The organism is Corynebacterium uberis (genome assembly GCF_020616335.1).
Classification (GTDB): Bacteria; Actinomycetota; Actinomycetes; order Mycobacteriales; family Mycobacteriaceae; genus Corynebacterium; species Corynebacterium uberis.
Window position 1 is genome coordinate 2298861 of sequence record NZ_CP085051.1, and the last position, 115343, is coordinate 2414203.

Here is a 115343-nt window from a genome sequence, read left to right on the forward strand (position 1 = left end):
TGACGGTGTCCGATTCGCGGTACCCAAACGCGTCATAGGTGTGCCGCTTGTCATACCCCTCGTGCACGCCCGGGCCCGTGACCAGCGCCGTGTTATACACCCGATTGACGCGCCGACCCTCGCGCTCCACGGTGTCGGCAGGGCGAAACATGCCCACCACCGCGACCAGGCCGGCCTCCCGCGCCGCGGCTGCCACCGCCGTGGCAAAGGGGCCATCTAGCTCCTCCGCACGCGTATCCAGCCTGCTGGTAGCAAAAGCCTGCGACATCGCCTCCGGGAAAACTACCAGGTCAGCGCCCCGTTTCCCGGCGCGCTCAATCTCACCGCACACCCGCTGGGCATTGCGGCGAGTATCGTCCGTGGACTTAACCTGTGCAACAGCAATCCGCATGCCGCCCCAGCGTATGTGGACAAACCGGCTTTTTCCACAGGCCGGGGCGCAGCGCGCGGCAGGGGCCCGGGAGCACGGGCACGCTGACGGCCATGGACATCTTGCAGCTCACCGCCACCTTCGCGCAGCGCCTCCACGCCTGCACCACCCCACCTATCACGGTCGCCCCGCCGCCATCGCCGGACAGCCTGACCAGCATTGCGCTCGCCGAGGCGGTCTCCACCTGGACGACCCAGCTGGCCAACGCCACCGCTTCTCGACGCCGCCACCTCACCGCACTCACCCACCTGTGCACCACCGCACAACTCACCGATGACGCCACCGCCCGAGCGCTGTCATGATCACCGGACTCAGCGCACACACCCTGCGCGCCACCGCCGCCACCATGCGCGCCGCGGCCGCCCAGACCAGCACCGGCCACACCCAACTGGTCGCCGAACACCGCGCGCTCAACCACGCCGGTGCCGCCGGCACGGCCGTCGAGCGCGGGCTGGCAGCCCTGGACCGCACCGCCGCGCCCTGGGACCTGACCGCCACGGAAATGCTGCGGACGGCAACCGTCCTGGAGCGCGCCGGCGACCTACGCTCCTTCCTGGAATCCTGGTACCAGCAGCACGCCACCACGCTGAAGAAGTTCAGCGATCATTCGCTGCTCTTCGGGCAACTGACCAGCCTTGCCAATTCGCTGGGGCACGTCATAGACATGCAATGCGCACTAGAAATCGCCCGCATCTGCTCCTCGCCGCCACCTGAGGACCTGGACCTGACGTGGCTGGCCGCGCAGTATCCTGACGCCACGGTGCTGCAGGCCGATGGGGGCGGGCTCATCGTTGCCTTCGGGGACGTCGATAAGGCGGAGACGGTGACCACCTTCGTCGCCGGGACTGGCTCCTCCAACCCCGCGGGCTGGCCCGAGCAGGTCGATCGCGTGGCCGCCCTGAGCACCCACACGGGAAACTCCGGCAAGGCTGCCACCGTGTTGTGGCTCGGCTACCAGGCGCCACCAACGCTGGTCGGCGCGACCGCTCACAGCCCCGCCCGCGCGGGAGGCGGTGCGCTGCGGGACTTCCAAAAGGAGCTGACCCGGCGCAATCCCACGGCGCGACGCACGGTCATCGGGTATAGCTACGGCACGGTAGTGGTGGGGCAGGCGGCGACGCAGCCCTTAGAGGCGGACAACGTCATCCTGGTGGGCAGCCCGGGGGTGCCGCAGAAACAGGCGTCGGACTTTCGGCTGCGCGATGGCGGCCGGGTCTATGCGGTGACCGCCCCGGGGGATCCCATCGACCTGGCGGCGGGTGCGCGTGAGGGGATTCATGGCCGTGACCCGACAGCTGCCAGCTTTGGCGCCGAGGTGTGGCAGGCACAACCTGGAGACCACGGCTCCTACTGGACTGATGAGTCAACCTTGGCCCATATCGCCCGCGTCGCGCGGGAGTGAGAGGTTGGTCACAGTGCTTGAAGGGGGAGGGGATAGGGTGTAGAAAGGAATCAGAACAGGGAGGCGAGGGGGGATTCTTGTGACAGCACAAACAGCTACCACAGTCACACAGGCATTCTATGCCCATTGTGACCCCACCAATCCCCTCTGCCGCTTCACGCAGGAGCGCACGGACGCGGACATCGCGTTCTACCGCCGCCTTCTTCCCGCGCTGAATGTGGACAGCTCGGAGGACTACACCTGCTGGCGCGATGAGATCGCCGCCCAATTGGGCATGGGTGCCATGGCGTTGGATACGGCCCTTTTCGCGGTGGAGATTCTCACCCATCTCCCACGCCTTGAGGCCCTCCGTTCCCGCTTGCGGCACCTGCCCCTGCGCCACCTCGCGGCCGTCTCGCGGGCCCTGGCCGGCTGTGTGGATAACCAGGCCGTCATGGAGGCCGTGGACGCCGACCTCGCGGACTACCTCACCCCCACGGTCGCCCATCAGGCTTTTCCCACGCCGCAGACGCTACGCAGGCGCATCAACCGGATCCTGGACCGCCTGGTCCCCCCGCCTGCCGAGCGCCCTGCCGAGGCCACGCCGCCCCCGGCGCCCGGCAATCCCACGATTTCTGCCGTCACGTCCGAAGACGATGTCACCTTTGTTACCGCCGCGATGACCGTGGCGGATGCCACCACCTTCATGACCTCACTTCACCGCGTGTCCCACAAGGAATCGCTAACGCTGGGCCAGGCCCTCATGGCCATCCTTCAGGGGTCCGTACAGGTTCGCGCAACGCTGAACTTCTTTGGCACCCCCGAAGAAGGTCCCCGCTACCTACTGGGCGCGGGCTACCTGCGCGCCGCCGAGGCCGCCTGGGCACGCAGCCAGATCACGGCGCATCGTGACCTTTCCGCGGCCCCCAGCTACACCAGCACAACCAAGCATGACGCGCCAACGGCCGTGGCCGCCTACGTGGGTTTCCGCGACGGTGGCTGCCGCTACCCGGGGTGCTCGTGCACCACCGATCTGCAGCTGCACCACGTCATCGGTTTTGACTACGGCGGCCCCACCACCGCATCCAACCTGGTCAGCCTGTGTGCACGGCACCACAACAAGGTCACCTTTGGCCATGTGCGCATGTTCATGACGGAATCCGGCGTGTGCAGTTGGTACTTCCGCACCGGAGACTGCCTGCGCACCCTGCCCACGGGCCCCTTGGCGGATCCGCAGCGCATCAGCTGGGCATACACGGCCCGGAAGCGCGCCGAAACGCGGGCCCGCCACAGCGGGCGAACGCCTATCGACGCCGCCGGCGCCGCACCTCCGGCGACCACATCACCACCGCAGTGGAGCGGGGAACATGGACCAACTCCCCGCGGTGGGAAGACTGCTCGCGGAGCCTCCGATTCTCCGCGCCCAGCTCCTCCACTTCCTCCTTGAGGCGGGAGTTCTCCCGACTCAGGTCGATGATCGCCTTGATGCCAGCCAAGTTGACGCCATCCTCCTGGCTGAGCTTCTGGATGCGCTGCAGCATGGCCACGTCCGCCCGCGAATAGCGGCGTCCGCCGCCCCGAGTACGGGCTGGCGTGACCAGACCTAAACGGTCATAGGTGCGCAGGGTTTGCGCATGCATGCCCGCAAGCTCGGCAGCCACGGAGATGACAAAGACTTCTTCACCATCGGATGCATGATTGGAGGGCATATCACTGTGCTCCTTCCCAACCGGCGCGCGGACGGAAGCCCGCGTCGCGTTCGGCCTGCGCATAGGTGCGCAGGGCACTGGTTGCGGCGGCGTCGAGATGCTCCGGAACCTGGACGCGAACCTCCACGAGGAGGTCACCGCCCTTGATTCCGCGCCCCTTGACGCGCAGCGTACGGCCATCGCGGGTGCCGGCGGGAACCCGCACACGCACGGGCGCGTCCAGGGTGGGCACCGTAATGGTCTCGCCCAGAGCCAGCTCGGCGAAGGAGACAGGAACCGTGACCTCCAGGTTGTCCCCGACGCGTTCGAAGACCTTGTCCGGGCGGACGTGAACCGTGACGAACAGGTCGCCCGAGGGCTTGCCGTTCGGCCCCGCCTCGCCCTGGCCCGCCAGGCGGACCTTTTGTCCATCGACCACGCCCGCTGGGATGCGGACCGTGATGGAGCGGGTGCGCTTGACGGTGCCGGTGCCGGAGCACACGACGCAGGGATCGGTGATCCGCTCGCCGGTGCCTCGGCAATCGGGGCAGGGCGAGGAGAATCCGAAGGCGCCGCGCGACTCGGAGGTAAATCCGCTGCCATTGCAGGTCGTGCACGTTTCACTGCGCCCAGATCGGGATCCGGAGCCGTGGCACGTGTTGCAGGGGGCGTCGCCGCTTAGTTGGAGCGGGAGCGTCGTCCCTTTCGCCGCCTCGCGGAACTCAAGGGTGATGTCGGTTTCGACGTCCGCGCCCCGCGCCGGCCGAGCTGACTGGCGAGCACTCCCGCCGCGATGAAAGAGGCCACCGAAGAGGTCACCAAGACCGCCGTCTGCAGAAAATCCTCCGCCTTGCTGGCCGAAGATGTCCGAGACGTTGAAGTCTTGCGTCGAGTACGTCCGCCCCGATGAGCGAAACCCGCCGGGAAACCCGGCACCTCCGAATCCGCCCTGGCGCATCATGGCGCGGAGCTGGTCGTATTCCTTGCGCTTATGTTCGTCACCGATGACGTCATATGCCTCGGCGGCCTTCTTAAAGCGCTCCTCCGCTACCTTGTCACCAGGCCGCTTGTCCGGATGGTTCTCCCGGGCAATGCGCCGGTAGGCCTTCTTAATCTCATCTTGCGATGCGGACGAGGAGACCCCCAGGTCCGCGTAATAGTTCTTATCTGCCCATTCACGTTCAGCCACTGGGCATCTCCTCCTTTCGCGTCAGCTCGCGGTGGCCTAATCCTGCTCGGATTCTTGTTCTGCTTGTGGTTCTTCTTGCTTATCGACGTCGGTGTCCTCGCTCTTGTCAGCAATGACCACCATCGCCGGGCGCACGATGCGATCCCGCACACGGAAACCCTGGCGCAGGATCGTGCCCAACACCTTGTCCTCGCCTTCGGACAGGTCCTGGACGGCCTCGTGGATCTCCGGGTCAAAAGGTTCGCCAGGTTCGCCGAAGGCCGCAACGCCCAGGGTGGACAGCGTGGCATGGAACTTATCGGCAAAGGCCTTCAACGGCCCTTCCTCAAGATCGCCGTGCTGCTTGGCCAACACCAGGTCATCGCTCATGGGCAATAGCTCCGCGATGACTCTGATGCGGGCCTCATCCACCGCTGCTTGGCGTTCGCGTTCGGTGCGGCGCCGGTAGTTGGTGTACTCGGCGCTGAGGCGCTGGAGGTCTTCCGTGAGCTCCGCAAGCTCATCTGTCTGCGGGGCCTGGTCGACCTCGGGAGCCGGCGCTTCCTCCTGTGCTACCTCAACCTCGTCGACCTCAGGGGTGTCTGGGGTTTCAGCCACTACTTGTCACCGTCCTCGTCGACGACCTCTGCGTCCACAACGTCCTCGCCCGCGGCGTTGGCGTCAGCCTGGGTGGCACCCTGGTTCGCCTGCGCCTCGTAGATGGCCTTGCCCATCTCCTGGGACTCGGTGGACAGCTTCTCCACGGCGGACTTGATTGCCTCCAGGTCATCGCCCTTGAGGGCTTCTTCCACACCCTTGGCGGCGTCCTCCACCTTGGTCTTGATGTCCTCAGAGACCTTGTCGGAGTTGTCCTCCAGGAACTTGCGGGTCTGGTAGACCATGGATTCCGCGGAGTTGCGGGTCTCCTGGGCCTCGCGGCGCTTCTTGTCCTCCTCGGCGTGGGCCTCGGCATCCTTGACCATGCGGTCAATCTCCTCCTGGGACAGGCCGGAGCCGTCCTGGATGGTGATGGTGTTTTCCTTGCCGGTGCCCTTGTCCTTGGCGGTCACGTGCACGATGCCGTTGGCGTCGATGTCAAAGGTGACCTCGATCTGCGGGATTCCGCGCGGTGCGGGAGCGATCCCACCGAGCTCGAAGGAGCCCAGCAGCTTGTTGGCGCTGGCCATCTCACGCTCGCCCTGGAAGACCTGGATCTGCACGGAGGGCTGGTTGTCCTCGGCGGTGGTGAAGGTCTCCGAACGCTTGGTGGGGATGGTGGTGTTGCGCTCGATGAGCTTGGTCATCACGCCGCCCTTGGTCTCAATGCCCAGCGACAGCGGGGTGACGTCAAGAAGCAGCACGTCCTTGACCTCGCCGCGCAGCACGCCGGCCTGCAGGGCAGCACCCACGGCCACGACCTCGTCCGGGTTGACGCCCTTGTTGGGGTCCTTGCCAGCGAGCTCCTTGACCAGTTCGGTCACGGCGGGCATACGGGTCGAACCGCCAACCAGGACCACCTGGTCGATGTCGGAGATCTTCATGTCCGCATCCGCGAGCACCTGGTTGAAGGGCTTCTTGGTGCGGTCTAGCAGATCCTGGGTGATGCGCTGGAATTCTGCGCGCGAGAGGGTTTCATCGAGGAACAGCGGGTTCTTGTCCGCGTCCACGGTGATGTACGGCAGGTTGATGGAGGCCTGCTGGGAGCTCGACAGCTCGATCTTGGCCTTCTCTGCCGCCTCACGCAGCCGCTGGAGAGCCATCTTGTCCTTGGTCAGGTCAATGCCCTGCGCGGACTTGAACTTGTCCGCCAGCCACTCAACGATGCGCTGATCCCAGTCGTCGCCGCCGAGCTGGTTGTCGCCGGCAGTGGCGCGCACCTCAACGACGCCGTCGCCGATCTCCAGCAGGGAGACGTCGAAGGTGCCGCCACCGAGGTCGAAGACCAGGATGGTCTGCTCATCGTCGTTCTTTTCCAGCCCGTAGGCCAGGGCGGCCGCGGTGGGCTCGTTGACGATGCGCAGCACGTTAAGGCCCGCAATCTGGCCGGCCTCCTTGGTGGCCTGACGCTGCGCGTCCTCGAAGTAGGCGGGCACGGTGATGACGGCATCGGTGACGTCCTCGCCGAGGTAGGACTCCGCGTCCCTCTTCAGCTTCATCAGCGTGCGCGCGGAAATCTCCTGCGGGGTGTACTTCTTGCCATCAATATCAACGTTCCAGCCCGTCTCGCCGATGTGGCGCTTGACGGAGCGGATGGTGCGATCCACGTTGGTCACGGCCTGGTTCTTGGCGGACTGGCCGACCAGAACCTCACCGTTCTTTGCAAACGCCACCACGGACGGGGTGGTGCGAGCACCCTCCGAGTTGGCGATGACGGTGGGCTCGCCACCCTCCAGCACGGCAACCACCGAGTTGGTGGTGCCCAAGTCAATTCCTACTGCGCGTCCCATGTGCACTCCTCCTAGTCAGTTGTTCGTTGTACCGGGATGAACCCTAGCAGGTCTTCTTGAGTACCCGGCACTCAACCTTACATCCTCCTCAACGCACCCACCCCCCAACTTGTTCCCACCGGACTCAACTTTCCTGCAGTACCCCCGCGGCGTCGATAAGCAACGCCGTGAGCTGGGCGGACAAAATTTTTTCCAAAAACCCCTTCCCACTGTGTCCAAAGTCATATAGGTTGCACCTGGTGGCGCACCCCGCGCCACCCGGACGAAAGGCCTTCCATGACCGAGAAAGCACAGTCCCAACGTCGGCGGTTCAACCCCGATGAGGACAAGGGGCTACAAAAAGGGCTGAGCAGACGCCAGCTGCAAATGATTGCCATGGGCTCGGCCATTGGCACCGGCCTGTTCCTGGGCACCGGCGCGCGCCTGGAAACAGCCGGCCCCTCGCTGGCGCTGCTGTACCTCGTGTGCGGCTTCATGGGATACCTCATCCTGCGCAACCTCGGCGAACTGGTGGTTTACCGCCCGTCGTCGGGGTCTTTTGTTTCCTACGCGCGCGAGTTCTACGGCGAAAAGGCCGCCTACGCCACCGGCTGGATGTACTGGTTCAACTGGGCGATGACCGCCGTGGCAGACGGCACCGCCATTGCCATCTACATCAAATGGTTCGGCCAATACAGCCAGTTCATTGCCGGGCTCCCGCAATGGTTACTGGCGCTGACGGTAGTGCTGCTGGTGCTCGCACTGAACCTGGTCTCCGTCAAGCTCTTCGGCGAGCTGGAGTTCTGGTTCTCCGCGGTCAAGATCGGCGCGCTGACGCTGTTTTTGATCATCGGCATCTTCTTTGTCATCTTTGGCAGCCCCTCGGGACAACCCGTGGGGCTGTCGCTGATTTCGGATGCCGGCGGCTGGTTCCCCAACGGGGTCCTGCCGGCCGTGATCGTCATCCAGGGCGTGGTCTTTGCCTACGCCGGCATCGAGCTGCTGGGCACCACCTCCGGCGAAGCCAAAAACGCCCGGGTGGAAATCCCCAAGGCCATCAACCTGGTGATCTTCCGCATCAGCGTCTTCTACTGCGGCTCCGTCCTGCTGCTGTGCATGCTGCTGCCCTACACCGACTACTCGGCCACAGAGTCGCCCTTTGTCACGTTCTTCGATTCCATCGGCGTGGACGCCGCCGCCCCGATCATGCAGCTCATCGTGATCACCGCGGCACTGTCCTCCCTGAACGCAGGGCTCTACTCCACCGGGCGCATCATGTACAACCTGGCCCAGGAAGGCTCCGCCCCGCAGTTCGCCGCCCGCCTGACCCGCGGCGGCGTACCCTACGGAGGCATCCTCCTGACCACCGTCGTCGCGCTCATCGGCGTGGGCCTGAACTATGTGGTTCCGGAGCAAACCTTCGAAATCGTGCTCAACCTGGCGGCCCTGGGAACCATGGCCAGCTGGGCGGCGATCACCGTGTCCCACCTGAAATTTGTCCGCCTCTCCCGCGCCGGAGAATACGAGCGCCCCGACTATCGGGACCGCTTCGCCCCCTGGACAAACTACCTGGTCATCGCCTTCCTGGCGGTGGTCATTGTCCTCATGGCGCTGGACTACCCGGTGGGCTCCTGGACCCTGATCGTCTCCCTGCTGTTCATCCCGGCGCTCATCATTGGCTGGAAGGTGAATAGGCGCCGCATCATCGCCGCGGTGGACACCCGGCAGCGGCGCCGCGCCGCCCGCGAAGCCCGCCAACACGGCGAGGCCAGCCAAGGCTCCACCGCCGCCACGGCGCTGGGCCGCGAGGAGCTGACCCGCCAACGCGAGGACAACCCCCCGGAAAGCTAATCGCCCACCACCCCCGTACCACCTCACCCCCCTCCAACATGTCAGACAAGGAGTTGAAAATGACCCAGTTCGTCGACGTCCATTCCATGGCCCAGTGGATCCAACGCGAAGGCGTAGAGCACATCATCGCCGGCATGATCGAATACCTGGAGCGCGACTATTCGCGGTGGCAGCGCTTTGACAAGATCCCGCGCGTGGCCAGCCACACCCCCCTGGGCGTCATCGAGCTTATGCCCACCTCCGATGGGGAGGAATACTCCTTCAAGTTTGTCAACGGCCACCCCTCCAACCCGGCGCGCGGCTTCCAAACCGTCACCGCCTTCGGCGTGTTGGCAGACGTGGATAACGGCTACCCCACCTTCCTGGCAGAAATGACCCTGCTCACGGCCCTGCGCACGGCGGCAACCTCGGCGATGGTGGCCAAGCACTTGGCCCGCCCGGATTCCGCAACCATGGCCATGGTTGGGGCGGGCAGCCAGTCGGAGTTCCAGGCGCTGGGTTTCAGAGCCGGCTTGGGCATTCACACCATCAGAATCTTTGACACCGATCCGGCAGCGCTGGAGAAGTTCCGCCGCAATATCGAGCCGCTGGGCTTTGACATTCACGTGGCTTCCAGCGTTGACGACGCCCTCGTGGGCGCCGACATCATCACCACCTGCACCGCGGATAAGGCGCAGAATCAAATCCTGGCGGACTCCCAGGTGGGCCCCGGCGTGCACCTCAACGCGGTGGGCGGCGACTGCCCCGGCAAGACGGAGCTGGACCCGGCGATCCTGGATCGCGCCACCGTGTTCGTGGAGTTCCCGGAGCAGACCCGCATCGAAGGGGAGATCCAGAATCGGCCGGCCGACTTCCCGGTCACGGAGTTTTGGCAAGTCATCACCGGCGAGGCTCCGGGGCGCACCAGCGCCGAGGAGATCACCGTGTTCGACTCGGTGGGCTTTGCCATCAATGACTTTTCCGCGCTGCGCTACCTGCGCGATTCCACCGCGGAGACGGACCTGCAGGCCCACCTGGATCTCGTTGCCGACCCGGACGATCCCAAGGACCTGTTTTCCCTGGTGCCCAGCTTTGACCCCGTGGTCTAGCTAGCCCCACCTACCCCCAAAAAAACGTGACGCGACAACCATAGGGCAAATGCTCTTCCGCGTCGCGGTTTCGGGCCGTATCCTCAAAGCACGTCGTGCCTGCCCGCTCCGTCCGCCACGAGCCACGTGGCCGGGCCGGAAGCTGTGGCGGGTGCGCCGCGAAGCAACACCCCACTTTCTACTTCTATTCTCACCACCCCACGAGTCGTAGCAGCAAGCCTCGCACCCGAGGCGCCTGCCGCGCAGGGTAGAAAGCTCAAGGATTCACCGCCATGTCGTCCCCCACCATTCCGGAACGCCCCGCAAATTCTTCCGACGTCGACGTCGCTGCCCCCCTCGCGCTCACCCGCGCACGCCACTGGCACGCACAGACGGAGACGGACACCGCCCGCGCGGAAGCCAAGGCCACCGAGCAGCTCGCCGAGCTGGTTCGCGATCCCGACGGCGTCCGCTTCACCATGGAGTTCGTGGACCGCGTCACCCGGCCCGAGGACAATAAAGTTGCCGCGCGCAACCTGCGCAAGATCACCGACGCCCCAGACTTTTTGGGGCCCCTGAACAAATCCATGCTGGGCCTGGGCGCCGCCCTGGGCACCAGCCTGCCCGGCGTGGTCATGCCGGCCGCCCGGCGGCGCATGCGCCAAATGGTCGGCCACCTGGTCCTCGATGCCGATGGCGCCGCCCTTAACGCCCAGCTGGATAAGGCTGCCGCGGAGGGCACCCAGCTCAACCTCAACCTGCTGGGTGAGGCCGTCCTCGGCGAGAAGGAGGCCAAGGACCGCGCGGAGCGCACCCGCCAGATCATCCTGAACCCCAAGGTCACCTACGTGTCGGTGAAGGCCTCCAGCCTGTGCGCCCAGCTCAACCACTGGGACTTCGAGGGCTCGGTGACGCGCCTGAAGGATCGCCTGCGCCCGCTGTACCGGGCGGCCATCTCGCGCAGCCCCCACGTGTTTATCAACCTGGACATGGAGGAGTACCACGACCTCGATCTGACGATTCGGCTGTTCACGGAGCTGATCAGCGAGCCGGAGTTCCATGACCTGCGCGCCGGCATCGTGCTGCAGGCCTACCTGCCGGATACCCTCCAGGCCCTGGCCCAGATCAAGGACTTCGCCCTGGAGCGCCGCGCCGCAGGTGGCGCGCCCATCAAGGTGCGCCTGGTCAAGGGCGCGAACCTGTCCATGGAGCGCGTGGCGGCGGAGACGCACGGGTGGGCGCAGGCCCCGTACCGCACGAAGGCGGAGGTGGATGCCAACTACATTCGGCTGCTTGATTACATCTTGCAGCCGGAGTACGCGGATGCCATCCAGGTGGGCATCGCGTCGCACAACCTGTTTACCTCGGCGATGGCGTGGGAGTTGGCGGCGCGACGGGGCGTCGAAAAGCAAGTAGAGGCGGAGATGCTGCAGGGCATGGCCCCCGCGCAGTCGCGGGCCGTGCACGAGGTGTTCGGCGAGATGATCCTGTACACGCCGATCGTCACCGCCGAGGACTTCGACGTGGCCATCAGCTACCTCATCCGCCGCCTGGAGGAGAACTCCGCCAAGCAGAACTTCTTGTACTCCCTGTTCGCCCCGGAGGTCGAGGGCCCGGATCACCGCACCCCCATGCAGCAGCAGGAGGACCGCTTCACCGCGGCGGTCAAGGACCGCTGGTCCACCCCGTTTGGCCCGCAGCGCACCCAGGATCGTACCGCGCAGGAGGGCACGCAGGCGCCGCGCATCGGCCGCTTTGTCAACGAGCCGGACACGGATCCGGCGCTGCCGGCCAACCGCCAGTGGGCCGTCGACGCGATCGCCCACGATCCCGGCGCCCCGGAGCACGCCGAGGTTACCGACCCGGCGGAGGTCGAGGCCGCCGTCGCGCGCGCCAAGGAGCTCGGCGCCGCGTGGGGGACGGTTCCCGGCGCGCAACGCCAGGAGGCCTTGCAGGCCATTGCGGATGCCCTGGCCGACGCCCGCGGCGACCTGATCTCCGTGATGGCCCATGACGCCGGCAAGACCGTGGACCAGTCCGACCCGGAGGTCTCCGAGGCCATCGACTTTGCCAACTACTACGGCTACTGCGCCGCGGAGCTGGACAGCTACCGCAGCCAGTTCAGCCCGCGTGCGGTCACGGTGGTGGTGCCGCCGTGGAACTTCCCGGTGGCCATCCCCAACGGCGGCATCTGCTCGGCGCTGGCGGCGGGCTCGGCGGTGATTATCAAGCCCGCCCCGCAGGTGGTGCGCTGCGCCGAGGTGCTCGTTGCCGCCGTGCGCCGCGGTTTGGAAGCCGCCGGGCAGGATCCGGACCTGGTGCAGCTGGTGCGCGCCGATGAGGGCGCCGCCGGCAAGGCCCTGATCAGCCATAAAGATGTAGACCAGGTGATCCTCACGGGCGCCTCGGACACCGCTGCGCTGTTCCGCTCCTGGGACCCGCACATGCGGCTGAGCGCGGAGACCTCCGGCAAGAACGCCATCATCGTGACCCCGGCGGCAGACCCGGATCTGGCGGTGGCGGACCTGTACCATTCCGCCTTCGCGCACTCCGGCCAGAAGTGCTCCGCGGCCTCCCTGGTCATCCTGGTGGGCAAGCAGGGTTCCTCCAAGCGGTTTATCAATCAGCTTGTCGACGCCGCGACCACCCTCAAGGTGGGCCCCGGCACCGACATCTCCACCGCCATGAACGGGCTCATCGAAGCCCCCGGCGAGAAGCTCCACCGCGGGCTGACCCGCCTCGAGCCCGGCGAGACTTGGCTGGTCAAGCCCAAGCAGCTCGACGAGGAGGGGCGCTTCTTTAGCCCCGGCATCCGCGACAACGTGGCCCCGGGCTCCTGGTTCCACACCCACGAGTGCTTCGGCCCCGTGCTGGGCATCATGTACGCCAAGGACCTTGAGCAGGCCGTCGAATGGCAAAACGCCACCGGCTTTGGGCTCACCGGCGGCATCCACACCCTCGACGATGATGAGGTCGAGTACTGGATGGAGCACGTGGAGGTGGGCAACGCCTACGTCAACCGCGGCATCACCGGCGCCATCGTGCAGCGCCAGCCCTTCGGCGGGTGGAAGAATTCGTCGGTCGGCGCCGGCGCCAAGGCGGGCGGGCCCAACTACGTGGCCCAGCTCGGCGATTGGGCCGACGGCGACCTGTCCACCCCGCAGCGCGTGGACGTCTCCCCCGCCGTCGCCGCGGTGATCCGCCGCTTCGACCAGCTCAGCGAGGACGACCAGTGGTGGCTGTGGCGCGCTGCCGAGCTGGACGCGCTGGCCTGGCGCGAGGAGTTCGGCATCGACCACGACCCCACCGGCCTGATCTCCGAGGCCAACATCTTCCGCTACCGGCCGCTGCTTAACCCGCTGCCGGTCCGCGTGGGTGAAGGCTTTGCCCTGCGCGACGTGGTGCGCCTCCTGGCCGCCGCCGAGCTGACCGGCACGGACGTGGAGATCAGCGGACCGGCACCCGTGTGCGAGGAGCTGGCCCAGGCCGGCATCGAGGCGCGCGTGAGCAGCGACGGTGACTTTGCCGCCCAGGTGCGGGCGGGGGCGTCGTTACGCGTGCGCACCGTCGGCGCAGTAGCAGAAGAGCTCTACGCCGCAGCCGCCGAATCCGCCTCCGTGGTGCTGGACACCCCCGTGCTTGCCGACGGCCGCCGCGAACTGCTCAGCTTCCTGCTTGAGCAGGCCGTTTCCGTGACCATGCACCGCTTTGGAATTATCACCAACACGGGACACATCCAGCGCTAACACGCCCCACAGGCATGCCGTAACCTGGTGGCCATGAGCTCAGAGAAGTCGAGTCACAGAGACGACACATTCGACTCTAAAGACGTCTACGCAGACAAGGCCGCCGGGGTTTCGCCCACCGGACAACCGGAACCCGGCGCACAGCGCCGCGCCACCGAGGACCTGCCGCGGGTCATCGCCGAACTCGCCGGCGAACAAGACCCCGGCGCGGCAGACGGGAGTGCAGGCGGCGAAGAACCCGCCGTCACCGACCGCGCCGTGATCATCGGGCGCGACGGGCGCTGGGTCGCCGGGTGGGCGCTGCGCTTTATCATCCTCGTCGCCGCCGGGGCGATCCTGCTCAAAGGGATCGGCCTATTTTGGGTGGCGCTACTACCGGCCATCCTGGCGCTGATTATCTGCACCGTGCTCTGGCCGCCCGTCAAGTGGCTCCGCGACCATAAGTTCCCCTCCGCCGCAGCCACCATCACCGTCATCCTGGGCGCGTTCGCCGTCTTCGGCGGCGTCATCGGCGGCATCGCCCCGTCGATCGCCCACCAGGTTCCGGAAATGATCGACCGCGCCACCGAGGGCGTGCGCCGCCTCCAAGAATGGGTCCAAGGCCCGCCGCTCAACGTCGAACTCGGCGAATTCAATGGCGTCCTGGACCAGGTCACCGGCTTTGTCCAGGAGCGCGGCACGGCGATTGCCACCGGCGTGTTCACCGGCCTATCCTCCGCCAGCTCCGCCGCAGTCACCCTCCTGGTGACCTTCGTGCTGGTGTTCTTCTTCCTCAAAGACGGCACCAGGTTCCTGCCCTGGATGCGCACCCTGACCGGCGGCAACGCCGGCTGGCACCTCACCGAGGTGCTCTCGCGCACGTGGAACACCCTGGCCGGGTTCGTCCGCGCCCAGGCGCTCGTGTCCTTCGTGGACGCGATCTTCATTGGCATCGGCCTGGTGGTGCTCAAGGTGCCGCTGGCCCTGGCCCTGGCCGTGGTGACCTTCTTCGCCGGGTTCATCCCCATCGTCGGCGCGGTATCCGCCGGCGCGATCTCCGTGCTGCTCGCCCTGGTGTCCAACGGCACCACCAACGCGCTACTGGTATTGGGCCTGATCATCCTGGTCCAGCAGCTCGAGGGCAACGTACTCTCCCCAATCATCCAGTCCAAGGCCATGAACCTGCACGCGGCGATCGTGCTGCTGGCCGTGACCATCGGCTCGACGCTCTTTGGCATCGTCGGCGCCTTCTTGGCCGTGCCCGTGGCCGCCACCCTGGCGGTGTGGCTGCGCTACCACTCGGAAATGGTGGCCCTGCGCGCCGGCGAAATCACCGTCGATGACATCAAGATCGCCACCGCCCAAGGCGAGACAATGACCGCGCACGAAGGCTTTACCGCCGTACGCGATCACCTGGCCGGCCTGACCACCCGCAAGGATGCCGGTGCGGGGGCGCCGGCCACCGCTGTCAAGGCGTCTGAACTGCTCAAGGACGCCAAAGAGTCCTAGCCGTGCTGGGGCTGGGGCTGGGGGGCTTCCTTGTGGGCCAGCGGCCAGAAGATCACAATGAGCACGGCAGTCAGCCCGAGGGCGCCGGTGACCCACAGGGCTGATTCCAGGTGGATCAACGCAAGCGGCCAATAGAGCAGCCAGCCCAGGATCAGCCCTGGGAGCAGACACAACAGCATGCGCCGGCACTGCGTGGCCCTGGCACTGGTCTCCGTCATGAGCATGATGCGGCAGTCCCTTCTGCGTGATGAGCATGCATCTGCCAGCAGAATACCGCACATCCCTTGCGTGAGTACAGGGTCACCTTTGTGCGATTTTCACGCCGCAGAGCACGGCGGAACGCCCTGCCTAGCCGAAAAACTCCATCGCCACGCGCGCCAATTCCTCTGCCCCGCGGCGGGCGGCGTCTTCCCACGCCACGGACGAGGGGTTGTCCGCATGGTCGCTGACCTGCTTGATCAGGGTGATGGGCACGCCGAAGCGTTGGGCGACAAAGGCGAGCGCGTGGCCTTCCATGTCTACGAGGTCCGCGTCGGCGGCCAGGCGGTCGCGGGTGGCGGCATCGCCGATGAAGCTATCACCGGTGGTCAGCCGCGCGGCGGGCAGCGTGGTGGCGGCCGGCAGGTCGAAGGACTGCGGGCACAGCTCCGAGCTGTCGTGCCGGTGGACGTGGGAGATCTCGAAGATTCCGGTGGATCCGGACAGGGATCCGGCGGTGCCGATGTTAACGATGCGCCCGGGCAGCCCGGCGGCGGCCTGCGCGCGGGTGAGCAGCATGGTCAGTTCCGTCGTCGCACGCGTGGTGCCGATCCCGGTGACAAGTAGTGGCGCGGTGTCCGGGAGGGCGAGGGCTTCCGCGTGGGTGGCGGCGACAAACAGCGTGGCGCCGGGGCGCAGGGTTCCGATGATCCTGGTCACAGGGGCCTCCTTGAAATATTCAGCGGGCTGGTTACCCTCGGTGGGGCTGTTATTAGTGACCATCCTAAGGAGGTTTGACCATGACCATCACCGTCGCCGTCATCGCCCGCGATGATTTTGAGGATTCCGAGCTGACCAGCCCCGTCGAGGCTGTGCGCGCCGCCGGGGCCGACGTGACCGTCCTGTCCCCCGAGGCGGGCACCATCACCGGCAAGCACGGCACCAGCGTGACCGTGGACGCCACCACCGCCAGCGCGCAGGCCTCCGACTTCGATGCGCTGATCCTGCCCGGCGGAACCGGCAACGCGGATCTGTTGCGGCTTGACGACGCCGCCGTGGCCCTGGCCCGCGACATCGTCACCGCCAGCAAGCCCGTGGCGGCGATCTGCCATGGCGGGTGGCTGCTGACCGACGCCGACGTCCTGCGCGGGCGCACCGTTACCTCCTTCCCCTCGCTGCGCACGGACTTGCGCAACGCGGGCGCAACGTGGGTGGATGAGGAGGTCCATGTGGACGGCAACCTCATCACTTCGCGCACCCCGGACGATCTGCCGGCGTTCAATAAAGCGCTGGTAGCCGCGCTGGAAGGCTAGGTAGTTGAGCGTCTGACGCGCAATTTTGGCGGATCGGGAACAAAAGTGAGGCGCGGATAGTTGAGTCTGGTGTAAGCAAGTTTCCACCAGATAGAGACAAGGAGTCCCCCTCATGGCCAACTACACCGATCCGTTCAGCCAGCTCGATGACTTTGCCCGCCACGTTTTTGGCGCCACCCCCTCCGGGTCCTCGCGCACCCCGCGCTTCATGCCGATGGACCTGTACAAGGCCGGCGAGACCTACGTCTTGACCGCTGACCTGCCCGGGGTGGATCCGGAGAGCATTGACATTGACATCGATAACGGCGTGCTCACCATCTCCGCGAAGCGCTCCACCACCCCGGAGGAGGAGTCCGTGGCGTGGATTAACAACGAGCGCTTCTCTGGCTCCTTCCGCCGCCAGGTGACCTTGAGCGACTCGGTAGACACCGAGTCCATCAGCGCCGACTACGCCAGCGGCGTGCTCACCGTCACCCTGCCCGTCGCGGAGAAGGCCAAGGCCCGCAAGATCCAGGTCAGCCACACCGAGGCCACCAAGGAGATTGACGCCTAGGCTGCCTGCCGGGCCACCCGAGCATCCGGGGAGGTTGATTCCACCACCCGGATCCGGCGGCGCGACCGGCGCATCCCGCGCCACGCCAACCCTGCACCGACGATGAGGGCACAGCAGCGCACCGCCGCGATGGCCCCCGGGTGCGTCACCCCAACCAGGGACAGCGCAGCCGGCAGATTGAGCACCACCAACAAGGTGCCCACCACCCCGCCCAATGCGGCGGGGTTTGTGCGTGTTACCAGCCAGGCGGCGATCGGCGCGGCGATCACTCCGCCAACGAGCAGCGCGCCCACGGCGGCCGCGTTGGCCACCAAGTCATCCCACAGGCCCAGGCCAAAGCCCGCCACCGCAGCCGCGGTGACTAGGAACTCCGCCGTGTTGACGGTGCCCACCACCCGGCGCGGCTCGCTGCGTCCCACCGACAGCAGCGTGGCCGTGGTCACCGGACCCCAGCCGCCCCCGCCGGAGGCGTCGATGAAGCCGCCGAACAGGCCCAGGCCACCGAGGAAACCGCGCCGATACTCCCGCCCGGTGCGGACGGCGCTACGCCGGTCCCGGGAAAAGCGCCACGCCAGATTCGCGCCGATGGCCACCAGCACCAGCGCGGTCCACGGGCGGGCCGCGGCCGTGGACAATTGGGACAACCCCCACGCCCCGCCGAAGGCGCCCACCGCGCCGGGGACCCCGAGCGCAAGGACGATGCGCCAATCCACGTTGCCAAAACGCCAGTGGCTCAGCCCGCTGGCCAACGTGGTGCCCAGCTCAGCGGTGTGAACCACCGCGCTGGCTTGGGCGGGGCCCAGGCCGGCCAGGGCGATGAGGATCGTCGTCGAGGTGGCGCCAAAACCCATGCCCAGCCCGCCATCGACGAGTTGGGCGGCCAGGCCGGCCACGGCGATGAGCAGCAGCGCGGTCATGGTGTCGCCGCCCGGTATCGGTCCGCCACCACGCCGGCAAGCGCCAGCCCCAGCGGGGCGTCAACGGTGATGCCGGAGCCGGCGAGCTCGGCGACGAGGGCGTCGCGAAGCAACCCCGACGACACCGTCAGCGCCAACACGTGCGCCCCCGGGTGGGCGGCCACCTCAGCAGGGCCGCCCACCGTGGCCAACACCGAGGTGCACGGGGCACCCACCGCCTCGCCGACGCGGCTGGCCAGGTCGGCGACGGCAGCATTAGCCTGCGGATCGGAGGATCCCACCGAGTAGATGATGAGCTCGCGGTCGCGGGGGGCGGCGTCGATAAGCAACTGGGCAATGTCCGCGCCGGTGCCCAGGTGCGGGGCCACCGTGATGTCCAGGCCGGTGTCCTGGCGGGCCTGCTCCACCGCCTCCGGGACGTCATGACGGTGGTGGTAGGCGTCCGTGAACAGCAGTGGAACCACGGTGGCGTGGGTGTGGCCGTCCGCGCGCAGCTGCGCGGCCGCCCGGGCGAGCGTGACCTCATCAAAATCGAGGAACGCCGGGATGCCAACGGTGCCCAGCAGGCGGGCGGACGCGGCGGTCAGGGAGACGGCATCGGCGCGGGAATCGGCGTGGCGGGAACCATGGGAAAGGGTCAGCAGAGGCATGAAAAACTCCTTGTCAGCGTAAGCGGTGGCCAACCAGACCCGCCGCCAGCGTGGAGCCGGAGGCGGAATCGGTCAGAAGGAAACAGCCTATCGCCCCGCGGGCCGCATAGTCCTCCACCGGAAGCTCACGGGCCAGCTCCACGCGCACGTGGCAGATGTCATTAAGGCCCACCGCCTCCGGGTTCGCCGTGTCCTCGCGGCGTCCCGAAATGTCCAGCGCCGACTCGATGGTGGCGATGCGCCCGCGTACCACCGCGGTGCCATAGCGCACATCCACCTGGCGGCCCGGGCGCAGCGCCGTCTGGTCCAGGCCCACTACCGTGGCGGGGAAACTGCGCTGCGGGTGCGGCGCCTGCCCGGAGCCGAGCAGATCGCCGCGCACCACGTCGATGTCCGCGGCCAGGCGCAGCACCACGGAATCGCCCGCACGCGCCTCCTCGGCCGGGCCGTCCGGGGTATCGATGTGCGTGACCGTGGTCTCCGCCCCCGCCGGCCCCCACACGGACTGGCCCACACGCACCGACCCGGCCGTGATCCGGCCCGCGTACCCGCGGTAGTCCTGCGCATGCTCCCGGATGACGTACTGCACCGGGAAGCGGAAATCCAGGTCCAAGGCGCGGCCCTGGTTGACCGGGAGGGTCTCCAACAGACCCAGCACGGTGGGACCCGTGTACCAGTCCATGCGGGCCGACGGCTCGGCCACGTTGTCGCCCACCAGCGCGGAGACGGGCACCACGTGGAGGTCATCGATACCCAGATCCGCGGCCAGCTGCCCGGCGCGCGCGGCGATCTCGGCGAAGACCTCCTGCGAGTAGTCCACCAAGTCCATCTTGTTGACCGCCAGGATCACGGTGCGCACCCCCAGCAAGGCGGCGGCGGTGAGGTGGCGACGGGTCTGCTCTACGACGCCGTGGCGGGCGTCGATAAGCACAACCACCACCTGGGCGGTGGACATGCCGGTGACGGTGTTGCGGGTGTACTGCACGTGACCTGGGGTATCGGCCAGGATGAACGTGCGGGCATCGGTGGCAAAGTAGCGGTAGGCCACATCGATGGTGATGCCCTGCTCGCGCTCGGCGCGCAGGCCGTCAACCAGCAAGGACAGGTCCAGGCCCCCGGGCCCGGAGAACCCGCGAGCAGCTGAGCTGGCCTCCACGGCGGCGAGCTGGTCCGCCAACACCGCGTGGGTATCATGCAGCAGCCGGCCCACAAAGGTGGACTTGCCGTCATCGACGGAGCCCGCCGTGCACAGCCGCAGGGTCTCGCGGTGGGTCAAGGGGTGGTCTACCGGGTGGTCCAGGGTAGCGGTGGGCAGCGACATCAGAAGTAGCCTTCCTTCTTGCGGTCTTCCATGGCGGATTCGCTGAGCCTGTCATCGGCGCGGGTCGCACCGCGCTCAGTCAGCGTGGAGGTGGCGATTTCTACAAGCACCTCAGCGACGGTGCTGGCGGTGGACTCCACCGCGCCGGTACAGGACATATCGCCCACCGTGCGGTAGCGCACCCGCCGACGCTGCAGCTCCTCGCCCTTGCCCGGCCCACCCCACTGGCCCGGGGTCAGCCACATGCCGTCGCGGGAAAAGACCTCCCGCTCGTGGGAAAAGTAGATGCTGGGCAGCTCGATGTCGCGGGCGCCGATGTATTCCCAGACGTCACTTTCCGTCCAGTTAGAAATGGGGAACACCCGAATGTTCTCCCCCGGCAGGTGCCCGCCGTTGTACAGGTCCCACAGCTCCGGGCGCTGGCGGCGCGGATCCCAGCCGCCGAAAGAATCGCGCACCGAAAAGACGCGCTCCTTGGCCCGCGCGCGCTCCTCATCCCGGCGCGCCCCGCCGAGCACGGCCGTATAGCCCTGCTCGGCGATGGTCTCTACCAGCGGGACCGTCTGCAAGGGGTTGCGGGTGCCATCCGGGCGCTCAGCCAGCTCGCCGCGGTCGATCCAGTCCTGGACGCGCGCCACGCGCAGGCGCGCCCCGGTGCGCTCAACCAGACGATCCCGAAACTCCAAGACCTCCGGGAAGTTGTGGCCGGTATCCACGTGCAGCAGCTCGAAGGGCACCGGGGCAGGGGCGAAGGCCCGGCGCGCGAGCTCGAAGACCACCACGGAGTCCTTGCCGCCCGAAAACAGCAGCGCCGCCTTATCAAACTGGCCGGCGACCTCGCGCAGGATGTGGATGGATTCGCTTTCCAGGTCGTGCAGGTGGGGAGAAAGTGTCATGGGTGAAGTCCGCATTCTGTGTGTCCGTCAGCAAAAACGCGTCCCGAGCGGGCATCCGCCCCCTCGGCGACGGGGAAGGTCAGCGGGGCGCAGCCGATCGAGCGATAGCCCTGCAAGGTCAGTGGGTGAATGATGAGGTCACGCTCCGCGATAAACCGGTCCGTGTCCTCCAACGTCCAGGTCACCAGGGGGGAGATTTTCAACCGCCCCGTGCGATCCAGGCTCAGCGCCGGGGTGTGCGCCCGGTGCGCGGAATCCGCCCGCCGCAGCCCCGTGACCCACCCCGCGTACGGGTCCATGGCCATGTTCAGCGGCTCCACCTTGCGCATCCGGTTGTAGGCCGCCGTGTCGCGGGCGTAGAGGCGCGGGCCGTAGACGCGGTCCTGCTCCTTAGGCGTCAGCAGCGGGGTGACCCGCACCAGGGGCAGGTCCGGGTAGCGGCGCTCCACCTTCGCGGCGGTGTCGAGCGTTTCCGGGAAATGGAAGCCAGTGTCAATGAACAGCAGGTCCGCGTCCAGGTGGGCGTCATGGGCGAGCTCGGCCAGGACGGTGTTTTCCATGGACATGGTCACCGCCAGGCGCCCGGGGGCGTGCTCGGCGGCCCAGGCGATGATCTCGGCGGCGGGGGCATTGCTCAGCCGGTCCGCCCAGGTGTCCACGAGCGCGCGGTTGGCCTGCGCCACCTGCGGCGGCAGGGGTGCGGTATCGCGAGTACCCGGCGGGGAGATCGCGGGGTCTGTCCAATGGGCACCTGCACCCAGTAGATCGACGTTGCTCATGGTGCCTCCTTGTGTTTGCGTAAGTGTTCGGTGAGAGCCTGGTTTGTGGACGGCGCTGGGGCCGGCCGCTGCGGCGGATCGTCCTGGCCGAAGTAGCGCACCTCGAAGACGCGCATGCACTCCTCGCACAGCCAGGCAAACTCGCTTTCTGTGTCCGGAAAGAGCTGCTCGCCGGCGCAGTAGGGGCAGTACAGCGGGTGATTTCTGTTGGGGTTGGGCCGGCGGCGCAGGCTCATTGCAGGTCCTCCTCCGCCGCGCGGGCCACCCAGGTGCGGAACTGCTCGCCGGGTTCGCGCTGCTCCTTGAACTTGGTGACCACCCGGACCACGTAGTCGCCGACCTCGCTGGCCAGCACCTTGTGGCCCTTGAGCTTGCGCCCAAAGTTCGGGTCAAAGGACATCGACCCGCCGAGGTGGACCTGGAAGCCTTCCACCCGGTTGCCGTCCGCATCCGTGACGGTCTGGCCCTTGAGCCCAATGTCAGAGACCTGCGTGCGCGCGCACGAGTTGGGGCAGCCGTTGAGCGCGATTTTCAGCGGTACGTCCAGGTCCCCCAGGCGTTCCTCCAGCTCATCGACGAGCGCGATGGCGCGCGCCTTGGTGGTCACGTGGGCGAGCTTGCAAAACTCCAGGCCGGTGCAGGAGATGATGCCGCGGCGAAACTCGCTGGGCTGGGAGTACAGGCCCACCTCGTCCAGGGCGGCGGCAAGGGGGCCCAGGTCCGTGCGCTCCACGTCGAGGAAGAGCAACTCTTTGTCCACCGTGGTGCGCACCCGGGTAATACCAAAGCGCTCGGCGACCTCGGCGATGGCGATGAGCTGCTCGCCCGTGGCGTGGCCCACGGTGGGCTTGACGCCCAGGTAGAAGCGGCCGTCGCGCTGCGGGTGGATGCCAATGTGGTCCCGGTTGCCTGGGTTGGTGGCCACCTCGGGGCCGTCGATGAGCGTGCGGTGCAGGTACTCGTCTTCAAGGACCTGGCGGAACTTCTCCACACCCCACTGCTTGACCAGGAACTTCAGCCGAGCACGGTTGCGCAGGCGGCGGAAGCCGTAGTCGCGGAAGATGGAGATCACGCCCTGCCACACGTCCGGGACTTCTTCCAGCGGCACCCACACGCCCAGGGACTGGGAGAGCATGGGGTTGGTGGACAGTCCGCCGCCGACGTAGCAGGCGAATCCGGGGCCGTGTTCGGGGTGGACGGAGCCGATGAAGGCCACGTCCTGGATCTCGTGGGTGACGTCTTGGCGAGCGTTGCCGGAGATGGCGGTTTTGAACTTGCGGGGCAGGTTGGCAAATTCGTCGGTGCCCACGAAGCGGCGGGTGATCTCCTCGATGGCGGGGGTGGCGTCAATAATCTCATCGGCCGCCACCCCGGCGACCGGGGATCCCAGGATGACGCGGGGCACGTCGCCGCAGCCCATGAGGGTAGACAGGCCCACGGTCTCCAGGCGCCGCCAGATCTCCGGGACGTCCTCGATGCGGATCCAGTGCAGCTGGATGTTTTGCCGGTCGGTGAAGTCCGCGGTGTTGCGGGCGAAGTCGCGGGAGATTTCGCCGACCACGCGCAGGCGCTCCGGGGTGGCCAGGCCGCCGTCGAAGCGCACGCGCATCATGAAGTAGTGGTCCTGGAGTTCGGAGTTGTCCAGCTGCCCGGTGTACTCCCCGCCAAGATCCTGGCGCCGCTGGGTATAAATGCCCAGCCACTTCAGCCGCGGCGCGATGTCCTCCGGCGGGATGGAGGAAAAGCCCTGCTTGGAGTAGATGTCTATGACCCGTTGGCGGACGGCAAAGGCTTCTTCTTCAGCCTTGATGCGCTCGTCGTCGTTTAAGGGGTCGCGGCCGTCGATCTTCCACTGGCCCTCCGGTTTGCGGGCACGCGCGGGGCGCTGGGCGCGGGGCCTGCTGGTGCCGGCTTGCGCGGTGCCGGCTTGTGCGGTTCCGGCTTGTGCGGTGCTGCGTTCGCGTGTGGTGGTGGTGGGGGCCATGCGGGGGTGCTCGCTCTCCGGTGGGAAACCTGTGTGCGTTGCCCGCTAACGCTAGACGTACTACTTGGTCTGGTGCAATAGACCGCATTGTTCACTACCGCCGCGCGGGCGCCAGAAGGCGTGCGAACAGGCTATTTAGGCAACCGTCGGGTAGTGAATAAAAATCCCCAGCGCGGCCGTGGTGAATAAAAACATGCACACCCCTAGGTGAGGGTGCTAGCATGGCAGACCAGTCAGTCTACTCATGCAGGACATCCCGAAAGGAGCGTGCCGTGACCGCCTTCCACGTCGCCGTCATCGGCGCCGGCCCCGCCGGCATCTACACCGCAGATCAGCTTCTCCGCTCCTCCCACTGCATGTGCGTTGACCTCTTCGATCACCACCCCTGCCCCACCGGGCTGATCCGCTACGCCAGCACCAGCGCCGCCCGGCTGCGCCTTTTTGGCAACATCGCCATCGTGCACGACGCACCCGCGGGCCGCGGGCTGCACGCGCAGGAGCTGGAGGAGCTTTACGACGCCGTCGTCCACCCCGCCTCCCCCACCTGGGGCAGCGCGAGCGCGGTGCTCGCCGCCATCGCCGCCGGCACGCTCACCCCCACCCATCCGCGCGCCTCCCACGAGGCCGCCGCACTCATCCACACCAAGGACATTCCGGTGACCACGTGGCACTCCCGCCACGTCCGCCCGCTGCGCACGCACGCCACCCTGGGCGACTGGGAGGCCACGGTCGCCCACGCCCTGGAGGTTCCGGTGTGCATCTAAACCGCTGGTAGCCGGCAGATTGCGGGCCAGTGAAACCTCGACCAACAACCCGGCGGGCGCGCTGAGCAGGCCTTAGCGTGTGACGGGAACCCCCGTTGACACACTCGATGAAACCTCAGGTGTTATCCCGCCATGGCCGTGCCTGCCCCCATCCCCCGCCGCCACTTTCTCCTGGGCGCCTCCCTGGCCTCTGCCGCCGCGTTGGGCCCCCGGGTGCCCGCCTCCGCGAACACCGGCCACGCCGCCTCCACCGCTTGGGAGCCCTTCGCCCACGGGGTCGCCTCCGGCGATCCGCTTCCCGACGCCGTGATCCTGTGGACCCGCGTGACCCCGGAGCCCACCGCGACCCCCGGCTCCGAGCTCGGGGCGCCGACCGAGGTGGCCTGGGAGCTGGCCTCCGACCCCGACTTTTCGCACCTGGCCGGCAGCGGCACCGTCACCACCGATCCCCACAGCGACCACTGCGTGACTATCGACGCCCCCGGGCTCACCCCCGCCACCACCTACTGGTACCGCTTCCGCATCACCGCCGGCCCGCTGGCCGGGGCGACATCGCGGATCGGCCGCACCCGCACCGCCCCCGCAGCAAACACCCCCGTCGACCAGGCCCGCTTCGGGGTGTGCAGCTACTCCAACTTCGAGTCCGGCCACTTCCTGGGCTACCGGCACATGGCCGACCGCGACGACCTCGACGCCGTCATCCACCTCGGCGACTACACCTACGAGTACCCCACCGGCGGCTACAACGGGCTTTTTGATACCCAGGTCCGCGTCGTCGAACCCCCGCACCGCACCGTGGGCCTCAGCGACTACCGCATCCGCCAGGGCTGCTACCACCGCGACCCAGACCTAGCGGACCTGCACGCCCGGCTGCCCATGATCTGCATCTGGGACGACCACGAATTCGGCGACAACATCTGGCGCGCGGGCCTCGGCGGCAACTCGCTCGAACCCGACGACGACGTCGCCGCCCTGCGCGCCGCCGCAACCCAGGCCTACCTGGAATGGATGCCCGTGCGCCGCACCCCCACCGAACCCGGCCGCCTGCACCGCACCGTGCGCTGGGGAGCCCTGGCAGACATCATCGTGCCGGACTTGCGCTCCTACCGCGACGAACAACTGCTGCAATACGGCAAAAACAACTGGCAGCGCACGGATCCGGACTTCGCCCGCAACGCCGCCGACCCCAATCGCACAATGATGGGCCACCCCCAATTCGAATGGTTCACCCAGGAGCTGACCTCCTCCACCGCCACCTGGCAGCTCATCGCCAACGAGGTCATGTTCGCCCCCATGACGCTGCCCACCGGAACCGAATTCCTCGACCCGGCGCTGCGCGCCTGGCTGGTGGACAAGCTGGGCTTGCCCGAGCAAGGCTTTCCCCTCAACCTCGACCAGTGGGACGGCTACATGGCAGAACGCCAACGCATCATCGAGACGATCGCACAAGCTGATCTTAGAAACGTCGTCTTCCTCACCGGCGATATCCACTCCTCCTGGGCCAACGATATTCCCCGCCGGGTACCGGACTACCGCAACGGGCAGCACACGGCGGTGGCCACGGAATTCGTCGCGCCGTCGATAAGCGCCCCCAGCGCCTTCGAATCCCTCGCGCGCACCCCCGAACAAGCAGACATCGCCCGAGCCGCGCTGCGCACGGCCGAACAGGCACTATGCAGCATCGACCCATGGTTCGCGTGGATCGACCTCGAACACCACGGCTACCTAGACATCACCGTGACCCCCGCGGACGTGCGCGCCCGCTGGCATTTGAGCGCACACGTCCTCGACCGCACCCCACAGCTGGCCGTGGCCGCGGAGTTCATCACCCGCGCCGGCCAGCCCGGGGCCGAAAGAATCAGCTAGAACTTGCCCTGACGCACAGCCTGCACGTCAAGGATGGTGGGCACAATCGAGCGCGGCTTAAACACCCCGCCAGCCAGCATGATCGTGTTCGGGCAGGAATGCGCAAGCCCAAGGGCGTGGCCTAGCTCGTGGCCAATGACAAACGCCTGCTGATCAAGCCTGATGTCCTTGAGCCCCTGCTTGAGCATGATCCGCGGCGGATTGCCCTCATACTCACCGAAATAGCCCTTTCGTGCGTCATAGATGTGCACCACATCCGGGCCAGGCGCACTGACCTGAACAATCTTGATGGCACCGCCAGAGGCCTCCGACCAATTCTTTATGGCCAGATTAAGACCCTCTTGTGCCGAGGTCTCAGAATAGACCTTGAGGGTGCCGTCATTCTTCAGCACAATCGGCGTCTTTGTGCGGAACGGGGCAATCTCCGGAATGGGCTTTCCCGCCTTCACGGCAGCCCACGCCGCGTTGCATTGTCGAGTATTGGGATCTACGGAGGCGACTGCCGGCGCCGTCATGACCACGCAGGCCGCACCCAAGGCGGCCACCATGGCTGTCAGCTTTTTCACAATTGACTCCCTTCGGGGTCAGTCAATGCGCCAAAGCCCGCATGAAAATCCTAGTGCACTGTGCGTTGGTTTTAGCGCATCTATTTTTCTGGGGACGCCTTTACGGTATCAATTGCTTTCGTGTTGGTAAAGACCTTTTCCGGCGTTTCTTTATTGGTCCGGTTTTTACTAGGCCTTAGCGTTTGCGTTTTATGCACCTCATTGCCCCGATTTATGCAGCAGCCACACTGCATGTATGCCATTTCCCCCTTTGGTATGACATGTGCCCACCGCAGTGGGCAGCCCCCTACCGCCACCGCCAGACCGACCCCTCAACACGGCGGGCATGGCAGAAAACAATCCCCGAGGGGCCCATTGCCCTTCGGGGATGTTTCACGGCACGGTATCCCCCTAAAGAGGCCCCACCGCTTCAGCTACGGGAAAAGCCGACTCCTAGAACGAAGCCTGCCCAGAACCGCCCTGGCCCCAATCATCCTGACGCGGGGCTTGCGGTTGCGGCTGGGACTGGGGCTGCGGCTTCGACTGCGGCAGCGATTGAGGTTGTGGAACCTGCATGGTCGCCAGGGACTTCAGACGATCGATCGTCACGGTGTCGCTCTCGGGATCATTGATACGAAGATCGTACAAACGACGCCGGCCCGGATTCGCCAAAATCGCACGGCCAAGGTCAAGGTCCCGAACGCGCTTCTCGTCGGAAGAATCAATGATGGACGCTAGGGCTTCAATGTTCTTTGCCAGTTCTTCCGTCGACTTTGCACTGTCAAGGCCTATTTCCTTGTACAAGTTATAGTGCTGCATCGACGGCGTGGCCCAATTCCACGGATCAGTCTTCTCCGTGTTCAAATTTTGGAATTCATCCGTATTGTCTGCGTACTGCGACTCCCAGGATTCGCCCCCGGCGGACGCGGAAAAGATGATCTCAGTGGCACGGTTACGGAAGCTATCCAGTCCCGCCCTCTCAGCTATAGAGACCGTCGTCTCTACAGTGCCGCCTCCGTTGTTCATAACCGAAAGGGAGGACGTAATACCGGAAAGTAGAACAAGTACACCAATTAATAAGAGGACCAACCCATAAAAAATGGCTGAGCCGCCCTGGCCCATTAACACTACACCGAGCACCGCCACAAAAAAGCCGGCTATAACTTGACCAGCTTTCACCCGTAGTGACGTATCCAATCCGGCGACCGATCCGATGGGCATGCTGCGGTCTTCAAACCCCAGCGGAATTACTCCCAAGATAGTATTGGGATACTTGACCGCAATCCTTTTATTGGTGACCAGAATGGTGGTACGGAGCCAAAAAAGGATGAGGTTGGGCCGAAATGACCGGCGGTACAAGCCTTTCTCACCTGGCGTTAGGTGAATGTTATTACCAGACATAATAACCTCCTAATAGGTAGCCCGAGCTGGAAACGGGCTCAACATTACCTAGGAGGCTGGGACCCACCTGAAAAAGTGGGGAATGCTCCCTAAACATTAGAGCTGTCAGCGCCCACTTTGGCAGAGTTTGGAGCTAGACCCCTTCCGCGGTCCCATGGCGCGACACCAGGCGTACCCGACAGGGTTTGGCAACGGCGTTGACGTGGGCGTCGTTAGTAAGCGAACCGTGCCGCCGCCACCGTGCGTGCTACAGGACCCCAAGGAGGGTCGCCCGGTACATGTTCCAAATGGTCTACCTAACGCGCTCGGGTGGTCTCCGAAACTGGGCGGGGTTATTCAACAGGATCCGTATATAGATCTGTGCAGTACTGAAGCCGTACTACCTTCTAAGGAGAAGACAGTGAGCGATTTCTGGAGTGATATCCCGGAACAGAAGTCTCATCACACAGAAGGTATTGTTCCGCAAGAAGACTCATTTGATTTTGAGGAGACAACAAAAGGCAGCAACGTCAAGGGCATACTCATCACGCTTGTGGTCCTCGCCCTCGTCGCCGGTGGCGGCTACTTTTTCTACACCACCTATAACGCGGATGAGAGCACTGCTACCAGCGCAGAGCCCACCAGCGAGGAGTTCACTGAGTACATCCCCGCCCCACAGACTGCCCCACAGACCGCCACCCAGACTGCCACGCAGACTGTCACTGTCACCGCGCAGCGCCCGGACAGTGAGCACCCCGAGCGCTACCAGCGCGGCGACGCGGACAGCAACCCGCGGGACTACTCCACAACCTCCGTGTGCGATGGCCGCGGCGTGCTCATTGTCAATTCCATCTACGGCGACAGCCCCACCTTCAACGAAGAGGTTGCTCAGACTCGGTCCCAATATCCCGGCGTGGAAATCCTTGCGCCGGGCACGTGCCCCTCTTTGCGGGCCCGCCACAATGGTTCCCCGGTCTACGCCGCCGTCATCGACTACGGCCACGATATTGCAGCACTCTGCGCCGCCGAGGTCCCCGGCGAGCTCAACGCCCGACTCCTCAACAACGACAGCTCTTATTCTTCTCCCTGCTGATGCCCCCCGCGAACACTTTGCTTATCGACGACCTCCTGGGCCACCGTCAGCACGCCAACCCTGCGGGCACATCGATCGGTCCCCACGGACAGTTCCCCGTTGGCACCGGCAGGGCCGAACAGGGTGATCTTCACCTCTACGTCTGGCGGCAGTCAGGCGCCTGGCTGATCTCCAATGCCAGCGCGCATTCCAGCGTGGCGTTCCAGAGCATCGACGCTCACACCCACACGCGGATCTACCTGCCGCACGGCGCGACGTGCCACGTTCTTCCCGGCAAATCCTGTTGCGCGTTCCGCACCACAGACGGCGAGGGGGAGTTTCATCTCCTCACTGCCCCCGTGGATACGCCGGCGGTGACCTCCCCGGCACCCGCCCCTGATGCTGCCTGCTACACCCCTAATGAGGACCAACGCCTGATGCTGCGCGCCCTCGTGCGGCCCCTGCTTGAGCGCCCGGCGGCTGGCCTCGCGCGCGTTCCGGACGTGCGCGCACTTGCCACAGAGTTGGGGTGGACCATAAAGAAGACCAACGGGAAAATCGATTACCTGAGCAACCAGCTGGCCAAATTGGGGCAGGCGGAATTTCATTCTCCCCAGGGAAGCACGGTCTCCCGGCGCATCTTGCTTGCGTATTTTGCCCTTGACCACCCAGAAATGTGGCGCTAAGCCCCTACTAACCTGGCCATACCTGAAGTCCGCCTTGGTTTAGCGGCACCGTGGCAACGCTTTAGAGTAGGGGAGAAAACATCCAGACGATCCCCGTTTTAGGCGCCATGCACCCAGAAGCTCTGCCCGACTTGCCCACCACCACGACGCTGGTGCTGGGCTTCCTGGGCGTGGTGCTGTCCCTGCCCGCCTGGGCGCTGTTTGCGCGTGGCGCGTGGCGCATCTGGCGGCTGATCTCCTCCGGTGCCGCCAGTCCTGGGCGCTTCACACATCCTGTCCGGCGTGTGGCGCTGATGCTCCTGGAGGTCTTTGGCCACACTGGCATGTTTGCCAAACCCGCCGTGGCTATTGCGCACTGGTGTGTGATGGTGGGTTTCCTTTTCGGCTCGATCGTCTGGTTTGAGGCCTACATCCAAACCTTCAACCCTGCGGGCGGCTGGCCCTGGGTCTCTCAGCTGGGCGCTTATCATCTGGCCGAGGAGATCCTGGCCGTGGTCACCGTGGTGGGTATTTGCCTGCTCATCGTGGTGCGGCTGCGCGCAGGTCACCGCCAGCGCTCGAGCCGTTTCTCCGGGTCGAACGCCACCGCGGCCCGGATCATTGAGGCCATCGTGTTTACTGAGGGCGCCGGGATGCTGCTGGTCAAGGCCTCAAAGATCGCTACTTTTGGCCACGGCAGCCCCTGGACCGATCCGGTGAGCATGCAGCTGGCCCGCCTGCTTCCCGCCAGCCCCACCCTGGTCAGTTGCTTCGCGTTGCTCAAGCTGCTGGTGGGCATGGTCTTCCTGATTATGGTGGGCCACAACCTCAATTGGGGGGTGGCCTGGCACCGCTTCCTCGCATTTTTTACCATCACGCTCAAGCGCTCTGACCGGGGGCAGAAGTCCCTGGGCCCGCTGCCTCCCATGCGCAACGCGGCGGGGGACGCGCTGACGCTGGAGACGGTTGCAGACAGTGACACTCTGGGCGTCGGCACGCTAACGGATGCGCCCTGGAAGATGCTGCTCGACTCCGTGACCTGCACGGAGTGCGGCCGCTGCCAGGAGCTGTGCCCCGCGTGGAACACGGGCAAGCCGCTGTCGCCGAAGCTGCTGATGACGTCGCTTCGCGACGTCGCCCTCGACAACGAGCGCTACCTGCGCGACCCCGCACTCTTCGCCGCCGACACCAGCGAGGCCGGCGTGGACGTCCTGGGGCTCGTCGGCGCCGGCAAGGCCATTGAGCCGGACGTGCTGTGGGCCTGCACCAACTGCGGGGCCTGCGTAGACCAATGCCCCGTGGACATCGAACACATCGACCACGTGGCCAACCTCCGCCGCTTCGAGGTCCTGTCCGCATCACAATTCCCCACCGAACTCGGCGGCCTGTTTAAAAACCTGGAGGTCAAAGGCAACCCCTGGGGCCGAAACTCGGCCGAGCGCGCCACCTGGATCGAGGAGGCCCGCCGCGACGGCATTGAGGTGCCCGTCTTCGGCGAAGACATCACCGACTTCACCGACACCGAATATCTCTTCTGGGTCGGCTGCGCCGGCGCTTTCGACGACGCCGGGCGCGCCACCACCCGCGCCGTAGTGGAACTACTCCACACAGCGGGCGTGAAATTCGCCGTCCTTTCCAAAGGCGAAACCTGTACCGGCGATCCCGCCCGGCGCGCGGGCAACGAATTCCTTTTCCAAATGCTCGCCGCGCAAAACATCGAAACGCTCGACGGGGTTTTCGAAGGCGTTCCCCAAGGGCAACGCAAAATCATTACCACCTGCCCCCACTGCTTTAATACCCTGCGCAACGAATACCCCGATTTTGACGGCCACTTTGACGTCTTCCACCACACCCAACTTCTCAACCGGCTCGTGCGCGAAGGCCTCCTCACCCCCGTGCCGCGTGGCCCGGAAAACCGCCAACCCGTCACCTACCACGACCCCTGCTTCCTCGGCCGCCACAACAAAATCTTCGACCCGCCACGAGAATTGCTCGGCGCCACCGGCATCGACCTCATCGAAATGGATCGCACCAAAAATGAGGCCTTCTGTTGCGGCGCCGGCGGGGCACGCATGTTCATGGAAGAAAAAACCGGCCAGCGGATCAACGAATTCCGCAGCCAACAAGCCCTCGACACCGGCGCCACCACCGTCGCCGTGGGCTGCCCCTTCTGCAACACAATGATGACAGGCGGCATCAAAAACCTCACCGACACCCCCGCACAGCGCCCCGCTGTCCGCGACGTCGCCACCATGCTGCGCGACTCCATACTTATCGACGGCGCTCTTCCCACACCCCGCACTAAAACCTTCCTCGAGCTGCCCATCCGCCCCGCCACGCACACCGCCAACACCAGCCCAACCACGCCACCCCGCGACGAGCCGACAACCCCCGACTCCGGAAACGCCGGCCAAGCTACGCGGGATGCCGAAGCCGCCCCCGCACCCGGCGGTGCAGTGCCGACGCCTGGCGGGGCTGTGCCGACACCCGGCGGGGCTGTGCCGACACCCGGCGGGGCTGTACCGACACCCGGTGGCGCAGTGCCGACACCCGGTGGTGCTGTGCCGACACCCGGTGGTGCTGTGCCGACACCCGGTGGTGCTGTGCCGACACCCGGTGGTGCTGTGCCGACGCCCGGCAACGCTGTTCCCAAGCCTGGCGGTGCTGTGCCGACACCCGGTAGTGCGGTGCCGACGCCCGGCAACGCTGTTCCCAAGCCTGGCGGTGCCGTTCCCAAACCTGGCGGTGCCGTACCAACACCTGGCGGTGCCGTACCAACACCTGGCAGTGCCGTACCAACACCTGGCAGCGCTGTACCAACACCCGGCAGCGCTGTACCAACACCCGGCAGCGCTGTACCAACACCCGGCAGCGCAGTACCGACACCAGGCAACGCCGTTCCCAAACCTGGCGGTGCCGTACCAACACCTGGCGGTGCCGTACCAACACCCGGCAGCGCTGTACCAACACCCGGCAGCGCAGTACCGACACCCGGCAACGCCGTTCCCAAACCAGGCGGAGCTGTACCAACACCCGGCAACGCGGTGCCAACACCCGGCAATGCGGTACCGACGCCTGGTAGTGCGGTGCCAACGCCAGGCGGTGCTGTACCAAAACCAGGCAGCGCCGTACCGACGCCTGGCAGCGCCGTACCGACGCCTGGCAGCGCTGTTCCTAAACCAGGCAGCGCTGTACCAACACCAGGCAGCGCAGTACCGACACCCGGCAACGCCGTTCCCAAACCAGGCGGAGCTGTACCAACACCCGGCAACGCGGTGCCAACACCCGGCAATGCGGTACCGACGCCTGGCAGCGCCGTACCGACGCCTGGCAGCGCTGTTCCTAAACCAGGCAGCGCCGTACCGACGCCTGGCAGCGCTGTTCCTAAACCAGGCAGCGCTGTACCAACACCAGGCAGCGCAGTACCGACACCCGGCAACGCCGTTCCCAAACCAGGCGGAGCTGTACCAACACCCGGCAACGCGGTGCCAACACCCGGCAATGCGGTACCGACGCCTGGTAGTGCGGTGCCAACGCCAGGCGGTGCTGTACCAAAACCAGGCAGCGCCGTACCGACGCCTGGCAGCGCCGTACCGACGCCTGGCAGCGCTGTTCCTAAACCAGGCAGCGCCGTACCAAAACCAGGCAACGCCGTACCAAAACCAGGCAACGCCGTACCGAAACCGCCGATGCCGCCCGCCTGACAGTCGCAATGTCTGCATCGATTTTTTCGGCGCAGCATTTCCGCAGGTCAGAATTTAGTTTCCGCGGCAGGTTACGACATGTTCGAATACCAGCCGACCGCGCACCGGCTGTGCCGCATATCGACGCCGCCCCGGAGCACCGCGCGCCACGTAACGCACGGCACCGCAGACACCAGGTTGTCCGATGTCTGCATCGATTTTTTCGGCGCTGCGTTTCCGCAGGTCAGAAATTACTTGACGCGGCAGGTTACGACATCGCCACCCCCACCGTCGCGGAGTGCGTACATTACTGTCGCGGCGGGCGCGGGATCATTAGCATGGGGCGCATGGACCGCCCTGCTTTTGCCTCTCGCCCGCAGCCAGCGCACGATGTTGGCATCCTGCTGAGCGATGCCGAACGCGCCAACGCCATGAGCGCCCTGGGGCACGCGTTTTCGCAGGGGCGGCTGACCATCGATGAATATGATTCCCGATGCCAGAAGATTGCGCAGGCGCGCACCCGCGGGGACGTCGAGAAGCATTTTGTGGACCTGCCGGAAGATTGGCGCCGGGTGGCCACCGCTTCTTCGGCGGTGAGTCGGCTGTATACGGCGGAGGAGATTACGCAGGCCCGGCAGCGCGGATCGCACCCGCGGCTGGCGCTGATGCTGCTGACGTCGATTGGGGCGCTGGGGGCGATGATTGCTAGCAACCAGCCGCTGGTTTTGCTCATTATTCCGGCGCTGTGGGTCATTCTTTATGTTGCAAAGATTGGGCCTGCGCAGTGGCATGCACCCAGCGAATCGGCAATTCGGCGCGAGCAGGCGCGCCGCATTCGCGCGGAGACGAATCTGCGTCTTGAGCGTGATCGCGCCCAGCGCAAGGAAATCCGCAACGAATTGACTAATCGGCTGTACGGCTACACCCAGGAATTGCTGGACCGGCGGGGCAAGTAAATCGGCGCGTCGATAAACTAGCACGGTGACTAATGACATCGTGACCACCCTGGCCGAAGAGGGCGTCAACTCCGATTCGCTTGTCTGGTTCGCCTGGATTATGGCCGTTGCTGTGCTCGCGCCGCTGCTGTCTCACCTCACATTCAACCGGGTGCCTGCCGTGGTGTTCCTGCTCATCGGCGGCATGGCCATCGGCCCCACCGGGTGGGAATTGGCGGACAACGGCCCCAGCATCCATATGCTGTCCGAGCTCGGTTTGGGCTTTTTGTTCCTGCTCGCGGGGTTTGAGATTAACCCTTCCGATTTGCGCAGTAGGCAGGGCCGCCGCGGCTGGGTCACCTGGCTGTGCTGCCTGGCCGCCAGTTTCCTTGGCGCGTGGGTGATCACCGGTTTCGACGACCCCGGAACGTCCACCGTCCTGGCCATCGCGGTGACGTCGACGGCCCTGGGCACCCTCATGCCCATTCTCAAGCAGCGCGGGCTCATTGGTACCAAGCTTGGCGACGCCGTCATGGTCCACGGTGCCATCGGCGAGCTGGGTCCCGTGCTCGCCATCGCGCTGCTGCTCAGCGCGCGCTCCACGTGGGCATCGCTGGTCATCCTCGTGCTGTTCTACGCCATCGCGCTGGGCATCGCGTTGACGCCAAAGGCGGTGTCTTTCCTGCTGCCCTGGACCAAGCGGGCCATGCAGGAAAACGCCGGGGCCACCAACCAGTCCGTTATTCGCCTGGTCACCCTGGTGCTGGGCACGCTCATGGCGGTGGCGGCGGTCTTTGAATTGGACGTGGTGCTCGGCGCATTTGCTGCCGGGTTCATCGCCCGTGCACTCGTGCCGGAAGACCTGCGCGAGATGTTTGAATTTGGGCTCAATATCGTGGGCTACGGTGTGTTTATTCCGGTGTTCTTTGTCACCTCCGGAATGAAGGTCAACCTGGATGTTGTGCGCGAGAATCCGGCCCTTCTGGCGTGGATGCTGCCGCTGATTCTGCTCACCCGCGGTTTGCCGGTGTTCCTCCGGGAGCTGTCCAGCAAGGCCGGTTCGGGGCTAACCACCTGGTCGGAGCGGATCCAGCTGGGGCTGTATTCCGCCACCGGCCTGCCGATCATTGTGGCGGTAACCTCCGTGGCCACGGAGTCGAACCTGCTGAGCGAGAAGACGGCGTCGCTGCTCGTCGCGGGTGGCGCGCTGACGGTGTTGGTCTTCCCGCTGGCGGCGTCGCTGCTGCCTAATCCGCCCAGCCAGTCCGGCGAGGCGGGCACGGCCGACCAGGCCCAGGGCCAGGCAGCCCACGCTCAAGACCAGCCGCAGGGGGACCCGCAGGATGGCGCCCAGGGTGCGGCGGGGGGCGTCGCAAAGCGGGATGGTCAGGCGGGCGCGCAGAAGCGGCGACCGCGGGTGATATGAGGCGCGGCGGAGCGGTCTGCTACCTTCAACGTTTAATGACTACCGTTTTCAATTAGCCATCGTGGGGTGACCTCGCCCCCAAAGTGGCAACATAGAGGCCATGACTGACCAGACCCCACAGACCGAACCGCCCGCCTTCCCGGCACCCTCCGAACCGCCGAGCGCCGCCGCCCCCCGGCCGCGCCGCCGCCCGCGCCGCACCTTTGACCAGTCAGAGAAGATGAAAAACGTCTCCTATGACATTCGCGGGCCCATCTCCGCCGAGGCGGAGCGCATGGAGCTCGACGGCCACCACATCCTCAAGCTCAACACCGGAAACCCCGCCGTGTTCGGCTTCGACGCACCGGATGTGATCATGCGTGACATGATCGCCGCGCTGCCCACCGCCCAGGGCTATTCCACATCAAAAGGAATCATGTCCGCCCGGCGTGCCATTGTCACCCGCTATGAGGTCATCGACGGTTTCCCGCCCTTTGACGTGGATGATGTGTTCTTAGGAAACGGCGTTTCCGAGCTCATCTCCATGACCACCCAGGCGCTGCTCAATGACGGCGACGAGTTACTTATCCCCATGCCGGACTATCCGCTATGGACAGCGGCCACCTCATTGGCCGGCGCCACCCCGGTGCACTACCTGTGCGACGAGGACGATGACTGGAATCCCTCCCTGGAAGACATTGCCTCCAAGATCACGGACAAAACCAAAGGCATTGTCATTATTAACCCCAATAACCCCACCGGGGCGGTGTATTCGCGGGAGACATTGCAGGGCATTGTGGACCTCGCCCGGGAGCACGAACTGCTGATTCTGGCAGATGAGATCTATGACCGGATCCTCTACGACGACGCCCAGCACATTTCCATCGCCGAACTGGCACCCGACCTGCTGACCATTACGTTTAACGGCCTGTCCAAGGCGTATCGGGTCGCCGGATATCGGGCCGGGTGGATGATTCTTACCGGCCCGAAGGATCATGCGCGGGGCCTGATTGAAGGCCTGGAATTGCTTGCAGGTACGCGCTTATGCCCGAATGTTCCCGCCCAGCACGCCATCCAGGTGGCATTGGGCGGAAGGCAGTCTATCTTTGATCTCACCGCGCATCAGGGGCGGCTGTATCGGCAGCGCACCATTGCGTGGGAGAAGCTCAATGAGATTCCCGGTGTGTCGTGCGTCAAGCCGATGGGCGCGCTCTATGCGTTCCCGCACCTGGATCCCAATGTTCATGAGATTCATGATGACGCCAAATTCATGTTGGATCTGTTGCGCGCGGAGAAGATCCTCATGGTTCATGGCACCGGTTTCAATTGGCCGCATCCGGATCACTTCCGCGTGGTGACCCTGCCGTGGGCTTCGCAGTTGGAGGCGGCAATCGACAGGCTGGGCAACTTCCTAGCCTCCTATAAGCAATAACCCCTATCTAGGAGCGCCGACCACCATGGCCCGCCATTCCCTGCCCGGATCACACCCGCCCCGCGCCACCCAACCCACCACGTCCGCGCATGTCCACTGGGCACGCATGGGCTTGTTGGGGTCCATCGCCGTTGTTTTCCTCATCGCCGTGGTCGCGGCGATCGTGCAGTGGCCGAGCGGGGATGGCCCGCACGTCACCGAAGAGTTCTCCACTTCTTCGCCGCTCAACCGCCCCCTGGTCAACGGGGAGGTCACGCTTGTCGACGCCCAGGGCTGCACGTCTCCATCCACCGGCACCGTCTTCGAGGGCTCCCCGGTGGTCCCGTTGCAGACCTCCCCCAACCCGTGCCGCCGCGCGGTGGTCACCATTACCTCCGGCGACTATGAGGGCAAGAGCACCCAGCTGGTCAACTATGACATGCCTGGGGAGCCGACCCTGCTGCAAGGCGACAAGATCCGCCTGGCCGTCTCCCACGGCGATGATGGGGCGCCGACGATGGCCTTCGCGGACTACCAGCGGGGTTCCTCCCTGGCCTTGTGGGCTGTGCTGCTGGCGCTGGCGCTGGTGTTCTTCGCCGCGTGGCGGGGTTTGCGTGCCATGGTGGGCCTGGGCCTGACGTTGGGAATCATCGTGGAATTCCTGCTGCCCGCCTTGGCGCAGGGCGGCTCGGCGATCATGCTGACGGTGACCACGGGGGCGCTGATCTTGTGCATCGTGGTGCCGCTGGTCCACGGCATCAATTGGAAATCCGCCGCGGCCCTGGGCGGCACCCTGGCCTCCCTGGTCATTGCCGCGTGCCTGACCAGCATTGGGCTGTCTTCGACCCAGGTGCGCGGGTTGGGTTCTGATGACAACCTCAACGTGCTGCTGTACCTGCCGGAGGTCTCCGTGGCGGGCCTGCTGGCCGCCGGGTTCATCATCGGCACCCTCGGCGTGCTCAACGATGTGACGGTCTCCCAGGCCTCCACCATCAATGAGCTGGCCGAATTGGACCCCCAGGCCACGCCGTGGCGGCTGTTCTTAGGGGCGATGAAGGTGGGCCGCGACCACATCACCTCCATGGTGTACACGCTGGTGTTTTCCTACGCCGGCGCGGCGCTGCCGCTGCTGCTGCTCATCTCCGTGGCAGATCGCCCCCTGGGCATGACGCTGTCCTCCGACGTGGTGGCCACGGAGCTGCTGCGCTCGGGCATCGGCGCGCTGGCCCTGACCCTGGCAGTCCCGGTGACCACCATCATCGCGGCGTTCACGGTGGTAGACACCCAGGCTGCGGAGGCGGGTGACTATGAGGACTTTGATGACTATGACTTCGAGGCCGCCGAGGAGGCCGGCGCACACACGTGGGACCCGCAGGCCAGCTACTACGACGATCAGCCCGGCAGTTTTGACGCCTACGATCGCGGCAGTTGGCAGGACAGGCACCAGTAGCCGCGACGGGGGGGCACGGCGCGCCGGCTTGCTGGTCCATTTAGGCAGCGCACGGGCGCGGCAGCGCATAGCCTAGAGGGTGCACTGTGTGTTTCGCCTTTTGTTTGCTTGTTGCCTGTCCTGGTTGAAATGAGGATTGACCTTCATGGATCGCCCCTTCCATAGTCGCACTGGCCATAGCCACACCGGCCGCACTGCCCGCGCTGTTCGTGGTGCCTGTGTTGCCCTGTTCGCCGGCTGCCTGCTGGCCTCGTGTTCGTCCCAGCCCGCGGAGCCGCCCAGCGCCGCGCCGAGCACCCGCGCCGGGGGCGCGGATGATTCTGAGGGGCCCACCAGCGCCACCTCCGGGCACCGCTACTTAGACCTTCAGGCCCACCGCGGTGGGCGCGGGGAGTGGACCGAGGAGTCCGCCCAGGCGTTTCGGGAGTCGCTGGACCTGAAGGTGACCACCCTGGAGTTTGACATTGTCATCTCCAAGGACGGCGTGCCCGTGGTCTGGCATGACCCGCGGGTCAAGGAAGAAAAGTGCGCCGACACCAAGCCGGCGAGCCCGAAGGACCCGCAGTTCCCCTACGTGGGCAAGCTGGTCCACGAGCTGACGTGGAAGCAGCTGCAAACCCTGGATTGCTCCAAGAAGCTGGCGGACTTCCCCAACGCCAAGCACGAGAAGGGCAACCGGATGCTCCAGCTCGATGATGTGCTGGAGATGGCCTCCGACCACCCGGAGGTCCGCTTCAACATTGAAACGAAGGTGGAGGGCGATAAGCGCAAGGACTCCGCGGAGCCGCAGGAGTTTGTGGACGCCATCCTGCCCGTGGTGGCCAAGCACCACGCCACGCAGCGCACCACCATCCAGTCCTTCGATTGGCGAACCCTGCCGCTGGTGCGCGAGGCCGCCCCGGAGATTCCGCTGGTCATGCTGTGGGATGAGACGACCTGGGTGTCCCACTCCCCGTGGACGGGCGACGTGGACTTTGACGCGGTGGGCGGCAACATCTTCAAGGCGGCGGCCAAGATCGGCGCGGACGTGCTCTCCCCCGGCTACTCCCAGCCCTATGGGCGCAACGTCGGCGACCCGGACTACCGCCCGGTGGCCACCGCGGCGTTTGTCAAGCAGGCCCATGAGAAGAACCTCAAGGTCATCCCCTGGACGGTGAACAATGAGTTCACCATGCGCGAGCAGATCAAGGCGGGTGTGGACGGCCTGATCACCGACTACCCCTCCACCCTCAAGCGGGTCCTGGACCAGGAGGGCGTGCGCTACTAGCTAGTCGCTTAGCGACGCCGCCCTCCCCAACGCCCGCACCCGCCACCCGGCGGCCCGCCACGCCGCAAGGTCGAGCACATTGCGGGCGTCCACGATGTCCCGGCGGGCCACCAGCGCGCCCGTGGCCTGCGGGTCCAGGGCCTTGAACTGCTCCCACTCGGTGGCCACCACCACCACTTCCGCCCCGCGCAGCGCCGCCTCCAAGTCTGGGGCATAGCCCAGGGTGGGAAACAGCCGGCGGGCGTTGTCCATGGCCTGCGGGTCAAAGACCGTCACCTGCGCCCCACCCAGCGACAGGGCGCCAGCCACGTGCAGCGCCGGGGAATCGCGCACGTCATCAGAATTCGGCTTAAAAGCCGCGCCCAGCACGCACACCCGCGCCCCCGCCAGCGTGCCGCCGCACAACTGCGTGGTCAGCTCCACCACCCGCTCGCGGCGGCGCAGGTTGATCGCGTCCACCTCGCGCAAGAACGTGAGCGCCTGGTCCACGCCCAGCTCCCCGGCCCGGGCCATAAACGCCCGGATGTCCTTGGGCAGGCAGCCGCCCCCAAACCCCAGTCCGGCGCCCAGGAACTTCGGCCCAATGCGCTCATCCAAGCCGATGGCGTGCGCCAGGTCCGTCACGTCCGCACCTGCGGCCTCGCAGACCTCAGACACGGCGTTGATAAAGGAAATCTTGGTGGCCAAAAACGCGTTGGCGGACACCTTGACCAGCTCCGCGGTGGGCACGCCCATGACCAGCAGGGGGCTGCCTGCGGCGATGGGCCGCGCGTAGACCTCGCGCAGCTGGTCCACCGCCCAATCCGCCCCCTCGCGGGCACCCACCACGATGCGATCCGGGGCGACCGTATCCTCCACCGCGTGGCCCTCGCGCAGGAACTCCGGGTTCCACACCACCTCCACGTCAGCACGCTGCCCGGCCAGGCGATCGACGCGGGCCTGCAAGCGGGCCGCCGTGCCCACCGGAACCGTGGACTTGCCCACGATGAGATGGCGGCCCTCCAGGTGCGGGACCAGGGCGTCGATAGCCGCATCGACAAAGCTCACATCCGCAGCGAAGCTGCCCTGCTGTTGCGGGGTGCCCACCGCAAGGAAATGGATGTGGGCGCGGGCGGCGGCGTCGCTAAGCAAACAAGAAAACCGCAACCTGCCTGCGGCCAGCTGCTCGCGCAGCACCTCCTCCAAACCCGGCTCGAAGAAAGGCACCCGGCCGGCGGCAAGGCTAGCAACCTTGGCGGCGTCCACATCCACCCCGATGACATCGTGGCCCAGCTGCGCCATACACGCCGCGTGCGTAGCCCCCAGGTACCCCGTTCCGATGACTGAGATCTGCATAGCCACAGTTGTAGCGCCCCGCGGTAAACACGCGGTGAACGCCACGACACGCCTTATCGGAAGTTCAAATACGCCTTCGACGGCGTGGGCCCACGCTGCCCCTGATACTTCGACCCCAGCGCATCCGAACCATAAGGCGTAGCAGCCGGCGAAGACATCTGGAAAATAGCCAACTGGCCCACCTTCATGCCCGGATACAGCACGATGGGCAGGTTAGCCACGTTGGACAGCTCCAAGGTGATGTAGCCGCTAAAGCCGGGATCAATGAACCCCGCCGTCGAGTGCGTGAGCAGCCCCAACCGGCCCAGCGAAGACTTGCCCTCCAGCCGGCCCGCAAGATGATCCGGCAGCGTGAACTTCTCCAGCGTGGAGGCCAACACAAACTCCCCCGGATGCAGCACAAAGGAATCGTCCGGATCCACCTCAACCAGGCTGGTCAGCTCCGGCATCTCCTGCTTGGGATCAATGTGGGTGTACTTCGAGTTATTGAACACCCGAAAGAAGCGATCCAGGCGCACGTCCACGCTGGACGGCTGGATCAGCGCAGGATCGAAGGGCTCAATACCCAGGTCCCCGGAGTCGATGGCGGCGGCGATGTCGTGGTCTGAAAGCAGCACGGTGTCCATCCTAACCGGCACGGTTAGCGTGCGGGGCGGCGGTGGTGCTAGGATATCCCGCAGTGCCTGATAGGCGTGCCGATGTAGTTCAATGGTAGAACATCAGCTTCCCAAGCTGAATACGCGGGTTCGATTCCCGTCATCGGCTCCACACATGGGAACCAGTGCTCAAACACGAGCACGAGGTTCCCTCTCTTTTTTTGGGGGAGAGCGGACAGACGCAAGCCCGGGCCACTGCGCAGCCGCGGTGAGGGGTTTTCTCCTCAGCTTCGATGTGCCCGCCGCAAGGCGACCTCACGCCTTCATTCATTACCGATCCCGCGGGTCAACACTCCACACAACACTCCCCCGGGTCGTGGCGCGGCGACCCTCGTGTGCTCGACGACCCGGCTGGCACAACCATCTGCCGATCCCCGGGCTCACCGCCGTCAGAGCGGCCACAGTGTCCCGCGGTCGCGCCCCTATCGCCACATTGCCGCCCCACAGCTACCTGCCAGCTAGCCCCCTGTGTCGCAGCACCACGACCTCAGTACTCGGTGCTAGCTTGGTGTCACCAACAGATACTACGTGCATCGTTGTTCGAGAAGAGGGGCCTGTTTTGAATTCCAACGAGTCGGACGTCCAGATTGTCACCCGCGGCTTCGCGCTGCTGCAAACCGTCTCCCAGATGCCCGAGGATGAGATGCGCTCCACGCTGAGCGCCGAGCTCACCGACCTGGGGGTGGAGGTGGACCCGCAGGCGAGTTCTTTTGAGCTTATCGACGCCTTCGGGGCCGCCCTCGCAGACCTCGCACGGTCCGCCCGCGAGAGCGCCTAAGCCACACTCACTTCACACCGCGGTCTACTTCTTGCAGCGCACGATGGGCTGCGGGTCGTAGACCGTGGTCTGCTCTTGGCGGGAGATTTCCCGGCCGGACAGATCCTTAATAATGCGGGTGTCCGAGGTAGTAAACCCGGGGGCGCCCGCCGAGGGGGCGCACTTGTCCCCGCCCAGTTCAATGGTCTGCGGCTGGGTCTGCGCCCACCGCCCACCGTTGACGGATTCCACGTTGACGGTCTTGACTCCCATGAGCCGCACCGTGACGGATTTTTCGCCCATCTGGGTATCGATGCGCACCGGGTACTCAGAATTATTCTTAAACTGCAGGTCAATCGCGCCCTCGTAGACGGTGGCCTCGCGGCCCGCCGGGTAGCGGGAGATGTAGTAGCTGTGCGCGGTGTGGGCCACGTCTTCCATGCCGGCGAAGTAGGCGGCGTTGTACAGGGTGGTGGCGAACTGTGAGATGCCGCCGCCGACGGCCTCATCCGCGTGCCCGTTGAGGATGATCCCGGACTTCACGTAGCCCTGGGCCTCCCCGCGGGGACCGGTGAACCCGTTGAGGGAGAACGTATCCCCAGGGGCGACGATCGCCCCGTTGACCGTCTGGGCGGTCAGCGCAATGTTCTTACCGGAGGCCTCCGAGAAGCCCTCCGTGGTGAACTCCCCGATGACGTCATCGAAGGTGGCCTTTTCTGCCATTTCGGTGGTGAAGCTGGCCGGGGTGTCCTCATAGAGGACGTCGAACTCGCGCTCCTTGTCGCCGGTGATGCGCGCGGGCAGGTCCTTGAGGGTGTCCTCCCACTTGATGGTCACGCCGTCCACGTGCGGGGTGATCACGCGCTGTTCGCCGAAGGTGATTTCTGCGTTGCGGCGCTGGCGTTCGGTTTGGGTGAGGTTTTCCGCCAGGATGCCCTGGGCGGCCTCCACGTTGATGTCGGTGCGCAGCGCGTCCTTGTCGGGCACGAAGGTGACCACCTCGCCCATGCGCTCCGGGGGGATGACGCCGTCGATGTGGTCGCGCCCGTGGGCGATGATCGGCTTGGACACAGCCTTGGCAGCATCGCCTTCCGCCGCTGCCTTGACGGCTGCGGCACGGATCTCCGGCTCCTTGACGGCAGCCTTGATGGTCACGCCCTCTGGCATGAGCCATTCCGTGGTCACGGCGTGGCGCAGCTCATCGCGGTCCACGCTTTGGCCGTTGACCGGCTCCTCGGTGACCACCTTCCCGGCGTCCAAATGCACCGCGCCGTTGACGGGCTCGCGGGTCAACTCGTCGTGGACGCGGCGCAGGGCGGGGGTAAACAGCCTGTCGTCCGCAGTGGAGACCATGTCCACTTCATAGGTGTGGAAGAAGCGCTGCACGCGGGTGATCGGGTTCAACGATTGGGAACCGGCTGCCGCGACGGTGGCCTTCCAGTCCGGGCGCACGCCGGATTCGGCGGGCACGAAGGTAGCCGTCATGTCGCCGGCGTGCACCTGCACCGGTTGGGAGGTCACCTGCCCAAAGGCTGTTTCCAGCGTCTCGGCGGCAGCGGCCTGGGACATGCCGCCGATGGCGACGCCGCCGACGGTCGCCCCGCGGGGGACGTCTCCGCGGGTGATCAGAAAGTCTGCGGCATACCCCACGGCGGTAATCCCGATGAGCCCGGCGATGATGCCCAGACCAATGCGCAGGCCGCGGCCACCGGAACGCCGGTTCTTCGTCTTAGTCACGGTAGCTAGGGTAACCGTCGGGGGAGTGAAATTCACATCTCCGCGCCTGCCCATGTGGTGTAGTCAGGCAACGCGTGCGAGCGCGCGGGCACCATCGGCTCCGCGCTTCCGTCCGCGCCGACCATATATATCCGCAGCAGCCCAATAACCTGAGGCACTGGTTGGATCATGGGGAAACGGGGCTGGGCGCCGGCCTCCAGCTCCTCGCGGGCGCGCTGCGCCAGGGCATGCCCACCTGCGGTGCGGCTCGCGGCGTCGAGAAGCTGGGGTACCGGCATCGCGCCGGACACGACGGCGGCGTCCACCCGGTCGATGACCTCCTCCAGCTGCTCGCCGGAGGACCACAACGCCTGATCCGCCCCCGCAATCACCGCCGCCTCCACCGCCTGCGGCAAGGAGAAGTGATCGGAGATGGCCTTCATCCCGGACAGATCATCCGTGTACGCGGCAGAGACAAAGGGATTGCCGCCCGGGTACGCGCCCGAGCGCAGCAGCCGATAGACCGCCGGGTCCAGGCTGGCCGGGGTATCGCCCGTGCTCAAACCCGGGATGGACAGGTGCCCCACCATCACCGCCGTGCCCGGGGCCTGGCGCAGCGCCGGACCATAAGCGGCCAAGTCCAACTGGCACAGCTGCTCAAACGGGGGCGTGACCGCCGCAGCCTTGTGCGTGTCCCCCGACGCCGCCCCATGGCCCGGGAAGTGCTTGAACACCGGCTCGATGCCCACCGAGCGCAGCCCGCGGGCGAACGCCGCCGCATAGCGGGCCGCCTCCGGCGCCGTGGTGCCAAAGGAACGATCGCCCACGATGTCCAGGCCCGTGGAGTCCACGTCCAGCACCGGCGCAAAATCCACCGTGATGCCGTGGTCGGCTAGGCGGGTGCCCAGCTGCGCGGCCTGCTCGGCCACCTGCTCCGGGGAACCTGACTGGGCCAGCTCCCGCGGGGCCGCAAGCTCGCCAAGCACCTGGGAGTGGCGCTGCACCCGCCCGCCCTCAAAGTCAATGGACACGGAGAAGTCGCGGCCCGCGTGCTCCCGCAGCGCGGCAATATTGCGGCCCTCCTCCGTAAGGATCGCCGGATCGGCCCAGCTGCTAATAAAGATCCCGCCGACGCCCTGATCCAGCTTGGCCACGGCATCATCAAAGTCCGTGACCCCCACCACCATCAGCGACGCCACGAGGTCCCGCCGTAGCTGCTGGTCTAGCTCCACCGCGGCACCCGCCGCCCCAGGATGCGCCCCGATGAACAGGGCACAGGTGCAGGTAATGGCCAGGACGCGCCGGACGCGCGAGCGACGGGCAAACATGGGGGACAATCGGCTCCTCTGTGGGGGTGGGCCAGGCGGGTGCGAGCGCACCCCCCACACCTTAACCCCATCCGCCCGCCGCCGGGAGCCTCTAGGATGGGCCGGAAGCAAGCCCCCTGTTGTACAGCCCGAAAAGACCCGCAAAGTCCCGAAAAGACCCGAAGAGAAAGGCCCACCATGGCTGAACCCACCGTCCTGGTTGCCTTCGACGGCTCGGAGGAGTCCCGGCGCGCTCTGCGCTACGCCGCGCTCCTGCTGCGCCCAGACACCGTGGATATTGTCACCGCCTGGGAGCCCATGGCCCGCCAGGCCGCCCGCGCATCCAGCATGTCCGGGCTCCACCAGGGGGACTGGCTAGCCGTCACCGAAACGGATGACCCCGCCTGGGCTGCCGCCCGCGAAATCTGCCGCGCCGGGGTGCTGCTTGCGGAAGGCTGGGGGCTTTCCGCCCGCGGCAGCCTCGTCGAATCCACCACGTCGGTGTGGTCCGCAATTATCGACGCCGCCGCCGAACTGCACCCCGCAGCAATCGTCACCGGGACGCGCGCCGTCCGCGGCGTGAAATCCCTGTGGCGCAATTCCACCGCGGACTCGCTGGTTAAAAACGCCGGCGTGCCCGTCTTCATCGTGCCGCCCTGCGCCGACCCGGCGTCCCGGCCCGACTAGCCGCACCCGCCCTGGTAGGCTGCGACCATGGCGTTTGAATCCGATTCCCTCACCCGCCGCACCGCCGGGCCCGCCGTGGCCAGCGTTGTGGTGGGCATCGCGCTCGGCGTGGTGGCCATACTCGGGGTCTCCGCATTTACCGGTCATGACTCCGTGCCCCAGGGAGGCGCCACCCCGGCAAGCTCCGCCCTGTTAGGCAGCCCGGAGTACGGCTCCCGCGGATAGCCCGCGGCGCGAGCCCTCACCTGCACCCCCGTGCGCACCCGCCACCTCCCGGACTGGATCGACCACGCGCTGGCCTGGCTGTGCGCCGCCGCCATTGCCTGGACCCAACCGTGGGGCCTGACCAGCGCCGACACCAAGCATGACCTCGCCGCCAACCCGGCGGGTTTCCTGCGCGGCGCCCTGCACGCCTGGACGGACACCTTCACTTTCGGGCAGCTGCAAAACCAGGCCTACGGCTATCTCTTTCCCCAAGGCGCCTTCTTCCTGGCCACCGACGCGCTGCCGGACTGGGTGGCCCAGCGCCTGTGGTGGACGCTAGTTATCGGCATCGGACTGTCCGGCATGCTCCTTGTGTTCACCGCGCTGGGGTTGCGCGGCCGGCGCTGGGCCCCCTGGCGTGCCCTCGGGGCCGCCGCCTACGTTGTCAGCCCCCACACCCTGACCACGCTGACGGCCATCTCCTCAGAGACCTGGCCGGCCATGCTCGCACCGTGGATTGTTGCCGCGATGCTGCGGCCGGTGTCCACCCGCGCCCAGCGCGCCCGGGTGGTGGCCGCGGCAACGCTGCCGGTCGCGGCCATGGGGGCGATCAACGCCACCGCCACCGTGGCGGCGTGCCTGCCCGCGGCGGTGGTCCTGGCCTGGCGGTGGGCGCGGGGCGGGCAGCGCCGCGCCCTGGCTGGTGTGGGCGTTGGCTGGGCGCTCGGGTGCGTGGCGGTCAGCCTGTGGTGGATGGTCCCGCTGGTGGTGCTGGGCCGCTACGCCGCGCCGTTTACCCAGTTCATCGAGTCCGCCGCGGTGACCACCCGGTGGCTCAATCCGGCGGAGGTGCTGCGCGGCACCACCAGCTGGGCACCATTCGTGGATACCGAGCGCGCCGCGGGCTCACTGCTGGTCACCCACCCGGTGTTCGTGGTGGCCACGGTGGCCGTGGCCGGCCTGGGCCTGGCGGGCCTGGCGGTGGCACGCTCCCGGGGCTGCGCCACGGCCGGGGTGTGGGTGGCCATGCTGCTCATCGGGGTGGCGGTGCTGTGCTGCGCGGGCGGGGACTGGGCCCCGGCCGGGCACCTGGTGCGCACGTTCCTGGACGGCCCGGGGGCGCCGCTGCGCAACCTCCACAAGTTCGATGCGCTGGTGCGCCTGCCGGTGGCGGTGGGAGTGGCGTATCTGGGCCTGGCCTGCGGGGCGCAGCGCGGCCCGGCACGCGGCCCTTCACCCAGCGCTGAGCACCGCACACACCTGCCGCGGCAGCGCGCCGTGTGCGCGCTGATCGCGGCGACGGTGGCGCTCAGCGCGGCCCCGGCACTGCACGGCGGGCTGTTGCCGCGGGGCGCCTACCAGCAGGTCCCGGACTATTGGCGGCAGGCGGCGGACTTCCTCAACTCCACCGCCGCGGGCACGCGCACCCTGATCCTGCCGGAGGCGTCCTTCGCCCGGCAGGACTGGGGCTGGACGCGCGACGAGCCGGCGCAGCCGCTGCTTGAGGTGCCATGGGCGGTGCGCGACGCGGTGCCGCTGGTGGGCCCGGAGACCATCCGGGGCTTAGACGGGCTGATCGCCGTGGCCCATGAGGAACCCGCAGCCCTGCCCGCGGCGCTGCGGGGGGCGGGGATTGGGGCGGTGCTGGTGCGCCACGACGTCGCGGAGGGGGCGTCGACAAGCCCGCTGCGCCGCGGTGCCGTCGAGCAGTTCGCGCGCGCGGCCGGAACCCCGATCCGCGCCTTCGGCCCCGACGAGCAGGTGCAGGTCATCCTCCTTGATCCGCAGCTGGGCATGACGCTTGCCGACGCCCCCGCGGTGACCACCGTGCGCGGCGGCGGGGAAGCCGTCGCCCTCCTTCACGCCGCGCTGGGAACGGCCGCGCCGCTGCGGCTCGTTGCCGGGGATGCTGGCGCGGATATTGTCACCGACACCCCGATGGCGGTGATGCGCAACTACGGCACCCTCGTGGGCGCCCAGTCCGCCCCGCTGGCCCCCGACGATGACACCTCCGCGGTGCGCAACCCCATCACCGACTACCCCAGCATCGCCCCGCGCACCCAGGTCATCACCACCGGCCCGAGCCTGAGCGCCACCAGCTGCGCCTGCACCCCCGGCGCCCTCGGCGGGGCGGACCCGGCCCGCTCACTCAACGCCATCGTCGACGCTGACCCCACCACCGCCTGGTGGCCCGCCCCCGGCGACAGCGATCCCCACCTGCGTATCGACGCCCCCCTGCCCACCAACCCACGCCTCCACCTGACCACCACCGCCGACGCCCGCCTGACCATCAGCGACGGCGACCAGACGCGCATCAACACCACCACCCGCGCCGGCCGGCCCACCACGCTCACCCTGCCCGGAACACCCACCCACATCGATATCGCCGTGCACTCGCGCACCGGCATCGCCGACCTGGCCATCGCCGGGGTAGACATGGCCCGCCGCATCACCGTGCCGGAAACCACCACCGACCCGCGCGCCTTCTTCTTCCAACGCCTCGCCGTCCCCACCGGCACCCTCGACCGCACCTTTTCCACCCACCGCGACCTCACCGTGCGGCTGCGCGGACCCGACGACGCGAAGCCCGCCAGCGTGGAGATCAACGGCACCGCCTACCACCCCGGCGACACCCTCACCCTGCCCGCCGGCGAGCACCACCTGCACACCACCGCCGCCTGGGTGCTGCTCGCCGACCCTGACTGGGCCCCGGCTGGTGCGCCGCCTGGTGCGCCGCCTGGTGCGCCCCAGCACGTGGCCGCCGACCACACCATCGCCACCGCCGACCACGAGCGCATCCTCAACACCCACCGCGCCGCCAACCCCGGGCTGCGCGCCACCCTCGACGGCCAGCCCCTGGAGGCCACCAGCGTGGGCGCCGGCATGCAGGGCTTTGCCATCCCCGCCGGAATCGGCGGAACACTGGAGCTCTCCTTCGCGGGAGACCGCCCGCTGCGCGCCGGGCTGGCCGGTGGCGGGGCGCTCGCCGCCCTGGTGGTTCTGGCCTGCGCCGCGGTGCTGGTGGCCACCCGGCGCGCCGACGGCGGACGGGTCGAGCCGGCTGGACTGGAGGCACCACCGCGCGGGGGTGGCACGGTGCTGCTCGCCGCGGGCGCCCTCGGCGCGGCCGGGGGAATCGTCGGCCTGGCCACCCTCGCCGCCGCGTGGGCGATTATCCGCCTGACCACCATCCGGCCTGGATGGCTCATCGGCGCGGCCGCCGCCACCACCGCCGCCTGGCTGGCCCGCGCCCCCTGGCCCGCCGCCAGCTACGCCGGCGACTCCCCGCTCCTGGCCTGCGCCGCCCTGGCCATGCTCGCCGCCCTCGCGTGCGCCCGGCCCCGCCACCAGCGGGAACACGGGGCCTCCACCAGCTCGTAGCTCGCCGCCGCCACCGCCAGGCTGGCCAGCAGGGTTACCACCAGCACCGGCACAAAGCCGCCCGAGAACACCTCCCGGCCCAGGGCGGGAAACACCAGGGAGAGCACCGCCACATGCCACAAAAACAGGGAGTAGGACCAGCGCCCCACCGCCAGCAGCGCCGGGCGGGCCAGCAGGTCCCGCGGGCTCGGGGCCAGGGCATAGGGCACCACCACGCACACCGCGCACACCATCCCCGCCCCCACCCGAGCCGCGAACTGCCCCGCGCTGGGATGCGTCAGGCCGATCGGGCCGAACCATTCCTGGCCAGCCACCCACACCGTCGCCAGCGCCGCCGCCCACCACAGCGGCCGCCAGCCCAGCACGCGCCGCCACCGCGGGCCCACCACACCGGCGGCCTCTGCCTCAGCCGCCAGCATCCCCACCGCGAACCACGACGCGTATGCCGGGGGCCAGATCTGCCGGTTGACCTCGCCTGCGGCCGCGTCCGGCTGGCCATCTATACCCGGCAGCCAGCCCCAGCTGAAGCTCGCCAACGCGACTGCGACGATCACCGCCACGCGCCATCGGCGCGACGGCAGGCGCCCTAACAGCGCCGCAAGCAGCGGCACCACCAGGTAAAACGCCACCTCCACGCACAGGGACCACAGCTGCGTCAGCCCGCCGACCAGGCCGGACGCGTGATAGATCTGCGTGAGTGTGAACTGGGCAATCACCTGCCTGCCCGTGGCCGAAAACGCCACCGGGAAGACGAACAGCACCACCGCCACGCACACCAGGTACGCCGGGGCGATGCGCACCGCCCGGGCCGCATAGTAGGTCCGCGCCGCCGCCGCGCCCCGATCCGCAGCGTGGCGGCGCCACAGCACAAACCCCGACAGCGCAAAAAACACCGCCACCCCAAAGTCCAGGCGCGCGGCAATCGAGCCGCCGAAGCTGCGCGGATCAAGCCCCGTCTGAAACGCCACGTGCGTGACCACGATCGCCACGGCGGCGACCCCGCGCAGTCCCTCGAGGCTGGGCACGAAGGCCGGCCGGGAGGGGGCGTCGATAAGCGGAGGAGAAGACATCGCTGCCAGTCTAGAGTTCCCCCACACACCACCCCCAGTAGGATGAGAAGACACCCCGAGGGCCAAAAAGAAAAGAGGGCTGGGCACCAGATGGCCACGCACCCCCACCGCACCACCCGGCTGCGCCGCAGGCTTGGCGTGCTCCTCGCCCTCATCGTGGCACTCACGCTCATCGGCGACATCATCCCCCGCATCATCCTCGGCACCATGCAAACCATGACGGTGCCCGCCGCCGCCACCCTGAACTATCGGCCCACCACCGCCCAGGTGCTCGACACCGCCGCCTACCACGCCCGCCAGCTTCCCGACGCCCCCGCCTGCACCAACCGCACCCTGCTCGCCTGCTACGTGCGCAACCAGCCCGCCACCCTGACCACAAACGTCAGCGCCGCACCCGCCACCGAGGAGCAAACAGGCAGCGCCTCCAAAGCCCGCAAACAAGCAGACGTCCACGGGCACACCACCTTGAACCTCGGGCCGGACATCACCGTGGACCTGGAGGACAACCTGCGCCTCCTGCGCAACTCCACCTTCCCCGTCCCCGAAGCCACCGCCACCCTGGACATCACCGGGCCCGGCGGCCACGCCCACGCCACCTCCCAGCACCAAGACGGCCTGCGCTACCGCTTCCCCTACACCACCGAACAAAAGTCCTACCCCTACTTCGACCCGGTCACCGGGCGGTCCTTCCCCATCGACTACCTGGCCGCCAACCGCAACGCCGCCCTGTCGACCTTCCTGTTCCACCAGGTCCTCGACCCCGTCGCCGTAGAGCACACCGCCGGGGCCGGATCCGCCTGGCACATCACCGGCATGGTCGCCCCCGCCCGAGAGGTCTACAGCGACAAGGAAATCTCCGACTACGGCTACAGCCCCGCCGGCTCCGTCCACCTCACCGCCTACTACACCGCCAGCCGCACCCTGACCGTAGAGCCCGCCTCCGGGGAGATCGTAGACGCCCACGAGGAGATCTACTGGTTCTACGCCAGCGACGACCAGCAGGCCAACGCCATGACGCGCGCCTGGGCGGAAGGGGCAGACCCCATTGCCGCGCGCACCATCGTGCACGCCAGCTTCGACTTCGATGAACCCACCCTGGCCGCCCAGGAGGCGCTGGCCCGCCCGGTGATCCGCACCCAGGACACCCTCGCCGTGGTGGCCTGGGTGGCCAAGGCCCTGCGACTGGCGGTCATCATCGCCGCCGTGGTGACGGTGGTCAGGTGGCAACGACGACGCTAACCCCACGACACATCGCACCGACCGCGCTCATCATCGCGTGGGCAACCCTGCACGTCGGGCTGCTAGCCGTGATCCTTGCCCACCCCGGGCAGCTGGCGCTGCGCGACATGCTCGTCCTCGACCACCCGGCGCTAACTGCCGACGCCCTCGGCTGGGGCGACCTACCCGGCCGCGCCACCCCCCAAGACGCGGTGCTGGCGCTCGTGGGGCGGGTCCTGCCCGCCTCCTGGTTCGCCCGCGGACTGCTCATCGCCGGGGCAAGCGCCGGGGCGGGCGGCGCCGTCGCCCTGGCCCGCCACTGCGGCGGGAGGACCGCCGCCAGCTGCGCCGCCATCTCCTTGACCCTAGCCAACCCGGGGGTCATCGAACGCCTCCTCCAAGGCCACTGGAGCCTAGTCATCGCCGTGTGGCTCCTCCCCCTGATCACCTGGGCGGGACTGCGCGGGCACACGGCCACGCAGTGGCTCGGCCTCTGGGCCGCGGCACTGAGCCCCACCGGGGCACTCATGGCCACCGCGATAGGGGTCGCCGCCGCCCGCGGCCGGGCCCGCCTTTACACCCTGGGCATCGGGGCTGGGCTGACCCTGGTGTGGGCCGTCCCGGCGCTTCTCGGGCACGCCGACGCGCCCAGCCACGCCACCGAAGCAGCCATCCGCGCCTTCGCCCCCCGGGCAGCCGCCGGGGCCACCACCCCCGGCACGCTGGTGGGATTGGGCGGGATCTGGAACGCGCAGGCCCAACCGGCCAGCCAGGACCACGGGTGGGCGATCCTGGGCATTCTCATCGCGCTCACGATCGTCCCGGGGATGGCGCGCCTGCCCGCCCGTCTGCGCCCCGTCCTGGCCCTCGGCGCAGGTGGGGTGGCGGTGGGCATCCTCGCCTGGGCCGCACCCGGCACCATGGCGCAACTCGCAGCCTGGCTACCCGGCTCGGGACTACTGCGCGACTCCCACAAATGGGCGCTACTCGCACTGCCGGCACTGGTGGCAGCACTGGGCCAACTCCGCGGGCGCATCCTGCCCTGGGCGGTAGCAGCCTGCTGCGCCCTCCACGTCCCAGACGCCGCCAGCGCCCTGCGCCAACTCACCCCGGTACCCGTCACCGCACCCACACCGCCCTGCCCCGGCGAACTCCTGCTCACCGGCCCCGGCTCCGACACGCTAGTCACCCGCCCGGACGGCGCGCCCATGATCAACCCCTGGACCAAAGCCGCACCCATCCTCGCCTCCGGGCAACTGCGCGTCGACGGGCAGCTTATCGACGCCCCCGCCCCCCGCTTCCACCACGCCCAGCACGCGTGGGCCGAGGGGGACCTAGACAGGCTGGCCGACCTCGGCGTCAGCTGCGTCGTCCGCGCCAGCGATGGCGCCGTCCTCGCCCGCCCCGGCGCCCCGGCGCACCCCACCCCGAAAGCCGGGTACGCGCTGCTCGCCCTGTGGGCCGGGCTCGTCCCCGCCGCCTACCTGGCCCTCACACGCGCGCTGAGAAGGTCCTCCCAGGCGGCCCCCGTGTCCCGCCAGGAATAGCTCGCGGCGCGGCTTGGTGATATATCTGCCGACCCACAACAAAACCCGTCGGCCCGACCGTGACAGGGCAGGCCGCGCTGATGTCTACCTGCCATCAAGAACCTCAACACCGCGCGACGGGGGATGCTTCAAACGGCTCACCCTCATCCGCGGAGTTGGCGCCCGAAAACACGCTGATCGAAGCACGCTCACTTCATGCGAGTCCCCGTTCTGACATATTGCGGGAGCCTCCCTACTGGGGTCTTGGCCAGCACACGGCTAGAGTGCCATGCACATGGGGTGCCACCACACCTCAGCACGCCTTGTGAGGCTATGAGCGCAGGCATCAAGGTGGCGGACGGCTCGTCTTCCGCGACCACGACTACAGTTCCCAGTTCTCACATACCCTGAATCCAGCAGAGGACTGCTCTGATCTCCTTGATGCCTTCAGCATCCGGGATGCGCGACGATCTGACGGGTACGCGCGTGTCTCCCGTCACCGCAATCGCATTAACAGACAGCCGAGAACTGAGGAGATGGGCTAGCATGCGCCGTGAAACGCAGGATTCCGATAGCTCCAGGAGCTCCATGCGGGTCTCCGCCCTCCCCAACGCCTTCAAGATTGTGCTGGTTGGAGAGTCGTTTTCACTCTTCGGCACACAGATCGCCGCGGTCATGGTCCCGCTTATCGCGGTCCTCTCACTCAACGCCGGGGAGTTCGCGCTTGGGCTCGTCAGCGCATTCACGTGGCTGCCAATAGTACTGTTCGGACTTGTCGCGGGCACTTGTGTGGACCGGACAAGTCGATGGCTTGTGATGGTCACGTGCAACGTCTTAAGGGCATGCCTGATAGCGCTGATTCCCACACTTGCCCTGCTCGACGCCCTCAGCATCACTGCGCTTCTGGCCGTTTCGTTTGGGGTCGGCATCTGCAACGTGTTCTTTGATATCGCATATCAGACGTATATTCCAGAGATAGTTCCCTCCGCATCCCTGGGCACAGCGAACAGTGCTCTGGAGTTCGTACGATCAGTCGCACAGCTGGCGGGACCGCTCCTCGGCGGACTTCTGGCTTCAATGTACCGACCCGAATTTGTGGTGACGATCAACTCTGTCACGTTCATGATTGCCTTCTTTGGGCTTTTGCTCATCCCAGCAAGATTTCGAATCCCACATCGAGTGTTGGCCACACATGCTGGCGCCTCGCGAGATGGGAAACAAGACACGTTTCTGCGAGATGTTCTCGACGGCCTGCACCTAGTCTGGCGCTCGCATGAAATTCGTCTTGTCGTCATCTCCGGCGCCTTGGTGAACGTATTCGGGGCTGGCGTCGAAGCTCTTTTCGCTCTGTTCGTGACGCGGACGCTTGGACTTGGCAGCTCCGTCTACGGCTTCGTAGTGGCAATTGCTGGGTTGGGAGCCCTGGCGGGGGCACTGACATACCGCTACTGGTCGGACCGGCTACGTGAGGGGGCGTGCGTCGCAGTTGGCCTGGCCAGCCTCGCCGCAGGGACGCTACTTGTGGTCGCATCTGCCTCGACGCCGTTTCCTGTCGCGATGCTGATACTGGGCCAGGCCTTGATGGGTTACGGATCGCCCATCATGAACATTGCCCTGGTTACGCTCCGGCAGCGTCTGACGCCTCCTGACCTCCTCGGACGAGTCAATGCCAGTGCTCGTGTTGCCATCATGAGCAGTCTCCCGCTCGGCGCGTTACTCGTTTCAGCCCTGGCTGAGCGCACCTCCACGCCCGTCGCGCTCTGGGCGGCAGCGCTCGGAGAGGTCGCGGTTCTCCTCGTGCTCGGTCCGCTCCTGCTTCGACTCAAGGGGCCGACGGTCGAGCGGTAAAACACCCTAAGTTATCTCTTCAACGCTGTCCTTTGCGATTCGGACATCTTCCCTCTGCCGACTTGCGCCCGAAGCGTCATTTGCCGTCAGCACTAACACTAGCCCCACCCGAGCCGAGCAATAAGACGTTTACCGAGCCACAGTCGCCACAAGTTAATATATAGAATTCAACATTGAAACACTCCAACCTAGGCTCGGCTTTTTCGGACGAACAACAACAAACCAATACATAGTACAGGTACCGCCATACAGACGGCAGAATACAACGCGTTTCCGGAGCAAACGGAATTTAACAAAGCCATATATATTGCGCCCGCCATCATCTGTATGAGAAAAAACAGGCCAGTGCTTACGCCTTCAAAACGCGCAATGACAGTTAGCTGCCCATCTTGAGCATAAGGAATCAGGACGCCAACCATGATGCAGCCCAAAAAGAGGAGGACAATATAGACCACAAGATTAGGCTGTCCCGGGAGAGAACATGCAATCAACGCAGCCCAACTTGCAGACGATATCGCAGTAGTCGATAAAATAAGGACCGGGCTGCCGCCGGTTTTTCGCACCAGAAATCCTCCCAGCCAATACCCACATGCCGGCGCCGTCATTGCGAGTCCAAAGCTCGTTCCACTTAATTCCAAACCATTTTGAAACAGGTCGGGCGTAAGACTTAGTACGGAAAAATAGCCCATCCAAACGCATGCAATGACCAGGGCGTACCAGCGATACTCGGAGGACTGGCAGCAAGAACGTATCTGCACCCACACCTCACACAAACCCGGAAAACTAGGCTTTTGAGCCGCCGCCGCGGGCAATATGAAAAAGCACAGAGCGGCTAATACAAAACTATAGATGCTGAGCACTTGCAACACAGAACGCCAACCCAACAGCGGTTCTAGCAGGCCTCCCAGCAACGGAGCAAATGCCGGCGTTAGAGAAATCACCATGGACAGATCCGCCAAGTATCTAATCAGCCTATCGCGAGGGAATGTCCGTTTTAAGATCAGCCTACAAAGTACGGTTGCAGAAGTGCCACCCAAAGCTTGCAAGAAACGTGAAAGTCCTAAAATCCAAATATTACTACTGAGAGACGCGCATATAGTAGCTACGGAAAAGACCAACAGACCGAATCCCTGAACTTTGCTTGCATCGAACCTATCCGCGAGCATCCCCGCGCCGAACATACTCATCGCGTATCCCACCATGTAAAGAACCATGGTTTGCTGAAGCTCAGAAATCTCAACATTCAGGTCATTCGCCATTGGGAGGAAGTACGGGGTGATCAATGACAACCCAAGTTGCGGCGACATGACAACAAATAGGAGAACCAGATAAGATAGACGGCCAGCCGGCCTATTGTGCAGCATTCCTTAACTCCTCAGATCGATGTCACCGACAATCTGCCGTGCGATAGTCTCGGCTGCATTTCAGATTTTGTCATCGCGCTGATGTAGTACACTTCTCCGGCAGTGACCTCACCGATAGCAAATATCGAATAATGTATTGCTCCATCCGCGCTTAAAACCTTGTTGGCCTCGACATCCACACCGATCCCCGAACTTGTTCCAGACAGCGTACCCGTCCTTCCGCTTCCACCACGCCCAGCGCGCGTGGGCCGAGCGAGACCTAGACAGGCAGGCTGACCTCGGGTTCAGCTGCGTAGTCCGCGCTAGCGGCGGCGCCGGACTCGTCCCCGCCGCCTACCTAGCCCGCACACGCGCGCTGAGAAGATCCTCCCAGGCGGCCCCCGTGTCCCGCCAGGAATAGCTCGCGGCGCGGCTTCGTGCGGCGCGGCCGAGACGGTGCCGCAAGGGGGCGTCGATAAGCAAACGAGACACCTGCGCGGCCAGCTGCTCCGGGGTATCCACCAGCAGCCCAGTCACACCGTCAACCACCGAGTCACGCAGGCCGCCACTGCTGTAATAGCCCACCGTGGGCACCCCATGCTGCGCGGCCTCCACCACCGCCAGGCCCCACCCCTCCTTCCGCGACGGCATGACATGCACCGCCGCGCGCGCCAACAGCGCATGCTTTGTGGCCTCATCGACCTGCCCATGGAACACCACCCGATCCGCCACCCCGCGACGGCGGGCATAGCTGCGCAAACGGTCCTCCCACCAGCCAGAACCCACCACATCCAACACCACCCCCGGCAGCTGAGCCACCACATCCATCGCCTGCTCAATGCGCTTATGCGGAACCAGACGCGACAACGTGATCAGGTGCGCCGGGGACGTCGGCGCGGGATCAGACGCCGCGGTCACCGCCGCGGGAACCGGATCCACCCCATTGCGGATGATGCTGATCCGATCAGCCGCAACCCCCAAGCCCGTCAACTCGCGCGCACTCGACGCAGACACCGTCACCCACCGACTACGCCGATGCACCCGCGGCGACAACCACGACTCACACCACCAGCCCACCCGCGACAACACCGGCCCCGCCACCGGCCACTGCTCCCGATGACAATGATGCGTCAACACCACCACCGGCGCGCCCGCCCACAGCCGCGCAAAAAACGGCACCCCATTTTGCGTATCCACCACCACATCCACCCCTCGCAGCGGACCCACCCCCAACCGGCCAGCAAGCATGGCCAGCCACGCCCGCGGATACACCGTCAACTTGCCGCCCCCACGCGAAAACGCCACGCCGCCCGTCGCCGGCGTGGCCGGATCCCACCGGCGTGCCCCCGGATACGCCGCCGTGCGGTAAACCACCTCATGGCCCCGGCCGGCCAAGTAGGCGCCCACCCGCTCCAGGTAACGCTCAGAACCACCACCCTGCGGGTGATGCGTATCGCGCCAGCACAGCAAAAGGATCTTCATTGCCGCCTCAGTCTACGGTGCCCACCGGCCGTCGCGCGGGGCGGGGACGGTGGTGGGATGCGGGGGCGTCGGCACGCGCTACCCTTAGCTTCCGTGAACGCCGCCCAGCCAGCCCTGCGCACCCTGCCCACCACCGCCCGGCGCGCCACCCTGCGCCGCGCCCTCGGCCTGCTGGCAGACTTCCGCTACGAGCAACCCGACCCGGCGCGCTTCTACCACCACCTCGCCGCCGACACCGCCCAGCTCATCGCCGCAATCGTGCGCGACACCCACGGCACCGACCTATCCGGGGCGCGCATCCTCGACGTCGGTGGCGGACCCGGCTACTTCGCCGCAGAATTCGCCCGGCGCAAAGCCCACTACATCACCGTCGAACCCGACGCCGGAGAGATGAGCGCCGCCGGCATCACCGTGGCGGCCAGCGTGCGCGGATCCGGCGACCACCTGCCCATAGCCACCAACTCCCTAGACGTGGCCTACAGCTCCAACGTTGCCGAACACGTGGCCCACCCGTGGGCCCTCGGCGACGAGATGCTGCGGGTCACCCGGCCCGGCGGACTAGTCATCTACAGCTACACCGTCTGGCTCGGCCCCTTCGGCGGCCACGAAACCGGACTATGGCAACACTACGTGGGCGGCGACTTCGCCCGCGACCGCTACACCCAGCGCCACGGCCACCCGCCGAAAAACGTCTACGGCCAGTCCCTATTCGCCCTGTCCTGCGCCGCGGGCCTGGACTGGGCGCGCCAGGCCCAGGAGCGCGGCGCCGCGCGTATCCTGGGGGCCTTCCCCCGCTATCACCCCTGGTGGGCATGGTGGGTCGCCCGCGTGCCCGGCCTGCGCGAGGTTGCTACCTCCAACCTGGTGCTCGTGCTGGAGGTGGCGTAGCGGGCTGGGGTCTTCCTGCTGAGCCGGTTGGGGTCTTCCTGCTGAGCCGGCTGGGGTCTTCCTGCCGAGCCGGTTGGGCTTTCCCCGCCGAGCGGGCTGAAGTTTGCCGCCGAGCGGGCTGGGCTTTCCCCGCCGAGCGGGAGGGTCCAAAGGGAGATGAAAGTTGGGCCGAACGGACCTAGTAATACAACACAGGAATGGATACTCTGAGCACCATGACTACTTTTGCCACCACCGCAGTGTCCCTAACCGCCGTCCTGTCCGCCGCGCTGGCACCACTATCCAGCGCCGCCTCCGCACACCCCGCCCCCGCCACTGAAGGACAGGCCACCGCCGTGGAATCCATCAACACCTCCCTCGAAGACACCACATGGCACCTCAAGGGTGCCCCCGACGCGCACTTCCGCATCACTGGTGAGCGCATCACCGGATCCGACTCCTGCAACACCTTCACCGGCACGGCCACCGCCTACGGCGAGCACGTCGAGTTCGGCCCCCTGGCCACCACGCTGATGGCCTGCATGGGCACCGAGGACACCCAGCAGACCATCCACGCCGCCCTGCGCGAGCAGCGCATCGTCGGCATCGACGGCACCACGCTGACGCTGACCGACGCCGTGAGCGGCGACTCCTGGGAATTCACCGCGGAGTAAACCAGAGGACAGCAGGACGTCACCCGCTGCGCCTACCGTCAGCGTGGTGACCTCCGCCAGCCTGCTACTGAGCGCCTGCCTCGGCGCCGCCGTCCTGGCTACCAGCCCCCTGCCCGCCGCACCGAACTTCGGCGGCATCTCCGGGCTCGACCACCGCGACGACGGCACCTTTTTTGCGCTTTCCGACGACCCCTCCTCCCGCGCCCCCGCCCGCTTCTACCAGGTAGCGCTGCCCCCAGCCGAGCCCGCGCGTGTCCTGTCCACCACCACCCTGACCGACCCGTCCGGCGCGCCCTACGCCCCCGGCACCGTCGACCCGGAATCCCTGCGCGTCCTCGACCCCACCACCGTGGCCTGGACCACCGAAACCACCGGGCAGATCGTGGTCTCTACTGTCACCGGGCGCGAACTGCGCCGCATCACCCCGCCGGCCTACCACCACCCCGACGCCGCGGGCACCACCGGCTTTCGGCCCAACGCCTCCCTCGAAGGGCTGGCCTTCGTGCCGCAGCTGGGCCAGCTGGTCACCGTCACCGAAGCCAGCCTCATCCAAGACGGGCCCCGCAACACCCCCACCGCCGGCATGCGGGTGCGTATCACCCGCTTCGACCTGGCCACCGGCACGCCGCTTGCCGAATACGCCCTCCACGTCGACCCCCTCTACCCCGGCGCCGCCGACCGCGGCGTCTCCGAGATCATCGCCGACCCCGCCCACCCTGGCACCGGGTTCTACATCCTGGAACGCGGCTACCTGCCCGGGCACGGAAACCGGGCCGAAATCTACCGCATTGACACCAGCGCCGCCACGGATGTGCTGGGCCGACCCCGCCTGGACGGCACCGAAACGCCGGTGACAAAGCAGCTGGTAGCAGACCTGGCCGCCGACGGGGCGAACCCGGATAACGTCGAGGCGTTGTCCTGGGATCCCGACGAGCCGGGCGTACTGCTGGTGGCCAGCGATGACAACTTCAACCCTGCCCAAAAGGGACTTGTCCACCGCGTGCGCACCTGCCAGTGAGGCGTGTCACTGACCGAAGGCTGAGCAAAGAATCTCAAAACAATTATCCTGGGAATTATGAAGAAAACTCGCCTGCTGTGCGCGGCCGCAACCGCCGCGCTCCTCATGCCCCTGGCCACCCCCGCGGGGGCGGCCCCCGCCCTACCCACACTGCCGGGGGTGCCAGCACTCCCGGCGCTACCAGAGCTGCCCGCGCTGCCTGGGGTGCCCGGCCTACCGGCCGCGGGTGACCTGCCCGCGGTGCCGTCCTCCTCCACCCCGAATGGGCCTGCTGCCCCTGCCGCTCCGGCTGCTCCTGCTGCCCCGGCGGCATCCAAGGCCTCCCCCGCGATCCCGGACACCCTGCCCTTCTTCCCGCAGGTCACGGAGAACCCGCAGGTCACGGTCACGCATGAGGATGGCACCCCGGTGGGCACCACCCCCGTCCACCGCGGCGACACGCTCATCGTCCACGGCACCGGATTCTCCCCGGAGGCGAACAAGGGCGGCTTCCCGCTGCCCATCCCCCCGGGAGTGTCCAACGGCGTCTTCGTCCTCTACGGGGCCTTCCCGGATCACTGGCGCCCCTCCGAGGGCGCCCCGGGTTCCACCCGCACGCACCCCCACGATCGCGTGACCTGGGTCATGCCGGAAGGCACGCTGAACACCATCCCGCAGGGATCCATCGATATGCGCCGCTCCATCGCCCGCCAGGCCCAGCCCATGCGCGAGGACGGCTCCTTCGACGCCCGCGTGACCGTCAACCCCCCGGAGCACACCACCGGCGATAACTGGGGCATCTACGTCTACCCCGGCGCCGGATCCGTGAACGCGGCCGAGGAGATCTACGTGCCCATCCCTTACTCCCCGGAGCCGGGTCCGAACACCCCGCCCGCACCGTCGCCCGACCTGGTGCTCGACGCCGGGCTGGTCTACCGGGCCACGGAGGCCACCAAGGGTGGCATCAACGCCAAGGATGGGGCCATGAAGCTCGACGGGGACAAGGTGGCCTTCACCAAGGACACGGACGGCCCCAACGATGGCATCCAGCGCTACCACGGCACCGTGATTGCCACCGCCCGATTCAACCTGGTGGAAGTTGCCTTGGCTGACCCGTGGATCGAGCCGCAGGACAACGGGCCCGCGCTGATTACCGCTCGAGTTTCCAAGAGCTACAACGTGGGCCCGGATGAGATGGTGCGCGTGCCCATCGGGATCCGCTAACACCTGCCCGCGGGGGCGGGCGCCGGCTGGCCTGTACGGGCCAGCCGCTTGGGGGACTAGTCTGCCGCCTCGATGCGCTCCTTGAGCGCCTCGAACTGGTCCCACACCTCCTGGGGCACCTTGGAGCCCAGGAAGGTGAGGTATTCGCGGTTATCGTCCAGGTCCGCGGCCCACTGCTGGGCCGGGGCGGTGAGCGCCTCGCGGACATCCTCGATGGGGGTATCCAGGCCGTCGAGGTTCATGTCCTCGGCGCGGGCGGTGTGTCCCACCACCGTGTCCTCGGCCTCGACGCGACCCTCGATGCGGTCGATGATCCAGGTGAGGACGCGCGAGTTTTCGCCGAAGCCCGGCCACAGGAAGCGGCCGTCATCGCCGCGGCGGAACCAGTTGACCAGGAAGATCGGGGGCATCTTGTCCCCGCCCTTGGCGCCCATGTCGATCCAGTGCTGGAGGTAGTCGCCGGCGTTGTAGCCGATGAACGGCAGCATAGCCATGGGGTCGTGGCGCAGGGAGCCGACGGTGGCCTCGGCGGCGGCGGCCGTCTGGCCAGAGGCCAGCAGGGCGCCGATCATGGTGCCGTGGTCCCAGCTGTAGGACTGGGTGACCAGGGGGACGGTGTCGGGGCGGCGGCCGCCGAAGAGGATCGCGTCGACCTTCACACCCTTCCATTCGTCGAACTCCGGTGCCGCGACGGGGCACTGCTTGATGGGCACGCAGTAGCGGGAGTTCGGGTGGGCGGCCTTCTCGCTGGACTCCGGGGTCCAGTCGTTGCCCTTCCAGTCGATGAGGTGGGTGGGCTCGCCCTCCAGGTCCTCCCACCAGACGTCGCCGTCGTCGGTCAGCGCCACGTTGGTGAACAGGGTGTTGCCCGGCTCCATGGTCTTCATGGCGATGGGGTTGGAGGAGTAGTTGGTTCCCGGGGCCACGCCGAAGAAGCCGTTTTCCGGGTTGACGGCGTAGAGGTGGCCGTCTTCGCGGAACTTCAGCCAGGCGATGTCGTCGCCGACGACCTGCGCGGTCCAGCCCGGGACGGTGGGGGTGATCATGGCCAGGTTGGTCTTGCCACAGGCAGATGGGAAGGCGGCGCAGATGTGGTAGGCCTTGCCCTCCGGGGAGATGAGCTTAAGGATGAGCATGTGCTCAGCCATCCAGCCCTCTTCCTGCGCCATGACCGAAGCGATGCGCAGGGCGTAGCACTTCTTGGCCAGGATGGCGTTGCCGCCGTAGCCGGAGCCGTAGGACCAGATCTCCTTGGTCTCCGGGAACTGGGTGATGTACTTGGTGTCATTGCACGGCCAGGCGACGTCTTCCTCGCCGGGGGCCAGGGGCGCGCCGACGGAGTGCAGGCAGTGGACGAAGTCACCCTCGTCGCCGATCTTGTCTAATGCCTCGGTGCCCATGCGCGTCATGATGGACATGGACAGCACCACGTAGGCGGAGTCGGTGAGCTGGACGCCGAGCTTGGGCTCCGGGTCCGTAATCGGGCCCATGCAGAAGGGCACCACATACATGGTCCGGCCGCGCATGGCGCCGCGGAAGTGCTCGGTCATCTCCGCCTTCATCGCCTCGGGCGGGGCCCAGTTGTTGGTGGGCCCGGCGCCGTCTTGGGTCTCCGAGCAGATGAAGGTGCGTGATTCCACGCGGGCGACGTCGGAGGGGTTGGAACGTGCCAGGAAGCTATTGGGACGCAGCTTTTCGTTGAGGCGGATGAGCGTGCCGGCGTCTACTAGTTCCGTGGTCAAGCGGTCCCATTCCTCGCGGGAGCCATCGGCGAAGACGACCTGTTCCGGCTGGAAGAGCTCGACGGACTCGGCGATCCACCTGAGCATCTCCTGGTTCTTGGTCGGCGCCGGGGAAGAAAGCCCCTTGATGGTAGCGGTCATGCCTACTCCTGATCTTTCACGGTCGTGGGACGTGTGTTTTCCATTTCAAGGGTAACGGTTTGTCCCCATCGAAGTGAGTTCTTTTACCCCCACGCGCCCCCTGGGCAGATCCACGAAACCACAGAAACACGCAGGTAATGCGGCGATGGCGGGAATTTCGGGCACGGCTAGGCATGACGGGCGCCACATCCTCGTGGATTTTCACCCCCCGTTTGGGGGAGAGCGAAATCACATAAACTACGGCGCGCCGTAACCCTGTGAGAGGGGGAGTTTGCCGGTACTGAGCCCACACAGGACAATGGAACACGATGAACGCAACGCCCCCACCCCAGCCCGGCCTCGGCGACCTGCCCCCCGGCCGCCCCCTCCAGTCCACCTTCGACGACGGCCTGGACTACCCCCGCCTGGGCACGGTCTCCTTCCGCCGCGGCACCCTCACCGCCAACCAGCAACAACTCTGGGAGACCATGTGGCCACGGTGGGGACGAGTGCTCAGCGATGAGCGCATCGACGTCGATACGTGGTTCGGACGAACCGACGCGCCCACCATCGTGGAAATCGGCTCCGGAACCGGCACCTCCACCGTGGCCATGGCCCCGCTGGAGCCCGAAACCAACATCATCGCCGTGGAACTGTACAAGCCCGGGCTGGCCAAAATGCTCGGCGCCGCCGTGCGCGCGGACATCTCCAATCTGCGCATGGTCCGCGGCGACGGCATCGAAGTGCTCAACCGCATGATCGCCCCCGGCAGCCTCGACGGCATCCGCGTGTTCTTCCCCGACCCCTGGCCCAAGGCCCGCCACCACAAGCGCCGCATCATCCAATCCGGCCCGCTGCACCTCATGGCCACCCGCCTCAAGCCCGGCGGGGTGCTCCACGTGGCCACGGACCACGCCGACTACGCCGACTGGATCCGCGAACTCGTCGACGTCGAGCCCCTGCTTGAATACAAGGGCTGGCCCTGGCCGGAGTGCCCCATCCTCACCGACCGGCAGGTCATCACCAAGTTCGAGGGCCGCGGGCTGGACCTCGATCACACCATCACCGAATTCCTGTGGCAGCGCACCCCGCTTATCGACGCCGCCGCCACCACACAGGAGGCCACACCGCAGTGAGCGACTACCACACCGTCCCCCACCCCTACGCCCCCGGCGCGCAACCCGGCCCGCCGACGGCGCTGCTGGTGTGGGACGCGCCCAACATCGACATGGGACTGGGCGCCATCCTCGGCGGGCGACCCACCTCCGCCTTCCGCCCGCGTTTTGACGCCCTGGGCCGCTGGCTCATCGAGCACGCCGCCGGGCTGCCGGAGCTTCACGGCCAGGCGGCCGTGCCGGAAGCCACCGTGTTTACCAACGTCGCCCCCGGCGGCGCGGAGGCGGTGCGCCCCTGGGTCGAGGCCCTGCGCAACATCGGCTTTGCCGTCTTTGCCAAGCCCAAGACCTCCGAGGACTCCGATGTGGATCCGGACATGCTCGCGCACATCCGGCGGCGTCGACAAGAAGGAGTGCTCGCCGGGGTGGTGGTCGCCTCCGCCGACGGGCGCAACTTCCAGGACACCCTCGAAGAACTCGCCGCCGACGGCGTGCCCGTCACTGTGGTGGGTTTCCACGAGCGCGCCTCCTGGGCCATCGGCCACGAGACTATAGACTTCATTGATCTTGAAGACATCCCCGGCGTCTTCCGCGAGCCACTGCCGCGCGTCAACCTCGACGACCTGCCCGCCGCGGGCGCCTGGCTGCAACCGCTGCGCCCGCTCACCGCGCTGCTGCACGAGGCCCGCCACGACTAGGCGCCAGCCGCATCGGCGCCACAGACAACAAATAAGGGAAGGAGTTCCCCGGTGTTCCTGCGATGGGGCCGGTTTTCTTACCGGCACCGGCGCCTCGTGCCGGTCATAGTGGTGGCGCTCATCGCCGCGCTCTACCTCGCCTGCGGACTCCACCTCGACGAGCGGATGAGCCAGGAAGGCTGGGAGGACCCCGGCGCGGACTCCACCACCGGCGCGGCCATCGAGCAGCAGACCTTCGGGCGCGACAACCGCGGCGACGTCATCGCCCTGTACCGCGGCACGCCGGAGCGTCTCGACGACCCGCTCGTCGCCCGCGCAATCCAAGGCAACCTGGAGGCACTGCGCACCGACAACGACGCCCACGTGGCCCACGTGACCAGCTACTTCGAGCAACACACCCGGCAGCTGCGCAGCGAAGACGGCACGCTGGCGTTCGCGGCCATTGGGCTGCGCGGCGACGGGGAACAAACGCTCAAGGACTTCCGCGCCATCGAAGACACCCTGCGCGGCCAGCCCTTGCCCGCCGGCATTGAACTCGACGTCGCCGGGGCCACCGCGGTCGCCGACGCCCTGGACAAGGGCATGGCCGGCGACGTGCGCCGCGCCGAGCTCTACGCGCTGCCCGCCGTCGCCGTGCTCCTGCTGCTCGTCTTCGGCTCCGTCGTCGCCGCCGCGATGCCGCTGATCGTGGGCATCCTGTCCATCCTGGGCTCCCTGGGCGTGCTCGCCCTGCTTGCCCAATTCACCCAGGTCAACGTGTTCGCCCAATCCGTGGTCACACTGCTGGGCCTGGGCCTGGCCATCGACTACGGCCTGTTTATGGTCTCCCGCTTCCGCGAAGAACTCGACGCCGGCCAGCCCGTACCCCGCGCCGTGGCCACCACCACCGCCACCGCGGGCAAGACGGTGGTCTTCTCCGCAGGCATGGTCGCCGCCGCCCTGTCCGGGCTCATGCTCTTCCCCCAGGCCTTCCTCAAATCCGTGGCCTACGGGGCGATGTCCGCCGTAGGCCTGGCCGCCCTGCTGTCCGTCACCGTCCTGCCCGCCCTGTTTGGGCTGCTGGGCCACCGCATTGACCTGTGGACGCTGCGCCGCGGCGCCGCCCGGCGCGCCCGCCGCCTGGAAGACACCATCTGGTGGCGCCTGCCCAGCTGGGCGATGCGCCACGCCAAGACGGTCACCGTCGGCCTGGCCGCCCTGCTCATCGCGCTGGCCTTGCCGCTGACGGGCATCACCTTCGGCGGAATCAATGAGACGTACCTGCCCCCCGACGACCCCACCCGCGCCGCCCAGGCGGAGTTCGACGAGGCGTTCCCGCAGCTGCGCACCGAGCCCGTCAAGCTGGTAGTCACCGGCGCGTCCAACGAGCAGCTGGTTCAGATCTACCAGCAGACCGCGGGGATTGAGGGCCTGACCGGCCGGTTTAGCCCCTCCCAGCCCACCAAGGACGGCACCACGGTCCTGTCCGCGGGCATCGCGGACCGCGCCCACAATAGCGAGGTCATCGCCGCGCTGCGCCAGCTGGACATTCCCGACGGCGTCCACGCCTACATCGCCGGCACCCCCGCCATGGAGATCGAATCCATCGAGGCGCTCATGTCCACCCTGCCGTGGATGGGGCTCTACATCATCGCCGTGACCTTCCTGCTCATGGCGCTGGTCTTCGGGTCCCTGGTGCTGCCCGCCAAGGCGGTGATCATGACGCTCATCGGGCTGGGGGCCACACTGGGCATCCTCACCGCCATGTTCGTCGACGGCCTGGGCGCCGGGGCGCTGAACTTCAGCGCCGGGCCGCTGATGAGCCCCGTGCTCGTGCTCATCGTCGCCATCGTCTACGGGCTGTCCACCGACTATGAGGTCTTCCTGGTCTCCCGGATGGTGGAGGCCCGCGACCGCGGCGCCAGCACCGACGACGCCATCCGCGCCGGCACCGCCCACACCGGATCCATCATCACCGCCGCCGCGCTGATCATGATCGTGGTCTCCGGGGCCTTCGGGTTCTCCCACATCGTCATGATGAAGTACATCGCCTTCGGCATGATGGCCGCCCTGCTTCTCGACGCCACCGTCATCCGCATGGCACTCGTCCCCGCCGTCATGCACCTGCTGCGCGACGACAACTGGTGGGCACCCAGCTGGGTGCGCCGCGCCGCCGACGCCCTCGGCCACGGGCATGCGCCCACCCGCCCGGCAGCGTCGCGCCCGGAAGGCAGCGCCGCTGTGCCCACGGTGCCCGTCGACCAGGCCCGCGTCATCGCCGAAACCGAAGCCGCCCGCGGCAACCGCACCACCAGCACCGACGAGACCCTCATACCCTTCCGCCAGCTAGTCCAACAACTAGAAGACCCGCGCCATGAATAAGCTGGCCCGGCGCACCCGCCGCATCCTGGCAAACCCCTGGGTGCGTCTGGGCCTGTCCGTCGTCGTGCTCGCCATCGCCGGCGTCCTGCTTGGCCGCAACGGAGAACTGCTCACCCAAGGCTGGCACCACCTAAGCACCGCCGACCCCCGCTGGCTCGCCGCGGCGGTCGTGTTCATGGCGGCCACCATGATCAGCCAGGCCGAAGTCATGGTCGTGCTGCTACGCGGGGCTGATGTGCCCGTCCGGCGCAGCGCCGCCAACATCCTGGGCCTGGCCGCCAACGCCTGGTCCGCCAGCCTGCCCGGCGGGCCAGCCGTCTCCGCGGCCATGATCTTCCGCGAGCAACGCCGCTGGGGCGCCACCCAGGTGGTTGCCGGCTGGTACATGCTGCTATCCGGCGTATTGGCCGCCTCGGGCATGGCCATCCTGGGGCTCCTCGGCGTGTTCTTCCTGGGCGCCCACATCAGCCTGCCCACCCTGGTGGCCTCCCTGCTCGGGCTCGGCGCCGCCATCGGGGCCATCAACTGGGCCGCCCACCACCCCGGGCACGTCCTGCGGCTCGCGCAGCGAGTGCTCGCGCGGGTAAATAAGCTGCGCCACCTACCCGCCCACCACGGCGCACACCGACTACGCGAGCGTGCCGAGGAACTAGCAACCGTGCGACTCTCCCCGGCGCGCCTCGCAACTGCCATGGCCTGGTCCCTGGCCAAATGGGTCGCAGAAATCGGATGCCTCTGGGCGTGCGCGATCAGCATCGGCGCCCAGCCCACGCTAGCCGGAATCACCCTGGCCTTCCTGGCCGCCAAACTCGTGGGGCAGGCACAGATCACCCCTGGGGGGCTCGGACCCGTCGACGTCGCGCTGACCAGCGCGCTCGTCCCGTTCGCCGCCATCTCCGCCGCGCACGCGGTAGCCGCCGCGATCATCTTTAGGCTCATCAGCTTCGTGGGGCTGACCATTGTGGGATGGCTGGTGTTCTGCTGGTTCTGGACGATCCGTGGAACGGGGAGCACGGGGCGTCGATAAGCACGAAGACGTGTGCAAGGATGAGGGCTATGAATACTCGTCACCTTCGTGCCCTCGTGGGCGATACCACCGCCATCGCCGCCTTCGCCCTGTTTGCGCGCATCGCGCACCGCGGCCCGGACATGCCGCTGACCTTCGGCGGCTGGGTATCCACCGTGTGGCCCTTCCTCCTAGGCATCGCGCTGACGTGGGGATTTGTCAGCTGGAAGGGGTGGGACGCGTGGCGGATCCGGCCCGCCGGGCTGACCATCTGGATCGGCACCGTCATCACCGGGCTGATCATCTGGGGCATCAAGCACTCCGCGATGCCGCACTGGTCCTTCATGATCGTGGCGTCGAGCACCTCCGCGCTGCTGCTGCTCGGGTGGCGGGCGCTGGCGCGCAAACGGGGGTAGGGGGCAGTCGGGGATGTGATAAGTCACCCCCACATTGGGGTAATTAGTTTCTCCTACAAGCAAAGGCAACCCTCCCCTGACCTGCCATTGTTATCATTTGTTTATCGTTTTGACCGGAAAATAAGTGCCATTTTATCTACACGGCCGTAGCATGTCTCCCAAGCGCTACGAAAGGAGACAAACATGAAGCGCTTCGCCCCCCCCCTTGGCGGCCCTGACCATCCTGCTGGCGACTGCACCTGCTATTGCAGACGATTTCGATCCCTGGCACTACGAGGACATCGCAGAAGCTAAGGGCAGCTGGTCTATCGATCAGAGTCAAGGCACCCAATTCAGCATCACCGGTTCTGTGCGAGACCTAAAGCCTGGTGACGACCCCGTCTACTGGCTTGCCATAACACAAGCATCCTCGGGAGTTTGCCTCAATATCAATCCCCAAGGTTTCAGCACCTCGTGCAGCCAAGACTTCTTCACCTTCAATGAAGTGCGCGGGGAGGACTTCAACTCTCCCGATTGGAGTGAATACTCCACGCTCTCACCAGTGAGTCCCACAGCCCGTAGCCATAGGGTCATCATGAGGGTTTGCGAAAACCGAAGGTTTGAGCCGGATGGCTGTTCAGAACCCGCATTTGGACATGAGGTGTGGAATGTTGGTCAGTAAAAAGAAATGTATATCTTCAGTGGCAGTCTCCCTCGCCCTGATCGGTTTGGGAATGCCAGTGGCGCACGCACAGACAGTGGAGACGGAGTTTGGCGTCGCCGAGATATTTGGCGTCTCTCATCCTAGCCCGTCCACCTCTGTACAGACAGGGCAGATTCGGAAGCACCACGCAGGTGGGGATTTAATCTACATCCGTGTCTCGCACAGTTTCATCACCGCTCCCCTCCCGAACACCGTGTTCACTGAGAGCATCCGCTGGAATGACTCTACATTCCGGCCCTACGAAGTCTCGCTCAACAGCGGGATCATCTCCAACACGCAGTTTTGCGAGGACCACCGCTTCAGTCCCGACAATTGTGTGACAGTGTAGGTACCCACCATGATCATCCACAAAGTACTCCGGGGGTTTTCCCTAGGCCCCATTGAAATGCCATTAATAGGCGATGGTCGCTTGGTAGTCCTCGGCGACAACGGCGCGGGCAAGACAACACTCCTGCGCGCGCTGGTGGATGAGCTAGAAGCAGGTAAACGATCTGCGGTGGCCTACCTGCCCCAAGAACAACGCCTGCCCGCGCTCAGCCGCGTACGCGACCTGCTGGCCTACGCTGCCGTTGAGGCCGGTGTTCCGCGTGCGGAGGTCTCGGCGCGGGTGGAGGCGGCGGCGCAGGCCGTGGGGTTTGCAGAGATGCTGGGGCGGCGGGTGCGCGCCCTGTCCGGCGGGCAGCGCCAACTGGTGGCCATTGCCGCCACGCTGGTGGGGGTTGGGGAGGCTGAGGGCGCTGCGGATGGTGCCGTGCCGACGATCGTGCTCGACGAGCCCACCAACAACCTCGACGTCGAGCACGTTGCCCACGTGACCAGGCTGATCGCCGATCCACCTGGGCAGCTGGCCGCCGCGCGCTGGGTGATCTGCACGCACGACCACGACCTCGCCGAAGCGGTAGCCAGCCACGTCCTTGTGCTGCGCGGCGGGCAGCTCGCCTTTGCGGGCACTCGCCAGGAGTTCCTGGACACCGCCCCCGCGGGGACCGCACAGTGGGCGGAGGCGTACCTGCAGGCGCTGACCTCGGGCCCAGGCCCGGGCGCTGGGAATGGCTCCGGGGAGGCTCCGACGACCGAGACTAGTGAAGGAGAACGCTCATGAACGCCCGCATCAAGCTGTTCGCCACCTCATTTGTGTCCCCCTACGTGGCGCTCATCGCCTCGCTGTTGTGCATGGGCATCATGGTGGTCGGCGGGGACCAGCGCTGGAAAGACGACTTCTACTGGACCACCGAGTGGATCGAAGGCAGCCTCTTCCCCGCCCTGCTGGCCACCCTGTGCGCGCTGGGTTTCGACTGCTGGCGCCACTTCAACCCCGCCCGGCCGTCCTACTTTGACAGCCGCACCGGTCGGCGCCGCGGCTTCCTGGGCGCGCTGATTGCCTGCAACTGGCTGGCACTCATCCTGCCCGCCGTGGTGCTCTTCCTCCAGAGCTACCACTCGTGGCGCTTCGGGCCACCCAGCCGCCACTGGTCCGCGGCCGGGCACTTCACCGTATGCATGATTGCGCTGCTCGCGCTGCTGCTCGCGTGCGCGGTCCTGGCGGTGCGGCTGCCCAAGTTCGGGGCGCTGGTGGGACCCCTGGTCACCGGCGTTGCGGCCTTCGCTGCCCTGTCCGGACACGGCATCTTCCTGCTGGGCTCGACCACCGGCCCCATGCTGGACGTGGACGCGCGGGCTCGGGTGCTGTGGGCGCTCGGGGCGTGCGCGGTGGTCGCCGCGATCTGCGGTGCGCTGCTGTTGCGTGCGGGAGGTACGGGGGCGTCGGCAAGCGGGATGGGTGCCTGGGTGCTGCTTGGTGTGCTGCTCGCGCAACTGCTCGTGCACGTTAATGAGTACGAATTTACTACTAGCGGGACTGGGGCCTGCCAGGATGTGGGTGGATCTCGAAGGGTGTGCATTTCCGCCGAGCACCAGCGCTTCTTCACCCCCGTGGTTGCTCGTTATGAGGAGCTGGTGGACGCCGCGGAAGCGACCGGGAATCCGCAGCTCATGGACGCTTTACCACGCATGTATGCCGAGACTATCGGCCATAACAAAGCATGGCGCTTCACCCCCGGCCTGGGCCCCGAGGACCAAAGCAGCTACCGCATTTCCCGCGGGCTCGCGGACGCCACGCCCAGCTTCAGCCGCGAAGAATTCATCGCCTCGCTGGCCACCAACTCGCACTGCGACACCCCCAACCGCGCCGCCGCCCAGGAATCCACGGAGCTTCTCACATCGCTTCTCGACGCCCCCACCTCCCTCAGCCCCGAGCGCACCGCACGGCTCGCAGAACTCCTGCCCGCCATCCGGGCCTGCCATGCCTAGAGTCCACTGGTTTCCCGCCTGGCTGCGCGCCGGAGCCGGCGGGATGGCCAGCTATCTCATAGCCCTGGGCTGCTTTGTTGCCGTCCTCTGGGGTGCAGGCGCATTGCTGGGGGTGTTGCCCCGCGAGGTGGTCTACCTCGCCGGAAGCTTCGCCGGGCTCTACACCGCGCTGATCACCCCGCCGCAGGACGGGACGTTTCGGGGGCGCGGGGCAGGCCGAACTTTGGTGCTAGTTCCCACCACCCGCTGGGGCAGGCTCGCCGCCTGGAACGCCTGGCACGCGGTGGTACTGGGGGCGATCGCTACCCCCGTCATCGCCGCCAGCGGCGTCGGCCCCGTAGTTGCCCCCGTGCTCTTTGTGTTCGGATTCCTGACCGTCGTGGCCACCGCGCGCTGGGGCGACGGGTTCCCCGGATTCATCGCCGGCGTGTTTGCCATCATCGTCGGCGGATTCACCGCGTGGGAACCCTACTCGGCGTGGACCTTCGGGTGGCTCTACGCGGGGCAGATTGGTGTGGCGCACGGTGTGGCGGTGGTAGTTCTGGTGGGGCTGGGCGTGCTCGCTGCGGGGCGGGCGTGGCGAGGGTGCGGAAGGGGGCGTCGATAAGCGTTCGGAGACTAAGCCTCCGGGCCCTCGGGGGTGGCGTAGACGGGCTTGCCCAGGGCAGCAACCTCCGCATAGCCGGCAGCCTTCAGGGCGTCAACGATGCGGTGGAAATAGTCCTGATCAGCGTCTTCGTCGAAGGAGTCCAGGAGCGAGATGACGGGGAACTCGCCGTCGTAGCGCACCGAAACCAGCGGGTGGCCGGCCTCCGCCTCAATGGCGGCGATGGCCTCTTCCGCGCGCTGCTGCTGGATCTGGCCGTGACTGTTGTCCACCACCGCGGGGCTGGGCGCGGCGGCCTCCTGAGCGAGGGCGGGCGTGGCCGACGCGGCGATCCCCGCGAGAGCTACAGCACACACGATTGGCTTGAGCGTCATAAGCATTCTCCTAAGGTTCGGGTTTGAGTGGACATTTACGTGTTTGAGTTTACGTGGCGGGGTGGTTCTGCGGGGGCCGGGGTGCGGTTTTTGGAGGGGTTCGAACGGCTGTTCGTACGGTTTCGGGGCTGGGTCACGGCGGTGTTTTATAATGTCAGCAACAACCGCGGAAACATACAATACCGCAGCTCACGGGGATATTTTAGGGGGTGAAACAGTGACCGCACCAGCGGACATCGCCGGGCTCATCGGCACCGTCGCACAAGCCATGCACACGCTGTGTGACCTCATCACAGACGCGCCCGACGCCGCCCTCTTCCACGCCAACCGCGACGCCTTCTTAGAACTCGAACGCGCCTGGAACCTCAAAGCCAGCCTCGACCCCGCCATCGCGCACGCCGCCGACAAAGCCGAAGCCGGACGACTCGTCGGCTCCAGCCGCACCGTCGACTACCTCACCCGCACCTACGGACTCTCCTTCACCGAAGCCCAATCCCGGCTGCGCAGCGCCGCGCACCGCTACGGGCCGGCGCCTGTGCCTGCGCCTGCGTCTGTGCCCGCGTCTGTGCCGTCGCGGGAGGCCGAGCCGGAGCCGGAGCCCCTGCCCGAAGTACAACAGCGCCGCGAGCGTGCCCGCCGCAGCCGACTGAGCAAGGAAAAGCTCGCGATTATCGACGCCGAACTCGCCCGCCTCTCCACACACGTCGCCACCGAACGCGACCGCCTACGCAGCGCCGCCATCGATGAAGCCTGCCACCGAAACCCCGAAGACCTCCAAGAATGGGTCCGCGCCCGCGTCCGCCACTGCAACAGGCGCGTCATCGACCCCCTCGAACCCATGCGCAAACGCACCTTCTGGATCGGCAAAACCGACCACCTCGGCGGCGCCACCTTCGGCGGCTACGCGCCGCCCGCCCTCCTAGCACTCCTCGATTCCACACTCGCCCCCGCTCGCAACAAGGGCGCCTTCGGGCCAGACCTCGACGGCACCACCCCCGCACCCGGGCTCGACGACCGCCGCACCGTCGCCCAACGCCGCCTCGACGGCCTCTGGCACATCCTGCGCAACCACGGCACCGACTCCGCGACCCGCGCCGGCGGTGCAGCAAGCCTGGTCATCAGCGTCGACGCCGCCGAACTCACCGAAGCCGACGCCCGCACCCACCTACCCCACTGGCCCACCAACACCCACGCCCAACTCACCCCCATCGACCTCCTCATGGTTGGCCTTGCGCGTTACGACGTCGGCGTCCTCCACGACCACGACACCGGCACCGTCCTCCACGCCGGCCGCAGCCGCCGCACCGCCAGCCTGCTCCAACGCCTGGCACTCTTCGCCGAACAACTCGTCTGCTCCCACCCCGGATGCACCCAACCCGCCTGCCAAACCGACGTCCACCACATCGTCCCCTGGCTCAAACAAGGCCGCACCGACATAGAAAACCTCACCCTCCTATGCAGACGCCACCACACCGACAACAATGACAACCACGACGGCGCCCACAACATGGGCCACGCCGAACGCGACCCCCACACCGGCCGCGCCGGCCACCGCATACGCACGCGTACACGTACCCAAGCTCCGGAATCGGTGGGATCCCCGGAGCCCGGCCCATCCCCGCCGCGCAGCACCGACTCCTCCTGACGGCCACTCCGAACCACACGCGGGTGGGCGGGGGCTCAGGGCTGCGCTCCCCTGCTTGGGGGCTGTTCGGGGCTGCCTCGGGATTGTTGCGCGAGACTTGTCGAAGCTGCTCGGCGCTCCTTGGCCCTCCTAAGCCCTGCCCTCCCGAGGTTTTCGCCTGTCCACACCCGGACCCCGCTGGCTTTGCCGCCAGATCTGCTGTCATGCCCGCCACCAGGCCCGCCGCCAGCGCCCCGGGAGGCGCCCGAGGATGCGTCTGAGCCTGTCGCGATCAGGCCCCGTCAGCCGTCCTGGCGGGCGCTACAGCGGCGCGATCGTGTGCTTCTTCGGCAGATCCCGCTCATCCTTATCCGCCAGCTGCCGCAGCGCGCGCCGCAGCGCCAACCGAGTCTCATGGGGCTGAATCATCGCGTCAATGAACCCACGTTCCGCAGCAACATAAGGAGACGTCATGTTCTGGTCATAGAAGTCCATGAACATCTTCTTCATCATGTCGCGCTGCTCTGGGGGGGCCGCCGCCAGCTGCTTGCCCTGGATCATCACCACCGCTGCGGCCGATCCCATCACCGCGATCTGGGCCGTCGGCCACGCCAGGTTGATGTCCCCGGTCAGGTTCTTCGAGCCCATCACCGCGTACGCCCCGCCGTAGGCCTTGCGCACAATGAGCGAAACCTTGGGCACGGTGGCCTCCACCACGGCGAACGCCAGCTTGGCGCCCCGGTGGATCAGGCCCTCTCGTTCCTGCGCCACGCCGGGCAGGTAGCCGGGGGTGTCCACCACGAACACGATGGGGATGTTGTAGGCGTCGCATATGCGGATGAACCGCGCGCCCTTATCCGCGGCATCCGCATCAATGCAGCCCGCGTAGTGCATGGGTTGGTTGGCCACGAATCCCACGGTGCGCCCGTCGATGCGTCCGAAAGCGCAGATGAGGTTGGGGGCGAAGTTGGCCTGAATCTCGGTGAGTTCATCGTCATCGCCCAGCTGCGCCAGCAGGTCGAGCATGTCGTAGCCGGCGTTAGTGTCGTCCGGCATGAACGCGTCCAGGTCGGTCGCCTGGGCAACCTCCTCGTCTGCGGGGGCGGGCTGCACCGGCGCCGGGTCGAAGCACGTCGACGGCAGGTATTCCAGCAGGTCGTGCACCAGGTCGAAGGCTTCATCCTCGGAGCTGACCACCACCGAAATGTTGCCGGCCGCCTCCTGTTGGCGGGCCCCGCCCAGTTCCGCGGAGCTGATGTCCTCGCCGGTGACCTCCTTGATCACCGCCGGGCCCGTGACGTACATCTCTGTTTCCCCGTCCACGGCGATGACAAAGTCCGTGGTCACGGGCGCGTAGACGGCGCCGCCGGCGGACTTGCCCAGCATGATGGAGATCTGCGGGCAGCGCCCGGACAGGGGCAGCTGGCGGCGGGCGATCTCCGAGTACATGGCCAGCGAGGTCACCGCGTCCTGGATGCGCGCACCGCCAGAGTCCTGGATGCCGATGACCGGGCAGCCAATCTTGATGGCCATGTCCATCACTTCCACGACCTTGCGCCCGAACGTCACGCCCACGGAGCCGCCGTAGACGGTCTTGTCGTGGGCGTAGACCACGACGGGCCGGCCATCGACACGCCCGTAGCCGGTGACCACGCCGTCGGAGTAGATGGCGTCCGGGTCTCCCGGCGTTTTGCCCAGCGCCCCAATCTCCATGAAGGAACCCTCATCCAGCAGCGCCTCGATGCGCTGGCGGGGGGTGGTGCGGCCGGCCTCGTCGCGCTTCTTGCGGGAGCGTTCGCTGCCCGGGTCCTGCGCCGTGGCCAGGCGTGCTTGCAGGTCGGCAAGTTTTTCAGCCGTCGTGCTCATCGCGTGCTACTTCCTTCCCTCCGCGTCCAATGCGGCGATGCGTTGCGTCAGGTCCGCCCCAACGGTGGCGATCTCCGGCTCGTCGACCACTCCCAGGTGGTCGCCGTGCAGCTGCACAATGTCCAACTCTTCCACGATGCCACCCCAGCCGCCGTCCGGATTGATCTCCTGGTATGCCGGCTCCAGTTCGATGGCGCCGTCATGCATGCGTTCCGCCCGGTAGAGCACCACCGGTATGTGCACGTCGGCCCACTGGCGCAGGTCCAGGCGGTCCAGGATGCGGTTGTCCACAAAGCTGGCCCGCTGGTGTTCCAGCACCCCGGCCGCCACGCCTTGGGAGGCCGCCTCGGGGCTGGTGAGGAACTCGGTGAGCATGCCCAGCAGCGCCTCTTCGCCCTGGCTTTCCAGCAGCTCGTAGGGCACCGGGAAGTCCAGGCCGTAGGTCTTTTCGGCGAAGGCGGCGTAGCGCTCCCACCGCTTGCGGGTCTCCTCCGGGGTGTCGGGCGCCGGGTGCGCCGGCTGCACGGTGTCGAGCAGGGCAATCAGCTTGACCGAGTCGTCGCCAGCCTGGGTCAGCTGGTGGGCGACCTCGTAGGCCAGCGCTCCGCCGAAACTCCAGCCGCCCAGGATGATCGGGTGACCGGCGGCGGTGTCGCGGATGGCGTCGAGGTAGGCGGCGGCGCGCTGCGCCAGCGGCCCCTCGCGGCGCTCCACCCCGTAGACCGGCACGTCCTCGGGCAGGCGGCGGGTCAGCGGCTGGTAGACCACGGAGGATCCGCCGGCGGGGTGGAACATGAACACCGCGGGGCGGGTGGAGCCTTCCGGGCGGGCCCGCAGGACGCGGATATCGCCGTCGACGTCGGTCTCCAGGCCCTCGCGCACCAGGTCCGCCAGCGGTTCGAGGGTGCGCGCCTGCGCCACCTGCTCGGCGGTGATGTCCACGTTGGCTCGTTCGCTGAGCCGCTCGGCGATGGCCTGCGCCTGCTCTTCGCTTATCGACGCCAGCTCGGAAGTCACGCCCGCCGCCGCACTGCCCGTCAACGCCGCCCACGTGGCAAAGACCAACCTTTCGGACGCGTCGCGGGGGGCCACGCCGGCGCCCTGGCTCGGCGCGGGCTCGGACGCCTGCTCAGGGGCAGACTCAGCAGCAGTGGGTTGCGTATCAGTGGGTTCTGCATCAGCGGGTTCCAGGCCGGCGACCATGTCCTCGACCATGGCGATCACATCCGCCACCGAGCCGTCGCGCAACGCCTGGACCTGCAGCGGCGGGATGCCAAAGTCGTGTTCGACCCGGTTCTTAATGCGCATACCCATCAGGGAATCCAACCCGAGGTCAATCAGCGGCAGCTCCAGCGGCAGGTCCTGGGCGTCATAGCCCATCGATTCGGACACGATCGCCCGCAGCCGCTCCTCCACGGTCTCCGTGGCGGGATCCCAGCGCACCGAGTCCGGCGCCGCGTTCAACCCGGCCTCCGGCGAGGCTGCCTGCGCAGCCTCCGGATCCGTGGGGGCGGCGAGGGGGGCGGCGTCGGAAAGCGACGAGTCCTGCGCGGGCTGGCGCAACTCCTGAGCGGGCGCGAAGCCCTCTGCCACCAGGGTCAGGGAGGAGCCGACGGCGTAGACGCTGATGTGCGCCCCGCCGAGGCCCTGGGCGACCAGGGTGGTCAGCTCCCCGGACGCCGGCAAGGCGGCGTGCTCCTTGCTCACCGCGATGGTCGGCTCCAGGCCCACCTCGTGGGCGGCGGCCTCCATGACGGCGAGCGCGGACGGGGCGAAGGAGGCGTCGGTGGTGAAGGCGACGCGGGCGTCGGGAAGCGTCACCCGCGTGCCGGGCAGGCCGGTGGGCCCACCCGTGGCGGGGCGGGCGGCCGTCCAGTAACGAGAGTGCCGCCAGGCGGTGCCGGGGACGTCGGCACGCGGATACGTGGCCCCGTGCAGGGCGCGGAAGTCGATCGGCGCACCGGCGACGTACAGCTTCTCCAGCAGCTCACGCAACGACTGATCGGCCGGAACCTTGCGCTTGAGGGTATACAGCAGCTGCGCGTCCGAGCGGCCAACCGCAAACGCCGTAGCCATCATGCCCATCAGCGCCACCGGATTCGGGGTGACCTCCACGAGCGTGCCATGGCCCGCCCCAAACGCCGCCTCCGTGGCGTCCTGGAACCACACCGGCTGGCGCGTACACCGCACAAAATAGCCCGGCTCATGGACCACCTCGCCCGCTTGGTACGTCCGGCCCCGATCCACCGAACTGAGCAGCGGGATGCGCAACGGGCGCGGCTGAACCGCAGAAATCTCCGCGGCCAACTCCCCCAGGATCGGATCCAACGCGCTCGTGTGGCCAGCACCCTTGACGTTGAGCAGGCGGGCAAACTTACCCTGCCCCTCCAGCTCCTCCACCAAAGCCGCCACATCCGCGCGCGGGCCGCCCACCGTGGTCATCCCCGGCGCCGTATACACCGCCGGCTCGATGGTGGGATATTCGCCGAGGTCTTGGGCATCAACCTCCACCACAGCCATCGCGCCCAGCTGATCCTCCGGCAAAGACGCCTCACCCTCGCCCATCAGCCGTGAGCGGTGGCAGGCAATGATCATGGCATCCCGGTCACTGATACCCCCGGCCGCATACGCCGCAGCGATCTCGCCCATGGACATGCCCATCACCGCCGCCGGGCGGGCCCCCATCGCCGCCAACAGATCCGTCAACGCGATCTGGATGGCCGTGATAGTCACCTGCGCGGTCTCCGTGTCATACGTGCGGCCGTCATCGGTGATCAGCTCCACCATCGACCAACCAGACTCCCGGCGCACCAGCACATCAAGCTGCTCAATGCGCTGACGGAACAGCGGCGACATGCCAAACAGCTGGGTGGCCATCTTGCGGTGCTGCGACCCAAAACCCGAGTACACAAACACCGGACCCACCGGAGCCGGGGCGTCCGCCACCGCGATGCCCGGACTCGTCTTGCCCTCCGCGACCTTACGCAGCCGGGCCACCGCCTCCTGCGTCGAGGCGGCCTCCACCACCGCGCGCGAACGGCCATGGTTGCGCCGGGCCAGCGTGGCCTCCACGGCCACCAGGTCAACCGGCCAGCCCGCCTGCTCGTGCTCGTCGAGCCAGGTCGCCAGCGCCGCGGCGGCGTCCTTGCGGCGCGAGGGCAGCAGGCCGGAGACGGGCAGCAGGGCGACGGGGGGTGCGGGGGGCTCAGGCGCCTCAGTGCTTTCGGGAGCGGCAGCACCCTCGGGAGCCGCAGTACCTTCGGGGAGCTCAGTGCCTTCGGGGGCCGCAGCACCCTCGGGGGCCTCCGGCGCCGCAAGCTGGGCGGCGGGAGATGCAGGAGCCGCAGCCCCGTCGGCGCCGTAGTCCTCCTCCCGATAGTCCGTGACCACCACGTGCGCGTTCGTCCCGCCGAACCCGAAGCCGGACACGCCGGCTACGCGGCGGCCCGAGTATTCCGGCCACTCGCGGGCGTCCTCCACGACCTCGAGGTGTTCGGCGTCGAAGTCGATGTAGCGGTTGGGCAGGTTGAAGTGCGCCGTCGGCGGCACGATGTCGCGGGCCAGGGCCAGGACGGTCTTGATCATGCCGGTGGCCCCGGCGGCCGATTCGGAGTGCCCGAAGTTGGACTTTGCGGAGCCGAGCAGCACGGGGTTGGCGGCCTGGCGGTGTGCGCCGAGCACCTCGCCCAGGGCGGTGGCCTCGATGGGGTCGCCGAGGATGGTGCCGGTGCCGTGGGCTTCGATGTAGTCCACGTCGGCGGGGTCGATGCGGGCGTCGGCGTAGGCGCGTTCCAGCACGTCGACCTGGGCCTCCGGGTTGGGGGCGGTCAGCCCGTTGGAGTGGCCGTCCGAGTTGACGGCGCTGCCCTTGATGACTGCGAGGATGCGGTCGCCGTTGGCGCGCGCATCGGTGACGCGCTTGAGCACGAGCACCCCGGCGGCGTCGGAACGCACGAAGCCGTCGGCGTCGTCGGAGAAGGCGTGGATGGCGCCGGTGGGGCTGATCACCCCGAGCTCGCCGAAGGCGGTGGAGATAAACGGGCTGGCCAGGATGTTGACTCCGCCGGCAAGCGCGAGGTCGGCGTCGTGGTCGCGCAGCGCGCGCACCGCCTGGTGGATGGCCACCAGCGACGACGAGCACGCCGTGTCCACGTTGATGGACGGGCCGCGGAAGTCGAACGCGTAGGACACCCGGTTGGGGATGATCGAGCTGGCGGTGCCGGTCAGCGCGTAGGGGTGCGCCTCCTCCGGGTCGGAGGTGACCAGCATGCCGTAGTCATTGTTGGAGGAGCCGTAGAACACGCCGACGGGTGCGCCGCGCAGCCCGCTGGGCGGCAGGCCGGCGTCCTCGAGCGCCTCCCAGGTGACCTCCAGCATGATGCGCTGCTGCGGGTCCATGTTGGTGGCCTCCAGCGGGGAGAGGCCAAAGAATTCTGCGTCGAAGGAGGCAATGTCCTCCAGGTAGCCGCCGGTGAGGTTGGTGTCTGCCATCTTGGCGGCCATGGTGGGATTGCCGGCGTATTCGGACCAGCGGCCCACGGGCGGCTGCCCCAGCCCGTCGCGCCCCTCAAGAAGCATTTGCCACATGTCGTCGAGGTCGCCGGCCCCCGGCACGCGCGCGGCCATGCCGACGATGGCGATGTCGCGCTCGCCCGGATCGGCGGGGTTGCTTATCGACGCCCCGGGACTACTCTTTGCCGCCCCCGCGCGCCCCCGCCGCGGCTCCCCTTCGGTCAGCCGGCGCGTCAGCGCGGCGATCGTGGGGTATTGGTAGGCGATGGTCGCATCGAGGCGGATGCCCAGCAGGTTTTCCAGCTCGCCGGACAGGACCACGGCGTCGCGGGAGGACAGCCCGAAGCTTTCCATCGGGCGGTCATCGGTGATCTCCGCGACCGGTAGGCCGGTGGCCCCTGCCACCCAGTCGCGCAGCCAGGCGCGAAGCGCCGCCGGCGATTGTGCGGGGCTGTGGTCAAACCGGTTCGTCGTAGCGTCCATGCGGGCTTCTAGCTCCCTATATGTGTTGGTACTTATGCGGGGCGGGCACTGGCGTGTCCTGGCGCGTGTCGGCGTTGTGGCCAGGCGTGCAGCCTATCAATACTGCGCCGCGGGCACGCCGCTAAGGCCCCAAGCCGTGCCGAGGGCCTTGAACTGTGCGGCGCATCAGTCCTGCGTGCGGGACAGGTAATTGTTGCGTGCAACCCTGCGGGCAATCTTAGCGCTGGAGGATCGCGCGATGTCTCCCGGTGCGCAGATGATCACCTCGGCCGGGGCCAGGCCGTGGCGCTGGCTGACGGCGGTGCGGATCGCGGCGGCCGCAGCCTGGTCGGCGTCCGCGTCGTCGGCGGGGGCGTCGGCGGCACGCTCGGCGAGGATGATGAGTTTTTCCACGTCGTCCCCGGGCACGGAGAACGCCGCCACGCCGAGGGCGTCGATGTGCTGGCTGGCCGCCCCGACGGTGTCTTCGATGTCTTGGGGGTAGTGGTTGCGCCCGGCGATGACGATGAGGTCCTTGAGCCGGCCGGTGATGTAGACCTCATCGTCGATGATGGTGCCCAGGTCGCCGGTGGCCAGCCAGCCCGCGTCCGGGGCGTCGCCGGCCCGGGAGCCGGACTCCAGGCGCCCGGCGAGCTCGTTGTGGAAGGTCTGCTGGGATTCCTCCGGCCGCCCGAGGTAGCCGGCGGCGAGGTTGTCGCCGTAGTTCCACAGCTCGCCGACGGTTCCGTCGGGCACCTCCTGACGGGTCTGGGGATCCACGACGATGAGCTTGGCCGGCGCGACGGCCTGCCCGTTGGACAGCAGCGTGATGGTCTCCGGCCCGGATTCGGCAACCACCTCGGCGTGGCCGGCGGCCAGCTGGTCGCGGTCGAAGTGGGTGATCACGGGGCGCTCGGGGCGCTGCGGGGTGGACACGAGCAGGGAGGCTTCGGCCAGCCCGTAGGAGGGGCGCAGGGCCTCGCGGCGCAGGCCCTTGGGCCCGAAGGCGGCGGCGAAGGCCTCCACGGAGCGCTGGGTGACCGGCTCCGAGCCCAGGATCACGCCGTCGACGCCGCTTAGGTCCACGTCCGCGTCCGCGGCGTAGCGCACCGCCAGGTCGAGGGCGAAGTTGGGCACCACGGTGTAAACGGTGGCGTCATCGTCGCCGCGCCGGGACAGTTGGCTGATCCACCGGGAGGGCTGCTGGATGAAGTCCCGGGGCGCCATCATTTCATGGTCGAGGCCCAGGATGGTGACAAACGCGGCGAGGATGATGCCCATGTCATGGTGCAGCGGCAGCCAGGACACCAGCCGCATGGGCAGGGCGAGCTGTCCGGCGGCGAAGATCTGCAGCACGTTGGACAGGATGGAGCGGTGGGTGAGGATCACCCCGGCGGGGGTGCGGGTGGATCCGGAGGTGTATTGCAGGAAGGCCGCCTGGTCGAGGGGCGCCTGCTGGGAGTTGGCCAGGGCGGCCTGGAAGGTGGGGTCCGTCAGCGGGTTGACCCACTGGCTGGCCAGGGTGGTCGGCAGGGCGTCGATGGCTAGGATGCGGGGCCGGCTGGTGCCGGGCAGGTCCGCGAACCAGTTGCGCACGGCCTTGGCTGCGGCGGTGTTGGTGAGCACGATGCGCGGGTCGGCGTCGGCGAAGACGGCGCGCAGGTGGTCGGCGTGGCCGGGTTCGCGCGGGTCATACAGCGGGACGGGGGTCATGCCGGCGTACATGGCGCCGAGGAACCCGATGATGTATTCGGGGCTGTTTCCGGCGAGGATGGCCACGGGTTGGCCGGGGCGGCCGATCTGGCCGAGGCGCACGGCGACGGCCTTGATGGCGGTGTTGAGGTCTTCGCGGGTGTAGTCGGTGTAGTTGTCCGGGGAGGTGCCGTCGAAGTGCCAGAAGCGCAGGGCGCGGCGCTGGGCCCCGCCGTGGGCGGCATCTGCCTGGTAGATCATTTCGGCGAGTCCGGGCAGGGTGAGCCGCGGGTCGAGGCTGATGGAGCCGTCGGGGCCGTAGAACTGGGTCAGGGTTGCGTTGAGGTCCATGTGCTCCTACTTAGACGATTACTTTTACCCACAAAACTATATCAAGGCGCTGGCGGCGCCTCGACGAGCCCGGCAGCCCATCCCACCGCCCACTGCGTCGCCGTGGTTCCCGGGATGACATTCGGGTTCGTGGCATACAACGCGTGCACCCCATTGGCGCTGATCAGCGCCTGCGCCCGGCCGAGCGCGTTGCCCACATCGCGAGGGGCGTCGCAGATGGAGTCATCGGGAGCGCACACCTCCACCACGCGGGCGTCGAGAAGCCCAAAACCGCCCGGCCGCTCGCCGCGCATAGACGCGCCCGGAACCACCGGCTGCACCACGGCGCTCAGCGGCTGCAACGCCACCTCCGCGCCGACGCCAGCCACCGGATTGCCCACCTGCTGGCCCACGCCGGGCACCCGGCGCCCATCGGCGATGGCCAGCACGCCGCGGACCCGCTCGGCCGGCACAAAACCACTGCCCGTCCCCAGCTCCGCCGCAAGGTCGCCGACAATGACCGCACCCTGCGAGAATCCCGCCATGATGAAGTCCGTTGCCGGGCACTGCGCGTGCATCTCACTCATGTGCGCGCGCACCTGCTGGGCGCCGTTGTCCCGCGAATCGTCGTAGGACATCTCGTGCGGTGCGTTGATGTTGCGGAACTGCGCCGGATAGGGCAGCGTCCACACCCGCACCTGCTGCGGGCTGAACCGCTCCTGCAGCGGGCCGGTGATCTGCAACATCAGGGAATTCGGGTTCGCCGTCGGATTGAAAGGATCATCCGTCGGCGCGGACTCCCACGTGCCGGGGGCGGAGATCATCTCCACCGCCGGGCACCACTGCGGCTGGTCGGCCGGTGGGGCCGGCGGGGCCGCCGCGGGAGGCGCGGCGCCGGGCTGATTGCTTCCCGACGCCCCGCCAGTGCGGTCCCACTGCCAGCGCACCACCCCGACGGCCAACACCGCCAGCACCACGAGCACGGCCAGGACGGTCAGTAGTTTCCTGATCACGGTTTGCAGTAGTGCTCCCGAGCCGAAGACTCAATGAGCTTGGCGGCATCCTCGGCGCTCAGCGTGGTCAGGCCCTGCTCCACGAGCTGCCCACCAATCGCCAGCGCCGTCACGTTGCCCCCCTCCTGGGGAGCCTGATCGGTGCACACCGCCTGCGCGGCGGCGATGAGCTGATCCTCAGCCGGGGCAACGTCCACCCCGCGGGCAGCCACAGCGTCAATGTAGCTGTGCTCCTCCGGGGTGTTGGCGCCCTGCTGGGCGGGCACGGAGTCCACCTCGCGCGCCCCCAGGTCGCCCTGATCGTTGCCGTCGGACAGGTTGCTCGGCCCCGGGGCAAGGCTGGTCACCCCAGGGGCGCCCGATTCCTGATTCGCCCCCGCAGAGCTCGCGCTTTTCGACGCCGCCGCGGGATCCGGATCCGTATTGTTCGCCGTGGTGCCGGAGCAGGCGGCCGTCGCCAGCGCTACCGCGCCGCAGACACCCGCCAGCGCCACGCGCCGGAGACGGGGAATTCTTCGCATCACTTGCGTTCCTCCTTAATCTCCCCATTGATCTGGGAGATGGTGCCGTGCTGGAAAGTGACAACCTCGCCGCCCGCAGGCACCGGGGCTTGGTCAGCAGTGGGCCAACCATACTCGCCTTGCTCCCAACCGTGGGAACCCCACGCGTCAAAGATCGGGCCATAGGCGATCATGTGTGCACCCGACTGCGGAGACCAGTAAATATTGCCCCGCTCGTACTGCTGGAACATGCCGCCGTTGACCGGCAGCTCGTTGGAGGTCGGCATACCCAGCTGGGAGGACACCGTATCCAGCGCCGCGTAGCGCTTGGCAATCTCGCCGCGCACCCAGAAGCAGCGGTTGTCCGCGTGCCCGTTGCGCACCACGAAACCGCGCTGGAACTGCTGGATGACTCCGCCGCCGCGCTCCACCGGGTCAGACACCGGGTAGCCGATGTCCCCGTTTTCGTAGCCGATCTCGCCCCAGGCTCCCATCATGTCATGCGGCACGGCGTGCGCCCCGAGCTTCGGGTGCCAGTAGATGGCCCCGTTTTCAAACTCCGCGTAGCGGCCCACGCCATCGGGCAACGCCATCTCCGAGCTGCGCGGGAAGCCCAGCCAGGACTGCGGGCCACCCAGGTTGGCGTAGTGGGCGTTGATGCGCCCAAACAGCGGGTAGGCGCCCGTCTGCGGCGACCAGTAGGCCGTGCCGCCCCGGAAGTCTTCCGCCTTGCCGCGCCCACCGGCAACGTCGTACTCATTGTTCACGCAGGTGCCAATGACCCCGCTGGCCGTTGCCTCCGCGATGGCGCCGATGGGGGCGCAGTCCGCGCCGCGGTCCGCACCCTGCACGCCCAGCGTGTCCGCGATGGTCGGCCACGCCTGGGCCATCTCAAACTGCCAGTAGTACCAGGAGTGGATACCCGAGTTACGGAACTGCGCGATGACGTCCACGCCCGCGCGGTGCGCGTAGTTCACAAACGTCTGCGTGGTCATCCGGGAGATGGCCTCCAGGCCCATGCCGGACAGCAGCGCCGTCTGGTTAGGCACCGTGACCTGGCCCTCCGCCTCACGGCCGGAGCCGGCAGAGACATACAGCTTGGTGCCCTTGAGCTTGTCCAGGTTCAGCTTGGGATCATGGTCGCGCCACTGCGGGGAGCCGAACAGGCCCCACATCTTGTTGGAGTGGTAGCGCCCCGCGTCCAGCTGGGCGGCGCTGATCGCCGCGGGCATGCCCGGCGTGGTGGTGTCCAGGTATCCGGAGAAGGAGGCCACGAAGGAGAACAAGCCCGGGTTGTGGGCAGCCAGGTTCATCGCCGCGGTACCGCCCATGGAGATACCGGTCATGGCGCGCGCCCCGGAGGAGCGGAAGCCGTTGTCCAGCACGGGGATGAGCTCCTTGATAAAGAAGGTCTCCCACTGGTAGTTGCGGCCGTTATCGGGCTCCAGCCAGTCAGAGTAGAAGGAGGATTCGCCGCCGACGGGCAGGATGACGTTGACGTTCTTGTCGGCGTAGAACTGCTCGATGTTGGTCTCGATGGTCCAGCCGTTGTCATCGTCGCGGGCGCGCATGCCGTCGAGCGCCCACACCTCCGGGAAGGTGCGGTTGGGCTGGGAGTACCAGTCGCGGGCCAGCAGGATCTGCACCTGCAGCGGGGTGCCCGGCATGGCGGCGGAGTTGATGAATACCGCCACGCGCCGGGAGCTGAGCCACTCGATGCGGTCAATGCTCACGCCCGCCGGCAGGTTGGGGATGTGGGGAACCTCGGTGCGAATGGGGGTCTTGGGGCCGGGGTCTCCGGGCTTGATGAAGTCAGAGACGCTATCCGGGAGCTTGTCCGGCAGCACCGGGCGATCCGGGTTGACCAGGTCCGCGGAGTTGTCCGTCACGTCCTGCTTGGAGGAGCCCTCCACTGCGCCGGCTAGGGGCACCGGCAGTGCCAACCCCACGGCCAGGGCGACCGTGGTGGGAAGCGCCGCACAGGTGGACAGGAGGAAGCGTCGCCGGGCAGAGCGATCAGCGTTCTCGCGCATGGTGTTTTCTATCCTTAGGTCAACGTGCTCCCCGGCTGCGCCACACGCGCAGAACTGCTGGCTGCCGGCGGCGGAGAGGAGCATCTGAGTGGGTCAAGATTGTAGTCTGCCAGGTTGCCCGCTCACGCGGGGTCCTTTTGGCAGTCTAGGCTGCACCGATGCATCTTCCCAGCGCCAGGGGTTCCCCTCCCCTGGAAGTGAAAAGACCGCAGGTGCACTCAAGTTTAAGTACAACTTGAGGGTTTGGTGGGAGACACGCCCGACACAGGGACGTCAACAGCCCGCCCAGACCAACGCTTCACGTCCGCCTGGACGGGCAGTGGCACACCCCAATGTCAAGGTGAGTCTTACCACGTTCTAGCACGTCTGAACAGGTATTACCAGGCATTCATGTAGTTCAACACCCGCTCCCGGTTACGCACGAGCTGATCGTTGAACTGCCGCCAGTTGTGCAGACCAAACACCGGGTAGTCCTCCGAGAAGGCCAGCCCCGTGGCATGCGCCTTGGCGGACCACAGCTGCGTGGAGCCCCGCGCCACCATCTCCAGCGGGGACCCCGCCACGAGCATGTTCGGCGGCAGCACCGCATCCACCGCGTCCGGGATGCCCGACGCCGCGGAAATGTACACATCTGAGTTGCGCAGCCCGTCCATGTTCCACAGCGGGTCATTGTCAAAGCGCCGCGGGCTGACAATCGAGCCGTACATGGCGTTGAGGTTGAAGCCGCCGGCATCCAGCAGCGCCACCCGCATGAGCGTCTGGGCACCCGGCACCGTGGTGGTCAGGTACCCGGAGTAGGACTGCACCTGCCGGAACTGGTCGGGGTGCTTGGAGGCCAGGTTCACCGCGGCAGTGCCACCCATGGACAGCCCGATGATCGAGTTGTTATTGCGCGCCACCCCAAAGTTGCTCTCCAGGTAGGTCGGAAGCTCCTGGGTGAGGAAGGTCTCCCACTGGTAGTTCACCGGCTCCAGCGGGTTAAACGTGGCCGGGCCGTCCCAGTCCGCGTAGAAGGATCCCGCGCCGCCGACGGGCATGACCAGCGTGATGTTGTCATGCTCATAGGTGGCGGCCGCGTTGGCGTCGGTGAGCCAGGCGTTGGAGATGTTGGTGGCGCGCAGGCCGTCGAGCAGGTAGAGCCCGGCGTTGCCGCCGCGGCCGGCGGGCTGGATCTGGACGGTGATGGCCTTGCCCATGGCGGCGGAGGGGACATCGCAACGCTGCACCCAGTACATGGCGGCGTCCCATTCGCACTGGCCGGTAGCATCCGGGCGCAGCCAGTCCCGATTGTCGGCCTGGGCGGGCGCCCCACCGACCACGGACAGGCCCGCAGCGAGCACCGAAGCTACCGCAGTCACCGAGGCCACAGAGGCCAGGGCGGCCGTAGCGGACCGCAGGCCCCGGGCCCGGCGACGTAGACCAGTCAGAATCGACATATTTCTCCTCGACTTCCAGCAGCGGGCGGCATTCTCACGTACCAGGTGCGACACCGGATACTCACACGCCAATCAGGTGCATCCCAGCATTGCCCGCTTGTGATGTTCATGGGGCTTTATCGGCGGCGCGGGCAGCGACGTTACACCGAACCTTAACGCGCGCCACCCGCCGATACAGCCAACCAGCATCCGAAACGTTATCAGTTCGTGACCGTCCAGACCACCCGTGCGCGCCACCTGCACACCCCCGACAGGCCGCCCGCAGACCAGCCACAGACCACCCGCTTAGCCCCGGCGCCCCGCCGGCCTAGCGCGGCTCATCCAGGTGCACCGTCACCGGCCACACCACCTGCGCATCCGGGTCTTCCTGGCCCTGATAGCTCGTCGGATCCGGCGAGATCTCCAGGTGGCGGCCCTGCGTGAGCGCGAATCCCACGTTGGACCAGAACCTGCTCCACGTCAGCGGGGCGCGGTAGGACTCGAACAGCTCCACCAGCTCCGGGCTGCGCAGCGCCGCGCGCGCCGCCGTCAGCTGGGCCTTATCAAAGGTGTTGGGCAGGGAGTTAATGTCCGTGGCGGTGTCTGCTATCTGCCAGGCCAGCGGCAGGGCCTTATCGTGGCCGATGCGCGCGCCCTCCATGCGGGGCTGGCGCGCCGCCAGCGGGGTGGCCAAACCGACGGTGTCTTCCACCCGCATGTCCAGGGGCGCTTCCATGCCGATCATGCCCATCACCGTGGGGTAGATGGTGGGGCGCTGGCCGGCCAGGTCCGCGGGGATGCGGGCGTCGGGCTGGCTGGGGCCGGTCGGCGGGGTGGATGGCAGCGGCAGCCACAGCATCTGGTCGATGTGCTCGCCGACCGGGGCGCCCAGCAGCATGCCCGCGTGCGACTCCTGGGCGGTGATCACCGCGTCCGGGAAGTTACCCATCGCGGAGGCTGTGGAGTAGTCCCCCAGCTGCCGCGGCGGCTGGCCCAGGGCGCGGCCGGTGTTGTAGGTCCAGAACTCGCGCTCGTCGACGACGTGGAACTGGCCCGGGTCCGCCTCCGTGTGTGGGCTGGAGCCGTGGAGGACCGCCGCGATCGACCATCCCCAGGCGCCGAAGGTGAGCAGCCCCAGGCCGAGCGCGGGGGCGAGGCGGGGACGGGCGGCGTCGAAAAGCGGAATCACGCTCACCGGGGCGAGCAGCGCAAACAGGGGAAGCAGCAGCATCCGACCGTGCATGAAGTCCCCGCCCACGCGCACCACATACAGCAGGTGGATCAGCCCGCCGAGGGCGAAGACCCCCACCGCAACGGCCGGGCGGCGCAGCTGCGGCCACTGGCCACGCGGCAGCACCACCCTGCCGGAGAAGTTCAGCACCACCACGCCCGCCGCGGCGAGGACGAACGCCAGCCCCACCCACAGCACGTAGGGGTCCGCAAGGTTGGTCACGTAGCGCCACCCCGTCGCCCACTCCGCGCCGGAGGCGGACTTGGCCACCGCCGTATGCGGGGTCAGCAGCCCGTAGTAGCCCATGCGGAACAGCTCGTAGCCGGCCGGGATGGGCAGCGCCGCGGCGCAAATACCCGCGACCGTGCGCACGCTGCGCGCCGTGGCCAGCAGCAGCAGCCCGATCAGCGCCCCGTAGAGCGCCAACTCCGGGCGCACCAGCCACGACAGCCCCGCCCACGCCGCCAGCACATACACCGGCCATCCGCTTATCGACGCCGCCCCCGCACCATGTCGCCCGCTATAGCGCGGCCGCGACCACACCACCAGCAGCGCCCACGCCACCGCCAGCCACAACAGGCACAAGCCCCACTCCAGCCCCGAGGTGGCAAAGTCCCGCGCCGGCGGCAGCGCCAGGTACACCAGGCTTCCCAGCGGCACCACGACCACCGGACCCGGGTACGCGCCGCGGCCCCGCTCCGCCCGCCGACGAGCCCGCCGGTCCGCACGCCTGCGCACCCGGTGGGCCCGGCGCGCCCCCGGCTCCCGCCGCCGCGGCGGACGCGCCCCCGAAAGGCGGTACAGTCCCGCCGTGCCCAGGCACACGATCACCAACGCCGCGGTGGTGCACAGCAACGCCAACCACATGGCGATGGTCTCCAGCCGGGCGCTACTGACCATCCCCACCGCCGCGATCATGTACTGCCACACCGTCGAGGTATTGGCCTCCACGCGCTCCCCGGCGTTAAACACCGGGCCGTTGCCGGCCAGGATGTTACGTACGGTGCGCAACACGATCAGGCCGTCATCAGCAATCCACCGCCGCATCCACCCCCCATACAACGCGATCGCGCCGGAGAAGACGGCGCTGACCCAAGCAGAGCAGCGCAAAGCCAAGCGCCAACGGGAAGCAGTGGTCATGGTTGGAAATGCTAGCAGCCAGACCCATCAGCACCGGCCTGTGCGTATATTGAGCCCCGATGCCCACCACACCCGCTGTACCCCCCGCCGTAGCCGGCGCGGCTCATACCCCGCGCCCCGCCGTCATGACCGGCCCGCTTGCCGCCCTCGCCGCCCTGGCCGCCCTGCTCAACTATGCGCTCTGGCATGGCCGCAGCCAGCCGGACGACTTCGCCTCCCTGTGGGGCGGGGCGCTGCTGGTCGCCCGCGGCCAGGCCGACCACCTCTACGACTTCGACCCGCAGGACTTCTCCGCCTGGTCCGGGCCCGCCTGGGCCCAGATCATTCCCGAGCTGACCACCCCGTTTCCCCACCCCTACGTGCACCTGCCGGCCCTGGCCGGGGCGCTGGCCCCGCTGACCCGCGTGATGAGCTTTGCCACCGCCGTCGACGCCCTCATCCTCGCCTCCGGGGCCGCCACCGTGGTGCTCGTCGCCGCAGCCGTACGACTATGGACCGGCCGGCCCTGCCCCACCGCCCCAGCCGCCCTCGCCACCGTCGCCCTCCTGCTGAGCACCCCCGTGGCGCTGGGCACCTGGATCGGGCAAACCACCGCACTCATCCTCGCCGCCGTGGCCTACGGGCTGGCCGCCCCGCACCGCCGCTGGTGGCTCGCCGGGCCGGTCCTCGGGGTGGCGGCCGCCATCAAGCTGACCCCCCTGGCCGTGATCGCCGCCATGATCTTCTTTCCCACCCACCGGCGCACCGGGCTGGCCGCGGCAGCCACGGCCGGGCTCGCCGGGCTGGCCAGCCTGGCCGTCGGGGGCGTGAGCGTGTGCACGGCGTGGGTGGCGGCAGTGCGCCGCGTGGGCGCCCTGGTGCCGGTCAACCCGGTGAACCAGTCCGTGCATTCGGTGCTGGCCCAGGCGCGCGGGGTGCTCGCGGACGCGGGCGCGGACGTTGTCTCCCCCACCGTCCCGGCCGCGGGCGCGGGGCAGGCCCTGGCCCTTGCGCTGGCCGGGGTGCTGGCGGCGGCGATCGCCGCGGCCGCCTGGACGCTGCCCGCCTGGCGCTACCCCGTCATCATGACCGGCGCGCTGATTGTCCCCATGGCCTGCGCGTCGATCCTGTGGACGCACTATCTTTCCGTGGTCGTGGTGCCGCTGGCCGCGCTCGCCGCGCTGCCGCTGCGGCCCCGCTGGCGCGGCGCGCTCATCACCGCCAGCGCCGGCCTGTGCGCCCTGGCGTATCCCCCGTTTAGCGCCGCCGTCGGCGCGCCGCTGCCGGCCCCGGGCGTGGTGGACGGCGGCGGGCTGGGCATGCTGCTGGGCGTGCTGGCCGTGTGGTTGTGCGCCCTGGCCGGGGCGTCGGGGTGGCCGGCGCGCAGCCGGCACCACAGGCGCTAGGTGGCGCCCCAGCCGCTAACCCGCAGCCCCCGGCGCGGATGCGAAAAACCGCTGAGGCCGCCGGGGCTATGTCAGCCCGTTTAGGCGAAGGCGGGCACCACGTAGACGGCCACGGCGATGCAGGCCACCCACAGCCCGGCCAGCGCTTGGAGGACGTGGTCGGTCAGCGCCACCTCGTCGGGGGCGCCGCCGTCGCCGCGGTCAATGTCGGCCGCGTAGCGCAGGATGGCGATGGTAAACGGCACCATGGAGATCTGGTACCACACCCCGGAGGCCGCGGTGACCTGGTGGTTCATCTCAAAGCCCCACAGGGCATAGCTCATCACCACGGCGGTGGCGGACAGCGTCCACACGAACCGCAGGTAGGTGGGCGTATAGCCGCGCAGGGACTTGCGGATCTTCGCGCCGGTGCGCTCGGCGAGCAGCATCTCCGAGTAGCGCTTGCCGGAGGCCATAAACAGGGAGCCGAAGGCGGCGACCAGCAGGAACCACTGGGACAGGGCGATGCCTGCCGCCACGCCGCCGGCCATGGCGCGCAGCATGAACCCGGAGGACACCAGCGCGATGTCAATGACCGGCAGGTGCTTCCAGCCGAAGCAGTAGCCCAGCTGCAGCACGATGTACACGGCGACCACCACGGCCAGCCCGTAGCCGGAGGTGGCCAGGAAGGACAGTCCCACGGCGGCGACGATGAGCACCACCGCCATGACATAGGCCACCGTCACCGGCAGCACGCCGGCGGCAATCGGCCGGAAGCGCTTGGTGGGATGCGCCCGGTCGGCCTCGACGTCGCGGGCGTCATTGATCAGGTAGATCGAGGAGGCGGCGAGGCAGAAGACTGCGAAGGCCAAGGCGACGTCGACAAGCGTGCGCCCGTCGAGCAGGGCGTCGGCACCCGCGGCGGCCGGTGCGGCGACGACGAGGGCGTTTTTCACCCATTGTTTGGGGCGCAGCGCCTTGACCATGGCGTCGGCAAGGTTGCGCGGCGGCTGGCGTCGCTTGGTGTTATCGATGCCCTCGGTGTGGGGTTCGGAACTAAAAAGACCGGCGTGCTTATCGGTCACTCGGAAGCCCTCTCCATTCTTCTCATCGCCTCCGCCGTGGCCGCGCCAAGCAGGGCGCCGCTTGCGACATCAGTCGGGTAATGAACTCCCAGCACCATACGCGAGGCCATCATCACAGGCACAACCGCCAGCGGCGCCGGGCTGCCCAGAATCCGCGACAGCGCCACCATGGCCGCGGCCGTGGAGGTGGCATGAGAGGACGGGAAGCTCAGCTTCGACGGCGTGCCCACCCCGATGGCAATGCGCTCATCGTGGGGGCGGGGGCGGCGCACGATGCGCTTGATCACCACGGACGCCGCATGGCTGACAAAGGCCGCAGCACCCAGGCGCACCCACTGCCCGCGCCGCGCGCGATCCGCCGCCGCGCCCACTGCGGCCAGCCCCATCCAGCCCAGGGCGTGCTCGCCGAACGCGCTCAACGCGCGGGCCGCCGGGATGACCCCAGGCCGGTGGGCCAGGACGCGCTGGATGTTTACTAGGCCATCTGCTTCAGTATCGGTCCAACTCACTGCTCGAACACCCGCCCCCAGGCCTGCCGACTGGTCAGCTCGCCCATGGCGGCGCGATAGGTTTTCTGCAGCTCAGGGAAGCGCTCGCGCACCTCCTTGTGCAGCCGCAGCGTCTGGGTGAGCAGCTCCTTGGCCTGCGCGCGATCGCGCTTGCGGAAGGTCACGCCCTTACCGTCGGCGGTGGTCACCGTCGCCCCATCCAGGCGCGACAGGGAGAACCAGCGGGCCTCATCCTTGCTCAGGTTGGCCTGCGGCACGGTGTGGTTGGCGGGGTCCTCGGTGCGCAGCGAGTGCGCCAGGCCCTTGGCCAGCCACCGCAGCTTCTTCACCGGGGCCAGCCGGCCGCCGATGTCCCGGGTGGGCACGCCCGGCGCGCCCGAGGGGGCGGGCAGCTGCGCGGCCGAAGGGATGACCTGCGCGTCCGGGAACGTCTTGCGCAGCGCGTTGATCCGCGGCAGGGAGGTCTCCAGGATGTCAAAGAGGTGATCCGGGCCGGCCAGGAAGTCCTTGACCGCCTCGATCTGGATGGCCAGGGTGGAGTATTCCAGGCACATGACGTGCTTGAAGGTGGCCTTGCGCATGGAGCGCAGCAGCCCGTCGATGGGGCCGTCGTGGTACATGGCGGCGACGATGAGCCGGTTGCGCAGGTGGAAGTAGGCCTGCCAGTCGATCGCGTCATCCTTGTCCGCCCAGGACATGTGCCAGATGGCCACGCCGGGCCAGGTGGCGGTGGGGTATCCGGCCTTGTTGGCGCGCAGGGAGTATTCCGTATCGTCCCACTTGATAAACAGCGGCAGCGGCTGGCCGATCTGCTCGGCCACCACGGAGGGGAACAGGCACATCCACCAGCCGTTGTAGTCGACGTCTATGCGGCGGTGAATGTCGCAGGAGTTCACGGTGCCGGGCTTGTCGCCGGGCTTGCCGCGATCGCTCATGGGGTGCTCGGAGAAGTCGTGGTCGTAGTGGACGTTGGGGGCCGGGGCCCACATGAAGTCCGCCTTGTTGACCACCTCGCCCATGGTGCGCAGCTCGGCGCGGTTGAGCAGGTTGAGCATCTGCCCGCCGACCAGGATGGGGCTGCGGGCATAGCGGGCGACCTGCACGGCGCGCAGGATGGAGTCCGGCTCGATGGCGATGTCATCATCCATGTACAGGATGTAGGGGCTGTCCGGGGTGGCGTCGCCCAGGGCCTCATACATGATGCGCGAGTACCCGCCTGACCCGCCGAGGTTGCCCTGGCGGAACTCAAAGAAGCGCTGCCCAAAGTGCGCGGTGGCGGCGGCGTATCCGGGCTCGTCGGCGGGGTGCGCGGTGCCCTGGTCCGGCATGAGCACCGCGGAGATGATGGCGTCTACCTCCGGGTCCGAGCCCAGCGCCTCGAGCGCGGCGACGGCGTCGGCCGGTCGGTTGAAGGTGGGAATACCCACGGTGACTTCGGCGGGGAAGGGCCCCACCTGGGTGCCGTCCGGCATGGTCTGCGGGCCGGGGGCCTGCGCGGCGAACCAGCCGGCATTACTAATGGTCACGTCCGTTTCGGCGGTGACGTCGAACCAGTACCAGCCGCCGTCCTCGAACGGGGCGAGCGTGAGCTCAAACTCCACGTCTTCATCGCTTGCCGACGCCGCCGCTACCGCAATGCGGCCCCCGTCCAGCCGCGAGCGGTACACGTCCACGCGCGCCTGGCCGGCCACGTGCAGCTTAAGGATCACCCGATCCAGCTGCGACCAGCGGCGCCAATAGCTCGCCGGGAAGGCATTGAAGTAGGTCTCCAGGCTCAGCTCCGCGCCGGCGGGGATCTCCACGCTGAAGCGGTCGGGTGTGCGCACCCGCTGCTGCACCGAGTGGGTCTCCAGGTAATACAGCGACCGGACGTCGGCCGGTTCTCCACGCTGGGGCATGAGGAAGCGTTGCAGCCTTTCAACGGCCTGCGAGGCGTCCTGTGATGGTGTCTCGGGTGCGCTCACTGTGGTGGGTCCCGCCTTTCGCGTTTCTTCATGGTTGGGGTGCGCGCGCCGCCGCGGGCACCTACTTGCCGTAAAGAGTAGTAGGTGGGCACCCCGCCCCGCGAAGCGAACACGCAACAACCCCCGGCCGTGAGCTCCGCGTGGGGCAAGTTTCGCGGAAAGGTCCGGGGGTTGTGCGAGCAGGAATTGTGGGCTGACTTAAGCGGCGGTTGCCGCGTGGTGCGCTGCCTGAGGCGCTACCTGGCGCGCGGAAGGCAGCGGCGCGGCGGCCTCGGCGCTCACGCGCCCGGAGCTTAAGGCCTCGCGGGCATCGCGCTCGATGAAGATCTTGGAAAACGGGCTCGCGGTGCCGTGCCAGTTGGCTGCGGCGGCGTCGAGTGCGGCGTCGATAGTCTGCGGAGCATAGGTGGCGTCGAAGGCGGCGTGCAGGTCCTCGCGGACGCTCCACAGCGCGTCATGGGTGCTGTACATGGCTGGTCCTTTCTGGTTGCGAGGCCAGGCGCGCACCCCGTCCCCAGCTGGGGAGTTAACCCGGGGCGCGCCTGTTGTTAACTTTGCGTTCACCTTAGCGCAGGCCGTACACCCATGTCAATCGTCGGCGTGTCTAATGATTGGTCGCAGCCAACCGTTCCCTCCCCCGGGGTGGACTGCAGGGCCGCCTGTGATCAATGCCTCAGGGCTAATCTCTGGCGCACCCCCCTACCGCCCCCTAAGCTCTTCCTGTACATTTTTGCCCTCGATTGGAGAACCATGGCCGCCACGGCACCGCGCCCGCCACGCCGAACACACCCCACCACGGGCGGGAACCACCAGTGAACATCACCGACCTGCACTACCGGCCCCGGCGCGCCTCGCGCGATACCGTGCACATCCCCGAGCTGACCCTGGACACCCGACCCACCCTGCTGCTCGGCGTCAACGGCGCCGGCAAGACCACGCTGCTCAAGCTGGTGGCCGGGCAGCTGCGCCCGCGCACCGGCAGCATCTCTACCGACGAGGCCGTGGTCTACCTGCCGCAGCACTTTCGGCCCATCGCAGGGTTTACCTGCGCCGAGTACGCAGAATACGTCGCCTGGCTATGGGGAGCGTCCCGGCGCCACGCGCGTACTGATTCTGCCCATTGGCTCGACTTCGTAGGCCTGCGCGAGCTGGCCAGCCAACGCTGCGATCAACTCTCCGGTGGCCAACAGGCGCGGCTGGCCCTGGCCGCTGCCCTCGGTTCCCCCGCTCACCGGCTCCTCCTCGACGAGCCTTCCGCCGCCTTGGACCCCGTGGCACGCCGCCAGCTCACCCAGCTCTATCACGGTGTGGTCGAGCAAGGCCGCGCGCTCGTTGTGTCTAGCCATAACTCCGCGGACTTTGGCCCGCCCTTCCAGCGCATCCTTGTCCTCGACTCCGGAACCATCTGCTTTGATGGCACGCCCCAGGATTTTCTTGCGCAGCGTTCTACCCCCGGGATCGTCGGGGAGCTCGCCCGCTCTTTGAATCCCAGGAACGAAGGGGGCACCCATGACTAGACCCTTCGGGTGGCACCACTGGCTGCGCCGGCCCACCACCTGGATCATTCTTGTCGGGCTAGTGATCTCTCAGCTCATGACCGACGGGGGATCCTTTCATTATTATTCCCACCTGGATGTCTCCGAAGCCATGCTCACGCTTGCCGCCGCGGCCCCTGCCGCCTGCATGGCTGCGGCGTGGGAGGCCGGAAGCTTGCGCGCCTTCCTGGAGCGAGGGACCAACCACCGCACCATCCTGCGCGCCCTTACCCGCAGGCTGTGGGCTCTGCCGTTACTACCGCTTGTCTGTTTTGTCGCGTGCGTGCTCACGCGCGGTGTGGCCAGCTCCTTGACCAGCAGCGCCACCCCAGGGCTTGTGGCCATCTGCCTGGCACACGGAATAGCCTGGACGATTCTGGGCGCAGGCTTGGGCTTGTGGTTGCGTGGATTGTTCGCCCTACCGCTCGCGCTTCTTATCCCCTACCTGCTCATTGTCGTTCCACCGGCGCTACCCACCACTACCTGGCGGCACCTGACCGGAATTCCGGTGTTTTGCTGTACCAACGACTCGGTGCTGGCTCCTGCAATGGTTGGTGGCTCACTGCTGGCAGTAACCAGCGTTGGGCTCGTGGGCGCCGCGATCGTCGCGTTGCGCACGGCCACACCGATCACCCTTGGTATGGCCGGGGCACTGGCGTGCATGGCCATCGCCGGCATCATCGCAGCCGTTCCCCTCACCGCAGGTCTGGACTTTAGCTCGACCAGCCCCCGCGACAGCGCGGATCTCACCTGCGATGCAGATATCCACATGTGCCACTGGCCTGACTCCACGCCCGAGTTCATCTCCAGCAACTTGCAGGCCCGCGAGGTGTACCAGAGGCTTAGCCCAGCCGCACAGCCACGCACAGAGATTTCAGAAAGGCCCAGCCGCCCTGATCAACTGCGGGCGACCTACGGCAACAATGAGGCGCAACGGGTGTGGGAGTTTCTCCTCCAGGACCTCGCACGCGATCCCGCGCTAAGTGATGCTCGCCTGTGCGGCCTCCCGCTGGCAGACCAAGCGGGGCTGGGTTATCTTCCCGTCCTCATCCCGCCGCTGCCCGCCGCCCGGCTTACTGCCCCAGACGCGTTAGCCCTCATGGAGGCCCATTGCCCGGCACAGTCTTAACTACCCGCCCCCACGCGGCGTTGTGGGCGCTCGGACACCGCGCTCACCTGGCCGGCCCCCTGCTCCTGGCCGCTCTGGTGGTGTTCCACGCCTGGGGCAGCGTCCGCGTGCCTGTGCCCGTACTCGCTGGCGGCCCGTTGCCGCCCATGACCGTCAATGGGCTGGCGGCCCTGGCCTACCCCATCGCCTTCGGGTTGTTTTTTACCGGCACGCTCACGGAATTGGAGTGGCACGCTCCGCGCCCGCAGCTCGCGCGGCGGCTCCTGCTTGTCGCCGCGCTGTGGGTCGGCCCGCTGGCCCTGGGGATCGTCGATCCCCTGCCCGCCCGCAACTGCGCCCTGCTGCTGCTCGTGTTCTGCCCGATTCTTCTGGTGCGCGATTCCACCACCGCGATCACCATCACGGCCGGGTGGACAATCGGGCAATCAGTGATCTTTGGGCTTTCTCACGCCTGGTGGTGGAAGCTGGCCACCTGCCTGTTGCGCGCCACGGATCCACCGGCGAGCTGGGCGCTCATTGGGGCAGGCCTCCTGGTCAGTGCCCTCGCGGCTGTGCGAGCGGGGTGCCGTCCACAAAGTAGGGAGTAAGGGTGTTGTCCACCATCGTCAGTGCCGCGGCGATGGCCATGTGCATGTCCAGGTACTGGTAGGTGCCCAGGCGCCCGCCGAAGAGGACCTTGTTGTCGCCTGCCTCAGCGGCGGCGCGGCGTCGATAAGCATCGAGGGTGGCGCGGTCTTCGGGCGTATTAATCGGGTAATACGGCTCGTCACCCTCCTGGGCAAAGCGCGAGTATTCCTTCATGATCACCGTCTTGTCCTTAGGGTAATCGCGCTCCGGGTGGAAGTGGCGGAATTCATGAATGCGGGTATAGGGCACGTCCGCATCGTTGTAATTCATCACCGGGGTGCCCTGGAAATCGCCCACCGGCTCCACCGAGGTGTCAAAGTCGAGGGTGCGCCAGCCCAGGCGGCCCTCCGCATAGTCGAAGTAGCGGTCCAGCGGGCCGGTGTAGACCACGGGCGCGTCCGGGTTGTCGGCGCGCAGCTGCTCGCGCACCTCGAACCAGTCCGTATCCAGGCGCACCTCAATGTTCGGGTGGTCTGCCATGCGCTCCAGCCAGGCGGCATACCCGTCGACGGGCAGGCCCTCGTAGGTGTCCGTGAAGTAGCGGTTGTCAAAGGTGTAGCGCACCGGCAGGCGAGTGATGTTTCCGGCGGGCAATTCCTTGGGGTCGGTCTGCCATTGCTTGGCGGTGTAATCCCGAATAAAGGCCTCATACAGCGGGCGGCCGATAAGCGAAATCGCCTTTTCCTCCAGGTTCTTCGCCTCCGCCGGGTCGAGCCCATCGGTTTGTTGCGCGATGAGTTCGCGCGCCTCCTGCGGCGAATAGTAGCGCCCAAAGAACTGGTTGATCAGCCCCAACCCCATGGGGAATTGGTAGGCCGTGCCGTCATGCATGGCAAAGACGCGGTGCTGGTAGCCGGTGAATGCGGTGAACTGGTTGACGTAGTCCCACACCCGCTTGTTGGAGGTGTGGAACAGGTGGGCGCCGTACTTGTGCACCTCGATGCCGGTCTCCGGCTCAGCCTCCGAGTAGGCGTTGCCGCCCAGGTGGGCACGCTTTTCCACGATGAGCACCCGCTTGCCCAGCTGGGACGCCGCCCGCTCGGCGACGGTGAGCCCAAACAGGCCGGAACCAACCACGAACAGATCAAAGTTCTCCATGGTTGTTTAAGGCTAATGCACCTGGTGGTGGTGGCGCAGGTCCCACGCCCCGCCAGAAGAGATTGCTTATCGACGCCCCCGCGTCCCCCAGGTGGTGCGCGCCGCTGGGGGTGCCGCTGGGGAGGCCGCTGGGGCACAGGTCGGAGCACGACACACCAGCACCGTTAGTCACATTAGTAACATGAGTGCACTAGAGTAACTGGCACATCGCGCGCTGACGTGCGCGCCCAAGAACTGCTCGACAAGCCCCGCACCACCCCAGGGAGAACCACCGTGCACCAACGCCCCCGCATCAACCCCACCCGCCGCACGCCCGTGTTTGCCCTGCTCGCCGCCACTGCGCTCGCGGCCGGCGGCGTCGCAGCCGTCACCCACACCATCACCGCAACGGATGCCCCCGGCCCCGGCCCCATCCCCGTGGCCGAGGCCACCGCCGCGTTAAGCGACGGCGCCACCGTGGTCGTGCCGGACCCGGCCGTGATCTCCCAGGGCATCCGCGAGGAGGTCGAACACGGCGTGGCCGAGGCCACCTCGCGCACCGTCAAGGAGTTCCACCGCGATGACCCCTTCTCCATGATCGCGGTGACGTGGCCGGCCGAGCGCGACCTGTCCGCCACCTTCATCCGCGCCCAGCGCGCGGACGGGTCCTGGGGCCCGTGGTTCGACGCAGACAAGGTCGATGAGCCCAGCGCCACCGGGCGCACCGGCACGGACCTGATTTATGTGGAGCCCACCTCCACCGTGCAGGTCTTTGTCGCCGGGGTGGACCTGGTCAGCCCCGATCCGGCCGCGCATGCAGGCACGCAGGGCCTGGACGTAGTGTTCATCGACGGCGGCACCCAAGCGACGGCGCAGCCCGGCGAACAGCCCGGCGGCATCGCCCCCGTGGCGGAAACAGCCGCCTCCGACGGCATGCCGCCAGTGGTCTCCCGGGCCGGCTGGGGTGCCGATGAGTCCCTGCGCTGCATGGAGCCGACCATCGACGACCACGTCTCCGCCGTGGCCATCCACCACACCGCCGGGTCCAACAACTACACCCGCGAGCAGGCCGCCGGCGTGGTGCGCGGCATCTACCAGTACCACGCCCGCACGCTGGGCTGGTGCGACATCGGATACAACGCGCTGGTGGACAAGTTTGGCACCATCTATGAGGGCCGCGCCGGCGGCTTAAACAAGGCCGTCCAGGGCGCCCATGTGGGAGGGTTCAACCAGAACACGTGGGGCATTTCCATGATGGGCAACTACTCCACGGTCACCCCGTCGCCCGAGACGCTGGAGTCCGTGGGCAGGCTCGCCGGGTGGCGCCTGGCGCTGGAGGGCATCAACCCGACCGACTCCTCGACCCACTTTTCTGAGGGCTCCACGTTCACCCGCTTCCCGCTGGGCACCCCGGTGCGCCTGCCGCGCATCTTCGCCCACCGCGACGTCGGGCTGACCACCTGCCCGGGCGACGCCGGCTACGCGCAGATGGGCACCATCCGCCAGATCGCCGCCCGCGCCGCGCAGGAGACCCCTGCCCCGCGCCGCGACGCCGATACCGCCTCCGAGGCGCCCACGACCACCACGTCGCCCGCCCAACCAGCGGCGCCCGAGGCCACCTTGCGTCCCGGCATTGAGCTTTCCGACGTCCCCGTGGTCGCCCAATCGCTCATCGAGTTCAGCTCCCAGCCGGACGCCGCCGCGTTCTGGCACGACCTTCTGTCCGCCCTCCAGGCGGTCCTGGGCGCCCCGCGCAGCGGCGTGCAGGCCTCCGGCGATACCCGCTACGTGCTCTTCGACCACGGCATCATCCTGACCAACCCGCGCTCCGGGGCGCACGCCCTGTGGGGCGAGTTTGCCACCCAGTGGGCGCGCCAGGGCTACGACCAGGGCCCGCTGGGCCTGCCCACGAGCGAGCCACGGGACGTCGATGGCCGCCTGCAAGCAGACTTTGAGCACGGCACCATCACCGTGGACCCGGCGACCGGCACGGCGCACGTTTCGCCCACGACCTCACAGGCCCCGCAGGCCGCGCAGGCTCCGCAGGCAGCCAAGCTATCGGAGGCACCAGCAGCATGACGCTGACCAGGCTGATCACCACCGAAGAGCACGTCACCTTCGAAGACATCGCCGCCCAGGCCCAGGCCCTGGCCGCCCCGGTGGACCGCACGATCAAGGAGCCGGAGTTCACCAGCTTCCTCGGGAGCTACTTCGGCGGGCTGACCGGCTACCAGGACCTCGGCGCCGAACGCCTGGCGCACATGGATCGCGTGGGCGTGGATGTGCAGGTGGTCTCCCACGGGCACGGCTCGCCGAGCAACCTGATCCACCCGCGGGCGGTGGAGCTGTGCCGCAGTGTCAACGACCGCCTGGCGGGCATGATTGGCGAGCACCCGGACCGCTTTGTGGGCCTGGCCACCGTGCCGCTCATTGACCCGGACGCCGCAGCCGATGAGCTCCAGCGCTGCGTCGAGGAGCTGGGTTTTCGCGGGCTGCTCGTCGCCGGCGGGCTGGAGGATCAGTTCCTGGACCATCCGCGCTTCTTGCCGCTGTTGGAGCGCGCCGCCCGCCTGGGCGCGCCCCTGTATATCCACCCGCTGATGGTGCGCCCCCAGGTGCGCTCCACCTACTATGCGGGCGACTGGTCGCAGACCGCCGAGTTCATGTTCGCCACCTCCGGGTATGGCTGGCACATCGAGGCCGGCATCCACGTGCTGCGGCTCATCGTCGCCGGGGTGTGTGACGCCCTACCGGAGCTGAAGATCCTGTCGGGCCACTGGGGAGAGATGGTTCCCGGCTATCTGGAGCGCCTGGACGATCAGCTGGGGTTGGCGTTCCCCGGGCGGGAGCGGTCGATCTCGCAGACCTACCGCGATCAGGTGTGGGTGACCCCCTCGGGTATTTACACCAACGCCCAGCTCCAGCTGTGTCTGGAGCAAATGGGCGCCGATCACATCGTCTGGTCGCAGGACTACCCCTACATCACCGACGTGGAGCCGCGGGCTTTTCTTCTCGACGCCCCCGTCAGCGACGAGGTGCGCGCCAAGCTCGCCCACGGCAACGCCGAGGCGCTTTTTGGGATTTAGAACCAGCGCTCCAGGACCCGGGCCACGCCGTCATCGTCATTGCTGGTGGTGACGATGTCCGCGGCCTGCTTGACCTCCGCGCTGGCATTGCCCATGGCCACCCCCAGGCCGGCCCAGCGCAGCATCTCAATGTCATTGGGCATGTCCCCGAAGCAGATCACCCGCTCCCGCGGGACCTGGTAGCGCTGCGCCAGCTGCGCCACGGCGCGCTGCTTGGTAATGCCCGGCGCGGCCACCTCGAGCAGCCCGTCCGGCATGGAGTAGGTCACGTGCGCCTGGGCGGGGTCGATCGCCGGGGCGACGGCCGCATACATCTGCGCGGAGGAAAGGTCCTCCCGGCGCAGCAGCAGCTTGACGGCGGGGCTGGCCAGCAGCTCCGCCTCAGCGCGCACCTGGAAGCCCTGCGCATCCCAGGTGTGCACATAGTCGGGGGAGACCACAAAAAGGTCCTCATCGGCCGCGCCGGCGCCGGCGACGCTGCCACCGCAGCGTTCCACCGCCACCCCCAGCGGGACGTGCGGTCCGAGTGCGGCGCGCGCCTGCGCCACCACGGTGCGCATGATCGCCGGGTCCAGCTCGGCGGCGGAGAGCACCTCGTCCGCCTGCGGGTCATAGAGCACCGCCCCGTTGGCGGTGGCACACACCGGGGCGACAGGCAGCTGATCGAGCACGGGAAAGAGCCAGCGGTGCGGCCTGCCCGTGGCCAGCGCAAAGGCACACTGCTTATCGACGACCCGGGCCACCACCTCCCGCAGGCGGGCGGTCACCCGCTCGGCGGAGGTGACAAAGGTGCCATCGATGTCGCTGACAATGAGTAAGGGCTGCGGGATGGTCACAGCCCCCAAGCCTAGCGGTCTCGGACCGCCCGGCTGGGGGCTGCGTGGTGGCGTCGAGGTTTAGGCTTCGTCGTCCTCGGCGTCCGGGTCCTCCCAGTTCAGCGAGCGCTTCACCGCACGCTTCCACTCGGAGTAGAGCTCATCGACCTTTTCTTGGTCCATCTTGGGCTTCCACACGGTGACCTCGTCGGCGTCATTTTGCAGCACGTCCAGGTCCTGCCAGTAGCCCGCGGACAGGCCGGCGGCGAACGCCGCACCGGTGGCCGTGGTTTCAATGTTCTTCGGGCGCACCACGTTGGTGCCCAGGATGTCCGCCTGGAACTGCATGAGCAGCTCGTTCATGGTCATGCCGCCATCGACGCGCAGGTCGGAGATCTCCACGCCGGAGTCCGCCACCATGGCGTCGGCCACCTCGCGGGTCTGGTAGGCGGTGGCCTCCAGGACGGCGCGGGCCAGGTGCTTGCGGTTGGCAAAGCGGGTCAGGCCCACGATCACACCGCGGGCGTCCGGGCGCCAGTGCGGGGCGAACAGGCCGGAGAAGGCCGGCACGAAGTACACGCCGCCGTTATCCGGCACCTCCCGGGCCAAGTTCTCAATCGAGGCGGCGTTCGGGATGAGCTGCAGATTATCGCGCAGCCACTGCACCAGCGAGCCGCCCATGGACACCGAGCCTTCCAGGGCGTAGACCGGCTTTTCGCCTTCGATCTGGAAGCACACCGTGGTGATCAGGCCGTGGTCGGACCACTTCGGCGTGGTGCCGGTGTTGAGCAGCAGGAACAGGCCGGTGCCGTAGGTGTTCTTGGCGCTGCCCGGGCGGAAGCAGCCCTGGCCGAACATGGCGGACTGCTGGTCGCCCAGGATGGCGCGGATGGGCACCCCACCCAGGGTGCCGCGGGCGCGCACCTTGTGGAAGTCTCCCACCGAGGGGCGGATCTCCGGGAGCATGGACTCCGGGATGCCCATCGCCTCACACAGCTTGGGATCCCACTCGAGGGTCTTCAAGTCCATGAGCAGGGTACGCGAGGCGTTGGTCACGTCGGTGACGTGCAGGGCGTCATTGCCCTCATCGCCTTCCGCGCCGCCGGTGAGGTTCCACAGCAGCCACGTGTCAATGGTGCCAAAGTACAGGTCGCCGGCCTCTGCCCGCTCGCGTGCCCCCTCGACGTTGTCCAGGATCCACTTGACCTTCGGGCCGGACGGGTAGGAGTTGATGCGCAGGCCGGTGACCTCACGCCAGCGGTCCGGGCCCTCCTCCCCGGAGAGCTCCTTGCAGATCTCCGAGGTGCGGGTGTCCTGCCAGACGATGGCGTTGTAGACCGGCTCGCCGGTCTTCCTGTCCCACACCACCGTGGTCTCGCGCTGGTTGGTAATGCCCAGGGCCACGATGGATTCGCGGGAGACGTCACTATCGGCCAGGGCGGCGCCCACGGCACGACGCGTGTTGTCCCAGATCTCTACCGGGTCATGCTCCACCCAGCCCTTCTGCGGGAAGATCTGCTCGTGCTCGAACTGGCCGGAGGCAACCTGGTTGCCGTCGTGGTCGAAGATGATGCAGCGGGTGGACGTCGTGCCCTGGTCAATGGCTGCGACGTACTTGTTGGAAAAGTCGTTTTCGCTCATGATGAATACTCCCTTGCTGTGGTGTGGGGGACGTTCCGTATAGGGGAAGCGGCGGTCCTCCCTGCTCTGTGGTGTGGGAAGAATCCGCCGCGTCGAATCTTTAGAGGGCCATGGTCAGCAGGCCAACGGCTGCGGCCGCAAGCATGGGGGCCACGATGGGCACCCAGGCGTAACCCCAGTTGGGATTGCCCTTGTCCTTGATGGGCAGCAGGAACGCGTAGGCCAGGCGGGGGCCCAGGTCACGCACCGGGTTGATGGCGTACCCGGTGGGCGTGCCCAGGGACATGCCGATGGCCACGATGACAAACGCGACGCCGAAGTAGGTCAGCGGGCCCAGTTCGCCGCCGCCGGGGCCGAAGGCGATGAAGGACAGCAGCACGAAGGTGCCAATGAACTCGGTGACCGCGTTCCAGCCGTTGTTGGGGTGGGCGGGGGCGGTGAAGAAGATGCCGCCGGTGGTGCGGTTGGCTCCGGTGACGTTGCCGTCTTCGTCGTAGTTATTGGCGTCGAAAAGCTGCTTGAACGCAGCCCACGCCAGGCAGGCACCCACGATCGCACCGAGCATTTGGCCGGCGAGGTAAGCGGGAACCAGGTTCCATTCAACGGAGCCCTTCATGGCGAGCATGAGGGTCACTGCGGGGTTGAGGTGGCCGCCGGAGGGGTCGGCGACACTTGCGCCGACGAAGACGGCCATGCCCCATCCGAAAGCAATGACAAGCCAGCCGGTTCCCCGGCCGCCAGAGGTGCGCAGCGTGTTGACTGCGCAGACGCCGTTACCCAGGAGTAACAGCAGGGCGGTTCCGAAGAACTCCCAGACAAACGCTGCGGTTGCGGTGATCATAGTTGTTTATTCCTCCACGGAATGATCAACACTCGGCCGCGAATCCTTCGCGCCGGTGACAATACTGTTGGCATCGTGATCAGTGAGTGCCTTTTCGGCGGCAAGTTCGGCCTCGACGCGCTCGCGGAACGTCTCCACCTCCTGGGCAACTCGGGCGTCGTCCCAGCCGAGGTATTCGGCCACGAACTCCGCGACGGGCTGGGCGCTGTCCAGCCCGCGGTGGTCATACTCCATGGCCACCCGCAGGCGGCGATTGAGCAGGTCTTCAAGGTGCAGCGCACCCTCGTGGGTGACGGCGTAGGCGACCTCAGCCCACAGGTAGCCTTCGGCCCCGGGGACGGGCTCAAGCAGCACGGGCTGCTCGGCGGCGGGGGCGAGCACTTCGTCGATAAGCGAACCGTAGCGCCCCAGCAGGTGCTCGACCTTCTTCTCATCGATGCCAAAGCGCCGCGCCAGCGCCGGAACCTGATTGGATAGGGCGTGGTAGCCGTCCGCACCCAGGATCGGGGTCTGATCCGTCACCGAACCAGAAACGCTAAACGGAACGTCCTGAATGGCCAGGTCAACGGCATCCTTACCGATGACCCGGTACGTGGTGTACTTGCCTCCCGCCACGGACACCAGGCCCGGGATCGAGCGGGCCACCGCGTGGTTGCGCGACAGGTTCGACGTGGAATCAGACTTGCCCTCCAGCAGCGGGCGCAGGCCCGAGTACACGCCCACGATGTCCGAGAGCGTGATCTCCCGGCGCACGTGCTTGTTCACCTCGTTGAGGATGTAATCAATGTCCGCCCGCGTCGGCGCCGGATCCGGCTTGGACAGGGAACGATCCCAATCCGTATCCGTGGTGCCGATGATCCAGTACTCGCCCCACGGGATGACAAACAAGACCGACTTGTCCGTGACAAAGCACATCGCCGCATCCGCCTCAAAGGTGGACTTGGGCACCACGATGTGCACGCCCTTGGAGGCATGCACGGAGAACTTGCCCTCCGCGCCGGCCATCTTCTCAATCTCGTCATTCCACACGCCCGTGGCGTTGATGAACACCGAGCCCCGGATGGTGGTGGTGGCGCCGGAATCGGTGTCGCGCAGCTCGGCGGACACGACCCGGCCGTTCTCCGTATTCAGGCCCGTGACCTGGGTGGAGGTGCGGATCACGGCGCCGTACTCGGCGGCGGTACGCAGCACGGTCATGGTGTGGCGGGCGTCATCGACAAGGGTGTCAAAGTAGCGCACGCCGCCGACCACCGCGTCATTCTTCAGACCCGGGGCCACCTTGAGCACGCCCTTGCGGCTCAGGTGCTTTTGCATGGGCACAGACTTCGCGCCGCCCATGAGGTCATACAGGGTAAAGCCGCCGAACATCATCACGCGCTCCCACAGGCGGTGGGTCAGCGGGAAGATGAAGCGCAGCGGCTTGACCAGGTGCGGTGCCAGGGTAGACATATTCAGCTCGCGCTCCCGTAGGGATTCCGCGACGAGGCGGAAATCCAGCATGGCCAGGTAGCGCAGGCCGCCGTGGAACATCTTGGAGGAGCGTGAAGAGGTTCCCGCCGCGAAGTCGCGGGTCTCCACCACCGCGACCTTGAGCCCACGGGTGGCGGCGTCGAGCGCGGCTCCCGCGCCCACAGAGCCCCCACCAATGATGACGACGTCAAACTCTTCTTCCCCGAACCGTTTCCAGGCTTGTTCGAAATACTCCGGGTTGAATGCTTGCTTGCTTGTGGAAGCCATCGGTATTGAGGACCAAACCCTTCTATATCGAGCTGCCACAATCCACGGGCTGCCCCTCATGGGCGGGCCACTGCGCGGATCGGGAGCACGACCGACACCACCCGTCCGATTTCCAACAACGGGGGGCGTCGGCTCACACATGTGATGATCTCAACGTTAGCAAAACCAATTATGCCCGTGCACCACCCTTTCGGGGGGATTACCCCCAAAAGGGGTCAAGGCAGATAAACCGCCGTGACCTGCATATTTGTGCTTTATGTGCGCTGTACCAACCCCATCTTGTCCCCCCGCGCACATCCATTAATCCATGTTTTCCCCCAAAACCTTTTTTGCTTTCGTCCGACTTCAGCGCTGGTTTTGCCCCTCCGTCACGGCCCGCAGCACCGCCTCCATAAACTGCCCCACACCCGACTCATTACTCCCCGCCGTGGTCGCCCCACTGGCCCGCAACACCGCCGAATCAGCATTCGCCACCGCCACGGAATAGCCCACCAATTGCAATACCGGAATATCAGAAGGCGCACGACCAAAAGCCACCACCTTATCCGCGGCAATACCCAGGCGCTCCAACACCTCAGCCACCGCCGAGCCCTTATCCACCCCCGGCGCCGTCACCTGCACCCGCGTCGGCGACGACCACGTCACCCGCGCCTGCTCGCCCACCAACTCCTGGAGCCGGCCGGCAACCTCCCGCGCCGTGCGCCCCGGCACATGAACCACCGCGGCAATCTTGTCCGTACCGCCCGCAGCCGTGCGCCACGACAGCTCCACCTGCTCGCCCAGCTTATCGACGCCCCCCGCTACCGCCTCCACCTGCTGCTCGCTCAGCGCCTTGACCGCACCCACCGCAGCATCGCCACCCGCGACCACCATCGCGCCGCCGTAACACACCCCCACCGGCTGGGTATCCAGGCCCATCTCCGCGACCGTGCGATGCCACTCATCCGGGCCGTACTCGCTGGTAACGATCACCCGGGTGCCCAGCTCCATGCACTCACGCAACGCCTCAACATCCCGGCGCGCCACCGTGCCGTCATCGGCAACCAGGGTGCCATCCAGGTCACAGACCACCGCCTCCGGCAGGCCCACAAAACGCTGCCGCACCCGGTGGGGCAGGCGGTCCAGAATCTGGCGCGACTGGGCGGCCAGGCGCGTCAGCGCCTCCTCCAGCCGGGAGCCGTCATAGGCCTCCGCCGAATCCGCAGCCAGCTGAGTATAGAGCGTCTGCGCATTGTTCTTGAGCTGGTCCACAGCCGCAGAGATCCGCTCCGCGCCCTCCTTGACCCCGCTGCTGCCCTCCACCGACAACTCATCGATGCTCGACTTGACCCACTCGACCAGACCCTGGGTGTCCCGGGCAGACTGCTGCGCCGACTCCGTCACGCTGGCATGCGCCCGCGCGATGGCCCCCTTGGCCTTATCCACCGCGGTGTCATAGGCCTCATAGACCCCGCCGGCCATGTTGCGCGAGACCTCCTTGATCCGCGCATTCAGCCCCGTAAGGTCCTCGGTCAGCCGGCGGATGCGATACCGCTCATTTTCAATCGCGGAGTCCTCCACCTGCGTGTCCTCCGGGGACGGGGCCCCGCCCCCAAAGCGGGCCGGCACCCAGAACTCGCCCTGCGGAAACTCCCCATAGTCGCGCTGGTAGGCGCGCCACTGATCCTGCAGCCCCGAGCGCATCCGCTCCCGCAGCTTCTCCGTCTCCTCCTGGGCATCCGGGCCCGGCATCAAGGGTTCTAGCGCGCTGATGTAGATGGGGATATGCGAGCGCCCCAGGTGCCGGCGGCCATTCTTTGTCCACAGGCGCTGGGAGCCAAAAAGAACGGTGGGGATAATGGGCACCCCGGCTTCTTGCGCAATGCGCACCGCCCCGGTGCGCATATTCTTGATCTCAAAACTGCGCGAAATGGTGCCCTCCGGGAAGATGCCCACAATCTCGCCCGCACGCGCCGCCTCTACGGCCGCATTAAATGAAGCTTTACCGTCAATGCGGTCCACTGGGATATGTCCCATCATCCGCATGAGCCAGCCCACTGCGGGCTGCTGAAAAATCCCCGATTTTGCCAGGTAGCGCACCAAACGGCCGCGCTCCCGCGGCAGGAATCCCCCCAGCACAAAGTCCATATATCCGGTGTGGTTGATGGCCAAGACCGCACCGCCTGTAGTGGGAATGTTCTCCTCCCCCGAGGTATGCATCTTCAACCCCTGGGCCACCGTGACGGCCTTGGCTACTTCAACAATTCCTCGGTACAGGGTATTTGACACCATGGTTGAAAATTTTATACCCCCACAACTGCCACACGCACGATGTTGCTCCACGAGAAATGGCGCGGGCGTACTCGCCCACGCCACTAGCTCGGATCATCTCGCACACGGGCGCCAGTGCCATGACGCCCTGGCTGCGCTCAGCGCCCCCGCCCCGAAGCTCCGGTGCGACGACCAGGAGGCCGTGAAGGGGCGGGCGCGGTCGCTGAACTAGGCGCCGTTGTGCTTGTTAATCCAGTCGATCACGGTGTCCATGGCCTGGCCCTTGGCCGGCTCGTTGAACACCTCATGCATCTGGCCTTCCCAGCCGATGAGCTGCTTGTCCTGCGAGGAGATGGCGTTGTACCAGTCGACGGAGAAGTAGCTGGGCACCAGGCCGTCCTTGGTGCCGTAGGTGATCAGGGTGGGGGCGGTGAACTTGTCGGCGTTGAGGCCATCGAAGATGCCGCCGATGGCCACCTGCTCCACCATGCCCAGGGTCAGGCCCTTGTTCACCAGCGGATCATTCTTGTAGTCCTCGCTGATCGCCTTGTCCGAGGCCACGCCGGTGCTCAGGATGTTGGGGATGAAGATCTTCTCCGAGCCCGGGAAGGAGGGGATGCGCAGGTCGGTGCGGCCCGGGATGAGCTGCTGGGCGGCGTGCGCGTTGAAGCTGGTCAGGTCCGTCAGCGGGAGCAGCTCAGAGATCGTGGGGTTGAGCTTGCGCTGGGCGTCGGTGATCTCATCGGGGGTGATGATCTCGCCGCGGTCCTTCTTGCCGGCAAGGTTCATGGGGGCGCCGCCACCGTTGGCGATGATGCCGTCGACCTGGCCGGGGTAGACGATGCCGTAGTACTGCGCGGCGATCGCGCCCATCGAGTGGCCCAGCATGAAGGTCTTCAGGCCGGGGTTTTCCGTCTTAGCCTTCTGGGTGACCAGGTTGACGTCATCGACCAGGGAGCGGAAGTCATCAATGTGGGCGGCGGGCACGGGGGTGCCGGGCACCTGGCCGGTCTTGCCGTGGCCGCGGTGGTCCATGCGGTAGACGTTGTAGCCGGCGTCGAGAAGCCGGTTGCTCACGTAGTCATAGCGGCCCAGGTGCTCGGAGGCGCCGTGGACGACCACGACGGTGCCCTTGGCGTTGGGGATCGTCTGGGACTTCCAGTAAATGGGGGTGGACTTGCCATCCTGGCTCGTCAGGAAGCCGTCCTTGACAGCGGCGGTTGCGGCATTGGAGCCGGGGGTGACGGGCGCTGGGGGCACCGCTGACGCCAGGGGCGTTGCCACGCCCAGCGACACGGAGGTGGCAGCTGCGAGGAGGAGTGCTGTTGCCCTGCGATAGTGGGACATGGGGGAGACCAAACCTTTCCGAGGTTTACGGGGAGATCGGTGATTGATCACTGCGATGGATCGAATCCATGCAAGAGACCCTTGTATGTGCGAGCATATGCAGCACTGCCGTCTCATGCGCTTGTGCTGCGACGAAACCCCTGGTCAACGACCATGCCAACACCCCCATCTGGGGGTGAACTACCACAATTTCACAGATAATTCACGGCGCAAAACCACACCTTTTAGCGCGGCTCCAAAACCTCCTTGCCCACAAACGGGCGCAGCGCCTCCGGCACCACCACGGAGCCATCCGCCTGCTGATTATTCTCCAGGATGGCCACCAGCCAGCGCGTGGTGGCCAGCGTGCCGTTGAGGGTGGCCACCGTCTGGGCTTTGCCCTGCTCGTCGCGGTAGCGGGTGCGCAACCGGCGGCCCTGGAAGGTCGTGCAATTCGAGGTGGAGGTCAGCTCGCGGTAGGTGTTCTGCGTGGGCACCCAGGCCTCCGTATCGAACTTGCGCGCAGCCGAGCTGCCCAGGTCGCCCCCGGCGACGTCGATAATGCGATACGGAACCTCCACGGCGGCGAGCATCTCACGCTCCATGTCCAGCAGCGCCTGATGCTGCGCGGCGGCCTCCTCCGGGCGGCAGTAGACAAACATCTCCAGCTTGTCGAACTGATGGACCCGCAAGATGCCGCGCGTGTCCTTACCGTAGGACCCCGCCTCCCGGCGGAAGCACGACGACCAGCCCGCATACTTCAGCGGCCCCTCCGACAGATCGATGATCTCATCGGCGTGATAGCCCGCCAGCGCCACCTCAGAGGTGCCCACCAGGTACAGGTCATCGCGCTCGAGGTAGTAGATCTCCTCGGCGTGCGCGCCCAAAAAGCCCGTGCCCGCCATGACCTCCGGGCGCACCAGCACCGGCGGAATCATTAGCTGGAAGCCGTGGTCGCGGGCCTTGTGCGCCGCCAGAGTGAGCATGCCCAGCTGGAGCATCGCCCCATCGCCCGTCAGGTAATAAAAGCGCGCGCCCGAAACCTTGGTGCCGCGCTTCATATCAATCAGCCCCAAGGACTCCCCCAGGTCCAGGTGATCCTTCGGCTCAAAATCAAAGGTCCGCGGCTCGCCGACGAGCTCAAGGACCTCAAAGTCATCCTCGCCGCCGGCGGGAGCACCCTCGACGACGTTGGACAGGCGCATCTGCAGGTCCTCCACGCGCGCCTCGGCCGCCTTTTGCTCCTCCTCGGCGGCCTTGACCCGCGCCTTGAGCTCGTTGGAGCCCTCCAGCAGCGCCGGGCGGTCCTCCGCGGCGGCCTGCCCGATGCGCTTGCCCAGCGACTTCTGCTCGGCGCGCAGGTCATCGGCCTGTTTAATGGCCTGCCGGCGCGCCTCGTCGGCGGCCAGCAGCTGGTCTACTAACTCCGGGTCCTCGCCACGGGTCACCTGGGAGGCGCGGACAACGTCAGGATTTTCGCGCAAAAACTTCAGATCAATCACACGCACAACCTTAGCTTGTAGGAGCCTTCCCGGAACCCTCGGAACAAACGGAACTGGCGGAATATTCGGAATATTCGGAACACAACGCACATTCCGGGTCTCCCAGAAGCCCACCACACCGTGGCGGCAGCCGGAAAAACGGCGCGGAGGTACCACAAAGGGGACGGCAATGGCACACTGGAAGACGCTATGAACATTTCACACGCTTTGCGATCCGCCACCGCTGTTCGCACCGGGCTCGTTGCCGCGCTGACGGCCACGGCCTTCATCGGCGTGTTTAGCTACGTCGCCCAGGACTCCGGCGGAACTTCCGCGAGCACGGATCCGGGCGGCGCCTCCGGGGTGGCCACCGCGACCTCCGCCGTCACGCCGGACAAGCCGCACAAGCCGGCCACCAAGGCCGCGCCCTTCACCACCGCCGACGTCGGTGCCTGCCTGACCTGGGAAGAGGGGCCGAAGGGTGCGGTGAGCAACTTCGAGCAAACCTCCTGCGACGGCGAACACCGCTTCGAGGTCTCCGCCCGGGAGAACCTTGCCACCTACCCCACCTCCGAGTTCGGCGACAACGCCGCCCGCCCGGATGTGACCCGCCAGGCCCAGCTGCGTGAGGAGCTCTGCCACGCCCCCACGCTGCGCTACCTCGGCGGGCGCTTCGACCCCCTGGGAAGGTTCTCCATCGCCCCGATCCTGCCGCCGGCGGATGCGTGGGCTAACGGCGACCGCACCATGCTGTGCGGCCTGCAATCCACCGACGCCAGCGGCGCACTCCAGCTGACCCACGGCACCGTGGCCAGCCAGGACCAGGCGCGCGTCCACCAGCCCGGCCAATGCCTGGCGGTGGATCCCTCCAAGTCCCTGACCGTGGTGGACTGCACCCAGCCCCACCAGCTGGAGACGACCTCCATCGTGGACCTGGCCGCCACCTTCCCCGACGGCCCGCCGAGCGTGGAGGACCAGGACAAGCACCTCAAGGACGAGTGCACCAAGGTGGCCA

Annotated in this window: 90 protein-coding genes, 1 tRNA gene and 1 pseudogene (2 of these 92 cut by a window edge); 47 read left to right on the plus strand and 45 right to left on the minus strand. The window is 67.1% G+C overall.

Going from position 1 to position 115343, the window contains the following annotated elements:
- Window positions 1-391, minus strand: partial view of a nitrilase-related carbon-nitrogen hydrolase gene (locus LH390_RS10505; protein WP_227281369.1) — the 5' portion only. The gene continues 395 nt to the left of window position 1, outside the view; 391 of the gene's 786 nt are visible here — the first part of the coding sequence; its start codon is at window positions 389-391; its stop codon lies beyond the left edge, outside the window.
- A 92-nt stretch (window positions 392-483) separates the two neighbouring features.
- Here LH390_RS10505 and LH390_RS10510 point away from each other — a divergent pair, with 92 nt between their 5' ends.
- The 3 genes and pseudogenes from LH390_RS10510 to LH390_RS11620 form a co-directional block, all read left to right on the plus strand.
- Complete coding sequence (locus tag LH390_RS10510) at window positions 484-732, plus strand: hypothetical protein (RefSeq protein ID WP_227281368.1); 249 nt, start codon at window positions 484-486, stop codon at window positions 730-732.
- Window positions 729-1832 carry an alpha/beta hydrolase gene (locus LH390_RS10515; RefSeq protein ID WP_227281367.1) on the plus strand — a complete coding sequence of 368 codons (1104 nt, stop codon included), beginning with the start codon at window positions 729-731 and terminating at the stop codon, window positions 1830-1832. The genes LH390_RS10510 and LH390_RS10515 overlap by 4 nt, the downstream gene beginning before the upstream one ends.
- A gap of 742 nt (window positions 1833-2574) precedes the next feature.
- A pseudogene (locus tag LH390_RS11620) lies at window positions 2575-2928 on the plus strand (HNH endonuclease signature motif containing protein); the annotation flags it as partial.
- Window positions 2929-3115: 187 nt separating this feature from the next.
- Here the strand turns inward: LH390_RS11620 and LH390_RS10520 are convergent.
- The 4 genes from LH390_RS10520 to dnaK are packed head-to-tail and all read right to left on the minus strand — an operon-like array spanning window position 3116 to window position 7114.
- A complete protein-coding gene (locus tag LH390_RS10520; RefSeq protein WP_227281366.1) occupies window positions 3116-3520 on the minus strand; it encodes a heat shock protein transcriptional repressor HspR in 405 nt (134 codons plus the stop codon).
- 1 nt (window position 3521) lies between these two features.
- Window positions 3522-4688 carry a molecular chaperone DnaJ gene (gene dnaJ / locus LH390_RS10525; RefSeq protein WP_227281365.1) on the minus strand — a complete coding sequence of 389 codons (1167 nt, stop codon included), beginning with the start codon at window positions 4686-4688 and terminating at the stop codon, window positions 3522-3524.
- A gap of 36 nt (window positions 4689-4724) precedes the next feature.
- The gene (gene grpE, locus LH390_RS10530) at window positions 4725-5285 is read right to left on the minus strand and encodes a nucleotide exchange factor GrpE (protein ID WP_227281364.1); all 561 of its coding nucleotides are present in this window, start codon (window positions 5283-5285) and stop codon (window positions 4725-4727) included.
- On the minus strand, window positions 5285-7114 hold the full coding sequence (dnaK, locus tag LH390_RS10535; protein WP_227281363.1) for a molecular chaperone DnaK: 1830 nt from the start codon (window positions 7112-7114) through the stop codon (window positions 5285-5287). Before dnaK ends, grpE begins: the two co-directional genes overlap by 1 nt.
- Before the next feature lie 276 nt (window positions 7115-7390).
- On the opposite strand from dnaK, the gene LH390_RS10540 reads away from it, so the two are divergent.
- The 4 genes from LH390_RS10540 (at window position 7391) to LH390_RS10555 (ending at window position 15245) form a co-directional block, all read left to right on the plus strand.
- A complete protein-coding gene (locus tag LH390_RS10540; RefSeq protein ID WP_227281362.1) occupies window positions 7391-8944 on the plus strand; it encodes an amino acid permease in 1554 nt (517 codons plus the stop codon).
- A gap of 59 nt (window positions 8945-9003) precedes the next feature.
- Entirely contained in the window at window positions 9004-10032 is a 1029-nt protein-coding gene (locus tag LH390_RS10545; RefSeq protein WP_227281361.1) for an ornithine cyclodeaminase, read from the plus strand.
- Window positions 10033-10304: 272 nt separating this feature from the next.
- The gene (locus tag LH390_RS10550) at window positions 10305-13757 is read left to right on the plus strand and encodes a proline dehydrogenase family protein (protein WP_227288221.1); all 3453 of its coding nucleotides are present in this window, start codon (window positions 10305-10307) and stop codon (window positions 13755-13757) included.
- A 33-nt stretch (window positions 13758-13790) separates the two neighbouring features.
- Window positions 13791-15245 (plus strand): AI-2E family transporter, encoded by a 1455-nt coding sequence (locus LH390_RS10555; protein WP_227337370.1) that lies wholly within the window; start codon window positions 13791-13793, stop codon window positions 15243-15245.
- Here LH390_RS10555 and LH390_RS10560 read toward each other — a convergent pair.
- Complete coding sequence (locus LH390_RS10560) at window positions 15242-15463, minus strand: hypothetical protein (protein WP_227281358.1); 222 nt, start codon at window positions 15461-15463, stop codon at window positions 15242-15244. The two genes, LH390_RS10555 and LH390_RS10560, sit on opposite strands and share 4 nt — an antisense overlap.
- 130 nt (window positions 15464-15593) lie before the next feature.
- Complete coding sequence (locus LH390_RS10565) at window positions 15594-16163, minus strand: nucleosidase (RefSeq protein WP_311516931.1); 570 nt, start codon at window positions 16161-16163, stop codon at window positions 15594-15596.
- Between the two features lie 80 nt (window positions 16164-16243).
- Here LH390_RS10565 and LH390_RS10570 point away from each other — a divergent pair, with 80 nt between their 5' ends.
- Window positions 16244-16756: a type 1 glutamine amidotransferase domain-containing protein gene (locus LH390_RS10570; protein WP_227281357.1), complete on the plus strand. Its 513-nt coding sequence runs from the start codon at window positions 16244-16246 to the stop codon at window positions 16754-16756.
- Window positions 16757-16868: 112 nt separating this feature from the next.
- Window positions 16869-17309, plus strand: a complete 441-nt coding sequence (locus tag LH390_RS10575; RefSeq protein ID WP_227281356.1) for an Hsp20/alpha crystallin family protein — start codon at window positions 16869-16871, stop codon at window positions 17307-17309.
- On the opposite strand, the gene LH390_RS10580 is transcribed toward LH390_RS10575, so the two are convergent.
- The 7 genes from LH390_RS10580 to LH390_RS10610 are packed head-to-tail and all read right to left on the minus strand — an operon-like array spanning window position 17306 to window position 23856.
- Window positions 17306-18226, minus strand: a complete 921-nt coding sequence (locus tag LH390_RS10580) for a sulfite exporter TauE/SafE family protein (RefSeq protein WP_227281355.1) — start codon at window positions 18224-18226, stop codon at window positions 17306-17308. The genes LH390_RS10575 and LH390_RS10580 overlap by 4 nt on opposite strands.
- On the minus strand, window positions 18223-18876 hold the full coding sequence (locus LH390_RS10585; RefSeq protein WP_227281354.1) for a sirohydrochlorin chelatase: 654 nt from the start codon (window positions 18874-18876) through the stop codon (window positions 18223-18225). Before LH390_RS10585 ends, LH390_RS10580 begins: the two co-directional genes overlap by 4 nt.
- A gap of 13 nt (window positions 18877-18889) precedes the next feature.
- Complete coding sequence (locus LH390_RS10590; protein WP_227281353.1) at window positions 18890-20197, minus strand: sulfate adenylyltransferase subunit 1; 1308 nt, start codon at window positions 20195-20197, stop codon at window positions 18890-18892.
- Window positions 20197-21093 carry a sulfate adenylyltransferase subunit CysD gene (cysD, locus tag LH390_RS10595; protein ID WP_227281352.1) on the minus strand — a complete coding sequence of 299 codons (897 nt, stop codon included), beginning with the start codon at window positions 21091-21093 and terminating at the stop codon, window positions 20197-20199. The genes LH390_RS10590 and cysD overlap by 1 nt, the downstream gene beginning before the upstream one ends.
- Window positions 21090-21872, minus strand: a complete 783-nt coding sequence (locus LH390_RS10600) for a phosphoadenylyl-sulfate reductase (protein ID WP_227281351.1) — start codon at window positions 21870-21872, stop codon at window positions 21090-21092. The genes cysD and LH390_RS10600 overlap by 4 nt, the downstream gene beginning before the upstream one ends.
- On the minus strand, window positions 21869-22108 hold the full coding sequence (locus tag LH390_RS10605) for a hypothetical protein (RefSeq protein WP_227281350.1): 240 nt from the start codon (window positions 22106-22108) through the stop codon (window positions 21869-21871). Before LH390_RS10605 ends, LH390_RS10600 begins: the two co-directional genes overlap by 4 nt.
- Window positions 22105-23856, minus strand: a complete 1752-nt coding sequence (locus LH390_RS10610; RefSeq protein ID WP_227281349.1) for a nitrite/sulfite reductase — start codon at window positions 23854-23856, stop codon at window positions 22105-22107. The genes LH390_RS10605 and LH390_RS10610 overlap by 4 nt, the downstream gene beginning before the upstream one ends.
- A 272-nt stretch (window positions 23857-24128) precedes the next feature.
- On the opposite strand from LH390_RS10610, the gene LH390_RS10615 reads away from it, so the two are divergent.
- Window positions 24129-24620, plus strand: a complete 492-nt coding sequence (locus LH390_RS10615; protein WP_227281348.1) for an NAD(P)-binding protein — start codon at window positions 24129-24131, stop codon at window positions 24618-24620.
- Window positions 24621-24752: 132 nt separating this feature from the next.
- Complete coding sequence (locus LH390_RS10620; RefSeq protein WP_227281347.1) at window positions 24753-26486, plus strand: alkaline phosphatase D family protein; 1734 nt, start codon at window positions 24753-24755, stop codon at window positions 26484-26486.
- On the opposite strand, the gene LH390_RS10625 is transcribed toward LH390_RS10620, so the two are convergent.
- Together LH390_RS10625 and LH390_RS10630 are read right to left on the minus strand one after the other, a co-directional pair.
- On the minus strand, window positions 26483-27052 hold the full coding sequence (locus LH390_RS10625; protein WP_227281346.1) for a M57 family metalloprotease: 570 nt from the start codon (window positions 27050-27052) through the stop codon (window positions 26483-26485). The genes LH390_RS10620 and LH390_RS10625 overlap by 4 nt on opposite strands.
- 432 nt (window positions 27053-27484) lie before the next feature.
- Entirely contained in the window at window positions 27485-28432 is a 948-nt protein-coding gene (locus LH390_RS10630; protein ID WP_227281345.1) for a hypothetical protein, read from the minus strand.
- Window positions 28433-28832: 400 nt separating this feature from the next.
- Here LH390_RS10630 and LH390_RS10635 point away from each other — a divergent pair, with 400 nt between their 5' ends.
- The 8 genes from LH390_RS10635 to LH390_RS10670 all read left to right on the plus strand — a co-directional run bounded on the left by LH390_RS10635 (window position 28833) and on the right by LH390_RS10670 (window position 40299).
- Entirely contained in the window at window positions 28833-29504 is a 672-nt protein-coding gene (locus LH390_RS10635; RefSeq protein WP_227281344.1) for a flagellar basal body-associated FliL family protein, read from the plus strand.
- Complete coding sequence (locus tag LH390_RS10640; RefSeq protein ID WP_227337371.1) at window positions 29504-30169, plus strand: hypothetical protein; 666 nt, start codon at window positions 29504-29506, stop codon at window positions 30167-30169. The genes LH390_RS10635 and LH390_RS10640 overlap by 1 nt, the downstream gene beginning before the upstream one ends.
- 107 nt (window positions 30170-30276) lie before the next feature.
- Window positions 30277-33852: a (Fe-S)-binding protein gene (locus tag LH390_RS10645; protein WP_227337372.1), complete on the plus strand. Its 3576-nt coding sequence runs from the start codon at window positions 30277-30279 to the stop codon at window positions 33850-33852.
- Window positions 33853-34178: 326 nt separating this feature from the next.
- Entirely contained in the window at window positions 34179-34787 is a 609-nt protein-coding gene (locus LH390_RS10650) for a DUF1707 SHOCT-like domain-containing protein (protein WP_227281341.1), read from the plus strand.
- Window positions 34788-34887: 100 nt separating this feature from the next.
- Window positions 34888-36192, plus strand: coding sequence for a cation:proton antiporter (locus LH390_RS10655; protein ID WP_227282695.1), 1305 nt, complete (start codon window positions 34888-34890; stop codon window positions 36190-36192).
- Between the two features lie 220 nt (window positions 36193-36412).
- Window positions 36413-37603 (plus strand): pyridoxal phosphate-dependent aminotransferase, encoded by a 1191-nt coding sequence (locus LH390_RS10660; protein ID WP_227282694.1) that lies wholly within the window; start codon window positions 36413-36415, stop codon window positions 37601-37603.
- A gap of 25 nt (window positions 37604-37628) precedes the next feature.
- The gene (locus LH390_RS10665; RefSeq protein ID WP_227281340.1) at window positions 37629-39032 is read left to right on the plus strand and encodes a YibE/F family protein; all 1404 of its coding nucleotides are present in this window, start codon (window positions 37629-37631) and stop codon (window positions 39030-39032) included.
- Window positions 39033-39177: 145 nt separating this feature from the next.
- Window positions 39178-40299, plus strand: coding sequence for a glycerophosphodiester phosphodiesterase family protein (locus LH390_RS10670; RefSeq protein ID WP_227281339.1), 1122 nt, complete (start codon window positions 39178-39180; stop codon window positions 40297-40299).
- Here the strand turns inward: LH390_RS10670 and LH390_RS10675 are convergent, their stop codons facing one another.
- The gene (locus LH390_RS10675) at window positions 40300-41634 is read right to left on the minus strand and encodes a UDP-glucose dehydrogenase family protein (RefSeq protein ID WP_227281338.1); all 1335 of its coding nucleotides are present in this window, start codon (window positions 41632-41634) and stop codon (window positions 40300-40302) included.
- Between the two features lie 53 nt (window positions 41635-41687).
- Window positions 41688-42251 carry a dCTP deaminase gene (gene dcd / locus LH390_RS10680; protein WP_227281337.1) on the minus strand — a complete coding sequence of 188 codons (564 nt, stop codon included), beginning with the start codon at window positions 42249-42251 and terminating at the stop codon, window positions 41688-41690.
- A gap of 77 nt (window positions 42252-42328) precedes the next feature.
- Between dcd and LH390_RS10685 the strand changes: the two genes are divergently transcribed.
- Both LH390_RS10685 and LH390_RS10690 read left to right on the plus strand, forming a co-directional pair.
- Window positions 42329-42402, plus strand: a tRNA-Gly gene (locus LH390_RS10685).
- Window positions 42403-42849: 447 nt separating this feature from the next.
- Window positions 42850-43068, plus strand: coding sequence for a hypothetical protein (locus tag LH390_RS10690; protein WP_227281336.1), 219 nt, complete (start codon window positions 42850-42852; stop codon window positions 43066-43068).
- A gap of 24 nt (window positions 43069-43092) precedes the next feature.
- On the opposite strand, the gene LH390_RS10695 is transcribed toward LH390_RS10690, so the two are convergent.
- A complete protein-coding gene (locus tag LH390_RS10695) occupies window positions 43093-44727 on the minus strand; it encodes a VanW family protein (RefSeq protein WP_399524872.1) in 1635 nt (544 codons plus the stop codon).
- An 89-nt stretch (window positions 44728-44816) separates the two neighbouring features.
- Window positions 44817-46091, minus strand: coding sequence for a glycoside hydrolase family 3 N-terminal domain-containing protein (locus tag LH390_RS10700; RefSeq protein ID WP_227281334.1), 1275 nt, complete (start codon window positions 46089-46091; stop codon window positions 44817-44819).
- Between the two features lie 177 nt (window positions 46092-46268).
- Here LH390_RS10700 and LH390_RS10705 point away from each other — a divergent pair, with 177 nt between their 5' ends.
- Genes LH390_RS10705 through LH390_RS10715 form a run of 3 tightly spaced genes read left to right on the plus strand, consistent with a single transcriptional unit; the run spans window position 46269 to window position 50342 of the window.
- Window positions 46269-46757, plus strand: a complete 489-nt coding sequence (locus LH390_RS10705) for a universal stress protein (RefSeq protein WP_227281333.1) — start codon at window positions 46269-46271, stop codon at window positions 46755-46757.
- Window positions 46758-46784: 27 nt separating this feature from the next.
- Window positions 46785-46982 (plus strand): DUF2613 domain-containing protein, encoded by a 198-nt coding sequence (locus LH390_RS10710; protein ID WP_227281332.1) that lies wholly within the window; start codon window positions 46785-46787, stop codon window positions 46980-46982.
- A 30-nt stretch (window positions 46983-47012) separates the two neighbouring features.
- Window positions 47013-50342: an alpha-(1->3)-arabinofuranosyltransferase domain-containing protein gene (locus LH390_RS10715; protein ID WP_227281331.1), complete on the plus strand. Its 3330-nt coding sequence runs from the start codon at window positions 47013-47015 to the stop codon at window positions 50340-50342.
- Here the strand turns inward: LH390_RS10715 and LH390_RS10720 are convergent.
- Window positions 50231-51412 (minus strand): acyltransferase family protein, encoded by a 1182-nt coding sequence (locus LH390_RS10720; RefSeq protein WP_227281330.1) that lies wholly within the window; start codon window positions 51410-51412, stop codon window positions 50231-50233. The two genes, LH390_RS10715 and LH390_RS10720, sit on opposite strands and share 112 nt — an antisense overlap.
- A 90-nt stretch (window positions 51413-51502) precedes the next feature.
- Between LH390_RS10720 and LH390_RS10725 the strand changes: the two genes are divergently transcribed.
- The 3 genes from LH390_RS10725 to LH390_RS10735 all read left to right on the plus strand — a co-directional run bounded on the left by LH390_RS10725 (window position 51503) and on the right by LH390_RS10735 (window position 56004).
- Window positions 51503-52651 (plus strand): porin PorA family protein, encoded by a 1149-nt coding sequence (locus LH390_RS10725; RefSeq protein ID WP_227281329.1) that lies wholly within the window; start codon window positions 51503-51505, stop codon window positions 52649-52651.
- Window positions 52633-54177 (plus strand): MmpA family trehalose lipid delivery protein, encoded by a 1545-nt coding sequence (locus LH390_RS10730; RefSeq protein ID WP_227281328.1) that lies wholly within the window; start codon window positions 52633-52635, stop codon window positions 54175-54177. Before LH390_RS10725 ends, LH390_RS10730 begins: the two co-directional genes overlap by 19 nt.
- A gap of 567 nt (window positions 54178-54744) precedes the next feature.
- Entirely contained in the window at window positions 54745-56004 is a 1260-nt protein-coding gene (locus tag LH390_RS10735) for an MFS transporter (RefSeq protein ID WP_227281327.1), read from the plus strand.
- Between the two features lie 188 nt (window positions 56005-56192).
- Here the strand turns inward: LH390_RS10735 and LH390_RS10740 are convergent, their stop codons facing one another.
- The gene (locus LH390_RS10740) at window positions 56193-57311 is read right to left on the minus strand and encodes an MFS transporter (protein WP_227281326.1); all 1119 of its coding nucleotides are present in this window, start codon (window positions 57309-57311) and stop codon (window positions 56193-56195) included.
- A 390-nt stretch (window positions 57312-57701) separates the two neighbouring features.
- On the minus strand, window positions 57702-58829 hold the full coding sequence (locus LH390_RS10745; RefSeq protein ID WP_227281325.1) for a glycosyltransferase family 4 protein: 1128 nt from the start codon (window positions 58827-58829) through the stop codon (window positions 57702-57704).
- A 93-nt stretch (window positions 58830-58922) separates the two neighbouring features.
- Here LH390_RS10745 and LH390_RS10750 point away from each other — a divergent pair, with 93 nt between their 5' ends.
- The 4 genes from LH390_RS10750 (at window position 58923) to LH390_RS10765 (ending at window position 62591) form a co-directional block, all read left to right on the plus strand.
- The gene (locus LH390_RS10750) at window positions 58923-59717 is read left to right on the plus strand and encodes a class I SAM-dependent methyltransferase (RefSeq protein ID WP_227281324.1); all 795 of its coding nucleotides are present in this window, start codon (window positions 58923-58925) and stop codon (window positions 59715-59717) included.
- A 215-nt stretch (window positions 59718-59932) separates the two neighbouring features.
- The gene (locus LH390_RS10755) at window positions 59933-60370 is read left to right on the plus strand and encodes an META domain-containing protein (RefSeq protein ID WP_269961681.1); all 438 of its coding nucleotides are present in this window, start codon (window positions 59933-59935) and stop codon (window positions 60368-60370) included.
- A 46-nt stretch (window positions 60371-60416) separates the two neighbouring features.
- Window positions 60417-61388 (plus strand): esterase-like activity of phytase family protein, encoded by a 972-nt coding sequence (locus LH390_RS10760; RefSeq protein WP_227281323.1) that lies wholly within the window; start codon window positions 60417-60419, stop codon window positions 61386-61388.
- 57 nt (window positions 61389-61445) lie between these two features.
- Window positions 61446-62591: an HtaA protein gene (locus tag LH390_RS10765; RefSeq protein ID WP_227324308.1), complete on the plus strand. Its 1146-nt coding sequence runs from the start codon at window positions 61446-61448 to the stop codon at window positions 62589-62591.
- A gap of 56 nt (window positions 62592-62647) precedes the next feature.
- On the opposite strand, the gene LH390_RS10770 is transcribed toward LH390_RS10765, so the two are convergent.
- Window positions 62648-64474 carry a phosphoenolpyruvate carboxykinase (GTP) gene (locus tag LH390_RS10770; protein ID WP_227281321.1) on the minus strand — a complete coding sequence of 609 codons (1827 nt, stop codon included), beginning with the start codon at window positions 64472-64474 and terminating at the stop codon, window positions 62648-62650.
- A gap of 308 nt (window positions 64475-64782) precedes the next feature.
- On the opposite strand from LH390_RS10770, the gene trmB reads away from it, so the two are divergent.
- The 8 genes from trmB to LH390_RS10810 all read left to right on the plus strand — a co-directional run bounded on the left by trmB (window position 64783) and on the right by LH390_RS10810 (window position 73669).
- Complete coding sequence (gene trmB, locus LH390_RS10775) at window positions 64783-65589, plus strand: tRNA (guanosine(46)-N7)-methyltransferase TrmB (RefSeq protein WP_227281320.1); 807 nt, start codon at window positions 64783-64785, stop codon at window positions 65587-65589.
- Window positions 65586-66266: an NYN domain-containing protein gene (locus tag LH390_RS10780; RefSeq protein ID WP_227281319.1), complete on the plus strand. Its 681-nt coding sequence runs from the start codon at window positions 65586-65588 to the stop codon at window positions 66264-66266. The genes trmB and LH390_RS10780 overlap by 4 nt, the downstream gene beginning before the upstream one ends.
- Window positions 66267-66317: 51 nt before the next feature.
- On the plus strand, window positions 66318-68627 hold the full coding sequence (locus tag LH390_RS10785; RefSeq protein WP_227281318.1) for an MMPL family transporter: 2310 nt from the start codon (window positions 66318-66320) through the stop codon (window positions 68625-68627).
- A complete protein-coding gene (locus tag LH390_RS10790; protein ID WP_227281317.1) occupies window positions 68620-69654 on the plus strand; it encodes a lysylphosphatidylglycerol synthase transmembrane domain-containing protein in 1035 nt (344 codons plus the stop codon). Before LH390_RS10785 ends, LH390_RS10790 begins: the two co-directional genes overlap by 8 nt.
- 29 nt (window positions 69655-69683) lie before the next feature.
- Entirely contained in the window at window positions 69684-70049 is a 366-nt protein-coding gene (locus tag LH390_RS10795) for a DUF3054 domain-containing protein (protein WP_227281316.1), read from the plus strand.
- 1040 nt (window positions 70050-71089) lie between these two features.
- Window positions 71090-71854 carry an ATP-binding cassette domain-containing protein gene (locus LH390_RS10800; protein ID WP_227326823.1) on the plus strand — a complete coding sequence of 255 codons (765 nt, stop codon included), beginning with the start codon at window positions 71090-71092 and terminating at the stop codon, window positions 71852-71854.
- The gene (locus LH390_RS10805) at window positions 71851-73062 is read left to right on the plus strand and encodes a hypothetical protein (RefSeq protein ID WP_227281314.1); all 1212 of its coding nucleotides are present in this window, start codon (window positions 71851-71853) and stop codon (window positions 73060-73062) included. The genes LH390_RS10800 and LH390_RS10805 overlap by 4 nt, the downstream gene beginning before the upstream one ends.
- Window positions 73055-73669: a hypothetical protein gene (locus tag LH390_RS10810; protein WP_227281313.1), complete on the plus strand. Its 615-nt coding sequence runs from the start codon at window positions 73055-73057 to the stop codon at window positions 73667-73669. Before LH390_RS10805 ends, LH390_RS10810 begins: the two co-directional genes overlap by 8 nt.
- A gap of 11 nt (window positions 73670-73680) precedes the next feature.
- Here the strand turns inward: LH390_RS10810 and LH390_RS10815 are convergent, their stop codons facing one another.
- Entirely contained in the window at window positions 73681-74043 is a 363-nt protein-coding gene (locus tag LH390_RS10815; RefSeq protein ID WP_227281312.1) for a hypothetical protein, read from the minus strand.
- Between the two features lie 217 nt (window positions 74044-74260).
- Between LH390_RS10815 and LH390_RS10820 the strand changes: the two genes are divergently transcribed.
- Window positions 74261-75688, plus strand: a complete 1428-nt coding sequence (locus tag LH390_RS10820; RefSeq protein WP_227324310.1) for an HNH endonuclease signature motif containing protein — start codon at window positions 74261-74263, stop codon at window positions 75686-75688.
- Window positions 75689-75988: 300 nt separating this feature from the next.
- Here LH390_RS10820 and LH390_RS10825 read toward each other — a convergent pair whose 3' ends face one another.
- From LH390_RS10825 to LH390_RS11595, 8 genes are all read right to left on the minus strand, one after another.
- Entirely contained in the window at window positions 75989-77533 is a 1545-nt protein-coding gene (locus LH390_RS10825) for an acyl-CoA carboxylase subunit beta (protein WP_227281310.1), read from the minus strand.
- Window positions 77534-77539: 6 nt separating this feature from the next.
- Complete coding sequence (gene pks13, locus LH390_RS10830) at window positions 77540-82528, minus strand: polyketide synthase Pks13 (protein ID WP_227281309.1); 4989 nt, start codon at window positions 82526-82528, stop codon at window positions 77540-77542.
- Between the two features lie 165 nt (window positions 82529-82693).
- Window positions 82694-84550 (minus strand): FadD32-like long-chain-fatty-acid--AMP ligase, encoded by a 1857-nt coding sequence (locus LH390_RS10835; RefSeq protein ID WP_227281308.1) that lies wholly within the window; start codon window positions 84548-84550, stop codon window positions 82694-82696.
- Window positions 84551-84591: 41 nt separating this feature from the next.
- A complete protein-coding gene (locus LH390_RS10840) occupies window positions 84592-85539 on the minus strand; it encodes a cutinase family protein (RefSeq protein WP_227282692.1) in 948 nt (315 codons plus the stop codon).
- Window positions 85539-86063: a DUF732 domain-containing protein gene (locus tag LH390_RS10845; protein WP_227288228.1), complete on the minus strand. Its 525-nt coding sequence runs from the start codon at window positions 86061-86063 to the stop codon at window positions 85539-85541. Before LH390_RS10845 ends, LH390_RS10840 begins: the two co-directional genes overlap by 1 nt.
- Window positions 86063-88075: an alpha/beta hydrolase-fold protein gene (locus LH390_RS10850; RefSeq protein ID WP_227281306.1), complete on the minus strand. Its 2013-nt coding sequence runs from the start codon at window positions 88073-88075 to the stop codon at window positions 86063-86065. The genes LH390_RS10845 and LH390_RS10850 overlap by 1 nt, the downstream gene beginning before the upstream one ends.
- A gap of 377 nt (window positions 88076-88452) precedes the next feature.
- Window positions 88453-89511 (minus strand): alpha/beta hydrolase, encoded by a 1059-nt coding sequence (locus tag LH390_RS10855; RefSeq protein ID WP_227281305.1) that lies wholly within the window; start codon window positions 89509-89511, stop codon window positions 88453-88455.
- 307 nt (window positions 89512-89818) lie between these two features.
- A complete protein-coding gene (locus tag LH390_RS11595) occupies window positions 89819-91861 on the minus strand; it encodes an arabinofuranosyltransferase AftB family protein (RefSeq protein ID WP_269961680.1) in 2043 nt (680 codons plus the stop codon).
- A gap of 59 nt (window positions 91862-91920) precedes the next feature.
- Here LH390_RS11595 and LH390_RS10865 point away from each other — a divergent pair, with 59 nt between their 5' ends.
- Window positions 91921-93246, plus strand: coding sequence for a glycosyltransferase family 87 protein (locus tag LH390_RS10865; RefSeq protein WP_227281304.1), 1326 nt, complete (start codon window positions 91921-91923; stop codon window positions 93244-93246).
- Window positions 93247-93326: 80 nt separating this feature from the next.
- Here LH390_RS10865 and LH390_RS10870 read toward each other — a convergent pair whose 3' ends face one another.
- The 4 genes from LH390_RS10870 to LH390_RS10885 all read right to left on the minus strand — a co-directional run bounded on the left by LH390_RS10870 (window position 93327) and on the right by LH390_RS10885 (window position 97254).
- Complete coding sequence (locus tag LH390_RS10870; RefSeq protein WP_227281303.1) at window positions 93327-94310, minus strand: decaprenyl-phosphate phosphoribosyltransferase; 984 nt, start codon at window positions 94308-94310, stop codon at window positions 93327-93329.
- Window positions 94307-94819, minus strand: coding sequence for a phosphatase PAP2 family protein (locus LH390_RS10875; RefSeq protein ID WP_227281302.1), 513 nt, complete (start codon window positions 94817-94819; stop codon window positions 94307-94309). Before LH390_RS10875 ends, LH390_RS10870 begins: the two co-directional genes overlap by 4 nt.
- Window positions 94816-96783, minus strand: coding sequence for a glycosyltransferase (locus tag LH390_RS10880; protein WP_269961679.1), 1968 nt, complete (start codon window positions 96781-96783; stop codon window positions 94816-94818). The genes LH390_RS10875 and LH390_RS10880 overlap by 4 nt, the downstream gene beginning before the upstream one ends.
- 198 nt (window positions 96784-96981) lie before the next feature.
- The gene (locus LH390_RS10885; protein WP_227281301.1) at window positions 96982-97254 is read right to left on the minus strand and encodes a hypothetical protein; all 273 of its coding nucleotides are present in this window, start codon (window positions 97252-97254) and stop codon (window positions 96982-96984) included.
- A gap of 341 nt (window positions 97255-97595) precedes the next feature.
- Here LH390_RS10885 and LH390_RS10890 point away from each other — a divergent pair, with 341 nt between their 5' ends.
- From LH390_RS10890 to LH390_RS10900, 3 genes are read left to right on the plus strand one after another with little or no spacing between them, the layout of a single operon-like run.
- The gene (locus LH390_RS10890) at window positions 97596-98300 is read left to right on the plus strand and encodes an ATP-binding cassette domain-containing protein (protein WP_227281300.1); all 705 of its coding nucleotides are present in this window, start codon (window positions 97596-97598) and stop codon (window positions 98298-98300) included.
- Window positions 98293-99447, plus strand: coding sequence for a hypothetical protein (locus LH390_RS10895; RefSeq protein WP_227281299.1), 1155 nt, complete (start codon window positions 98293-98295; stop codon window positions 99445-99447). The genes LH390_RS10890 and LH390_RS10895 overlap by 8 nt, the downstream gene beginning before the upstream one ends.
- Window positions 99429-100034 carry a hypothetical protein gene (locus LH390_RS10900; RefSeq protein WP_227281298.1) on the plus strand — a complete coding sequence of 202 codons (606 nt, stop codon included), beginning with the start codon at window positions 99429-99431 and terminating at the stop codon, window positions 100032-100034. Before LH390_RS10895 ends, LH390_RS10900 begins: the two co-directional genes overlap by 19 nt.
- Here LH390_RS10900 and glf read toward each other — a convergent pair.
- Window positions 99982-101172, minus strand: coding sequence for a UDP-galactopyranose mutase (gene glf, locus LH390_RS10905; RefSeq protein WP_227281297.1), 1191 nt, complete (start codon window positions 101170-101172; stop codon window positions 99982-99984). The two genes, LH390_RS10900 and glf, sit on opposite strands and share 53 nt — an antisense overlap.
- A 273-nt stretch (window positions 101173-101445) precedes the next feature.
- Between glf and LH390_RS10910 the strand changes: the two genes are divergently transcribed.
- Together LH390_RS10910 and LH390_RS10915 are read left to right on the plus strand one after the other, a co-directional pair.
- Window positions 101446-103230, plus strand: a complete 1785-nt coding sequence (locus LH390_RS10910; RefSeq protein WP_227281296.1) for an N-acetylmuramoyl-L-alanine amidase — start codon at window positions 101446-101448, stop codon at window positions 103228-103230.
- Complete coding sequence (locus tag LH390_RS10915; RefSeq protein ID WP_227288229.1) at window positions 103227-104237, plus strand: amidohydrolase family protein; 1011 nt, start codon at window positions 103227-103229, stop codon at window positions 104235-104237. Before LH390_RS10910 ends, LH390_RS10915 begins: the two co-directional genes overlap by 4 nt.
- On the opposite strand, the gene LH390_RS10920 is transcribed toward LH390_RS10915, so the two are convergent.
- The 7 genes from LH390_RS10920 to serS all read right to left on the minus strand — a co-directional run bounded on the left by LH390_RS10920 (window position 104234) and on the right by serS (window position 114349).
- The gene (locus tag LH390_RS10920) at window positions 104234-105073 is read right to left on the minus strand and encodes an HAD family hydrolase (RefSeq protein WP_227281295.1); all 840 of its coding nucleotides are present in this window, start codon (window positions 105071-105073) and stop codon (window positions 104234-104236) included. The two genes, LH390_RS10915 and LH390_RS10920, sit on opposite strands and share 4 nt — an antisense overlap.
- Window positions 105074-105133: 60 nt before the next feature.
- The gene (gene glpK / locus LH390_RS10925) at window positions 105134-106693 is read right to left on the minus strand and encodes a glycerol kinase GlpK (RefSeq protein WP_227281294.1); all 1560 of its coding nucleotides are present in this window, start codon (window positions 106691-106693) and stop codon (window positions 105134-105136) included.
- Between the two features lie 100 nt (window positions 106694-106793).
- Window positions 106794-107531, minus strand: a complete 738-nt coding sequence (locus tag LH390_RS10930) for an MIP/aquaporin family protein (protein ID WP_227282690.1) — start codon at window positions 107529-107531, stop codon at window positions 106794-106796.
- A gap of 9 nt (window positions 107532-107540) precedes the next feature.
- Entirely contained in the window at window positions 107541-109271 is a 1731-nt protein-coding gene (locus tag LH390_RS10935; protein ID WP_227281293.1) for a glycerol-3-phosphate dehydrogenase/oxidase, read from the minus strand.
- A gap of 345 nt (window positions 109272-109616) precedes the next feature.
- Entirely contained in the window at window positions 109617-111542 is a 1926-nt protein-coding gene (locus tag LH390_RS10940; protein WP_227281292.1) for a 1-acyl-sn-glycerol-3-phosphate acyltransferase, read from the minus strand.
- A gap of 207 nt (window positions 111543-111749) precedes the next feature.
- A complete protein-coding gene (locus tag LH390_RS10945) occupies window positions 111750-112868 on the minus strand; it encodes an alpha/beta hydrolase (RefSeq protein WP_227281291.1) in 1119 nt (372 codons plus the stop codon).
- 224 nt (window positions 112869-113092) lie between these two features.
- Complete coding sequence (gene serS, locus LH390_RS10950) at window positions 113093-114349, minus strand: serine--tRNA ligase (RefSeq protein WP_227281290.1); 1257 nt, start codon at window positions 114347-114349, stop codon at window positions 113093-113095.
- A 189-nt stretch (window positions 114350-114538) separates the two neighbouring features.
- Here serS and LH390_RS10955 point away from each other — a divergent pair, with 189 nt between their 5' ends.
- On the plus strand, window positions 114539-115343 hold the 5' portion of the coding sequence (locus tag LH390_RS10955; RefSeq protein WP_227281289.1) for a septum formation family protein. The gene runs 233 nt beyond the window's last position; only the first 805 of its 1038 coding nucleotides appear in the window; the start codon lies at window positions 114539-114541; the stop codon falls past the right edge of the window.

Bases quoted from the DNA above. Each gene is read 5' to 3' on its own strand.
- LH390_RS10510 (WP_227281368.1), top strand. From the start codon at position 484: ATGGACATCTTGCAGCTCACCGCCACCTTCGCGCAGCGCCTCCACGCC.
- LH390_RS10515 (WP_227281367.1), top strand. From the start codon at position 729: ATGATCACCGGACTCAGCGCACACACCCTGCGCGCCACCGCCGCCACC.
- LH390_RS10520 (WP_227281366.1), bottom strand. From the start codon at position 3,520: ATGCCCTCCAATCATGCATCCGATGGTGAAGAAGTCTTTGTCATCTCC.
- dnaK (WP_227281363.1), bottom strand. From the start codon at position 7,114: ATGGGACGCGCAGTAGGAATTGACTTGGGCACCACCAACTCGGTGGTT.
- LH390_RS10540 (WP_227281362.1), top strand. From the start codon at position 7,391: ATGACCGAGAAAGCACAGTCCCAACGTCGGCGGTTCAACCCCGATGAG.
- LH390_RS10545 (WP_227281361.1), top strand. From the start codon at position 9,004: ATGACCCAGTTCGTCGACGTCCATTCCATGGCCCAGTGGATCCAACGC.
- LH390_RS10550 (WP_227288221.1), top strand. From the start codon at position 10,305: ATGTCGTCCCCCACCATTCCGGAACGCCCCGCAAATTCTTCCGACGTC.
- LH390_RS10555 (WP_227337370.1), top strand. From the start codon at position 13,791: ATGAGCTCAGAGAAGTCGAGTCACAGAGACGACACATTCGACTCTAAA.
- LH390_RS10560 (WP_227281358.1), bottom strand. From the start codon at position 15,463: ATGACGGAGACCAGTGCCAGGGCCACGCAGTGCCGGCGCATGCTGTTG.
- LH390_RS10570 (WP_227281357.1), top strand. From the start codon at position 16,244: ATGACCATCACCGTCGCCGTCATCGCCCGCGATGATTTTGAGGATTCC.
- LH390_RS10575 (WP_227281356.1), top strand. From the start codon at position 16,869: ATGGCCAACTACACCGATCCGTTCAGCCAGCTCGATGACTTTGCCCGC.
- LH390_RS10580 (WP_227281355.1), bottom strand. From the start codon at position 18,226: ATGACCGCGCTGCTGCTCATCGCCGTGGCCGGCCTGGCCGCCCAACTC.
- LH390_RS10585 (WP_227281354.1), bottom strand. From the start codon at position 18,876: ATGCCTCTGCTGACCCTTTCCCATGGTTCCCGCCACGCCGATTCCCGC.
- LH390_RS10590 (WP_227281353.1), bottom strand. From the start codon at position 20,197: ATGTCGCTGCCCACCGCTACCCTGGACCACCCGGTAGACCACCCCTTG.
- cysD (WP_227281352.1), bottom strand. From the start codon at position 21,093: ATGACACTTTCTCCCCACCTGCACGACCTGGAAAGCGAATCCATCCAC.
- LH390_RS10600 (WP_227281351.1), bottom strand. From the start codon at position 21,872: ATGAGCAACGTCGATCTACTGGGTGCAGGTGCCCATTGGACAGACCCC.
- LH390_RS10605 (WP_227281350.1), bottom strand. From the start codon at position 22,108: ATGAGCCTGCGCCGCCGGCCCAACCCCAACAGAAATCACCCGCTGTAC.
- LH390_RS10610 (WP_227281349.1), bottom strand. From the start codon at position 23,856: ATGGCCCCCACCACCACCACACGCGAACGCAGCACCGCACAAGCCGGA.
- LH390_RS10620 (WP_227281347.1), top strand. From the start codon at position 24,753: ATGGCCGTGCCTGCCCCCATCCCCCGCCGCCACTTTCTCCTGGGCGCC.
- LH390_RS10630 (WP_227281345.1), bottom strand. From the start codon at position 28,432: ATGTCTGGTAATAACATTCACCTAACGCCAGGTGAGAAAGGCTTGTAC.
- LH390_RS10640 (WP_227337371.1), top strand. From the start codon at position 29,504: ATGCCCCCCGCGAACACTTTGCTTATCGACGACCTCCTGGGCCACCGT.
- LH390_RS10645 (WP_227337372.1), top strand. From the start codon at position 30,277: ATGCACCCAGAAGCTCTGCCCGACTTGCCCACCACCACGACGCTGGTG.
- LH390_RS10650 (WP_227281341.1), top strand. From the start codon at position 34,179: ATGGACCGCCCTGCTTTTGCCTCTCGCCCGCAGCCAGCGCACGATGTT.
- LH390_RS10655 (WP_227282695.1), top strand. From the start codon at position 34,888: ATGGCCGTTGCTGTGCTCGCGCCGCTGCTGTCTCACCTCACATTCAAC.
- LH390_RS10660 (WP_227282694.1), top strand. From the start codon at position 36,413: ATGAAAAACGTCTCCTATGACATTCGCGGGCCCATCTCCGCCGAGGCG.
- LH390_RS10665 (WP_227281340.1), top strand. From the start codon at position 37,629: ATGGCCCGCCATTCCCTGCCCGGATCACACCCGCCCCGCGCCACCCAA.
- LH390_RS10670 (WP_227281339.1), top strand. From the start codon at position 39,178: ATGGATCGCCCCTTCCATAGTCGCACTGGCCATAGCCACACCGGCCGC.
- LH390_RS10675 (WP_227281338.1), bottom strand. From the start codon at position 41,634: ATGCAGATCTCAGTCATCGGAACGGGGTACCTGGGGGCTACGCACGCG.
- LH390_RS10700 (WP_227281334.1), bottom strand. From the start codon at position 46,091: ATGTTTGCCCGTCGCTCGCGCGTCCGGCGCGTCCTGGCCATTACCTGC.
- LH390_RS10705 (WP_227281333.1), top strand. From the start codon at position 46,269: ATGGCTGAACCCACCGTCCTGGTTGCCTTCGACGGCTCGGAGGAGTCC.
- LH390_RS10710 (WP_227281332.1), top strand. From the start codon at position 46,785: ATGGCGTTTGAATCCGATTCCCTCACCCGCCGCACCGCCGGGCCCGCC.
- LH390_RS10720 (WP_227281330.1), bottom strand. From the start codon at position 51,412: ATGTCTTCTCCTCCGCTTATCGACGCCCCCTCCCGGCCGGCCTTCGTG.
- LH390_RS10725 (WP_227281329.1), top strand. From the start codon at position 51,503: ATGGCCACGCACCCCCACCGCACCACCCGGCTGCGCCGCAGGCTTGGC.
- LH390_RS10735 (WP_227281327.1), top strand. From the start codon at position 54,745: ATGCGGGTCTCCGCCCTCCCCAACGCCTTCAAGATTGTGCTGGTTGGA.
- LH390_RS10740 (WP_227281326.1), bottom strand. From the start codon at position 57,311: ATGTCGCCGCAACTTGGGTTGTCATTGATCACCCCGTACTTCCTCCCA.
- LH390_RS10745 (WP_227281325.1), bottom strand. From the start codon at position 58,829: ATGAAGATCCTTTTGCTGTGCTGGCGCGATACGCATCACCCGCAGGGT.
- LH390_RS10755 (WP_269961681.1), top strand. From the start codon at position 59,933: ATGACTACTTTTGCCACCACCGCAGTGTCCCTAACCGCCGTCCTGTCC.
- LH390_RS10765 (WP_227324308.1), top strand. From the start codon at position 61,446: ATGAAGAAAACTCGCCTGCTGTGCGCGGCCGCAACCGCCGCGCTCCTC.
- LH390_RS10770 (WP_227281321.1), bottom strand. From the start codon at position 64,474: ATGACCGCTACCATCAAGGGGCTTTCTTCCCCGGCGCCGACCAAGAAC.
- trmB (WP_227281320.1), top strand. From the start codon at position 64,783: ATGAACGCAACGCCCCCACCCCAGCCCGGCCTCGGCGACCTGCCCCCC.
- LH390_RS10790 (WP_227281317.1), top strand. From the start codon at position 68,620: ATGAATAAGCTGGCCCGGCGCACCCGCCGCATCCTGGCAAACCCCTGG.
- LH390_RS10795 (WP_227281316.1), top strand. From the start codon at position 69,684: ATGAATACTCGTCACCTTCGTGCCCTCGTGGGCGATACCACCGCCATC.
- LH390_RS10800 (WP_227326823.1), top strand. From the start codon at position 71,090: ATGATCATCCACAAAGTACTCCGGGGGTTTTCCCTAGGCCCCATTGAA.
- LH390_RS10805 (WP_227281314.1), top strand. From the start codon at position 71,851: ATGAACGCCCGCATCAAGCTGTTCGCCACCTCATTTGTGTCCCCCTAC.
- LH390_RS10810 (WP_227281313.1), top strand. From the start codon at position 73,055: ATGCCTAGAGTCCACTGGTTTCCCGCCTGGCTGCGCGCCGGAGCCGGC.
- LH390_RS10815 (WP_227281312.1), bottom strand. From the start codon at position 74,043: ATGACGCTCAAGCCAATCGTGTGTGCTGTAGCTCTCGCGGGGATCGCC.
- LH390_RS10825 (WP_227281310.1), bottom strand. From the start codon at position 77,533: ATGAGCACGACGGCTGAAAAACTTGCCGACCTGCAAGCACGCCTGGCC.
- pks13 (WP_227281309.1), bottom strand. From the start codon at position 82,528: ATGGACGCTACGACGAACCGGTTTGACCACAGCCCCGCACAATCGCCG.
- LH390_RS10835 (WP_227281308.1), bottom strand. From the start codon at position 84,550: ATGGACCTCAACGCAACCCTGACCCAGTTCTACGGCCCCGACGGCTCC.
- LH390_RS10845 (WP_227288228.1), bottom strand. From the start codon at position 86,063: ATGCGAAGAATTCCCCGTCTCCGGCGCGTGGCGCTGGCGGGTGTCTGC.
- LH390_RS10850 (WP_227281306.1), bottom strand. From the start codon at position 88,075: ATGCGCGAGAACGCTGATCGCTCTGCCCGGCGACGCTTCCTCCTGTCC.
- LH390_RS10855 (WP_227281305.1), bottom strand. From the start codon at position 89,511: ATGTCGATTCTGACTGGTCTACGTCGCCGGGCCCGGGGCCTGCGGTCC.
- LH390_RS11595 (WP_269961680.1), bottom strand. From the start codon at position 91,861: ATGACCACTGCTTCCCGTTGGCGCTTGGCTTTGCGCTGCTCTGCTTGG.
- LH390_RS10865 (WP_227281304.1), top strand. From the start codon at position 91,921: ATGCCCACCACACCCGCTGTACCCCCCGCCGTAGCCGGCGCGGCTCAT.
- LH390_RS10885 (WP_227281301.1), bottom strand. From the start codon at position 97,254: ATGTACAGCACCCATGACGCGCTGTGGAGCGTCCGCGAGGACCTGCAC.
- LH390_RS10895 (WP_227281299.1), top strand. From the start codon at position 98,293: ATGACTAGACCCTTCGGGTGGCACCACTGGCTGCGCCGGCCCACCACC.
- glf (WP_227281297.1), bottom strand. From the start codon at position 101,172: ATGGAGAACTTTGATCTGTTCGTGGTTGGTTCCGGCCTGTTTGGGCTC.
- LH390_RS10915 (WP_227288229.1), top strand. From the start codon at position 103,227: ATGACGCTGACCAGGCTGATCACCACCGAAGAGCACGTCACCTTCGAA.
- glpK (WP_227281294.1), bottom strand. From the start codon at position 106,693: ATGAGCGAAAACGACTTTTCCAACAAGTACGTCGCAGCCATTGACCAG.
- LH390_RS10935 (WP_227281293.1), bottom strand. From the start codon at position 109,271: ATGGCTTCCACAAGCAAGCAAGCATTCAACCCGGAGTATTTCGAACAA.
- LH390_RS10940 (WP_227281292.1), bottom strand. From the start codon at position 111,542: ATGGTGTCAAATACCCTGTACCGAGGAATTGTTGAAGTAGCCAAGGCC.
- LH390_RS10945 (WP_227281291.1), bottom strand. From the start codon at position 112,868: ATGTCCCACTATCGCAGGGCAACAGCACTCCTCCTCGCAGCTGCCACC.